The organism is Pseudomonas sp. W2Jun17, assembly GCF_023127795.1.
Classification (GTDB): Bacteria; Pseudomonadota; Gammaproteobacteria; order Pseudomonadales; family Pseudomonadaceae; genus Aquipseudomonas; species Aquipseudomonas synxantha_A.
Genome location: NZ_SPKO01000040.1, coordinates 233,777 through 340,459 on the forward strand (window position 1 = coordinate 233,777; position 106,683 = coordinate 340,459).

Below are 106,683 nucleotides of genomic sequence, written 5' to 3' on the forward strand. Positions count from 1 at the left end.
TATAGTGGCCGTTACCTAAATAACGGATATGTACTCGGCCCAACCACCCAACCACCCGGTCACATCGTCAACGTGGGGCTGTCGCGCAGCCCCCTCCCACATTGGACCTGTGGTGTGAATTACACCCTGAACTGATCCATCAACTTCATCTGCTGGCTGGCCAGGGCATTGAGCTGGCTGCTGATCGCCGCCGACTCGGTGGCCTGGCCGGTGAGGGTTTCGGTCACGGTGCGAATCGCCGAGACGTTGCGGTTGACCTCTTCGGCCACCGCGCTCTGCTCTTCGGCGGCGCTGGCGATTTGCAGGTTCATGTCGCTGATCACCGTGACCGCGTCACTGATCTTGCCCAGCGCCTGCACCGCCTGATGGATCTGCCCGGCATTGCTCTGGGCCTGGTGCTGACTGGAGTGCATGGTCGCCACTACCCCACGGGTACCGCTCTGGATACGCTCGATCACCAGGCGGATTTCCTCGACCGAATCCTGGGTGCGTTTGGCCAGGTTGCGTACTTCGTCGGCCACTACCGCAAACCCGCGCCCGCTTTCGCCGGCGCGTGCTGCTTCGATCGCGGCGTTCAATGCCAGCAGGTTGGTCTGTTCGGCAATGCTGCGGATCACTTCCAGGACTGAACCGATTTGCTCGCTGTTGACTGCCAGGGCTTCGACTTCGGTCACGGCCTTGCTGACTTCCTCGGCAAGGGTGGTGATGTCGCGGGTGCTCTGCTCGATGATCGACATGCCTTCGCGGGCCGACTGATCGGCGCCGCGTGCCGCGCTGGCGGCATTGGAGGCGCTGTTGGCGACGTCGTGGGCGGTGGCGCTCATTTCATTCGACGCGGTGGCGACCTGGTCGATTTCACGGAACTGCACCTGCATACCTTCGCTGGTCTGGCGTGCAATGGCCGAGGATTGATCCGCCGTACCTCGGGCTTCGGTGATGCTTTGTTTGATCTGGGCGATGGTCGGCTGCAGCTTGTCGAGGAAGCGGTTGAACCAGTTCACCAGCTCGCCCAGTTCGTCTTTCTTGGTGTAGGCCAGGCGTTGGGTGAGGTCGCCGTCGCCGCTGGCAATGTCCTTGAGCATGGCCGCCACGCTGTTGATCGGACGGGTCACGCCGGTGGCGGTCAGCCAGATCAGCAACAAGCCCAGCAAGCCGGCGGCGGCTGCCACCAGCAAGGCTTTGAGGGTGCCGGTAGCCTGGGCTTCGTCGAGCACGGCTTGTAGCTTTTCGTTATCAGCCAGCATCACGCTTTTAGGCAGTTTGATCACCACACCCCAGGATTTGGCATCGGCAATCGGCTTGACCGGGTACACGGCGCGAATCGTGTCGTTCTGTTCGCGGATCATGGGCCGATCATTGCCCAGCAGTTGCACGATCTCCTTGCCTTCGGCGCCGAGGGTGTCGACCAGGTTCTTGCCGACCCTGGCCGGTTCGCCGCTGTAGGCTGCAATCAGGCCGGTGCTGGACAGGATTTCCAGGTGAGCAGCACCGTTGAACACGTCCTTTTGTGCCGCATCGGTGGTGGCTTGCAGGGCAGTGAGGGCGATATCGACACCCACGACGCCGATGACTTTGCCGTCGACGATCAGAGGCAGGGAAATGGTGGTCATCAGCACAGGTTTGCCGGCCACCGTGTCTTCATACGGGTCCAGCAGGCAGGTGCTGCGGGTGTCCCGTGGGCAGGTATACCAAATGTTGTAAGGCGTGCCGCTGAGGTTGAGGGTGGTCTTGGTCAGGTCATCCTCGACCATGATGGTGTTCAGGCTTTCGCCGCCGGCACGGCTCCAGTAGCTGGAAAAGCGACCTTTTTCGTTGGAGACGCGAGCCTTGTCGTCAACGAATTCACTGTCCTTGCCATCCAGGCCGTTGGGCTCGAACGACAGCCAGATGCCCAGCACCTTGGTGTTGCGCTCGAACGCGGTTTTCACGCTCTGGTTGATTTCTTCGCGCAGGGCGCCGGCTTCAATGGAGCGCTTGGTCCCCAACTGACGCAGGTCCTTGATCTGGTCGGCGAGGGCGGTAACCGCCAGCAGGTTTTCACCGAAGGTCTTTTGTAACTGTACGGCCTGTTCAGCGGCCTTGGCTTGCAGCAGCTGTTCCACGCTGGCGGTGAGCATTCGTGAGCTTGAATCACTGACCAACCGATCGTTCTGGTTGGTGTTGTAGATATTGATGCCGACCACCAGTGCGATCACTCCCAGCAGGCAGAGGCCGGACAGCAGCACGATTTTCAAGCGGATAGAAAGGGTGTCGAACATAGGTTCACTCACGAATGGACTTGTGGGTATGCACGCAGCAGAGCCAAGTCCATTCGGCGCCGTTCCTGAAACATCGGCGTCACAAATCAATTCATGAGTAATAGGCGATGAGCGGTAGGAAAATGCCTACGCCGGGCGTTATACGGGCCGTGCGAGCTGCTCGGGGCGGGACCAGATCCACAGGTTGCCCAGGCTCATCCCGGCGATTGCCAGGTACACCGGCCAGCCATGATCAAGCATCACCAGCATCAGCAGGGCACACAGCAACATGCTTACGGTGGCGCTGACCTTGGCCCGGCGTGCAATGATCTTGCCGTTGCGCCAGTTGAACAGGATCGGCCCGAACAGGCGGTGGTTTTCCAGCCAGGCGCTCAGGCGCGGTGAGCTTTTGGTGGCGGCCCAGGCGGCCAGCAGGATGAATTCGGTGGTCGGCAAACCCGGTATGACAATCGCGACCAAACCGATCCCCAGGCTGACGTAGGCCAGCAGGCCATAGAGAAGTTGGGCGATCTTTGAGGAGGATTGGGTTTTGCCGGTCATGCTGCAATTTTCTGGTGGGAGGGTTTACACATGATCTGCCATGAAATGCACTCAAATGTGGGAGCTGGCTTGCCTGCTCCCACATTGAACCGATGTCTACCGGAACATTTACGCCATTTCTGGGGCGCTAGCGTACGCCTGTTCCAGCAACACGGTGAAGCGCACAAACGCATCGATCGCGCCTTTTTCTACCGCAGCTTCTTCTTCGGCGCTGAACTCCAGGCTGTCGAGGGTGCGGGTGAAGCTTTTCCAGCCTTCGGCGCGGCCACCGGCCGGTTCGCCCAGGTGGCGGGCCCCGAAGGTTTCGCTCAGGCCCAGGCCGACGGCGCGCTTGATCAGAAACGCGGCGCCCAGCTTGGAGCCTTCGGACACGAACAGCCAACCCAGGGCTTCGGCCTGGCTTGGGTTTTTCACCGCGCCGGCGACTGGAGCCGGAACGTCGGTGTCCAGGTCAGCCAGGTCGAGCTTGGCGGCTTCGGCGCGGCAGCGGGCGGCCAGGTCGGGAATGATCGTGTTCAGCGCGGCATCGTTGTACAGCGCCACCAGTTCCGACTGGAACAGGTACTGGGCCACCACGAAGCGGGCGAAGTTGGCTTGGGTTTCGAACGGCGCATGAGCCTTCACCAACGCATCCAGCTTGGTGTGCGGTTCATTGGTGATCTGGTTCAGGCGCTGGGAGCGCAGGCTTGGGCGTTCTGCGGTAGGAGAAGCGGTCATGTAAAAAGGTCCTTGAAAGAGGGAGCGCCTGGGTGCCCTTAAAGAGAGCTGTTATCAACTAGACGAACAAGAAGACGTGGCACAGTAAAAAATCCTCCCCCCGCCGCTGATGGATTCCGGCGAGGTGAGGCGGGTGGATCAGATGTCCCAGATCAGGTTGATCGCAAAGTTGCGACCGGGCTGGGTCAGGCGGTCAAGGTTGGCCGGGCCGGTTACGCCAGCTTCGCCGACGCTGTCGTAACTGCGCACGTCATCCCAGTTCCAGTACTTCTTGTCGGTGAGGTTGTAGAGGCCACCGTTGATGGTCACGTCGTTGGTGACCTTGTAGTAGGCGGTCAGGTCGAGGATGCCGAAGCCCGGGGTCTTGAACGGGCCGTCGGTGCTGCCGTCGGGAGCGTGGAAGGTGGTGCTGTCGACGCGGTTCTGTTTTTTCACCAGGGTCCAGCTCAGCAGGCCGCCGTAATTGTCCTGGTCGTAGCCCAGGCCAAACACGCCCTTGAGCGGGTTGACGCTGTTCAATGGTTCGCCATTGTCGTCGTTGCGACCGTGGGCGTAGGCAATCGAACCCTGGGTGTACAGTCCCTTCGGCGCGCCGAACGCATCCAGGTTCAGGCGGCCCTTGGCTTCCATGCCCTTGATGGTGGCGCGCTTGATATTGACGGCCTGGAACTGCTCCACGGTGCCGCCGACCACGGCGTTGTCTTCGTCGATAAAGTCGCGGTACTTGTTGTAGTACACCGCGATGTCGAAGGAGCCTTCGTCAAACTTGCCGCGTATCCCGGTCTCGATGCCTTTGCTGGTCTCCGGCTTGAGGTCGGGGTTGGGTTCGACGGTGTAGCCAATGTTGAGGTTTTCGAAGCGGCCATACAGGGCCTTCGCCGAGGGGGTGCGGAAGCCTTCGGCGTATTGGCCGAACCAGGTGTAGTTATCGGTCAGGGCGTAGGTCAGGCCGAACTTTGGCGTGACGCGGTGCCAGGTTTTGTCCTTGCCATCGACGGCATATTCGCCGGTCGGGTTGACGGTGTTGAGGAACTCCTGGGTCAGCTTGGGCTTGAGCCGGGTGTAGTCATACCGCACGGCGGGCAGGAAGGTCCATTTATCCCAGCTGATCTGGTCCTGGGCAAACAACGAGTAAGTGTTGATGGTCGGGTCGGGGAAGTCGCTCGCCTTCTTCACGCTGTCGCTTGCTTGCGGGCTGGGCGCGCCGATGGCGGTGCAGCCGCCACCAATGGCCAGGCACGAGGCGGAGCCTTCGCGCGAGCCGGTGACTTTCTGCTGCTTGAGGGTGGTGCCGTAGGTCACCTGGTGGTCGGTTTCGCCGACGCTGAACGCCTTGTCCAGTTGAGCGTCGAAGACCCACTGTTTTTCTTCGTAAAGGGTGTCGCGGGTACGCAGTACGCGGCGACCAGCCTGGTAGATCTCGGCGGTGGTCTGGTCGGTCTTGGCGATCTGGTAGTTGAGGCTGGTCTTGATGCGATCAGCAATCGGCGACTCCAGGGCAAAAGTGTTTTCCAGGCCGAAGCGCTCGCGGGTGATGGTGTCGTTGCCCGAGCGGGCACGGTAGAGGTTCATGCCTCGACCGCCGATGAACGGGCCGCCTACGGCATTCTTCAGGTTGACGTCGCGGTCATCCTTGAACTTCTCGTAGGTCAGGCCCAGGCGGTTTTCATCACCATAGTTCCAGCCCAGCTTGGCCAGCACGTTGGTGGTGCGCGCGTCTTCCGGGTTGGCGCCGGTGCGGGCCAGGCCGGTGGCGTTGTTGCCGTCGTAGGATTCGGTTTCATGACCATTGCGCTGGCTCAGGTGCAGCAAGCCATCGAAGTCCTGTACCCGTCCTGCGAAGGTGCCGGAGGTCAGCCAGCTCTCGTCGGCGGAGCTGTAGCCGGTCTTGAGGCGGGCGCCGACGTCCTTGCCGGGCTTGATGATATCGTCCGGGTCGAGGGTGAAATAGCTCACCGCGCCGCCGATGGCGTTGCTGCCGTACAGGGCCGAGGCCGGGCCGCGCAGGATCTCCACGCGCTTGACGATTTCCGGGTCGACGTAGTTGCGACGGGTCTTGGCGTAGGGGCCGTTGAAGAAGTTGTTGGGCACTTCGACGCCGTCCACCTGGGTGAGGATGCGGTCGCCGTCGATACCACGGATGTTATAGCCCGCGTTGCCTGAGCGGGTGCCGGCGCCGCCGACGGAGACACCGGGCTCGTAGCGCACCAGTTCGCGGATGTTGTTGGTGTTCTGGCGGTCCAGTTCCTCGCGGTCGTGCACGCTGACGGTGCTGGGTACGCTGTTCACATCCTGTTCGTTACGGGTGGCGCTGATGGTCACCTGTTGCAGGGCGAGGGCGCCGCCCGCGGCGCGTTTCTCCAGCACGATGTTGTTATTGCCCAGTTTGCGGTAGCTCAGGTTGGTCCCCACCAACAACCGCTCCAGGGCTTTTTCCGGCGACAGCGGGCCGCGCACGCCAGGGGACGACACTCCCTGGCCCAGCTCTGCCGGCAGGCCGACTTGCCAGCCGGTCACCGCGGTAAAGGCGTTGAGCGCCGACACCAGCGGTTGCTGCTCGATGCTGAAGTTGTAATTACCGTGGCTGCGAGGGGCGGGTTCGGCGGCGGTGGCGCTCATGACGGGCGCGCCAGCCAGCAGGATCGCAGCGGTCAGCAAAGACAAAACGGGCGAAGAACACCGGCGGTTGAAACGAGAGGACATCGAGAGCGCTCCGGGATACGAATCTTATAGTTGCGAACTGAACCAAATAGGAATCAGTTGCATTGGCTATAACGAGACGTATCGCCGGTTAACATCGAGTAAAAATAATTCTCATTTAGTTCAGGATCACCAGCGCCGGGTATTCCGACAGCTTGGCCGAGGTGATGTGGGCCAGGGAGCGCACCACGTCCAGGGGCTGGTCGAGACGATAGTTGCCGGTGACGGCGACGCTGGCCAGTTGCTCATTGTTGTTGACGATCCAGCCAGGGTAATAGCGGCGCAGTTCAGCCAGGACTTCGCTCAGCGGGCAATTTTCGAACACCAGACGACCCTGCACCCAGGCCAGATCCTTGCCGACATCGAGCTTGGCCGGTTGGCCGAAACCCTTGGGGCCGATGCGGATGCTTTGCCCGGCACTCAGGCGTACGCGGGCATCGTCGAAGCTGTTGCTCAGGTCGACATCGCCACGCTGCACCTGTACCTGGGCCTCGCCATCGAGGTAGCGCACGGCGAAGGCGGTGTCGCGCACGCTGGCACGCACGGGGCCGGCGTCGATTTCCAGGGCCAGGCCACGGCTGGGGGCTATGTCGAAGAACGCTTCGCCCTGGTACAGGCGCGCAATGCGCTGGTGGTCGGTGATGCGGCTGGAAAATGCCGAGTTGGTGTTGAGCAGCACCTTGGACCCATCGTCCAGTTGCAGGCGCTGGCGCTCGCCGACCACGGTGAGGTGATCGGCCTGCAAGCGCACCGGCAAGTTGCTGAAGCTGAACAGACCGATCAACAGCACGGCCGCGGTGGCCAAGGGCTTCCAGTGCGGTTTGATCCGGCGCCAGCCGCTTGGCTTGCGTGGCATCGCCAGGGCCACGGCGGCGCTGTGTACCGGTGCACCTGCCCAGGCCGCCTGGGCCTTGCTGAACGCGTGGACATGCGCCGGGTCCTCGGCCAGCCAGGCGTCGAACTCGGCCTGCTGCCCGGGTTGCGGGCACTGCAAGGCGATCAGCCAATCGAGGGCTTGGTCCATGGCCGTGTCTTGCAGCACCTCATGAGCCAACGCATGGGGGCGCAGTTTATTCGGGTCCGTCACGGTGTTCCTCGGGTCTTCGCCACGTTCTATTCATTTTTTCGTACAGCATGGATCGATAGCTCTGTCGGATGGAGCTTAAGGCTGATCCAGCCGTTCGGCCACACCTACACAGATGGCCATGATCAATTTCAGTTCCTTTTGTACGGTGCTCAAGGACACGTTCAACTGATCGGCAATCTCCTGGTAGCTGCAACCGTGCAGGCGGCTGAGGATGAAAATCCGCTGCTGACGAGCGCTCAGCTGGCCGAGGCTGACGCTCAGATGCTCCAGCAGTTGCTCGGCCTGAATGGCTTCTTCAGGCGTGCTGGCAGGGGCGGCGACGCTTTGCAGCACGTCCAGCGGGACGTCTTCCTGCAACGTGCGGGCCTGGATCCGGCGCGAGCGCAGGTGATCCAGCGCCAGGTTGCGCGCGGTCTGGTACACAAAGGGTTCAAGGTGGTCGATCGGCCGCTCGCTCAGGGCCCGAGTGACGCGCAGGTAGGTTTCCTGCAACAGGTCCTCGGCAGTGCTGTGGTTATTCACCATCCGCTGCAAGGTGCGTAACAGAATCACCCGTTGGGTGAGAAAGACTTGGTTGAAGCGAGATTGGCTCACAGTGATACCAGACCGATTTGCAGCGAATGATAATGCTTATCATCAACCGAAATGGCAAGTGGCTATTTCCCTGAACCTACTCTGGACAAAATGTAACTGTGGGAGGGGGCTTGCTCCCTCCCACAGGTGGGATTACTCGGCGTTGCACAGCGCCAGGCAGTTATCCAGCATACGGTTGGAGAAGCCCCACTCGTTGTCGTACCAGGCCAGCACCTTGAGCAGCTTGCCGCTGACCTTGGTGTGATTGGCATCGAAGATCGACGACAGCGGGTTATGGTTGAAGTCACTGGAAACCAGCGGCAGGGTGTTGTAACCGAGGATCTTCGAGTGCTGGCTGGCCTGTTTCAGCAGGGCGTTGACTTCATCGGCCGTGGCTTCTTTCTTCAACTGCACAGTCAGGTCCACCAGAGACACGTTGATCACCGGTACCCGCACCGCCATGCCGGTCAGCTTGCCCGCCAGTTCCGGCAGCACCAGGCCAACGGCTTCAGCCGCGCCGGTTTTGCTCGGGATCATGTTCTGGGTGGCCGAGCGCGCGCGGTACGGGTCGGTGTGGTAGACGTCGGTCAGGTTCTGGTCGTTGGTGTAGGCGTGAATGGTGGTCATCAGGCCGCTTTCGATACCCAGCTCACGGTGCAGCACCTGCGCGACCGGCGCCAGGCAGTTGGTGGTGCACGACGCGTTGGAGATGATCTGGTGGGACTGACGCAAAATGTCATGGTTTACGCCATAAACCACAGTGGCATCCGCGCCCTTGGCCGGAGCCGAGATGATCACCTTGCGCGCGCCGGCGGTAATATGGGCGGCAGCCTTGTCACGGTCGGTGAACAGGCCGGTGCATTCGAACACCACGTCGATCTTGTGCGCAGCCCACGGCAGGTCGGCGGGGTTGCGAATGGCACTGACGGCAATCCGGTCACCATTGACGGTCAGGCTTTCCTGATCGTGGGCGACCTCTGCATCGAAAGTGCCGTGTACGGTGTCGTACTTGAGCAGGTGGGCGTTGATCGAACTGTCGCCCAAATCATTGATGGCGACGATCTGCAAATCCTGGCGATAGCCTTGGGTATACAGTGCGCGCAGGACATTACGGCCGATACGGCCAAAACCATTGATTGCGATACGTAGAGTCATTGGAAAAGTGCCTGTCGTCGATTTGTTGTAAGAATTACAAGATTATTCGCATAAAAATAGAAAACAAGCCTTTTTAGTGGCAATATTTTGTTCAATCTACAACGAGTGACCTGAATCAACTGGTCCGATGATCCAAACGACCCCCTGCCATCCCATGAGCCGTGGGCGTTTGATCAGCATAGACACTCAGGTCGCCACATCCGTTAGCCTGGAGTTCTATACATGCATCCCCGCGTTCTTGAGGTCACCGAACGGCTTATCGCCCGCAGCCGCGCCACCCGCGAGGCTTACCTTGCGCTCATCCGCGGCGCAGCCAGCGACGGTCCGATGCGTGGCAAGCTGCAATGCGCCAACTTTGCCCACGGTGTGGCCGGTTGCGGCACCGAAGACAAAAACAGCCTGCGCATGATGAATGCTGCCAACGTGGCAATTGTTTCTTCTTATAACGACATGCTCTCGGCGCATCAGCCCTACGAACATTTTCCTGAACAAATAAAGAAAGCCCTGCGTGAAGTGGGCTCGGTCGGCCAGTTCGCCGGCGGCACCCCCGCCATGTGCGACGGTGTGACCCAGGGCGAGCCGGGCATGGAACTGAGCCTGCTCAGCCGTGAAGTCATCGCCATGTCCACGGCGGTAGCGCTGTCCCACAACATGTTCGACGCCGCGCTGATGCTGGGGATCTGCGACAAGATCGTCCCCGGCCTGATGATGGGCGCGCTGCGCTACGGCCATCTGCCGATGATCTTCGTGCCCGGCGGCCCGATGCCGTCGGGTATCTCCAACAAGCAGAAAGCCGATGTGCGCCAGCGCTACGCCGAAGGCAAGGCCAGTCGCGAAGAGCTGCTGGAATCGGAGATGAAGTCCTACCACAGCCCCGGCACCTGTACCTTCTACGGCACCGCCAACACCAACCAGTTGTTGATGGAAGTGATGGGCCTGCATTTGCCGGGCGCGTCATTCGTCAATCCGTACACGCCACTGCGTGACGCGTTGACCCGCGAAGCGGCGCACCAGGTCACGCGCTTGACCAAGGCCAATGGCAACTTCACGCCGATCGGCGAGATCGTCGACGAGAAATCCATCGTCAACTCCATCGTTGCGCTAAACGCTACCGGCGGTTCCACCAACCATACGCTGCACATGCCGGCCATCGCCATGTCGGCGGGCATCATCCTGACCTGGCAAGACATGGCCGACCTCTCCGAGGTGGTGCCGACCCTGTCCCACGTGTACCCAAACGGCAAGGCCGACATCAACCACTTCCAGGCGGCGGGTGGCATGTCGTTCCTGATCCGCGAACTGCTCGAAGCCGGCCTGCTCCACGAAGACGTCAACACCGTGGCCGGCAAGGGCTTGAGCCGCTATATCCAGGAGCCGTTCCTGGTGGACGGCGAGCTGGTCTGGCGCGATGGCCCGATCGAGAGCCTCGACGAAACCATCCTGCGCCCCGTGGCCCGTGCGTTCTCGCCGGAAGGCGGCTTGCGCGTGATGGAAGGCAACCTTGGCCGTGGCGTGATGAAAGTTTCGGCTGTCGCGCCCGAGCATCAGGTGGTTGAAGCGCCGGCGGTGGTGTTCCAGGACCAGCAAGACCTGGCCGACGCCTTCAAGGCGGGCCAGCTGGAAAAAGACTTCGTTGCGGTGATGCGCTTTCAGGGGCCACGTTCCAACGGTATGCCGGAATTGCACAAGATGACCCCGTTTCTCGGCGTGTTGCAGGACCGTGGTTTCAAAGTGGCGTTGGTAACAGATGGGCGAATGTCCGGCGCCTCGGGTAAGATCCCTGCCGCGATCCACGTCAACCCCGAAGCCCAGAGCGGCGGGCCGCTGGCGCGGGTCCAGGATGGCGATATCATCCGCGTCGATGGCGTCACCGGCACCCTGGAGCTTAAAGTGGACGCCGAAGTATTTGCAGCGCGCGCGCCTGCCACGGGCCTGTTGGGCAATAACGTGGGAGCAGGTCGCGAGCTGTTTGCATTCATGCGCTTGGCCGCAAGCTCCGCAGAGCAGGGCGCCAGCGCCTTTACCTCTGCCTTGGAGACGCTTAAGTGAAGCTTGCGCTGGTCGGTGATATCGGGGGTACCAACGCCCGTTTTGCGTTATGGCGAGATCAGGAGCTGCATTCGATCCGCGTGCATGCCACAGCGGATCACCAAAGCCCTGAAGAAGCGATCAAGGTCTATCTCGCAGAGGAAGGCCTGGAAATCGGGGACATCGGTGCGGTGTGCCTGTCGGTGGCCGGGCCGGTGAGTGGCGAGGAGTTCAAGTTCACCAACAATCACTGGCGCCTGAGCAAGACGGCGTTTTGCCAAGCCCTGCAAGTGGATGAACTGCTGCTGGTCAATGATTTCTCGGCCATGGCCCTGGGCATGACGCGTCTTAAGCCCGACGAGTTCCGCGTGGTCTGCGAAGGCACGCCGGAGCCTTTGCGCCCAGCGGTGGTGATCGGCCCGGGCACTGGCCTGGGCGTTGGCACCTTGCTGGACCTTGGCGCCGGGCGTTTCGCGGCATTGCCGGGGGAGGGCGGGCACGTCGACCTGCCCCTGAGCAGCCCGCGGGAAACCCAGCTGTGGCAGCATATTTACACGGAGATCGGCCATGTCAGCGCCGAGACCGTATTGAGCGGCGGCGGGTTGCCGCGTCTGTATCGCGCTATTTGTGCGGTGGACGGGCACGAGCCGGTGCTGGATACGCCCGAAGCCATCACCGCAGCGGGCCTGGCCGGTGACGCGGTCGCCATGGAAGTGCTGGACCAGTTCAGCATCTGGCTGGGGCGGGTCGCGGGCAATAACGTCTTGACCACCGGTGGGCGCGGTGGCGTGTACATCGTGGGTGGGGTGATACCCAGGTTTGCCGACTTCTTTATCGCCAGCGGTTTCGCCAAAAGTTTTGCGGATAAAGGCTGCATGAGCGACTACTTCAAAGGTATTCCGGTGTGGTTGGTGACAGCGCCGTATTCGGGGCTGACCGGGGCTGGCGTGGCGCTTGAGCAGGCTTTTGCATAGGCTGTGATGGCCTCTTCGCGAGCAAGCCCGCTTCCACATTTGACCGCGTTCCAACTCTGGAATGCAGGCAAATGTGGGAGGGGGCTTGCCCCCGATGAGGCCCTACAGAACACCCCATAACAACAAGGAGGCCCCCGTGAGCGTAATCAGTAAATCCATTCTCCTCGTCGACGACGACCAGGAGATCCGCGAATTGCTGCAAACCTACCTCAGTCGCGCCGGCTTCCAGGTCCGTGGCGTGGCCGATGGTGCGGGGTTCCGCCAGGCGATGAACGAGGCGCCGTGCGACCTGGTCATCCTCGATGTGATGTTGCCGGATGAAGACGGGTTCAGTCTGTGCCGCTGGATCCGCCAGCACCCGCGCCAGGCGCAGGTACCGATCATCATGCTCACCGCCAGTTCCGACGAAGCCGACCGCGTGATCGGCCTGGAACTGGGCGCTGACGACTATATCGGCAAGCCGTTCAGCCCTCGCGAGTTGCAGGCGCGGATCAAGGCGCTGCTGCGCCGTTGCCAATTCGGCCAGGAGCGCAGCACTGGCGGTGATGTGCTGGTCTTCGATGAATGGCGCCTGGACATGATCAGCCACCGCTTGTTTCACGTTGATGGCGAAGAGGTCATCCTTTCCGGCGCGGACTTTGCCTTGCTCAAGTTGTTTCTTGATCACCCGCAACAGATCCTCGACCGCGACACTATCGGCAACGCTACCCGTGGCCGTGACCTGATGCCGCTTGACCGTATCGTCGATATGGCCGTCAGCCGTCTGCGCCAACGCCTGCGCGATACCGAAAAACCCCCGAGGCTGATCCGCACCGTGCGCGGCAGCGGTTATCAACTGGCAGCCAGCGTGGTTGCCGGCAATGCCCACTGAACCTTTGACCGAGCGCCGCCGCCGCTTTCCGGTGCCACGCTCGCTGCTGGGGCGCATGTTGCTGCTGACCTTGCTCGCCGTGCTGTTCGCCCAGGCGCTGTCCAGCGTGATCTGGGTGTCGCAATTGCGCGCCACCCAGCTTGAGGGCCTGGTGACCAGCGCCCGCAGCCTGGCGCACTCGATGACCGCCAGCGTGAGTTATTTCCGTTCGCTGCCGGTGGCCTATCGACCTTTGGTCCTTGATCAGTTGCGCAGCATGGGCGGTACCCGCTTTGTAGTGACCCTCAATGATCGCCCGCTGGATATGGCGATCCTGCCGCAGACGCCACGCAAGCAAGCGGTGCTGGAGGCGGTCGATGAGGTGCTACGCCAAACCCTGGGCGCCGATGTACATATCTCGGTGGAGTTCGTCAGCGCCGAAGACCTGCGCATCTTCAATGCCGGCCTCAAGCTCGACGAACTGCCACGCTCCTGGGCCCATTACGCGTTAACCCTGGAGCCGGTTAACCCACCGGTATTGGTCACCCAGATTCAACTGGCTCCCGGCGAATGGCTGTACATCGCCTCGCTGTTGCCAGAGCCGTACACCAGCCTTGAAGAACAGGGCCTGCCGTCCCAGCAGGTGTGGTTTATCGTGCTGACCAGTGGTTTTTTGCTGCTGTTTATCGGTTTGCTGGTGCATTGGCAAAGCCGGCCGCTCAAGCGCCTGGCGCGGGCGGCGCGGGATATGTCGCTGGGCGCCGATGTAGAACCGGTGGCCGAAGGCGGCGGCAGTGAAGTGGTGGAGGTGGGCCGCGCATTCAACGCAATGCGCGAACGCATCAGCCGTTACCTGACCGAGCGCAGCCAGTTGTTCAGCGCAATTTCCCACGACTTGCGCACCCCGATTACCCGCCTGCGGTTGCGTGTGGAATTGCTCGAAGACGAGAACCTGCAAACCAAATTCGGCCGCGACCTGGATGAGCTGGAACTGCTGGTCAAAGGCGCGCTGCAATGCGTGAAAGACACCGACATCCACGAAAACATCCAGCCGGTTGACCTCAATCATGTACTCGAATGCCTGGTGGAACCGTACCTGGCGCCCAACGGCAACGGCCGGGTAACCCTTGAAGGCGCGGCCCTGGCGGCCTACCCGGGCAAGCCGCTGGCGCTCAAGCGTTGCATCGGTAACCTGATCGACAACGCCTTGAAGTACGGGCAGAACGCGCATCTGCATATCGAGGACGATGGTGTGCAGTTCGTCCTGCATGTGGATGACGAAGGCCCCGGTGTGCCGGAGCAGCGTCTGGAGCAGGTGTTCGAACCGCACTTTCGCCTGGCCGGCCAGCAGCAGGGGTATGGCCTGGGGCTGGGGATCGCGCGCAACATTGCCCATAGCCATGGCGGTGAAGTGAGTTTGCAGAACCTGCGCGAAGGCGGCTTGCGCGTCACCCTGCAACTACCAAGAACCTTGGACTAACAAACACCTGAGCTGCGTACATCAGATGCTTTGGCGCAACCGGGCCAGGTCGCGCAGCGGTGGCGCTCCAAACAACCGGCTGTATTCCCGGCTGAATTGCGACGGGCTTTCATACCCCACCCGATACCCCGCGGCCGAGGCTTCCAGTCCTTCGGCAATCATCAAGCGCCGGGCTTCCTGCAAGCGCAGCTGCTTCTGGTACTGCAGCGGGCTCATGGCCGTAATCGCCTTGAAGCGATGGTGCAAGGTCGAGACGCTCAGGTTCACTTCCTTGGCCAGGTCGTCGATGCGCAGCGGTTGTTCGTAGTTGCCGTTCAACCACTTGATCGCCTGGCTGACGCGATGGCTCTGGCTGTTGGCCACGGCAATTTCATACAGGCGATAACCCTGTGGGCCCCGCAGCAAGCGATAGAGGATTTCACGGTTGATCAACGGCGCGAGCATGGCGATGTCTTTGGGCGTATCCAGCAGGCGGGCCAGGCGCAGCACGGCGTCGAGCAACGGGGTGTCGATGCGGTCCACATACATGCCGCGAGAGGTGGGACGCGACGGCACCCCCATAGGCCCGGCTTCGGCAATCAGCGCGGTGAGCTGGGCCGGATCGATATTGATGCGGACCGACAGGTTGGGGTCTTGCGGGGTGGCATCGATGATTCTGCCGGCTACCGGCATGGCGACCGAGAACACCAGATAATTGAGCGGGTCGTAGGCAAAGATTTCGTCGGCCAGGCGCACTTCCTTGCTGCCGCTGGCGAGGATGCACAGCGCAGGTTCCACCAGCACCGGCATGAAATCCCGTGGCGTGTTGTGGCGGTTCAGATACAGCGAGGTGATCGCCGTGCCGTAGGAGCCATCTTCCCAGGTGTGGCGGTGCACGATACTGGCCAGCTCGGCGCGTTGTTTCTCCATCTCGGCATCGACGGGGATGGGCTTTGGTTCGGGCGACGACATGGGGCGTCCTCTACACGCTGCTTTGATGGGCTCAGCTTAGCGGCAGCTTTTCAAAAAGTGTTACGTCGATTCTGCAGGATCCTTGCCTGATCCTGCGATAGGTAGTGAATCAGGCAAGCAGGCCGCCTGTCATCTCCCTGAAACACTGGGCCGGTGCATGGAATAAATCCCGGGGGCCAAATGTCCTCTCTATGTTTCTCGCAGGATTGTGCAATAAGCCTGCAGGAATCGACTAACCGCATCCACAGCTGGGCCGCTATCTTTGATCCTGTGGCAACACACCCTCACCGTGCTTGCCGAGCATCACTTCTCAACGGGAGAGTCGAACATGTCCACCCCCATTCCCGCGAGCCACATGGCCTTTATCCGCGCCCGTAGCGGGTGCAGCACCGAACTCGGTGCACGCTTGAGCAGTTTGATCGAACCGGGTCGCCAAGCCTCAGGTTGCCTGCAATTTTCGTTGCAGCATTCCCAGGTCGATCCTGATGTATGGCTGGTATCAGGTTTTTGGAGCAGCGAGGAGGCAATGAGTGCCTACTTCAGCTCACCGACCTTGATGATTTTTACGGAGTTGCTCAACGACATGGTCGTGCGCAGCATGGACTTCCAGACCTTCACCGATGCATCTGCCGTCAACGCCTACGGCGAGTACCTGCAACTGGCCGGTTGAACCGGTTTACAATGGCCGACTTTTCCATTGGCCAGGACCTGCAACATGGCACGTAAACAATTTGCCCACCACGAAGCCGTTTCCGCCTTGATGCGTGAAGAAGAGGGTGGCTATAGCGCTGCCATCGCCGTCAAGGCACTGGATGGCATGGGCGCCCCCAAGTTCCACAAGATCCTTGACGGGCAGAAGTTCAAGACGGCTTCGGATGCCGATGATGCGGCCACTGTGCAGCTAGAGGACCTGGTCGACGTGGACGCGGAAGGTCAACTGACTTGGGCAACGGCTTCCAACTAACGAACGCTGCCGATCAAATGTGGGAGGGGGCTTGCTCCCGATAGCGGTGTATCAGCCAGCAAATTTTTAGCTGATACATAGCCATCGGGAGCAAGCCCCCTCCCACAATTTGACTGTATGTCAGTCAGGGTTTTGTGGCGCCTGGGCGGTACATCTTGAACAGCGCTTGCGGCCCCAACTGGAAGTAATCCGCCGGGCCGCCGCCGCGCAAAATCGGCTCGGCGGCAGCAGTGTCGTAGATCCCATCCTTTAGCAACCACTTGGCGATGTGCACCGCAACCACTTCGCCCAGTACCAGCCAACTCGGCACCAGCTCCTTGTCGGCGCGTTGCAGTTGGATGATCTGCGTCACTTTGCATTCAAACGACACCGGGCTCTCGCCGACGCGGGGTACAGCGACGACTTTCGAAGCCACCGGCGTCAGGCCGGACAACTCGAATTCATTCACATCCGGTGAGACCGCCGCGCAACTCTGGTTCATCTGCTCGGCCAACGGGCGAGTGGCCAGGTTCCACACAAACTCGCCGGTCTGCTCAATGTTATTCAAGCTGTCTTTGCGCCCCACACTGGAAAACCCAATGATCGGTGGGATGTAGTTGAATGCATTGAAGAAGCTGTAAGGCGCCAGGTTCAGGCGGCCTTCGCTGTCGTGCGAGGAGATCCAGCCAATCGGGCGTGGGCCGACGATGGCATTGAACGGGTCATGGGGCAGGCCGTGGCCGTTGGCGGGTTCGTAGAAGTGAATATCGTCGGACATGACCTGTTCTGCTCTCGATTCTGGGGCCCACATCATATCCAATGTGGGAGGGGGGTTGTCCCCTCCCACATTTTTTAGTCCGTGGTAATCCGCGAGTGCTTGCGGGTGTCTTTCATGGTCACGTAGACCATCAGCGACACTGCGATACACGCGGTCACGTACCAGTAGTAGCCAGTTTCCATACCGATGCTCTTGAACCACAGCGCGATGTATTCAGCGGTACCGCCGAAGATCGACACCGTCAGCGCATACGGCAGGCCCACGCCCAGGGCGCGGATTTCGGTGGGGAACAGTTCGGCTTTCACCACGGCGTTGATCGAGGTATAGCCGCTGACGATGATCAGCGCTGCCATGATCAGGAAGAACGCGCCCCACCAGCTCTGGATGGTGTGCAGGGTGGTGAGGATCGGCACGGTGAACAGGGTACCCAGGACACCGAAGGCAATCAGGATCGGGCGACGACCGACTTTATCCGAAAGCCCGCCGATGATCGGCTGCAGGCACATGAACAGAAACAGCGTGGCTGCCGAAATGGTGGTGGAGTCGGAGATGCTCATGCCGACCGTGTTCACCAGGTATTTCTGCATATAGGTGGTGTAGGTGTAGAACGCCAGGGTGCCGCCCATGGTCAGGCCGACCACGGTCATCAGTTCCTTGGGGTGGCGCATCAAGGTGCGCATTGCGCTTTCCTTGGCCTTTTCCTTCTTGGTGAACGACTCGGTTTCTTCCATGCCACGACGCAGATAGAGCGCGACCACTGCACACAAGGCGCCGATGGCGAACGGGATACGCCAGCCCCATGCGTACAACTGTTCGGTAGTCAGCAGTTGTTGCAGCACGATCAGCACCGCCAGCGCGATGAGTTGGCCGGAGATCAGGGTCACGTATTGGAAGCTGGAGTAGAAACCACGACGTTCCTTGGTCGCCATCTCGCTGAGGTAAGTGGCGGAAGTGCCGTATTCGCCACCGACCGACAGGCCCTGCAGCAAACGGGCAAACACCAGCAGGATCGGCGCACCGATACCGATGAGTTCATAGCCAGGGCTCAGGGCAATCAGCAGCGAGCCGAAGCACATCAGGTAGACCGAGGCCATCAGGGCTTTTTTACGCCCGACCTTGTCGGCATACAGGCCCATCAGCCAACCACCGATAGGGCGCATCAGGAAGCCCACGGCGAAGATCGCGGCGGTGTTGAGCAGTTGGGCGGTGGTGTCGCCTTTGGGGAAGAACGTCTTGGCGAAGTACAGCGAGAAGGCGGCGTAGACGTACCAGTCGTACCACTCGACCATGTTGCCGACCGATCCACTGAAGATCGACTTGATGCGGCTGGAAGTGGTGCGTTCTTTTGCCGGCGCAGACGCCGATCCCAGAGGCAGGGAGTTGGAGTTATCCATTGAAGGATCCTTCATCTAGTTGTTTTTATGGAGCGTGCTTGAGCACTGCCTGGCTTGAGCTATAGCAGAAGCTGTGCCAAGTGGATGAAGGCCCGGAATAGAAGGGTTGCGAGGTTTTTTTGAGCGGAAAGTTGCCGATTATTTTTGCGGGATGAGCGGAAATCCGCTTATGGTTTGCTCGCGAAGACGTCCTTGCAATCGCTACATAAGCAGGATCAGAGGAACATTTCCCGCACCAACCCATGCCGCTGCATCTTTTCATTGAGGGTCCGTCGCGGCAGTTGCAGCTCGGCCAGCACCGCTTTGATATCGCCTTTATGCCGGGTCAGCGCGGCTTTCAGGCAATGCGCCTCGAAAGCCTCCTGCTGCGCCGCCAGCGATTGCCCAGGTTCAATACCTTCAGGTTCAGGCTCTCCAAGCCCCAGCACCTGGCGCTCGGCGACGTTGGCCAGTTCACGTACGTTGCCCGGCCAGTCATGGATGAGCAGGCGACTCAGCTGCGGCCCACTCAATGGCTCAAGATGGCGGCCCAAACGTTCGGCAGCGCTTTGGGCGAAATGCTCATACAACAACGGAATGTCTTCGCGACGCTCGCGCAGGGGCGGCAGGCGCAGTTGTGCGACGTTCAGGCGATAAGCCAGGTCCTCGCGAAAACGCCCGGCGCGTGCTTCTTCGAGCAGGTCCGGCTTGGTAGCGGCGATGATGCGCAGGTCGACATTGATGCTCTGGTTGGAACCCAATCGCTCCAACTTCTGCTCTTGCAACACGCGCAGCAGTTTTACCTGTTGCGCCAGGGGCATGCTTTCGATTTCGTCGAGGAACACGGTGCCGCCATGGGCGTACTCCAGCTTGCCGATACGCTTGCCTTGGGCGCCGGTGAAGGCGCCGCTTTCGTGGCCGAACAGCTCGGCTTCAAATAATTGCTCGGGGATAGCCGCGCAATTGAGCGCCACAAACGGCTTTTTGGCTCGTGGGCCGAAATCATGCAGGCAGCGGGCAACCAGTTCTTTACCGCTGCCGGTCTCGCCACGGATCAACACATTGACCGGCAGTGTCGCCAGGTCCAGCACCTGGCGACGCAGGGTTTGCAGGCCCTTGGACACCCCCAACAAGCTGGATTCCAGTTGTGCACGGTGATCGGCCTGTTGGTGCAGGCGACGGTTTTCCAGGATCAGGCCGCGCTTGTCCAGCGCCCGACGCAGGCTGTTGAGCAGGGCATCCGGGCTGAAGGGTTTTTCCAGGAAGTCGTAGGCGCCGTCGCGCATGGCTTCGACGGCCATCGGCACGTCACCATGGCCGGTGAGCAAAATCACCGGCAAGTCAGCATCGCGCCGCTGTACCTCGGCCAGCAATTCAAGGCCACTGAGCCCGGGCATACGCACATCGCTCAAGATCACCCCGGGGAAGTCCTTCGGCAGGTGCGCCAGGCATTCCTCGGCACGGCTGTACAACTGAACGTCAAACCCCGACAGGCTCAGCCACTGCTCGACGGCCGTACGAATGCTGGCTTCGTCATCCACCACAATCACTGCGTTCAACATAGGTCAGGTGTCTCCAGCGCGACGGGCAGGGTCAGGGTAAAGACTGCGCCGTCGCCACGATTACCGGCGATCAGGCGCCCGCCCAATTCATGCACGATAGCGTAGGACACCGCCAGGCCCAAGCCGAGCCCGTCACCCACCGGTTTGGTGGTGAAGAACGGGTCGAATACGTTGTTCAAATGTTCTTCGGCAATCCCGCCACCGCTGTCGCTGACGCTCAACTGCCACAGCTGCTCATCGGCGTGCAGACGGATTTCCAGGCGTTTGCGCGGCTTGTCGGCCATGGCGTCCAGGGCGTTGCGCAGCAGGTTGATCAGCACCTGTTCCAAGCGAATCGCATCGCCGCGTACCCAGGCCGGGCGGGCCAGGTCCAGCACCACGCCGATGGCCTCATCGCGTAGGCGCGCGTCAAGCAGGTGCAGGGACTGGTCGACCACGGTGGCCAGATCCAGGCGTTCGCGCAGGCCGCTGGGGCTTTTGCGTGCGAAGGTCTTGAGGTGGCCGGTCAGCGCGGCCATGCGCGTCAGCATGTCATCCAACGGCGTGAGCGCCTTGTAGGCGTCGTCCACACGGCCATGGTCGAGCAACAGCCGCAGGGTGGCCAGCTGCATACGTTGTGCGGTCAGCGGTTGATTGATCTCATGGGCAAGGGCGGCGGACATCTGCCCCAGCGCCGCCAGTTTGGCTGATTGAACCAGGCCATCCTGGGCGGTGCGCAGGGCCTGGGTGCGTTCTTCTACCAAGTGTTCGAGTTCTTCGCGGCTGCGTTGGCGAAGGCGAGCCAGGCGCCAGCGTTGACTCAGGAACAGCACAAGAAACACCAGCGCCAGCCAGGACCCGGCGGCGGCGAGGCCGGCATTGCGTTGGTCTTCAAACGGGAACTGCGGTTTGCGCAGCAGGTGCAGGGTCCAGCCTTCGGCTTTCAGCGGCAGGGATTCCCAGATGTAGTTGGCGCTGCCGTCCGGGCCGTTGACGCGCATCAGGTGGCTGTTGTCGTCGAAGCGCTGCAGGGTCTGGGTCTCCAATGGTTGCAGCTGCTTCTTGTCGTATTGGCGAGTGGCCTTGAGTTCCGCCAGGTCACTCTCTGATAGCGGCCGCAGGTTGCGATAACGCCAGCCCGGCTGGTTGGCGATAAACACAATGCCGCGTGCATCGCTGACCAGCAGCAAGTCATTGCCCTGAGCCCATTCGCGTTCCAGTTCGGGAAACTCCAGCTTGACCACCATGGCGCCGAGGAACTGCTCGTGTTCATCGACCACCGCGCTGGACAGGAAATACCCCGGAATGCCGGTCGTCACCCCCACCGCGTAAAAGCGCCCGGTGCCTTGGCTCAAGGTCTGGCTGAAATACGGACGGAACGCGTAATTGTGGCCGACATAGCTGCTGGGCAAATTCCAGTTGCTGGCGGCCACCGCCAGGCCGGTGCGGTCCATCAGCTCCAGGGTGGAGGACTGGGCGGCGCCGTTGATGCGTTCGAGCTTGCGATTGAGTACGTCCTGGGTGGCGCTATCGAGTGGGCCCTTCAGCGCGCTGATCATTTCCGAATCCAGCGCCAGCACGGCGGGGAGGGCGCGGTAGCGTTCGATCAAGGTATGCAGCGAGTTGGCATACAACGCCAGCTGTTGATTGGCTCGAGCGGCTTCATCCACCAGGGCCTGGCGCTCGGCATGGCGGGTGGCCAAGGCGGCGGCCAGCACTGCGCCGGCGATGATCAGCAACGAGTAAAATGTCAGACGCAGAGGGCGAGGGATCACGATCATACGATGATGAGCAGGCACAGTGAGGGGCGAGCACCATAGCATGAGCTGTCTGGATCTTGTGGCGAACGAGCTTGTGTGGGAGCTGGCTTGCCTGCGATGCAGACACCTCGGTGCTTCAGTCACACCGAATTGATGTCATCGCAGGCAAGCCAGCTCCCACATTTGACAGAGTTCGCCATGGCAATCGCTTCAGGTATAAAAAAGGCGACTGGGCCATGGGCCGCAGTCGCCTTTATGCTTGTGGAGAAAGCGCTTACTGCACTTCCACCGCCAGGCTCTCACTGATCTTTTTCTGCCAGATGGCAGGACCGGTGATGTGTACCGATTCGCCGTTGCTATCGACTGCAACGGTGACCGGCATGTCTTTCACGTCGAACTCGTAGATGGCTTCCATGCCCAGCTCGGCGAACGCCACCACGCGGGACTTCTTGATCGCTTGGGCCACCAGGTAGGCGGCGCCGCCCACGGCCATCAGGTACACGGCCTTATGGTCCTTGATCGCTTCGATAGCAGTAGGGCCGCGCTCGGACTTGCCGATCATGCCCAACAGGCCGGTCTGCTCGAGGATCTGACGGGTGAACTTGTCCATCCGCGTCGCGGTGGTCGGGCCCGCTGGGCCAACCACTTCCTCGCGCACCGGATCAACCGGGCCGACGTAGTAGATAAAGCGGCCCTTGAGGTCCACCGGCAGGGTTTCGCCCTTGTTCAGCATCTCGACCATGCGCTTGTGCGCCGCGTCGCGACCGGTGAGCATCTTGCCGTTGAGCAATACGGTTTCGCCCGGCTTCCAGCTCTGCACTTCTTCCGGGGTCAGGGTATCGAGGTTGACGCGGCGGGCCGATGGGCCGGCTTCCCAGACGATTTCCGGGTAGGCGTCCAGCGATGGCGCGTCCAGCGACGCCGGGCCCGAACCGTCGAGCACGAAGTGCGCGTGACGGGTGGCGGCGCAGTTGGGGATCATGCACACCGGCAGGGACGCGGCGTGAGTCGGGTAGTCCATGATCTTCACGTCGAGCACGGTGGTCAGGCCACCCAGGCCCTGGGCGCCGATGCCCAGTTGGTTGACCTTCTCGAACAGCTCCAGGCGCATCTCTTCGATACGGTTCTGCGGGCCGCGCTTTTTCAGCTCGTGGATGTCGATGGATTCCATCAACACTTCCTTGGCCATTACCGCGGCTTTCTCGGCAGTGCCGCCGATGCCGATGCCGAGCATACCTGGTGGGCACCAGCCGGCACCCATGGTCGGAACGGTCTTGAGCACCCAGTCGACGATCGAGTCGGACGGGTTGAGCATAGCCATTTTCGACTTGTTCTCGGAACCGCCGCCCTTGGCCGCCACGTCCACTTCCACGGTGTTACCCGGGACGATGGAGTAGTGGATCACCGCAGGGGTGTTGTCCTTGGTGTTCTTGCGCGCGCCTGCCGGGTCGGCGAGGATCGAGGCACGCAGAACGTTTTCCGGCAGGTTGTAGGCGCGACGCACGCCTTCGTTGATCATGTCGTCCAGGCCCATGGTGGCGCCGTCCCAGCGCACATCCATGCCTACGCGCACGAACACGGTGACGATACCGGTGTCCTGGCAGATCGGGCGATGGCCGGTGGCACACATGCGCGAGTTGATCAGGATCTGGGCGATGGAGTCACGGGCCGCCGGCGATTCTTCGCGCAGGTAGGCTTCGTGCATGGCCTGGATGAAATCAACGGGGTGGTAGTAGGAAATGAATTGCAGGGCGTCGGCAACGCTCTGAATCAGGTCGTCTTGCTTGATCACGGTCATGAGTCGCGCTCCTCTATAAGGGAACATTCAATAAAGGTGGCTTCAGTGTTACGTCGGTCGGCTGAAACCATCTTTCCAAGGCACGCCAAAGTGGTGCAGGCGCGACGCTAAAAAGGCGCGGCAGTATAACCCGGCGCGGTGGCCGATACACCCGACTATGGTCAAACTGTCGCAGGCATGATTCCCTGTGCGCGCTCCTTATGCTTGAGACCCTGATATGCCTGAACTGTACGTCGGCGAACGCCACTGGTCGGTCACCACCGGCAGCAACCTGCTGGATGCCTTGAATCAGGCAGGTGTGGCCGTGCCCTACAGTTGCCGGGCCGGCAGTTGCCATGCGTGCCTGGTGCGTTGCCAGGGCGAAGTCGACGACCAGCAGCCTGACGCGCTGAGCTCGGCGCAACGCCAGGACGGGTGGCGCCTGGCGTGTCAGTGCCGGATCAGCGCTGATCTGAGGGTCGAGGCGTTTGATCCGTTGCGTGATGGCCTGCCTGCGCGGGTGGAGGGTGCCGATTGGCTGAGTCCGACGGTGCTGCGCCTGCGCCTTCAACCCGAGCGTGGCCTGCGGTACCGCGCCGGGCAGCATCTGGTGTTGTGGGCAGGGCAGGTGGCACGCCCCTATTCCCTGGCGAGCGTGCCCCAGCAGGACCCGTACCTGGAGTTTCATATCGATTGCCGTCAACCCGGGGAATTCAGCGATGCTGCTCGCCACTTCAAGGTCGGTGAGCCGTTACGCTTGGGCGAGTTGCGCGGCGGGGCGTTGCACTACGACCCTGACTGGCAAGCCCGGCCCTTGTGGCTGCTGGCCTCCGGCACTGGGCTGGGTCCGTTGTGGGGTGTGTTGCGCGAAGCGCTGCGCCAGGATCACCAGGGTGCCATCCGTGTCATTCACCTGGCCCATGATGCCCAGGCTCACTACCTGGCCGAACCCCTGGCGGCGCTGGCCGCGCAGCATCAGAACCTTGTGGTGGAGTTATGGACCGCAGATGAGTTGGCCCAGGCATTGGGGCAACTGCGGCTTGCTTCGCGACAAACCCTGGCCTTGGTCTGCGGGCATCCTGCCAGCGTCGAAGCCTTTTCCAAGCGCTTGTTTCTGGCGGGGCTGCCGCGTAATCAACTGTTGGCCGATGTGTTCCTGCCCCGTGGTTGAGTGCTGACTGTCGAGTACAGGCTTTGCGGGTGTACGCGATTAACTGTGGGAGGGGGCTTGCTCCCGATGAGGCCCGACGGTTCAACACCTCAGCCGGCATTTGAAATGCAAAAAGCCCCGCCATTCTCATGGCGGGGCTTTTGTTTTTTCAGCCTGTCACTCAGACCTGTGGGTCGCCCACATGCAGGATCTTCATGCCATTGGTGCCACCGGTGGTGTGGTAGCTGTCGCCCTTGGTCAGGATGACCCAGTCGCCTTTCTCCACGACGCCGCGCTTGACCAATTCGTCGATAGCCTTCTGGCTGACTTCGTTCGGTGCCAGCGATGCCGGGTCGAACGGGATGGTGTATACGCCACGGAACATGGCCGCGCGGGCCTGGGCTTCGCGGTGCGGGGTGAACGCGTAGATTGGCACCGAGGAGCGAATGCGCGACATGATCAACGGCGTGTAGCCACTTTCGGTCAAGGCGATGATCGCTTTAACGCCCGGGAAGTGGTTGGCGGTGTACATGGCTGCCAGGGCGATGCTCTGGTCGCAGCTTTCGAAGACCTTGCCAATGCGGTGGCTGGAGGTCTTGCTGGTCGGGTGCTTTTCCGCGCCGACGCAGATGCGTGCCATGGCCTGGACGGCTTCCAGCGGGTACGGGCCGGCGGCACTTTCAGCCGAGAGCATCACGGCGTCGGTGTAGTCGAGCACGGCGTTGGCCACGTCGGACACTTCGGCGCGGGTCGGCATCGGGTTCTGGATCATCGACTCCATCATCTGGGTCGCGACGATCACCGCCTTGTTGTGGCGGCGTGCGTGCAGGATGATCTTCTTCTGGATACCGATCAGCTCGGCGTCACCGATTTCCACACCCAGGTCGCCACGGGCAACCATCACGGCGTCGGATGCCTTGATCAGACCGTCGAGGGTTTCGTCGTCGGCCACGGCTTCGGCACGTTCGATCTTCGCTACCAGCCAGGCGGTACCGCCGGCTTCGTCGCGCAGTTTACGGGCGTATTCCATGTCGGCGGCGTCGCGAGGGAAGGACACCGCGAGGTAGTCGACTTCCATTTCGGCGGCGAGCTTGATGTCGGCCTTGTCTTTTTCAGTCAGGGCCGGCGCTGTCAGGCCGCCACCGCGGCGGTTGATGCCTTTATGGTCGGACAGCGGGCCACCGATGATCACGGTGCAGTGCAGCTCGGTCGGGGTCGCAGTGTCGACGCGCATGACCACGCGACCGTCGTCCAGCAGCAGTTCGTCACCGACGCCGCAATCCTTGACCAGGTCGGGGTAGTCGATACCGACAACGTCCTGGGTGCCTTCGGTCAGCGGGTGGCTGGTGGAGAAGGTGAACTTGTCACCGATCTTCAGCTCGATCCGCTTGTTGGCGAATTTGGCGATACGGATTTTCGGGCCTTGCAGGTCACCCAGCAATGCGACGAAGCGGCCATGCTTGGCGGCAAGGTCACGCACCAGCTTGGCGCGAGCCTTGTGCTCGTCCGGGGTGCCGTGGGAGAAGTTCAGACGGGCGACGTCCAAACCAGCCAGAATCAGCTGTTCGAGGACTTCCGGCGAGTTGCTGGCCGGGCCAAGGGTGGCGACGATTTTGGTACGACGGACGGACATGCACAGACTCCTGAGTTCAAGCGCTGGGGAAGGCTACTATGCTCTTTCGTTGTAGTCATTGTTCGTTTGCACTACTTATCGACGATTGCCTTTGTTTTTGCTGCAGTTGGATGGGCAAACAGCCTTGAAGATTTTCGCCCGGGGGTCGATACACTGCACAAGACAGGAGAACCCCCATGCGAATTTTGCTTGTTGCTGCCCTGGCCGTCAGTGTTGTCGGCTGTACCCGCTGGTCGATGGACCACCACTTGAACAACGCCTACCGTGCCTATGGGGTGGGCGACTGCGCACGTGTCACCCTGGAGTTGTCCCAGGTCGATCGTGAAAGCCGTACCCGTCGCTATGTGCAACCGGAGGTTTCGATGTTGCGCGGGCAGTGCCTGGAGCGGCAGAAACTGTTTGTCGATGCCGCACAAACCTATCAGTTCATCATCAGCCAATACCCGTCGAGCGAGTATGCCTACCGCGCTCGCGCCCGGCTCGATACCTTGCAGCAGCTGGGGCATTACCAGGGCGGTGGCGTCGCAAAACCACGGCCAGCGTCGTTGTAATGAAATTTGTCATTTCATGGCTGGCCCGTTGCCAGTCTTGGGCTATTCTTTGAAGGTCTGTTTGTATAAGTTTTCATTCGAATGGATGCAAGGCCCGGATTTGGCAGCTGTCTGGTGACGAGCGGTACCTGTTGTCAAACCGGGATCCAGGGAGAGCGAGCGGTTGCTCGCTCCGAATCACTGGCACAGTCAGACTCTTGGCTATTGGATGGCGACTTTCATCATGTTTACTGCGCGACGGATCGAACGGCATCAATTGCCTTACTTTTTGCAGGTGTTCAACCGTATCACCGACAAACCAATCGGTTTTTTGGGCAATGTGTCTGAAAACGGGCTGATGTTGATCAGCCAATTACCCATGATGATCAATGTGGATTTTGAGCTGTGCCTGAAAGTACCAACGGCACAAGGCGAATTTCAGACGATTGATCTCACAGCGACCTGTTTATGGAGTCATGAGGATGTCAATCCTCAGCACTATGACTCCGGGTTCCGGGTGCAGAATGCATCCGAAGAGTACAGGCAATTGATTGATGCCCTGTTGCAGTACTTCAGCTTTGATCCTCAACAGGCCTCCGTCTGAACACAGCAGTTAGAAAACCCCGGCTTTTTTCCATCCCAGGTAGCGCGTCACCAGCGTGGCGCCCATTTCTGAAGGCAACGTGTCCAATACTGAAAGCCCATGAGCGCTCAAGCGATCATGGAGTTGGTTTCGGCTGTTGAGGTAATCGACGGTGCCACTGTAGGCCAGTGCTTCGGGCAATGTTTGCACAGGGGCCTGGCGCAGTTGATCGAGGATTTCCTCTCGCAGGCTGGCTACCAGTACGCGGTGTTGCCTACCGATTCGTTTGACGGCGCTCATCAGCGCTTCATCATCCTCGTCCCGCAGGTTGGTAATGATGATCACCAGTGCCCGGCGTTTTTGGCGTGCCAGCAATTGATGGGCGGCAGCCTCATAGTCGGCGGTGTTTCGGGTGGCCTCCAGATCGTAGACAGCATTGAGCAAAGTGTTCAACTGGCCACTGCCCTTGACCGGCTTCAGGTAGCGCGGTTGGTCGCTGGCAAAGGTGCACAACCCCACGGCGTCGCCCTGTCTCAGGGCGACGTAGCTCAAGAGCAGGCAGGCGTTGAGGGCGTGGTCGAAATGAGATAGCTCGGCATCCTGGCTGCGCATGCGCTGGCCGCAATCGAGCATGAATACGATTTGCTGGTCGCGCTCGTCCTGGTATTCCCGGGCGATCGGTGTGCGTTGACGGGCGGTGGCTTTCCAGTCGATCTGGCGCAGGCTGTCGCCTTCACGAAACTCGCGCAGTTGATGAAATTCCAGGCCTAATCCCCGGCGTTGATGTTGGCGCACGCCCAACTGGCTCAGCCAGTTATCCACACCCAGCAACTGCGCGCCATACAAGCGGGCGAAATCCGGGTAGACCCGGGTGGCGTCGTGGGTTTCGATGCATCGCCGTGCCGACCACAGCCCCAATGGGCTGGGCAGCCAAAGTTCGCAGCGACTGAAGCTGAAATGCCCGCGTCGCAAGGGACGAACGCGATAGCCCAACTCGCCGCGCTCGCCAGGGCGCAATTCAATGGATTGAGGCAGGTTATCCACACTCAGGCCATCGGGCACGTGATCGAATACCTGCACGGTCAGTGGCTGAGGAAAGTCGTGCTCCAGGCTCAGGCGCACTTCTTCCCAGCGGCCCAGCGCCAGGCTGCCGGGCAGTTTCCTGTGGACGCGCACCGTGGGGCGACGGTGCAAGCGTGCGGCATCCAGCAGCGCCAGCAGCAAAGCCAGCAGCAGGCCCCAGGCCACTGAATGCAAGGTTTCAGGTACCTTGAGCTGCAACGCGACGGAAGCGCCCAACAAGGTGTTCAGGCCAAGCAGCACACCCAGCCAGATCAGGAGCAGACGGGTCGGTTTCATGGGCGTGTCATTGCCTTGGCGCCGCTACTTGATCCAGCAACTGCTTGAGCACCTGATCCACCTCCAGGCCGTCGATGTCCAGTTCCGGCGCGATGCGTACCCTATGCCGCAGCACTGCCAGGGCACAGCCCTTGATGTCATCGGGTGTCACGAATTCTGCACCACGCAACAGCGCCCGGGCACGGCCGCCGCGTACCAGGGCGATAGAGGCCCTGGGCCCGGCACCGATGGTCAGTCCTGGCCAACTGCGTGTGGCGCGCGCCAGGCGCACAGCGTAATCGAGCACCTGTTCATCCAGGGGCACGTCACTGGCGATCTGCTGCATCAGCACCACATCCTCGGCCTGCAGCACAGTGCGCAACGGCTGCACATCCAGCATGTCTGCCCTGGATGAGCGCGTCACTTCGCGGACCATGTCCAGTTCTTGTTGGGCGTCGGGGTAGTCCATGCGGACCTTGAGCATGAACCGGTCCAACTCGGCCTCGGGCAACGGGTAGGTGCCTTCCTGCTCGATGGGGTTCTGGGTCGCCAGCACCATGAAGGGCTCGCCGATGGGCAATGCCTCGCCCTCAAGGGTGACTTGGCGTTCCTGCATGGCTTCGAGCAACGCTGCCTGGGTCTTGGCCGGGGCGCGATTGATTTCGTCGGCCAGCAACAGGTGGGTAAACAATGGCCCCTTGCGCAGTTTGAACTGTTCGGTCTGCAGGTCGTACACGGCGTGGCCGGTGACATCGCTGGGCATCAGGTCCGGGGTGAACTGGATACGGGCGAAATCACCGCCAAAGCATCGGGCCAGGGCACGTACCAGCAAGGTCTTGCCGAGCCCGGGTACGCCTTCGAGCAGTACATGGCCGCCTGCGATCAAGGCGGTGAGCACATCGTCAATCAACTGATCCTGGCCAATCACTGCCTTGCGCAATTCCACACGCAGGGCCTGGGCTTGCTGGCTGGCACGTTGCAGGTTCTCGGTGGTCAGGGCGGTGGCCATTGGAGAGTCGCTCATAAGGCATTCCTGAGGGTTTGCAGGCACGCAACCTGTCGGCTGAAGTCGGCGCTGGAGAGCCGTTTCTGCGTCAGTGGTTCGAGCGCCTGGCTGATGATGTGAGGGGGTTGTCGCGTCAGGTGTTCCAGCACCTGCCACTGCTCTGCTGTATCGAGATGCTCAAAGCCTGGATGGCGTCGCCGGGCGGCGCGCAGGATGTCGTGCTGCAAGGCTTGCAGCAAGGTGCCCTGGCCGCTGCGGCGCAGCAGGAAATCGGCGCTGGCCTTCAAATGTTCCTGGAGCTGCCGACGTGCCTTGGGCGCTGGTGCCTGGATCGGGCCCTGGCGCATGGCGGCCTGCCATAGCGCCAGGGCAAGCAGTGCCGCAAGCGCGACGAGGGCCTGTGGGAAATATCGAATCAACAGGGTAAACAGATCGTCCGTTTCACTGTTGAACAGCAAGGTGACGTCAGTCTCCTGGGTCAGGTACCACAGTAACCAGGCGTTATCGTGTTGGCCGATGCTCGGGGTTTTCCACAGGTCGCTATCGGTAATCACAGTGACGCGGCCGTGCCCCAGGTTGAGTTGCATCAGGTGGCTTGAATGGGCGCTGTTGGCGGAAAACTGCGCCAGGTGTTTGGGGTCGATGAGGTTGAAGTCGGTGTCAAAACTGAAATACGCCGGGGCGGTTTCGTTGTCGACATAAAGCCTGGTCAGGTCTGCCGCAGGCTGTTTACGGGCAGGCGCCGGTTCGTCGAAGGTTTCGCTCAAAGCCTGGTGGATATCAAGGCGATCAAGCAGCAGGTCGCCGCTCTTGCTGGTCTCCTCGTCCCACAATGCCTCGGCGACCAGCAGCAAGTGCCCGCCGGCGTTTGTCCAACCCAGCAGTTGCTCGACCTGGCGCGGGGTCATGTTGCTGCGTTCCCCCAGCAGCAACAGGCTATGACCTTTGGCGGGTAGGTCCGCGAGCCGTTCAAGGCCGTTGGCGCGTTCCACCACCAGGCCTTGCTGGTGCAGGAAATGCTCGGCGGCCAGATAAGGATTGGCGAGTGCATCCGGCGATGGGCCGCGATCCACCACTTCGTCATAGGGGATTGCCTTGTGCCAGGCGTACAAGCCACCCATGCCCAGCAGGCACACCAGCAGCAGCGCCACCCACAATAATGGCCGGTTCATTGGCTGGCTCCGTCATTGAACAGAGCGCGCCAATCGCTGCACAGCTTTTGTTGGGTCGAGGAGGGCGGCAGGCGATGACCATAGGCGAGGTTTTGCCAGTGACGCGTCAGTTCATCACTGAACGCCAGCAACTGCGGTTGTTGCAAGTGTCGAACGCGCTCCAGCACCTGGCCTTCGGTGTCGGCGCTTTTGAGCGGCAGGTCGAATTCATGCAGCAGCCGGCTGAGCAGGCCGCGATACAGCAGGCCAAGGGCTTGCCTTGGCTGAGTGGGCCATAGTTGTTCGGCGGCGCTGGCGATGTCTTGCGGCAATGTATCGAGCCCCAGCTCAAGCCCGAACAACTGAGCGGGGGTAGGTGTGGCGGTCGCAGGGCGGGCGCGCCGGCTGCGGCTGACAAAGGTGCGTAGCCACTCACGGTAACGCCACACCACCAGGGCCAGCCCACCAATCACCAGGCTCCACAATAGTATTTCCAGGGTTTTGGCGAGGGGCTTGAAGGTATCGCTGTTGAGGTTGTCGAGTAAGGCCTGGAGCCAACCGGGTAATTTACCGTCGCCACGGGCTGTGCTTTTAACCGGTGTTTTTTCTTCACCAAACCGATAACGGGTGACGGTTTCGGGATTCTTGAAGGGCGGCTTGTCCAGCAGTGCCTTGATGGACTGACTGGCAGCCTGGGTATTGAGTGGCTTATGGCCCGTTGATTCATCGGCCATGGCGGGTGGGCTGAACGGTATGAGCGTCAGCCCGACGACCAGCAACAACAGCGACGCAGCACTGCTCAGGCGCTGACGCAAACGGCGCAATACCAACTCCAGGTCCCAGGCTTCCAGAGCCGTACGACGATTGAGGTACAGGCTGAAACCACAGGCAACGTAGATGGGTTCCCAGAACACCAGGATCAGCGCGTAAAAGGCATTGCCCAGGTGCTCCAGCCACAGCACGTTCGGGCTGGTTGCCAGTGCCAGGCGTTGCCAGTCCCAATCCATTTCCAGCTGCTGCGGGATGAATAAATAGAACAGCGCCATGGCGCCGAACCACAGGCCGATTTCCAGGTGTACGCCGATAATGGTCAGCCAGCGGGCGGCACCAGCGTTACGTTGCAGCAATATCCCCAGGCGCTGTTGCCGCGCCTGACCCTCCAGGCCTTCAAGTTGACCTACCGGCAACGTAAAGCTGCGGCTCATGCTCAGGCGTCGCCAGGTCAGGCTGGCGAACAGTTGGCCCTTGAGCAGTTGCGGCCACTGGCGAACGGTCTGTTTGAGACGGGGGGGCTCGCCAAACAGGGCTTTGGAAAGAATGTACAGCGGCAAGCGGTCAAAGGCCGGCTTGAGCCACCAGAACAGAAACATGGCCAGCGACGGGTAATTCCACAGCAGCACGGTCAGCGAGATAAACACCGGCAGGCTCACCATTGCCCAACTGCCCATCAGCAGCAAACGATGTTCCCTGGCCATCAGTACGCCCAGGTCCATGGCTTCCCAGGAAGTACGCGGGCGAATCACCACGCTGGCGTCAGTCAGGCGCATGGCGAGTCCGTCCGGCGAAGATCAGATAAACGGCCACCAGCAGCCAGAGCGCGGTGCCTACCAGGTATTTGAGCCAGGGCTCGATGTGGGTGGTGGAGGACCAATAGGCTTCGATGAACGCCGCGATCAGCAGAAACACCATGACGCCGCAGAGTATCCGCACACTTTTGTGGGCTGCCAGGCGCAAGGCCTCGCTACGTGCCAGCCGCCCGGGAGCGATCAGTGACCAACCCAATTGCAAACCCGCGGCACCGGCCAGCGCAATGGCGCTCAATTCGAATGCGCCATGACCGATGACGAATGACCAGAAGGTTTGACCATAGCCAATGTCGGTCAGGTGCCCTGAGACAGCGCCGATGACCAAGCCGTTGAAAATCAGGAAGAACACGCTGCCCAGGCCAAACAACAGGCCGGCGGCAAACGTCTGGAAGGCGATGCCGATGTTGTGCATCACGTAATAGCCAAACATCATCCAGTCCTCGCTGGCTGCACGCTCGGCAGCGCGCCCCAGACGACTGGCGGCGGGGTCGTACATGCCCTGCATCTCGGCCACCTGTTGGGCGCTGACGATGCTGTAGATCAGGTCGGGGAACAGGTAGACCAGCAGTGCAATGCCCACCAGGCTGCCGAAGAACAGCAGACCGGCGATCAGTACGAAGCGCCACTGTTCGCGTACCAGGCATGGGAAATCGGCGAGCAGGAACGCCAGCATCTTGGCCGCCAGTTGGCTGCGATGACGATACAACTGTTGATGGCCGCGCAGCGCCAGTTGCTGCAGCCGGTCTACCAGGTAGCTGCTGTAGCCACGCTGTTGGGCCAGGGCCAGGTGTTGGCACAGGCGTCGATACTGGTGAGGGAAGTCAGCCACTCCGCCAGCCTTGGCTTTGCCTTGCTCCAACTGCTCAAGTTGCTGCGCGAAGGTTTGCCATTGCTGCTGGTGGCGGCTTTCAAAAAGACTCTGCTTCATGTCGGCCCCAATAAGCCACGGGCCACACCGTTGAGTTGCTCCACGGCGCGTGCCGGAGGCACTTGCAGGGGCGTGGCGAGGATCGCCGCCAGTTCATGCACGCGTTCGGCAGACAGCTCGGCCTGGCGCTCGGCAAAACCGAGGATGGCCCGCTGTTCGCTCAACTCCAGTGCAAAGGGCAGGCGCAGCGCGGCGGCTTGAGGGATACGCGGGCGCACCAGCGGTAGTTCGCGGTAGACCACCAGTGTACCGGCGGCCAGATCGCCCAGACGCTTGAAGTGCGGGTGTTGCAGGCAGCTGATCGCACCGAGGAAATAACCAAAAGGCAGCATGTCGACAAAGCGCAGCAGGTTACGGATCAGCGACGCCGACCAGCCAATCGGGGTGCCGTCATCCTGCACCACCCGCAGGCCCATGACCTGCTTGCCCGGCGAGCAGCCCTGGTTGAGCACTTCAAACAGCACCATGTACCACCAGCTCACCAGGAACAGCAGCAGCGACCCCAGCCCGATGCCAATATTGCCCAGCAGCGCCAGGGGCACCAGCAGGATGCCCATGATGATGCCACGCACACCCAGGTCGAATGCAAAAGCCAATGCCCGGCATGGCAGGCCGGCAGGGCGCAAGGGCAGGTCGATCCCCTCCGGGGTCTCGATTTGGTAATGGGTATCCAAAGGAGCTGGCGGCATTGCGATCCCTGGCAGTGCAAAGTGGTTAGGAGACACGGATGCTAGCAGTGTCGACGCTGGAAGCAACCACTCAAGGTTTTGCTGGATATTTATACAGTAAAGGTATCGCTGGCCCCAGGCACCTTGCAGCGCCTAGACTTTGTCGGTCTTCAGCACAGGAATAGCCCGTGACCTCGATTTTCTGGTACGACTATGAAACCACCGGTATCAACCCGCGCAACGATCGCCCGCTCCAGGTAGCCGGTATTCGCACCGATCTCGAACTCCACGAGGTCGGTGCGCCGATCAATCTTTATTGTCAGCCCGGCGACGATATTCTGCCCCATCCGGCTGCGTGCGCGATCACCGGTATCACGCCAGGCGTCCTGGCACAGAAGGGCCTTGCCGAAGCCGACTTCATGACCCGGGTGCACGCCGAGTTGGCCGTGCCAGGCACCTGCGGCGCCGGTTACAACACGCTGCGGTTTGACGATGAAATGACGCGCTACAGCCTGTACCGCAATTTTTTCGACCCTTACGCGCGCGAGTGGCAGGGCGGTAACAGCCGTTGGGATTTGATCGACGTGATGCGCACTGCCTATGCGCTGCGGCCGGAGGGCATTATCTGGCCTGAGCAGGACGGGCGCGTGACGCTCAAGCTGGAGCGGCTGACCCACGCCAATGGTATCGACCATGGTCAGGCACACGATGCGTTATCTGATGTGCGTGCAACCATCGCCCTGGCGCGATTGGTTCGGCAAAAGCAGCCCAGGCTGTACGAGTGGTTATTTCAACTGCGCAGCAAGCAGCGAGTTATGGATGAGGTGCGGTTGTTGCAACCAATGGTGCATATCTCCGGGCGTTTTTCCGCCGAGCGCCATTACCTGGGCGTGGTCTTGCCCCTGGCCTGGCACCCGCGCAACCGCAATGCGTTGATCGTCTGCGACCTTGGGCTCGACCCACAGGGGTTGCTGGACCTGGATGCACAGACCTTGCGCGAGCGCCTCTATACGCGCCGTGATGAGTTGGCGGACGGTGAACTGCCGGTGCCCCTCAAGTTGTTGCATATCAACCGCTGCCCGGTGGTAGCACCGTTGAAGGTGTTGCGTGCGCAAGACCGCGAGCGTCTGCAACTGGATATGAACACCTATCAGGCGCGGGCGCTGCGGCTAACTGACGCACAGGAAGTTTGGCGCGACAAGTTGGCGGCCATTTACGCCGAGGAAGACTTTGCCTCGAATGCAGACCCGGAGCAGCAGCTCTACGATGGTTTTATTGGCGATCGGGATCGCCGGTTATGTGAACAAGTTCGCATGGCAGAGCCCGCCCAATTAGCACATCAATCGTGGCCGTTCGATGATCATCGTTTGCCGGAATTATTATTTCGCTATCGCGCACGTAACTTCCCTGAAACCTTGAATACAGAGGAACAACAACGCTGGAGACTTTTCTGTCGGCAACGTTTGTCAGATCCGCAGTGGGGAGCACCGAATACCCTGATGGCATTTAAGCAGGCGCGCGAGGAGTTGGCGCTTAGTGCCACCTCATTTCAGTGCCAGGTGCTGGATCAATGGCAGGAGTATGCCGATTCTTTAGCGGCCCGCCTGAGCCTGTAGGCCGGTAATTGCTGAGTATTCAGACAATAAAAAACGCCAGCAAGCTGGCGTTTTTAATGTGTAGCGTATCGGGTGAACGTCCGACCAGGCTTAGCCCAGCAGAGTCGCCCAACCTTCAACTACGTCACCGCCCCACTTGGCTTTCCACTCTTTCAGAGTTTTGTGGTTGCCACCTTTGGTTTCAATCACTTCGCCGTTGTGCGGGTTTTTGTATTGCTTGACTTTGCGAGCACGCTTGGTGCCGGTAGTTTTTACAGCGCCGCGCGGCGCTTTAACTTTCGACTCTGGATCCAGCAGCGCGATGATGTCACGCAGGGATTTGGAGTATTCACCCATCAGGGTGCGCAGTTTGCCTTCGAATTCCAGCTCGGTTTGCAGCTTGTCGTCTTGGGACAGGTTCTTCAAACGGGCTTGCAGCTCTTTGATTGCTTCTTCGGTGGCGCGGTATTCGTTGATCAGGGACATGTGGACTACCTTATGTAGAACGCTGATTGACAGGGTGAGTGGCCTAATAATAGTCAGGCAATTTCACCAAGTAAACATTTAAGAAAATATTTATGTGAAGCAGATTGAATGTTTGTGGCAAAGCGATGCAAAAGTGTTAATTGGCAGCCGTTACGCCGAAAGATAAATACCTTAATTTTTCGCTAACTGTCTGGGCGTGCCGTTGTACGGTCATATAGCGATGGTAAAGCCTTACGCTATTAAGGGCTGTTGCCACCAGGCGGCTGCAGAATAAGGCGCAAGGAATACTGCAGTTTTTCTGCGCAATCGCTAGAATAGCGGCCTTTGCGAAGTTCTGGAGTTTCCCCCTAATGCGCACTTTTCGGCTGGTGATTGCTTGCCCGGACCGGGTTGGCATCGTTGCCAAGGTCAGTAACTTTCTGGCTTCCCACAATGGTTGGATCACCGAGGCGAGCCATCACTCGGACGATCTCAGCGGTTGGTTTTTCATGCGTCACGAAATTCGTGCCGATACGCTGCCCTTTGGCCTGGAAGCTTTCCGCGAGGCGTTTGCGCCCATCGCTGAAGAGTTTTCGATGACCTGGCACATCACCGACACGGAACAGAAAAAACGCGTGGTGCTGATGGCCAGCCGCGAATCCCACTGCCTGGCAGATCTACTGCACCGTTGGCACAGCGACGAGCTGGACTGCGAGATCGCCTGCGTGATCTCCAACCATGACGACCTGCGCAGCATGGTCGAGTGGCATGGCATCCCGTACTACCACGTACCGGTCAACCCGCAGGACAAGGAGCCGGCATTCGCCGAGGTTTCGCGCCTGGTCAAGCAGCACGAAGCGGATGTGGTGGTGCTGGCGCGCTATATGCAGATCCTGCCACCTGAACTGTGCCGCGAATACGCCGGCAAGGTGATCAATATCCATCACAGTTTCTTGCCATCGTTTGTTGGGGCCAAGCCGTATCACCAGGCTTCCCTGCGCGGCGTGAAATTGATTGGCGCGACGTGCCACTACGTCACCGAAGAGCTGGACGCCGGCCCGATCATCGAACAGGACGTGGTGCGTGTCAGCCACAGTGACAGCATCGAAGACATGGTGCGGTTTGGCCGGGACGTCGAGAAGATGGTGCTGGCCCGTGGCCTGCGTTACCACCTGGAAGATCGGGTATTGGTACACGGCAACAAGACCGTGGTGTTCTGATCGTTCGGGTTTGGTTGAATAAGCAGGGGCCTGGGAGTAAAACTCCTCAGGCCCTTTTTTATTCCTGCTATCAAGGAGGCCTCTATGACCGATCCACTCGATAAAGCCACCTCCAGGGCGCCCGCTACGGTGGGCGAGGGTTGTCTGAGTCGCTACGACCCGCAGGCACTGGGCGCCGAGGATGGTACTGAGTTTCCCGATGCGGCCCGTTTGTGGGAACAGCTGCAGGCGCAGGACGAGCCGCCTCTCGACCCTGTAAAAGACGCTTGAACAGCGGTTTGCCGACCATCAGCACAAAGACCGGGGCGCCGGCCAGCAGATAGAAGTAATAGGTGACCGCCCGCCAGATCAGGATTGCCGCTGCCGCAGTGGACTTGCCGACCATGGGGGCCAGTAAGGCCGCTGATGTCAGCTCTGCCGCTCCCGCCCCGCCCGGCAACAGACTGAACTGCCCCGCCGTCAGGGACAGCATCTGGATCAGGAAGCTCAAGGCCCACTGCACATCCCCACCCAAACCGCGCAGCGCCAGGTACAACACGCTGTAGCGCAACAACCAATGCAGGCTGGTCAGCGCGAACACTCCGAGCAACAAGGGCCAGGGTAATTTCAGTGTGGCAGTGAACGCCGCGAGAAAACGCAGCAACCTGCGAGCCCAGCGCCGACGGGTGGGGGCCCTTACCCTAATGGCCTTGAGCATTGCGCCGGCCAGGCGAATCAGCCGACGATGAAAACGCACCACCGCCAGGCCACTGATGATCCCGCCGATCATCGATATGACACTGAGCCCCAGCAACCATTCCAGGCGCGGGTTGAGGCTATGGAACAGCGCATACAAAACGATTCCCGCCAAGGCGCACAGAAAAAACAGCAAATCGCTCAACTGGTCCATGGCGAATACCGCGCTCGCACGGGCAGGGCGTATGCCATTGCGCGCCAGCAACGCCATCAGGGTCAGCGGTCCGCCGCTGCCGCCGGGCGTGGCGCACATGGCGAACTCGGTCGATATCACTGCCCCCAGGCTTTTGAGCCGTCCCAGTTGGCTGCCTTGCTCGCCCAGCAAAAGGCGCAGACGCAGGCTGTTGATCAGCCAGCAGCCGATAATCATGGCAAACATCCCCACTAGTTGGGGTAAGGGAAACTGCCGCAGGCGCGCAACCGTTTCGCCGCCGCCCAGCCATACGGGTATCAACAGCGCGACCAAGAGGGCCAACAGCAGCCAGATCAGTCGGCTCATGACAGTGTCTTCAGCCAGGCGGCCTTGGTGTGGGGGCGACGACCCGCGTTGAGCAGGCGTTGCAGGGTTTGCAGCCAATAACGACGGGAAAACTCGTGGCGCATGTCCACCGGGTGCAATCCCAATCGGATCAGCGGGGCCTCGCGCCAGCGCTGTTCGCGCCGGTCGCTGAGCACTTTGGACAGCCCGCGGCGCCAGGCGCTGCGGGCACTCCAGACCAGACCCGGGCCATCGATAGGGGTGAAGTCAGGCAGGCGATAAAGATGCTGCGGGTCGCTGGTGTAGCAAAGCGGTAACTGGCGCAACGCCTGGCGGGTGCCTTCGCTCATCAACCAGGCCGGGGCGACAAAGCCGTGCAACGGCCAGTCATTGCGCTGGAATATTTCGATGCCGGCAGTAAGACGCCGTAACGCCTCGGCCTCGGACAACTGGTAAAACTCGCCTTCATGGGTGTAGATGCGCCGCATGAACCACTCTTTCGGCGAACGCGGCGCAGGTTGGTCGTCGCAGTGGTAATAGCCGTGCAAGGCGAGTTCGTCGCCCTTGGCGACGCGGCTGTCGAGCAGCTGGCGAAAATCGCGGTGGGCTGCCAGGGCATCATGGTGATGGAAGTCCGGCACCACCAGCCAGGTGATGGGCACGTTGCCCAAGGCATCGACGGCCTCGACAAAGGGCCGGTAGTCGGCCCAGGTGCTCGGTGCCACGTCGTGCAGCACCAGCATCAGCGCAGGTTCAGCCATGGGCGAGCATCGGCTTATGACTGCCCAGCACCGAGTGGTAATGCCCCAGCAGGCTGTCGACCACCGTGTCCCACGCGTAATGCTGCTCGACATGGCGCCGAGCCTGGGCGCCCAAACGCCGGCTGTCGGTGCTGAACAGTTCGCGCACCGAATCGGCCATCGCCTTGGGGTCGTTGGGGGCACACAGCAGGCCACAGCGCTCATCGACAATCTCGGTAAAGGCCCCGGCCGCGACGGCGACGACCGGGATGCCACTGGCCATGGCTTCCAGAATCACCAGGCCGAAGGTTTCCTGGTCGCCGCCATGCAACAAAGCGTCGGCGCTGGCCATCAGCCGGGCGACATGGTGAGCGGGGCGGAAACCATCTATCACAGTGACATTGTCCGGCACGCTGGCTGGCATACCGGAGCCCACCAGCAACAAGTGGTAGCCCTCGCCCAGGCGCTTCATGCAGTTGAGCAGTACCGGCAGGTTCTTCTCCTTGGAACCGCGTCCGGCGAAGATCAACAGCCGTGTATCTTGGCCAATTCCCAGTTCGGCACGCAGGCCGGGGGCGCGCGCATCCGGGGTGAAGGTGTGCAGGTCAACCCCCAGGGGTTGGACGAAGACGTTTTTTACCCCGAGTCCACTGAGTTTGTCGGCCATTACCTGGCTGGGGGCGAGCACCCGGTCAAAATTCCCATAGAGTTTGCTGACATAGGCTTCAACGTTGGGAGTAAACCAGGGACCCATGCGGTTGCTCACCAGCAGCGGCAGGTCGGAGTGGTAGAAGCCGATGACCGGCACATCCAACTGACGCCGGGCATCCAGCGCTGCCCAGGCAGTCAGGTATGGATCGCCGACTTCGATCAGATCGGGCTGTAAATCGTGCAGGACATTTCGCCAGGGCGCCAGGCGAAGGGGGAAGCGGTAACCCTTGCCAAAGGGCAGGGCAGGGGCCGGTACTTTGAAGACCCCGTCCTGTTCGCTCAAGTGCGCGCCGGGGATCAACAGGCTATGGCGAATCCCGGGCTTGAGCGCCAGACGTCGATGCTTGGCATCGAGGTAAGTGCGTACGCCACCGCTTGCCGGGGCGTAGAACATGGTTATGTCAGCGATATGCACGATGAACATCCCTCCGATCCATTGCTCTCCCTAGATGGACCTGAGGTAAGGATAGATGTTCGGTTTAGATTCGCAGGATGAAGGTGGCGGGAGCGGACAAATGCACTGTGTAGGAGCGAGCTTGCTCGCTCCTACAGGTGGATTAAGGTGGGGGACCTCAGATCCGGAAGCTACCCACCAATTGCTTCAGGCGCGAGGCCTGTTGTTCCAGGTCCGAGCAGGCGCGCAGCGTCGATTGCAGGTTTTCCACCCCTTCCTGATTGAGGGTGTTGATCTCGGTGATGTCCATGTTGATCGACTCCACTACCGAGGTCTGTTCTTCAGTGGCGGTGGCGACCGACTGGTTCATGCCGTCGATCTCGCCAATGCGCTGGGTCACGCTGTTCAAGCGCTCACCGGCCAGGTTGGCGATTTCAACGCTGTCCAGGCTGTGACGCTGGCTTTCACTCATGGTACTGACCGAATCGCGCGCGCCCACTTGTAGCTCCTCGATCATCGTTTGCACCTGTTGCGCCGATTCCTGAGTGCGATGGGCCAGGTTGCGCACTTCATCGGCCACCACCGCAAAGCCACGCCCGGCTTCCCCGGCGCGCGCCGCTTCGATGGCGGCGTTGAGCGCCAGCAGGTTGGTTTGCTGGGAAATGCTGGTGATCACTTCCAGGATCTGGCCGATATTCACTGTTTTGTTGTTAAGTGCTTCGATATTGCTGCTGGAGGCGCTGATCATGCTCGATAACTGCGTCATTGCCTTGATATTGCGCTCAACCACTTGCTGGCCGTCTTCAGCCAAATGCCGGGCGTCGCTGGCCTGATTGGAGGCTTGCGCAGCGTTGCGCGCGATCTCTTGGGCGGCGGCACCCAGTTGGTTGATGGCGGCGGCGACGCTGTTGGTGCGGTTGGCTTGTTCGTCGGAGTTGACCATCGACGAATTGGAGGCGCTGACCACGCGCAGCGCCACTTCATTGACCTGCTCGGTGGCTGACGACACTTCGCGAATCGAGGTGTGGATGCGCTCGACGAAGCGGTTGAAGGCCGTACCCAGGGTGCCGAACTCATCGTTGTTCTGGATGATCAGGCGCCGTGTCAGGTCACCCTCGCCGTCGGCGATGTCCTGCATGGCCCGGGTCATCAGGTGCAGCGGTTGCAGCAGCACGCGGATCAACATGCCCAGCAAGGCGATGATGATCACCACCGCGATGATCGTGGCGATCACGGCTGATGTACGGAACTCACTGAGCATGGCGAACGATTTGGCTTTATCCACCGACACACCCAGGTACCAGTTCACCGATGGCAGGCCCTTGATCGGGGTGAAGGTCACGATGTTGGTTTTGCCGTTGGCTTGTACTTCGCTGAAGTCGCTGCTGATCTTCGGCGTGTCCTTTGGATACACGTCAGCCAGGGTCTTCATCACCAGGGTTTTGTCCGGGTGCACCAGCACCTTGCCGTCGGCACTGACCAGGAAGGCATAACCCATGCCGCCGAAATCCAGCGCGCCAATGTTATCCACCAGGGTTTGCAGGCTCAGGTCGCCGCCTACCACACCGACACTTTGGCCGCCCTTGGCGCTGGGGGTGGCCACGGAGATGATCAGTTGCCCGGTGGCCGCGTCTATATAAGGTTCGGTCAGGGTTGAGCCATTGCTGGCCTGGGCGCCCTTGTACCAGGGGCGAACACGCGGGTCGAAGCCGTCGGGCATCTTGGTGTCAGGGCGAATGGTGAAGGTGCCCTGGCTGTCACCCACGTAGGTCGCCATGAACGAAGACGTCAGCGCTTTCTGTTCCAGCAGGCTGGCAACCACGGACGGTTCAGGATTGATGGCAATGTTTTGCGCAGCGTTTTCCACCAGGGCGATACGCCCGGTGAGCCAGGTCTGGATATTGCTGGCGGTAACGTCGCCCATTTCGTGCAGGTAGTTATTGAGGTCGTCACGAATCGCATTGCGCTGCAGGTAGTCGTTGTAAAGGGTAAACAACGCGAAGGCGGCGATGACGATAAGGGAGGCTGCAAGCAGGATCTTGTGGCTGAAGCGCAGATTTTTATTCATGGCTTGTAGGGTCCGCTAAGGTCTTAATATCCGAGGCGCGTCCTATAGGGGAGGCGCAAAATGGCAGCGTTAAAAAAGGTGTGGTATTTCTGGTGATAGCTCCGTTGGTCCATATCGGAATTATCTGACCATTTTTTAGTCTTTGTCGGGCTTACATCCGTCTATATCGACCTCGCGGCACTAAAGATTAACCATAGGTGACGAAATGCCTGACTCCACACAACTGCTTATCGGTGCCGGCCTTGACGGCCAGCCCATCGCCCAGTCCATGCGCCTGGCCAACCGTCACGGGTTGATCGCCGGCGCCACCGGCACCGGCAAGACCGTCACCTTGCAGCGCCTGGCCGAAGCCTTCAGTGATGCGGGCGTGGCGGTGTTCGCCGCTGACATCAAGGGCGACCTCTGTGGCCTGGGCGCCGCCGCCAACCCTCAGGGCAAAGTGGCCGAGCGCATTGCCGGTATGCCGTTCCTGGATTACACGGCCCAGGCGTATCCGGTCACCCTGTGGGATATCCACGGGCAGTCCGGCCATCCGCTGCGCACCACCATCAGCGAAATGGGCCCGTTGTTGCTCGGCAGCTTGTTGGAGCTGACTGACAGCCAGCAATCGGCGCTCTATGCGACCTTCAAGGTGGCCGACCGCGAAGGTCTGTTGCTGCTGGATCTCAAGGATCTCAAGGCACTGCTCAATCACCTGCGCTATCACCCGGAGCTGCTGGGTGACGACGCGGCGTTGATGACCACCGGTTCCAGCCAGGCGCTGTTGCGGCGCCTGGCGGTGCTGGAGCAGCAGGGCGCCGAAGCCTTGTTTGGCGAGCCGGCCCTGCAACTGGAAGATATTCTGCAACCGGCCAGCGATGGCCGCGGGCGCATTCATCTGCTCGATGCCAGCCGGCTGGTGCATGAAGCGCCGAAGGTCTACGCGACCTTCCTGTTGTGGCTGCTGGCAGAGTTGTTCGAGCAATTGCCGGAGCGTGGCGATGCCGACAAACCGCTGCTGGCGCTGTTTTTCGACGAGGCGCATTTGCTGTTCGCGGATACGCCAAAAGCCTTGCAGGAACGTCTGGAGCAAGTCGTACGCTTGATCCGCTCCAAAGGCGTCGGCGTGTACTTTGTCACCCAATCGCCGGGCGACTTGCCGGATACGGTGCTGGCGCAACTGGGTTTGCGCATTCAGCATGGTTTGCGTGCGTTCACCGCCAAAGAGCAGAAATCCCTGCGGGCGGTGGCCGACGGTTTCCGGCCCAACCCGACCTTCGATACCTTGTCGGTGCTCACAGAGTTGGGGACGGGTGAGGCGTTGGTGGGAACCTTGCAGGAAAAGGGCACCCCGGAAGTCGTCCAGCGCGTACTGGTTGCTCCCCCGCAATCGCGGATCGGGCCGCTCAGCGCAGCAGAGCGTGCGGCGTTGGTCGCCAGTTCGCCGCTGTTGGGCCGCTATGACAAGCCGGTTGACCGGGAGTCGGCCTATGAAGTGCTGATGGCTCGCAAGGAACTTGGGCCCACCGAGGAAACCGCACCGACCGCCGAAGAACCGAGCTTTACCGACAAGGCCGGTGCATTCCTGGGGACTACTGCCGGCAAGGCGCTGAAGTCAGCCATGCAGCAGGCGGCCAATCAAATGGGGCGCCAGTTGGTGCGTGGCCTGTTGGGCTCGTTGCTGGGCGGCAGCAAACGCAAGTAGTGTTCAGGCTTTGGGCCGGGCATGGGCGGCCAGCCGTTCCAGGGCTGCGCGCAAGCCTGGGTCGCTGATCCCTTCGGCCGTTGCCTGCAGGGTTTCGGCCGCATTTTCCGACAGGTCCATCGTATGCCCCACTGCGCCTTGCGGCACGGTGGGCGGCTGTACCTTGAACTGAATGCGCGTCAAACCGGCGAACTCGTCAAAGACCATCAACTGGCGCTGCAAGCGTTTTTGCTGATAGCGCAAGCGTGTGGCCCAATGGCCATCAGTGACAATTAATAGCAGATTGCCTTCTCGCCAGGACGCCACATGACAATGCTCACGTGCGGCCGGTTGCAACTGGCTTTCAAGCAGGCGCTGCAAACGGCCCAAGCGTTGCGCATGGCCAAAGATGGCTTTCAACGGCTTGGCTTCGCGAAGCAACACGCCGGGAGCGCGGGCTGTAAGAGGGCGAAATGCCATGTTTAGACACCTTAGGTAACAGAGCGGTTATCTTACCAGAAAGCGCCGGTACGCCCCGCGGCCATGCCTTGGCTGGGCTTTACCCATGAAATCAATAAGTAACTTCTGCGCTCTATGGGTTGAAGTTCGCGCAAAAGCCCTTATTTTAAACAAGCCCTCTCATAGCGCCGCGCCTGCATCGGGAAACAACGTTACTTTCCTCACCCACGATTCCGGGTAGAATGCGCGTTCGCAATGCGGCCGTGAGGGCTGCTCGGGCCACTCACGGTGCGCCCTCCATCCCTATGTGTGGAAGAACCTGCCGATATGTTTGCGCCTTTGTTAAAGAAACTTTTTGGAAGCAAGAATGAGCGCGAAGTCAAACGCATGCTCAAGACGGTGCAGCTGGTCAATGCCTTCGAGGAGCAGATGGTTGCTCTGTCGGACGAGCAATTGCGCGCCAAGACCCAAGAGTTCAAGGCCCGCATAGCCAAAGGTGAAACCCTCGACAAGCTGCTGCCCGAAGCCTTCGCGGTCGCCCGCGAAGCCGGTAAGCGCGTTATGGGCATGCGCCACTTCGACGTCCAGTTGATCGGCGGCATGACCTTGCATGAAGGCATGATTGCCGAAATGCGTACCGGTGAAGGCAAGACCCTGGTGGCAACCCTGGGCGTTTACCTCAACGCACTGTCCGGCAAGGGCGTGCACGTTGTGACGGTGAACGACTACCTGGCCCGCCGGGACGCCAACTGGATGCGCCCGCTGTATGAATTCCTCGGCCTGACCGTCGGCGTGGTAACGCCGTTCCAGCCGCCGGAAGAGAAGCGCGCTGCCTACGCCGCCGATATCACCTACGGCACCAACAACGAATTCGGTTTCGACTACCTGCGCGACAACATGGCGTTCAGCATGGAAGAAAAATTCCAGCGTGAACTCAACTTTGCCGTGATCGACGAAGTCGACTCCATCCTCATCGACGAAGCCCGTACGCCGCTGATCATCTCCGGTCAGGCCGAAGACAGCTCGCGCCTGTACACCGAGATCAACAAGTTGATCCCGCGCCTGGAGCAGCACATCGAGGAAGTCGAAGGCGTGGTGACCAAAGAAGGTCACTTCACCATCGACGAGAAGACCCGCCAGGTCGAACTCAACGAAGCCGGTCACCAGTTCGTCGAAGAGATGCTGACCCAGATCGGCGAACTGGCCGAGGGTGAAAGCCTGTACTCCGCGCACAACCTGGGCCTGTTGACCCACGTGTACGCCGGCCTGCGCGCCCACAAGCTGTTCCATCGCAACGTCGAATACATCGTGCAGGACGGCCAGGTCGTGCTGGTTGACGAACACACCGGTCGTACCATGCCCGGTCGCCGTCTGTCCGAAGGCCTGCACCAGGCCATCGAAGCGAAGGAACACCTCAACATCCAGGCCGAAAGCCAGACGTTGGCGTCCACCACCTTCCAGAACTACTTCCGTCTGTACAACAAACTGTCCGGCATGACCGGTACGGCCGACACCGAAGCGTTCGAATTCCACCAGATCTACAACCTGGCCGTGATGGTCATTCCGCCGAACAAACCGTTGGCGCGTAAAGACTACAACGACCTGGTGTTCCTGACTGCCGAAGAGAAATACGCGGCGATCATCAACGATATCAAGGACGGCATGGCCAAGGGCCGCCCGATCCTGGTGGGTACCGCCACTATCGAAACTTCCGAGCACGTGTCCAACCTGCTTAACAAGGAAGGCATCGAGCACAAGGTACTCAACGCCAAGTTCCACGAAAAGGAAGCCGAGATCATTGCCCAGGCCGGTCGCCCTGGCGCGCTGACCATCGCTACCAACATGGCCGGTCGTGGTACCGACATCCTGTTGGGCGGCAACTGGGAAGTGGAAGTGGCCTCGCTCGACAACCCGACCCCTGAGCAGATCGCCCAGATCAAGGCTGACTGGCAGAAGCGCCACCAGGCCGTGCTGGAATCCGGTGGCTTGCAGGTGATCGCCTCCGAGCGTCACGAATCGCGCCGTATCGACAATCAGCTGCGTGGCCGTGCCGGCCGTCAGGGGGACGCCGGTTCCAGCCGTTTCTACCTGTCGCTGGAAGACAGCCTGATGCGCATCTTCGCCTCTGATCGGGTGAAGAACTTCATGAAGGCCCTGGGCATGCAGTCCGGTGAAGCGATCGAGCACCGCATGGTGACCAACGCCATCGAGAAAGCCCAGCGCAAGGTCGAAGGCCGCAACTTCGACATTCGCAAGCAACTGCTCGAGTTCGATGACGTCAACAACGAACAGCGTAAAGTGATCTATCACATGCGTAACACGTTGCTGGCCGCCGACAATATTGGCGAGACCATCGCTGACTTCCGTCAGGACGTGCTCAACGCCACCGTCAGCGCCCATATCCCGCCACAGTCCCTGCCTGAACAGTGGGATGTTGCCGGCCTGGAAGCCGCGTTGAAGAGCGACTTCGGTGTCGACTTGCCGGTTCAGCAATGGCTGGACGAAGACGACCACCTGTACGAAGAAACCCTGCGCGAAAAACTGATGGCCGAACTGCTGGCCGCGTACAACGAGAAAGAAGAGCAGGCGAGTGCCGAAGCACTGCGCACCTTCGAGAAGCAAATCGTGCTGCGCGTGCTGGATGACCTGTGGAAAGACCACCTGTCGACCATGGACCACCTGCGTCACGGCATCCACCTGCGCGGTTACGCCCAGAAGAACCCGAAGCAGGAGTACAAGCGCGAGTCGTTCACGCTGTTCTCCGAGCTGCTGGATTCGATCAAGCGCGATTCGATTCGCGTGCTGTCCCACGTTCAGGTGCGTCGCGAAGACCCGATCGAGGAAGAGGCACGCCTGCGTCAGGAAGCCGAGGCGCTGGCTGCGCGCATGCAGTTCCAGCATGACGAGGCTCCGGGCCTGGAAGCGCCTGAAGCGTTGGGTGAAGAGGTCGACGTGGCCCTGGCTCAAAGCCCGGTTCGCAATGATCAGAAACTGGGCCGCAACGAGCTGTGCTTCTGCGGTTCGGGCAAGAAATACAAACACTGCCACGGCCAGATCGAATAAGATTTTCGCCTGACGCTGCAACACCCCCGCGCCGCGACCGGCACCAGCCGTCGCGGCGTTTTGCCATTAATTCCCACCGTCGATAGCGACGGCACAGACATCATCTATTTCAAGGAGCGCATACATGGCTGTTGGTCTTGGTCCTTTGCCCACATTGCACCCGGTCGCCGGTTTTGAACTCGGTATCGCTTCGGCCGGCATCAAGCGCCCGGGGCGCAAGGATGTGGTAGTGATGCGCTGTGCCGAAGGCTCGACCGTGGCAGGTGTATTCACCCTCAACGCTTTTTGCGCCGCGCCAGTGATCCTGGCCAAGCAGCGGGTGGCCGGGTCGATTCGCTACCTGCTGACCAATACCGGCAACGCCAACGCCGGCACCGGCGAGCCTGGCCTGGTGGCGGCTGCGCGCACCTGCGCCAAGCTGGCGCAACTGGCCGGCGTGGACGCCAGCCAAGTGCTGCCGTACTCCACCGGCGTGATCGGTGAGCCGCTGCCAGTGGAAAAAATCGAAGGCGCCCTTCAGGCTGCGCTGGATGACCTGTCTGTGGATAACTGGGCGGCTGCGGCCACCGGCATCATGACCACGGACACCTTGCCAAAAGGCGCGAGCCGCCAGTTCGTGCATGACGGCGTGACCGTCACCGTGACCGGTATCAGCAAGGGCGCAGGCATGATCCGTCCGAACATGGCCACCATGCTCGGTTATATCGCCACCGACGCCAAAGTCTCCCGCGATGTGCTGCAGCGCCTGATGCTCGATGGCGCCAACAAGTCGTTCAACCGCATCACCATCGACGGCGACACTTCCACCAACGACTGCTGCATGCTGATCGCCACTGGCCAGGCCAACTTGCCGGAAATCACGTCCACCGAAGGCCCGCTGTTTGCGGCGTTGAAACAGGCCGTGTTTGAAGTGTGCATGGAGGTGGCCCAGGCCATCGTGCGCGACGGCGAGGGCGCGACCAAGTTCGTCACGGTTGAAGTCAATGGCGGCGGCAACCATCAGGAATGCCTGGATGTGGGTTACACCGTTGCTCACTCGCCGCTGATCAAGACCGCACTGTTTGCATCGGACCCGAACTGGGGGCGTATCCTGGCCGCCGTTGGCCGTGCCGGCGTGCCGGACCTGGACGTGAGCAAGATCGACGTGTTCCTGGGCGATGTATGCATCGCCAGCCGCGGTGCCCGTGCCGAAACCTACACCGAAGCCCAGGGCTCGGCGGTGATGCAGCAGGAAGAAATCACCATCCGCATCGAACTGGGCCGCGGCGAGTGCAGCGAAACCATCTGGACTACCGACCTGTCCCACGAGTACGTGAAGATCAACGCGGAATACCGTACCTGATACCAAGAGGAAACTGGTGGTGAAACGAGTGCATGTAGCAGCAGCGGTGATCCGCGGTGTCGACGGCAGGATCCTGTTGGCGCGCCGTGCCGATACACAGCATCAAGGCGGCCTCTGGGAATTTCCCGGCGGCAAGGTGGAGGCCGATGAGTCGGTCGCCACGGCCTTGTCCCGTGAATTGCAGGAAGAACTGGGTATCCAGGTCACCACGGCGCGGCCGCTGATCAAGGTGCAGCACGACTACCCGGACAAGCAGGTATTGCTGGATGTCTGGGAAGTCTCGGCTTTTACCGGCGAGCCTCATGGGGCCGAAGGGCAGCCGTTGGAATGGGTGTCGCCGCGGGACTTGCTCAACTATGAGTTCCCGGCGGCGAATGCGCCGATTGTTGCTGCTGCGCGCCTGCCGGCCGAGTACCTGATCACCCCCGGTGAGCTGGAAACCCCGATGTTGTTGCGCGGTATCCAGCAGGCCATCGCTGGTGGCATCAAGCTGGTTCAACTGCGTGCGCCCAACGGCTATGACCCCAAATACCGCGATCTGGCGGTGGATGCGGTTGGCTTGTGTGCCGGCAAGGCACAACTGATGCTTAAAGGGCCGTTCGAATGGCTGGGGGATTTCCCTGCCGCCGGCTGGCACATGACCTCGGCGCAACTGCGTAAGTATGCGAGCAAAGGCCGACCGCTGCCGAAGGATCGCTGGTTGGCGGCTTCTTGCCACAACGCCGAAGAGCTGGCACTGGCAGAGATGATGGACGTGGACTTTGTCACCCTGTCGCCGGTACAGCCGACCCAGACGCATCCGGATGCGCAGCCTTTAGGTTGGGAGCAGGCGGCGCAGTTGATCGCCGGGTTCAGTAAGCCGGTGTTTCTGCTGGGCGGGGTTGGGCCTGCGCAGCGGGAGCAGGCCTGGGAAGCCGGGGCGCAAGGCGTGGCTGGGATTCGGGCCTTCTGGCCGCAGGTTTGATGTTGCGCTGACGGGCCCTATCGGGAGCAAGCCCCCTCCCACACTTGAATGTATTCACAATTCAAAATGTGGGAGGGGGCTTGCTCCCGATGAGGTCTTGCCAGTCACCCGATAAATCTCAGTGTGGCTTGGCAGCCGCCTGCCACAACACTTCAGCAACACCTTGGCGCCGGGCAATCACCCTGGCCGCCACAAACAGCAAGTCCGACAACCGATTGATATACGCCAATCCCACCCCCTCCAGCGGCTCCAGCGCATTCAGGTGCTGACACCGCCGCTCCGCACTGCGCGCCAGGCTACGACACACATGGGCTTGGGCGATCAACGCCGAGCCGCCAGGCAGGATGAAGTTCTCCAGCGGCCCAACCTCCTCATTCCAGCGATCAATCGCCGCTTCCAGCCGATCCACTTCCGCCGCATTCAATGCCTTGTACACCGGCATCGCCAGCTCGCCGCCCAGGTCGAAAAGGCGATGTTGGCAAGGTGTGAGCACCTCAATCACATCCATTAGCGCCGGATGCTTGCCGCTTTGCTCTTCAAGGTTGGCCAGCAGCAAGCCCAACTGGCTGTTCAGCGTATCCACCTCGCCAATCGCCTCCACGCGTGGGTGGTCCTTGGGCACGCGGCGGCCGTCGCCGAGGCCGGTCTCGCCCTTGTCGCCGGTACGGGTGTAGATCTTCGACAGGCGAAAGCCCATGGTCAGTGCTCCAGTTGGGTAAGTTCAGTGGGGGGGCAATAGGCTGCCGGCAAGCGGCAGGCGCAAGGTAAAGCACGTGCCCTGGCCCAGGGTGGAATGCACTTCCATCTGGCCCTTGTGGTTGTTGGTAATGATGAAATACGACACCGACAGCCCAAGCCCGGTGCCCTGGCCGATTTCCTTGGTGGTGAAGAACGGCTCGAACGTGCGTTTGCGCACGTTTTCGCTCATGCCGATGCCGTTGTCTTCCACCTGGATTTCTGCCCACGGCGGGTTGAGGCGGGTGCGCAGGATAATGCGCCCCGGTTCGCTGTCGTCTTCACGCAGGTGAATGGCCTGGGCGGCGTTCTTCAGCAAATTGAGCAGCACTTGTTCCAGCTCGTTGGCGGTGCCGGGCACGGGGCCCAGTTGCGGGTCGAACTGGCGGATGATCGCTTGGCCCTTGAAGTCGAAGCCGATGGTGAGGTCGAAATCGTTGCCGGCAATTTCCACGGCCTGGTCGATCAAGGCCGGCAAGTCGCAGGGGGCCATCTGGCGATTACTGCGCCGGCTGAAGCTGAGCATGTGGGTGACGATTTTCGCGGCGCGGGCGCCAGCTTGCTGGATGCCGTCGAGCAACTGCGGGACTTCGCGGCCTTGCAGGTAGCGATTGACCGTGTCCAGTTCAATCCCCACTTGTTCGGCGAGCTCCAGGTTCTTGGGCAGGTCGGGGGACAGGCGGCGGCGAATGTTCTGCACGTTATGCAGGATGGCGCCCAGAGGGTTGTTGATCTCATGGGCCATACCGGCCGCGAGGCCGCCGACCGAGAGCATCTTCTCAGATTGCACCATCATTTCTTCCAGGGACAGGCGCTGGGTGATGTCGTCGATCCGGATCACCACGCCGCGCCCGGCACCGCCCATCAATGGATAGAACGTCAGGGCGTAATGCTTGGGCTCGTCGTCCTTGATCCAGGTGACCCGTTCTATCCGCTCCACCGAGTGTTGCTCCACCGTTGCCTTGATTTGTGGCAGGTACGGCTTGAGGGGCTGGAAGGCCAGAAAGATCGGCTGGTTCAGGGCTTCGTCCAGGCGCGTGCCGGAGAGAGCAGTGGCTTCCTGGTTCCACTGAGTGACGTAGAGCTGTTCATCCAGGGCGATCAGCGCCGAGGGCATCGAGTCGATGATGCTGTTGAGGTAGTTCTGGAAACCGGTGAGTTTTTTCTCGATCTTGCTGCGCACCTGAACTTCCAGTTCGAGCTTGCGGTTGGTATGCCGGGTTTCTTCGGCCAAACCCTGGGCCTGGTCGTAGGCGGCCTGGGAGTCGTCGCGGGCGCGCTTGAGTTGCTGCTCGCGGGCTTCGATACGCGACAGCATGGTGTTGAAAGCTTCGGCCAGGCTGCCGATTTCATCATGGTTGCCAGGCCCTGCGCGCAGGGCGTAGTTCTCTTCGCGGGTGACCTGGCGCGAAAGCTCTTCCAGTTCATGGATGGGGCGGGTAATCAGGCGTTTGATCTGCCGGGCGATGACCAGCCACAGCAACACACTGAAGATCAGGATGCCCAGGCTCGCGGTCAGCGTGCCGGTATAGAAGGCCACCGGCAGCTCACTTGTGGCCACCAGCAACAAATGCCCGGAAGGCTGGTTGCCACGGGGCAGGGTGATGACCTGGTTGCTGCGAAACTCGGTAACACGCCACGCTTCAATATGCCGGTAGTGGTCCGGCAGGTGCAGGCGGTCGCCGTGTTGCATCTGCGCCAGGCGGTTGCCTTCGCCGTCATACAGGGCGGCGGCGCGCAACGGTGAATAGCTGGTCAGTTCGTTGAGCAGTGCCTCGGCCTTGGTCGGGGATTCAAGCGCCTGTGCGGCAAGCGACGGGTTGGACACCAGCCGACCGATGGCCTGCAAGGCCTGGGGGGCCATGCTTTCCTGGGAGATCCAGTAAGCAGCGCTGATAAACGTCAGGTTGGCCACCAGCAATACGGTGGTCAACAGTACTAGCAGGGCCGCCAGCAGTTTCTGCCCTACCGGTAGATTTTCAAGACGCTGGCGCAGTGGCATCAGGGGGTTCCCAGGTGATAGACAGGTAGGCAGGGTAGCGCGTGCCTCAGTCGCTGGCCAATCCGCGTGCGAGCAAATGCGTCACCAGGCGCGCGTGCACCTGTTGCAGATGCGGCACTGCCAACTGATGGCGGGCCGCGGCCTGGCAAGCGTAGCCCAGCAGGTAACTGATCTCGGTGCGTCGGGCGTTGGCGACGTCCTGGTACATGGAGGAATAGTTGGCGGCGGTGGCCTGGATCACTCGCTCGACTTCGCTGTGCAAGTCCTGTGCAGCCGCAGGCTGGCCGCAGCGCTCCAGCAGTTCGGCCAGCTCGGCGCAGAGCGTGGCGACCTCGCAGTGGTGGGCGCTTAAACCGCCGTTGCGGCAGTGGTACAGCACGGTCAGTGGGTTGATGGCGCAATTGAGCGCGAGCTTGCGCCACAGGCGCGTCAGGATATCGGTGGCCCATTCATGGGGAATGCCCGCCGCTTGCAGATCATCCAGCCACAGCGGTGGGGTGGGATGGCTCGCGTCACCCAGCCAAGTGTAGCCATGGCCGGCGAATACCACGCGCCAATCGCCATCGCGAAATGCACCTTCAGTGCTGGAGGCAAAGATGCAGCGCGCCGACGGCCATTGCGCAGCCACCGCGTCCTGGCTGCCGAGGCCGTTTTGCAGCAGGATCAATTCGGCGTCCGGCGCCAGACGATGCTGCAACTGGGCGATGGCGCTTTGAGCGTCGTAGGCTTTGCATGCTACTAGCAGGCGCCGAATCGGCTCCGGGTTGTCAGGCGTTTCGCCGATGACCGGATAAGTGTGTTCCACACCGCGTTCCACCAGGGTCAGCCCTTGGCCGGCGCGATAGCTGGCCAGGCGCGCCTGGTTACGAAGAATCAGCCTGACGGGCACGCCGGCGCGCGCCAGTCGCGTGGCCCAGAGGGTGCCCAGGCTGCCGGCGCCAAGAATATGCCAGGGGGTCGACATCAGTGTGTACTCCATAAGGTCGCCAGCGGTGAACGGCGCGAAAGAACCGCTATAATGCCCCGGCATTTTAGCTCGGGCGCGCTCCATCTCTACTGAGCCCGCCCCTTATATTGGAGAAATCACATGCCTTCGTTCGACGTGGTATCTGAACTGGACAAACACGAAGTCACCAACGCCGTCGAGAACGCCGTCAAGGAACTGGACCGTCGCTATGACCTGAAAGGCAAGGGCAGCTTCGAATTCAAGGAAAAGGAACTGACCGTCAACCTGACCGCTGAAGCCGATTTCCAGCTGGAAGCGATGATCGAGATCCTCAAGCTGGCCCTGGTCAAGCGCAAGATCGACGTGCAGTGCCTTGAAGTCAAGGACGCCTATGCTTCCGGCAAGCTGATGAAGCAGGAAGCCGTGCTCAAGGAAGGCATCGATAAGGAGCTGGCGAAGAAGATCGTCGCCCACATCAAGGACGCCAAGCTCAAGGTCCAGGCCGCCATTCAGGGCGAGCAGGTTCGCGTCACCGGCAAGAAGCGCGATGATCTACAAGAGGCTATTGCGGCCCTGCGTGCCAAGACTTTCGATATGCCGCTGCAGTTCAATAACTTCCGCGACTGATGGCACTTTGGGGAACCTGTGGGTGTTTTTGACGTCCCACGCCCCAGAATCAGTGCCTACAATTGAGCCCTTCGGGGCTCAATTGCGTTTTCAGGCAGTCAATAGAGCCCTATCGCCGCACCACAGGAGAAAGTAGATGGATTTGAACGCTGAAATGGATCACCTGATCAAGACCTCCCAGTCTTGGATCCCCATGATCATGGAATATGGCAGCCGGGTATTACTGGCAGTGATCACCCTGGCCATTGGCTGGTGGCTGATCAATGTCTTTACCCATCGTGTAGGCCGTTTGCTGGCCGTGCGCAACGCCGACCTGGCGCTGCAGCACTTCGTCACCAGCCTGGCGAACATTGCGCTGAAAGTCATGCTGATCGTCAGCGTGGCCTCGATGATCGGCGTGGCAACCACCTCGTTCGTCGCCGCCATCGGTGCGGCAACCCTGGCGATCGGCCTGGCATTGCAGGGCAGCCTGGCGAACTTCGCTGGTGGTGTGCTGATTCTGCTGTTTCGTCCGTTCCGCATCGGTGACTGGATCGAAGCGCAGGGCACCTCGGGTACCGTCGATAGCATCCAGATCTTCCACACCGTGATCCGTACCGGTGACAACAAGACAGTGATCGTGCCGAACGGCATCCTGTCCAACGGCATCATCACCAATACCAACCGCCAGCCGACCCGCAAGGTGGTTTTTGATGTGGGCGTGGACTACGAGGCCGACCTGCAAAAAGCCCGTGAAGTGTTGCTGGAGCTGGCCAAAGATCCACGCGTGCTGGCTGATCCTGCGCCTGTAGCGGTGGTCTCGACCCTGGGTGATAGCTCCATCACCGTTTCCCTGCGTTGCTGGACCAACACCCCGGATTATTGGGACGTGGTGTTTATGTTTAATGAACTGGCACGTGACCGTTTGAAAGCGGCAGGGATTGATATTCCGTTTCCACAACGGGTTATTCGCGTGATGCAGGAAAGTGCGCCGAAATAACTTGGCGTACTGCTATCGAAGTTGGCCGAAAGGTCAGCTTTGATAAACTAGTTACTTAGCTTGCTAGTTGTTTTGTTGTTTGAAACAAAACTGCAATAAAAAAGCCGCTCCCTGTTAAACGCAGGAGCGGCTTTTTGTTTAAGGCCGAAGCCTCAAGCCATCGTTGTAATTAAACCGGCAATTACAAGATGTTCAGCGGGTAGTGCGCGATCAGGCGCAGTTCGTCGATCGAAGGCGAACCGTAGTAAACGCCATCCCCGGAACGATAAGTCGCTTGACGCAGGCGCAGGCTCAGGTTTTTTGCCGGGCCGCTCTGGATCACGTACTTGGCTTCGATGTCGCGTTCCCATTCTTTGCCGTTGCTGGTAGTGCCGGTGTTGGCGCCGCTACCGGTAACGTAACGCGTCATGAAGCTCAGGCCAGGAATGCCGAAGGTTGCCATGTTGATGTCATAGCGCGCCTGGTAGGACTTCTCGCCTTCGGCGTTGAAGTCGGAACGGGCGATGGAGTTGGCCAGGAACACCGTGCCGCCGCCGTCTACGCCGTAGCCGTAGTCGCCGTCACCGGTAACCTTCTGGGCTGCCAGGGTGAAGGTGTGCGCGCCGATGGTGTAGGCACCCTGCAAGCTGAACGCGCGGTTGTCGAGCTTGGTCACACCATCCTTCTCTGCACGTTGCAGGCCGGCGCCATCGCTCTTGGTATCGTAGATGTTGAAGTCCAGCGCGAACGACTGGTCATCGCTCAGGGCGTGGGTCCAGTTCAGGTTGCTGTAGTACTTGCGGAAGTAATCTTCGGTTTTCGCGTAGTACAGGCTACCGGTGACTTCTGGAGTGAAGGCATAGACGCCGCCGACAAAGTCGGTTTTGGTCAGGCCCAGGCTGTCGTGGTAGGTCTGCGCCTGCGCGACGCTTGAGGTGAAGTGGCCGCCCTCAAGCTTCAGGCCCTTGATCTCGTTGCTGGTGATCGAGATACCTTGTGGCAGCTCCGGCAACAGACGGCTGTCATCAGAGGCGAACACCGGTGCGGTGGTGTATTGGTCACCCACTTTCAACACGGTATTGGAGATGCGGAACTTAACTGCGCCGCCGCCTTTGGAGTAGTCGTCCTGGGAGCGACCGTCGGAACCGGTAGGGAACAGACCTGTGCCGGCGCGACCCTTGCCGCTGTCGAGCTTGAGGCCCATCAGGCCGATCACGTCCACACCGACACCAATGGTGCCCTGGGTGAAGCCCGATTCGTACAGGGCATTGAAGCCCAGGCCGGTTTCTTCGGCGCGGCTTTTACGCTTGCCGTTGACGGTGCTGTAACCGCCCCCTGGCTCATTACGGAAGTCGCGGCTGAAGTACAGAGCGCGAGTATTGATGCTGAAAGTACTGTCTTCAACAAAGCCCTTGGAATCGTCCTGGGCGGACGCCATTGCGAACTGCGAGGTGCCTGCTGAAACAGCCAGGGCGATCATGCTCCACTTCATCACGCGCATCGTGATTTGCTCCTTTGGTTTTAGGAAGAGTACTGCCGTCCCACCTGTATTTTTATCTGGGCGGCTCTTTCTTTTTTTGCCGGCGCAAAGTTATCTCACGCAGGCTCTATTGACGATACTTACTCAATTATCCTTTCAGCTTCTTTACGAGGCTGTCGTAAATCGCTAGATCCATGTCGCAAATTCACAGCCAGAAATGTATCCAGGCTGACAACTTCAATGCTGTTTTCAGACTTCTTTCAAAGTTTGAACACTTCCTTGATACACACTGAAACGCCACTACTTTTATCGCGAAACACCTGCTTCCAGGCCGGTGCCGTTGCCGACGATACCGGGGTGAATGCAACAAGCGTGCTCAAACCGGTGAGCGAATGTCATTTTTTCGTGAAAAGCGTGATGGGAGTGTAAAAACCGCATAAGCACGGGCCTTTTACGCCGTTTGGTTTGGGCATGACTCCCAGGGTGTTACCGCTGTTCGGTGCTACGCAATACCTGCACCTGAGTAAAACGTTACCGGTTAACCCCATCAGTGGGTAATTGGCGGATCCCTTTGACGCACGAGTGGGTCATTTTGGTGCGTGCCGTTGAGGCCCGGTCTAGCGTAGATCAACTGTTTTTCTGCCTCCAAAAGGTGCATTTTTTCACCCGCCCGCCTCAACAGTGCCAGGATTGGCCGTGAAGCCTTGGGCGTTCAAAGGTATGCTGGGCGCCTGTCCCGACCTGCCGAACGGAGTGCCCACGTGTTCGCCTTAGATCAACGCCTGCAACAAGATACCTTGGCCATTGGGGACTTCCCGCTCTGTCGCCTGCTGCTGTCCAATGACGCCAATTACCCCTGGTTCATTCTGGTGCCACGCATCGACGGTATCAGCGAAGTGTTTCAACTGGATGTCGCAGATCAACAAACCTTGTGGCAAGAAACGACGGCCCTGGCGCAACTGCTTAACGAGGGGCTGGCCGCTGACAAGATGAATATCGGTGCGCTGGGTAACGTCGTCAGCCAATTGCATGTGCATGTGATCGTGCGCAAACGCGATGACGCGGCCTGGCCGGCGCCGGTGTGGGGCAAGCATCCGGCCCGGCCCTATACCCAAGAGCAAGTGGCGGCGATTCGCGCTCGATTGCGTGCGCTGTTGCCTGCCGACTTCATCTTTACCCAGGACTGAATCATGGACCTGCAAGAGCGCGTTACCGACCTGGAAAGCCGCCTGGCCTTCCAGGACGACACCATCGAGACCCTCAACGACATCCTGGTCACACAGCAGCGGGCGGTTGAACGCCTGCAATTGCAAATGACGGCCTTGCTCAAGCGCCAGGAAGAAATGGGCGGCCAGTTCGAGTCATCTGAAGAAGAAGCGCCGCCGCCGCACTATTGAAATGCACAGGCCATAAAAAACCGCGATCCAGCCAACGCCGGATCGCGGTTTTTTTTGCTGCGAAGGCTTGGGATCAGCGACGCGGCAGGGCAGCGATGACGTCTTCGGCTTGCAGGCCCTTGTCACGGTTCATCACCGAGAACTCCACGCGCTGGCCTTCGACCAGCACGCGATGGCCTTCGCCACGGATAGCCCGGAAGTGGACGAAGATATCGTCGCCCGAATCGCGGGAAATGAAGCCGAAGCCTTTGGAGGTGTTGAACCACTTGACGGTACCGGTATCCCGGTTGGTCATGTCGTAGTTTTGCGACGCGGCCGCCGGAGACGAACGGTAGAAGCTGATGGCCAGGTGAAGAACAATGGCAACCACAGCAATCACCAGGCTGAGCAGGATAGCCGGATGGCCACCCACTTCAGGCATAGGCGCCAAAAGGGTGAGGGTTTGAACAACAACAGTCAGCACCAGCAGCGCACTGACCAGGTTTTGCAGTTGATGACGCGTGCCTTTGTTCCAGTAAGGGATTACCGGTGCGAGCGTCAGGTTAAGAAGGCCGAACAAGGCCAGGTACAGAGCGTCATGTTGTTGCAGGTAGGGCAGGCTTTCAGGCTGCAGGCTCGGGATAAAGGACAGCAGCAAAGCTGCAACGCCCGTTAGCAGGTGGACGATTTTCAACATTTTGATTAACTCACGTTAAGACGGATCACAAGGAAGAGCTGACTGGCACGGTTCGCTTCTGAACAATGGGAGGCGTTGAGCACGTGCACGGGTATCAGCCTATGTGAAGTGCCGCAGGAATAAACGGCAGCCACACGGCGTCTATTTAACAGCAAAGGCTGTGCCTACTCAAATCAAGCATTTCGGGGTGTTGCGACGGCAACGGCATTTGTGCAGCAAACGCTTGTCCTAGACAGGTGCAGGATTTTTTGGCGGGCGTTGCGAGACCGTTCCTACGGCTAAAAAGGCTTGCCAATTCGCGAGTTGCAAGCGATGCGGGGCGATTTGCCGCAGGTCGCCTGGGTGTGACGGGCTGCATGCGGCTCGCTCTCTTGCTAGAGTGGTCCTGCACCTGATCAATGAATACTCGTCAATTGAAGGGGAAAAACATGGCAATCGATATTGGTATCAGTGAAGAAGACCGTAAGTCCATCGTCGACGGACTTTCACGACTGCTGTCCGATACCTATGTTCTGTATCTGAAGACCCACAACTTCCATTGGAACGTCACAGGCCCCATGTTTCGTACGCTGCACTTGATGTTCGAGGAGCAGTACAACGAATTGGCGCTGGCGGTGGACTCCATTGCCGAGCGCATCCGTGCCCTGGGCTTCCCGGCGCCGGGCGCCTATTCAATCTACGCCCGCCTGTCTTCGATCAAGGAAGAGGAGGGTGTGCCGAGCGCCGAAGAGATGATCAAGCAACTGGTGGCCGGTCAGGAAGCGGTTACGCGTACCGCCCGAGGCATCTTCCCGCTGCTGGACAAGGTCAGCGATGAGCCGACGGCCGACCTGTTGACCCAGCGTATGCAGGTACACGAGAAAACCGCGTGGATGCTGCGTTCGCTGCTCGAAAACCAGTAACTGTCGAACCCGGGCGGCGCTGTTTCAGCGCTGCCTGCTTGTTTCCCTGCGCTTCCTGGCGTTGTCCTACGACTAACGACTCCCCGTCTTCTGGCTGCTGCACGCTGGGTGCTGTTTTATAGGCCCATCGTTCAATGGGAGAAGCCCATTGGCTGCTGTTTGGCAATGGAGTGTCGGGTGTATGTCACGTGGAATGGGTAAAGGAGTGATGGAAACCTGTGGTTTTCACAAGATAAAGGTCGACCCTTTTGCAAAAGGGTTCGATATGGGGCTGGCCAAGCCCTTGTCGCGGTCGGTCAGGCTCAATGGGTTTTCGACCTGCCTGCGGCTTGAGCAGATCTACTGGAACATCCTGACGGAGATCGCCAGGATCAATGCCTGTTCGGTCAGTGCCTTGTTGTCCTATGTCGATCGGGAAGTGCATTTGCGTTACGGAGGCGTGAAGAACTTCAGTGGGCTGGTGAGGGTGGTGTGCGTGGTTCACGTGCTCAAGGGCCGGGTTGCTCCCGCCGCTGAGGGCACCTTCGCGTCGTAGCCCGGCGGCCCTGGGCCCGGCCTTCATCCTTGTGGGCCGGCCCCGGGGCAGAAAGCCGGCTGCGCTGTGTCGATTTACCAGATATAATCCCGCGCTTTGCTGCGCATGCCGGGGCTTTATGCACAGGGCAGGGCGTGGCGCTGTAACGATCTGATCGCCGAGACATCTCCATGCCCATGTACGACTATCAATGCGCTTCCTGTGGTCACCAGTTGGAAGCCATTCAGAAGATCAGCGCAGCGCCGCTGGTCGATTGCCCTGCCTGCCAGGCACCTGAGTTGAAGAAGATGTTGTCCATGCCGGGCTTCCGCCTGAGCGGCAGCGGCTGGTACGAGACTGATTTCAAGACCGGTGCCAAGAAGAACCTGGCCGGCGGCGACAAAGCAGACTGAGTTGAACTCTACGCGCAGGCTCCTGCATTATCCGTCCCCTGCTTTAATGTACGGTGACGAGGCGGGCCTGCCACCGAATTTCGAATTACGAGAAGTGAAACCACGACCATGATGCGCAGCCACTATTGCGGCCAACTGAACGAGACCCTGGAAGGTCAGGAAATCACCCTTTGCGGATGGGTTCACCGTCGCCGCGACCACGGCGGGGTGATCTTCCTCGATATCCGTGATCGCGATGGTCTGGCCCAGGTAGTGTTCGACCCGGACCGCGCCGAGAGCTTCGCCGCCGCCGACCGCGTGCGCAGCGAATACGTCGTCAAGATCACCGGCAAGGTACGCCTGCGTCCGGCCGGTGCCGTGAACAAGAACATGGCGTCCGGCGGCATTGAAGTGCTGGGCTATGAGCTGGAAGTGCTGAACGAGTCGGAAACCCCGCCGTTCCCACTCAACGAATACTCCGACGTTGGCGAAGAAACCCGCCTGCGCTACCGCTTCCTGGACCTGCGTCGTCCGGAAATGGCCGAGAAGCTGCGCCTGCGTTCGCGCATGACCACCAGCATCCGTCGCTTCCTGGACGAGAACGGCTTCCTTGATGTCGAGACGCCGATCCTCACCCGGGCTACCCCGGAAGGCGCACGTGACTACCTGGTGCCTAGCCGTACCCACGCCGGCAGCTTCTTCGCCTTGCCGCAATCGCCGCAGCTGTTCAAGCAACTGCTGATGGTGGCTGGCTTCGACCGTTACTACCAGATCGCCAAGTGCTTCCGTGACGAAGACCTGCGCGCTGACCGCCAGCCGGAATTCACCCAGATCGACATCGAGACCAGCTTCCTCGATGAAAAAGAGATCATGGGCCTGACCGAGCAGATGATCCGCAACCTGTTCAAGGAAGTGCTGGACCTGGAGTTCGGCGAATTCCCGCACATGACCTTCGAAGAAGCCATGCGCCGCTACGGTTCCGACAAGCCAGACCTGCGTAACCCGCTGGAACTGGTGGACGTGGCCGACCAGCTCAAGGATGTCGACTTCAAGGTGTTCAGCGGCCCGGCCAACGACCCTAAATGCCGCATTGCTGCCCTGCGCGTACCTGGCGGCGCGAGCATGCCGCGCAAGCAGATCGACGACTACACCAAGTTTGTCGGCATCTATGGTGCCAAGGGCCTGGCGTACATCAAGGTCAACGAGCGCGCCAACGGCGTTGACGGCCTGCAATCGCCGATCGTGAAAAACATCCCTGAAGCCAACCTGAACACGATCCTCGATCGTGTCGGTGCCGTTGACGGCGACATCGTGTTCTTCGGCGCCGACAAGGCCAAGATCGTCAGCGAAGCCCTGGGCGCGCTGCGTATCAAGCTCGGTCACGACCTGAACCTGCTGACCTGCGAATGGGCACCGATGTGGGTCGTCGACTTCCCGATGTTCGAAGAGAACGACGACGGCAGCTTCAGCGCGTTGCACCACCCGTTCACCGCGCCGAAGTGCTCCCCGCAGGAGTTGGAAGCCAACCCGGCAGGCGCACTGTCCCGTGCCTACGACATGGTGCTCAACGGTACTGAGCTGGGTGGCGGTTCGATCCGTATCCACCGCAAAGAGATGCAACAAGCGGTGTTCCGCCTGCTGGGCATCAACGAAGCGGAACAGGAAGAGAAGTTCGGCTTCCTGCTCGACGCCCTGAAATACGGCGCGCCACCGCACGGTGGTTTGGCGTTCGGCCTGGACCGTCTGGTGATGCTGATGACCGGCGCCCAGTCGATCCGTGAAGTGATCGCCTTCCCGAAAACCCAGAGCGCTGCGGACGTCATGACCCAGGCCCCAGGTGTGGTGGATGCCAAGGCGTTGCGCGAACTGCACATCCGTCTGCGCGAGACGCCGAAGGCTGAGTAAGGCTGCAGCGTGAAAGCGCGATAAGGTTGTACGCAGTCAAAAAGGCGCATCTTCGGATGCGCCTTTGCGTTTAAAAGAGGGAAATCCCGCCGGGGGCGGGATTGATAAGGTTTCTAGAGAATTTCGGAGTTGTGTTATGGCTGGCCATTCCAAGTGGGCGAACATCAAGCACCGCAAAGAGCGTCAGGATGCCAAGAAGGGCAAGATCTTCACCAAGTGGATTCGCGAACTGACCGTCGCAGCCCGTCAGGGCGGCGGTGACCCGGGCTCTAACCCGCGTCTGCGCCTGGCGCTGGACAAGGCGCTGGGTGCCAACATGAGCCGCGACATCATTGACCGCGCCGTGGCTCGTGGTGCCGGTGCGGCCGACACCGACGATATGGTCGAACTGACCTATGAAGGCTACGGCCCGGGCGGCGTGGCGGTGATGGTCGAGTGCATGACCGATAACCGCAACCGCACCGCCGCAGCCGTGCGCCACGCGTTCAGCAAATGCGGTGGCAACCTCGGCACGGATGGTTCGGTGGCCTACCTGTTCGAACGCAAAGGGCAGATCACCTTCGCTCCTGGCACCGATGAAGACGCGCTGATGGAAGCCGCGATGGAAGCGGACGCCGACGACGTGGTCACCAACGAAGACGGCTCTATCGATGTGTTTACCTCGTTCGCCAGCTTCTACGCCGTGCGTAATGCCCTGCAAGCTGCTGGTTTCAGCGGCACCGACGCGGAAATCGTGATGCTGCCGACCACCAGTGCCGAGCTGGACCTGGAGGGGGCGCAGAAGGTGTTGAAGATGCTGGATATGCTTGAAGACCTGGATGATGTGCAGAATGTGTATTCGAATGCCGACATCCCTGAGTCTGTGGCCGAACAGCTCACTTAAGAACGATGAATATCCCAATGTGGGAGGGGCTTGTGTGGGAGGGGGCTTGCTCCCGATGGCGGTGGGTCAGTCACAAATGTACTTACTGACACTCCCTCATCGGGAGCAAGCCCCCTCCCACATTAGAGTCTCTGTGTATCAAAAAATGTGTTTATCCAACCCGCAGGCGTTATGACTTTAATCCTAGGTATCGACCCCGGTTCGCGCATCACCGGTTTTGGCGTGGTGCAGCAGACCCCGCGCGGCTGCATCTATGTTGCCTCGGGCTGCATCCGCACCGGCGCAGGGGAATTGGCCGAGCGGCTGCAGATCGTCTATCGCGGCGTACGTGAAGTCATCCAGACCTACGGCCCGATCACCATGGGCATCGAAAAGGTCTTCATGGCCAAGAACGCCGATTCGGCTCTCAAGCTCGGCCAGGCCCGTGGCGCTGCCATCGTGGCGGGTGCCGAGGAGGGCATGGAGATCGCTGAATACACCGCGACCCAGGTCAAACAGGCCGTGGTCGGCACCGGTGCAGCCAACAAGGAACAGGTGCAGATGATGGTCATGCACATGCTCAAGCTCACTTCAAAACCGCAGATCGACGCCTCCGACGCCCTGGCCATCGCCATTTGCCATGCACATACCCGTTCCAGCCTGCTGCCTCACGGCTTGGGAACGGCACGTAGTCGTGGCGGGCGGCTGCGTCTCTGATAGCATCAGCGCATTGGTTATTTGCGGTCAGGCCCTGATCTGACCCCCAAGCTTTAAGGATCTGAACCGTGATTGGACGCTTGCGCGGCACCCTGGCCGAAAAACAGCCGCCGCACCTGATTCTGGATGTGAATGGGTTGGGTTATGAGCTGGAAGTGCCCATGACCACGTTGTACCGCTTGCCGTCGGTCGGCGAGCCGATAACCTTGCACACGCATTTGGTAGTGCGTGAAGACGCGCAACTGCTCTATGGTTTCATCGGCAAGCGCGACCGCGATTTCTTCCGCGAGCTGATTCGTCTCAATGGCGTGGGGCCCAAATTGGCCCTGGCCTTGATGTCGAGCCTGGAAGTGGATGAATTGGTGCGTGCTGTATCCGCCCAGGATACCTCGGCCCTGACCAAGGTGCCGGGAGTGGGCAAGAAAACCGCCGAGCGCCTGTTGGTGGAGCTCAAGGACCGCTTCAAGGCCTGGGAAGTGGTGCCGAGCATGTTCGCCCTGGTACCGAACCAGCCGGATATGCCGGCAGGCCAGATCGCCAGTGCCGAAAGCGATGCCGTCAGTGCGTTGATCTCCCTGGGCTACAAGCCTCAGGAAGCCAGCAAGGCGGTATCGGCCATCAAGGACAAGAACCTGAGCAGCGAAGACATGATCCGCCGAGCCCTGAAGGGAATGATTTAAGTGATTGAAGCTGATCGTCTGATCGCGGCCACCGGCCCGCGTGACCGTGAAGAAGTCCAGGACCGGGCCATCCGCCCCCTGAGCCTGGCCGAATACATCGGCCAGCCCACCGTGCGCGAGCAGATGGAGCTGTTTATCCAGGCCGCGCGCGGGCGCAGTGAGTCCCTGGACCACACCCTGATCTTCGGCCCGCCGGGTTTGGGCAAGACTACCCTGGCCAATATCATCGCCCAGGAAATGGGCGTGTCGATCAAGTCCACCTCCGGCCCGGTGCTGGAGCGTCCCGGTGACCTGGCAGCGCTGCTGACCAATCTTGAACCCCATGACGTACTGTTTATCGACGAGATCCATCGGTTATCACCGATTGTCGAAGAAGTGCTGTACCCGGCGATGGAAGACTTCCAGCTCGACATCATGATCGGCGAAGGCCCGGCAGCCCGTTCGATCAAGCTCGACCTGCCACCTTTCACTCTGGTGGGCGCGACCACGCGTGCGGGTATGCTGACCAACCCGCTGCGAGACCGTTTCGGCATTGTTCAACGTCTGGAGTTCTATAGCACCGCTGATCTGGCGACCATCGTCAGCCGTTCGGCGAGCATCCTTGGCTTGCCCCTGGACCCGGAAGGCGCCTTTGAAATCGCCCGGCGCGCGCGCGGCACGCCACGTATCGCCAACCGTTTGCTGCGCCGCGTGCGCGATTTTGCCGAAGTGCGTGCCAAAGGGCACATCACCAAGGCGGTCGCGGACCTGGCCTTGAACCTGCTGGACGTGGACGAGCACGGCTTCGATCACCAGGATCGACGTCTACTCTTGACCATGATCGAGAAGTTCGACGGTGGCCCGGTCGGCGTGGACAGCCTGGCGGCGGCTATCAGTGAAGAGCGCCATACCATTGAGGATGTGTTGGAGCCGTACCTGATCCAGCAAGGCTATATCATGCGTACACCGAGGGGCCGGGTGGTGACGCGCCATGCCTATTTGCACTTTGGGCTAAACATTCCGTCACGATTGGGCGAGATGCCTGCGGTAGACGAATTCCTTGATGCAGTGGACGATTAAAAAGCTAACGCCGGACGATTTATCTGAGCTTTGTGCTGTCCCAGTGTCTGGCGTCGTCATTTGAGTCACTGCAAAAGCGTTCAGGAATGAAAAAACAGTTGTCCAGCCGGATTGGCAACCTGAGGAGTAAGCACTAGAGTATGCGCGCGCAAAACGGGGATCAGTCGTTCGCACATCGCTGTCGCGTTTATTACGAGGACACCGATGCCGGCGGCATCGTGTATTACGTCAACTACCTGAAATTCATGGAGCGGGCTCGAACCGAGCGGCTACGGGAGCTGGGCTTTGCCCAATCCACGCTGGCAGGGGAGGACCTGTTATTCGTCGTGCATTCCAGCGAGGCGCGTTATCACGCACCGGCGCGACTGGACGATGAATTGCTGGTCAGCGCTGAGGTCATCGAATTGAACCGTGCCAGCCTGCGATTCAAACAGCAGGTCAGGCGGGCAACGGATGCAACGCTGCTCTGTGAGGGGCAGTTCCTGGTGGCATGTGTACGCACCAACAGTTTGAAACCTCGGGCCATTCCCGAAACTCTACGCGCGGCCTTTGCCGCCGTGAGCGGCGCGGGTAAACAATCAAAGCAGGAGATTTAGCGTGGAACCTACCGTCGTCGACCATTCCTCCATGTGGAGCCTGGTCAGCAATGCCAGTGTCGTGGTTCAACTGGTCATGCTGACCCTGGTAGCCGCATCGGTTACCTCTTGGGTCATGATTTTTCAGCGCAGCAACATGCTGCGCGCCGGTCGACGTGCCCTGGAGAGCTTCGAAGAGCGCTTCTGGTCGGGTATCGACCTGTCCAAACTGTACCGCCAGGCCGGCAGCAACCCGGACCCGGATTCGGGCGTCGAGCAGATCTTCCGTGCCGGTTTCAAGGAATTCTCGCGCCTGCGCCAGCAGCCGGGTGTCGACCCTGAAGCGGTGATGGAAGGCGTGGCCCGTGCCATGCGCGTGGCCATCTCCCGCGAAGAAGAGAAACTCGAGCAGGGCCTGCCGTTCCTCGCCACCGTCGGTTCCGTCAGCCCGTACATCGGCCTGTTCGGTACCGTATGGGGGATCATGAACTCCTTCCGCGGCCTGGCCCAGGCCCAGCAAGCCACGCTGGCCACCGTGGCCCCGGGTATTGCCGAAGCCCTGATCGCCACCGCGATCGGCCTGTTTGCCGCTATCCCCGCAGTAATCGCCTACAACCGTTTTGCCGCAACCAGCGAAACCTTGATCGGCCGTTACTACACCTTCGCCGATGAATTCCAGGCGATCCTGCACCGTAAAGTGCACACCAGCGAAGAATAAGCAGGTAATTCCCAATGGCTTTAATCGCTCGAGCTCGCAAAAAGCGCAAGCCGGTCGCCGAGATGAACGTAGTGCCCTACATCGACGTGATGCTGGTGCTGCTGGTGATCTTCATGGTGACCGCGCCGATGCTCAACCAGGGCGTGAAGGTTGATCTGCCCAAGGTTTCCAGTGAAGCCTTGCCGCAGGACAACAACACGCAGGTCCTGACCATTTCGATCAAGGCTGACAAGACCTATTACTGGAACCTTGGCAGCGAAGTCGACACCCAGAAGCAGCAGGACAAGGCCCTGACTTTGCCGGCGATGACCGATGCGGTGACCAAGATCATTCGCTCCGGCAACGAAGGCGGCAAGCACACTCAGGTATTTATCCGCGGCGACAAATCGGTCGACTACGGCTCCGTCATGGGTGCCATGGGCGGGCTGCAGAAAGCCGGCGTCGGTAACGTTGGCTTGATTACCGAGGCGCCCTGATGCAGCAACAGCGAGAGCCGTCCGCCTCGGAAAGCTACTTCTGGCCTGGCGTGTGGGCGATAGCCCTGCACGTCCTGGTGTTCGGCATGCTGTTTGTCAGCTTTGCCATGACCCCGGACCTGCCGCCAGCCAAGCCGATCGTGCAGGCGACCCTGTATCAGCTGAAATCGAAAAGCCAGGCCACCACCCAGACCAATCAGAAGATTGCAGGTGAGGCCCAGAAGTCGGCTGCGCGCCAGACTGAAGTCGAGCAGATGGAACAGAAGAAGGTCGAGCAGGAAGCGGTGAAGGCTGCTGCGGAACAAAAGAAAGAAGAGGCGGCTCAAAAGGCCGAGGAATCGAAAAAGGCCGACGAAGCCAAGAAAGCCGACGAGGCGAAAAAGGCTGATGAAGCCAAGAAAGCCGAGAAAGCTGCCGAAGCCAAAAAGGCTGAAGAGAAACAATTGGCTGATATAGCCAAGAAGAAATCTGAAGAAGAAGCCAAGAAGGCTGCCGAGGAAGAGGCCAAGAAAAAGGCCGCTGAAGAAGCCAAGAAAAAGATAGTCGAAGACGCGAAGAAGAAAGCCGCCGAAGACGCCAAGAAAAAAGCTGAAGCAGACGAGGCGAAGAAGAAAGTCGCCGACGAAGCGAAGAAGAAAGCTGCCGCCGACGCCTCCAAGAAAAAGGCCCAGGAAGCAGCACGCAAATCCGCCGAAGAGAAAAAGGCCCAGGCCCTGGCAGATTTGCTTTCCGACACGCCGCAGCGTCAGCAATCCCTGGCCGATGAACGTGGTGATGAAGTCGCGGGCAGTTTCGACGATCTGATTCGAGCGCGGGCAGCGGAAGGCTGGACACGTCCACCTTCGGCACGCAAAGGCATGACAGTAGTGCTGCAGATCGGCATGTTGCCGGACGGTACGGTGACTTCGGTCAGCGTGGCCAAGTCCAGTGGTGACGGTACGTTCGACAGTTCAGCGGTTGCCGCAGTCAAGAATATTGGCCGGTTGACCGAGATGCAGGGAATGAAACCAAGTGACTTCGCTCCCTATCGTTCATTCAAGATGACATTCACACCTGAGGATCTAGCCTTGTGAGAAACCTTCTTCGAGGAATGCTTGTCGTTATTTGCTGTATGGCAGGGATAGCGGCGGCGGATGAAAAGAACATCCTGGTAACCAGCGGCAGCGATCGGGCTACTCCGATTGCAGTCGTACCCTTCGGTTGGCAGGGCGGCAGCGTGCTGCCGGACGACATGGCCCAGATCGTCAGCGACGACCTGCGTAACTCCGGTTACTACGCGCCGATCCCCAAAGGCAACATGATCAGCCAGCCCAACCAGGCCAGCGAAGTCGTGTTCCGTGACTGGAAAGCCGTGGGCGCGCAGTACGTGATGGTGGGCAACATCACGCCGGCCGGTGGTCGCCTGCAGATCCAGTACACGTTGTTCAACGTGGCCACCGAGCAGCAGGTCCTGACCGGCAGCGTATCGGGTACCGCCGAGCAACTGCGCGACATGGCCCACTACATCTCGGACCAGTCGTTTGAAAAGCTCACCGGTATCAAAGGGGCGTTCTCGACGCGCCTGCTGTATGTCACGGCTGAGCGTTTCTCGGTAGACAACACCCGCTACACCCTGCAACGTTCGGACTACGACGGCGCACGTGCAGTGACCTTGCTGCAGTCCCGCGAGCCAATCCTGTCGCCGCGCTTCGCGCCGGACGGCAAGCGTATTGCCTACGTATCGTTCGAACAGCGTCGCCCGCGCATCTTCGTGCAGCACATTGATACGGGTCGTCGCGAGCAGATCACCAACTTTGAAGGCCTCAACGGTGCGCCAGCCTGGTCGCCGGATGGTTCGCGCCTGGCTTTCGTGCTCTCCAAGGACGGCAATCCGGATATCTACGTGATGAACATGGCCTCGCGCCAACTGAGTCGCGTGACCAGCGGCCCGGGCATCAACACCGAACCGTTCTGGGGTAAGGATGGTTCGACCATCTACTTCACCTCCGACCGTGGCGGCAAGCCTCAGGTCTACAAGGCAAACGTGAACGGTGGCGGTGCTGAGCGTGTGACCTTTATCGGTAACTACAACGCCAACCCCAAGCTTTCGGCCGATGAAAAGACGTTGGTGATGATTCACCGTCAGGATGGTTTCACTAATTTCCGGGTTGCGGCCCAGGATTTGCAGCGCGGAACCGTTAAAATCCTTACAGATACCAACCTTGATGAGTCAGCCACTGTTGCGCCCAACGGCACCATGGTAATCTACGCCACCCGCCAGCAGGGCCGGGGAGTCTTGATGCTCGTGTCCATCAATGGACGCGTAAGGCTCCCACTTCCTACCGCACAAGGCGAAGTCAGAGAACCATCCTGGTCCCCTTACCTGAACTGACGCGGCGCTACAAAAAGAAGTACTTAACACACTGGGGTTCATTAGGAGTTTCACGATGGAAATGCTGAAGTTTGGTAAGTTTGCTGCTCTGGCTCTGGCTCTGTCCGTAGCCGTTGGTTGCTCCTCTAAAGGCGGCGACAATGCCGGTGAAGGCGCAGCTGTTGATCCAAACGCTGGTTACGGCGCTAACACTGGTGCGGTCGACGGCTCCCTGAGCGAAGAAGCTGCTCTGCGCGCTATCACCACTTTCTACTTCGAATACGACAGTTCGGACCTGAAGCCAGAAGCCATGCGCGCTCTGGACGTTCACGCCAAGGACCTGAAAGCTAACGGCGCTCGCGTTGTTCTGGAAGGTAACACTGACGCCCGTGGTACTCGTGAGTACAACATGGCACTGGGCGAGCGTCGTGCGAAAGCCGTTCAGCGCTACCTGGTACTGCAAGGTGTTGCTCCAGGCCAACTGGAACTGGTTTCCTACGGTAAAGAGCGTCCAGTTGCAACTGGCAACGACGAACAGTCGTGGGCTCAGAACCGTCGCGTCGAACTGCGTAAGTAATTCGTCATGCGAACGTGCCGTCGTGCTCTGACTGTATTGGCTCTCAGCCTCGCCCCGCTTGCGGTGTGGGCTGCGGTTCCTGTAACGGATAGCAACTCAGGCTATAACAATAGCGGGAGCAGTTATCCGCCAGCAGGTTATGGCACGAACGGCGCCTATGCTGGGGGAGCGGCTACGTCCGCTCCCTCGGCACAGGGCGAGCTGTTCAACCAGCTGCAACGCATGCAGGATCAATTGGCGCAGCAACAAGGCGCAATTGAAGTGCTGCAGAACCAGGTGAACCAGCTCAAGCAAGAAGGCCTGGAGCGATACCAGGATCTTGATCGTCGTATTGGAGCCGGCGTTGCACCTGCCGCTACTCCTGATAATTCTGCTGCCGGTGGCGCGCCAAGCGCTGCTGCCGGTGGCGCTGCAGCTGGGGCCGCCGCGGCTGCCCCTGCCGCCAGCAGTGAACCGGGTGATCCGGCGAAGGAAAAGCTGTATTACGATGCAGCCTTCGACCTGATCAAGGCCAAGGATTTCGATAAGGCCAGCCAGGCCTTTACCGCATTCCTGCGCAAGTACCCCAACAGCCAGTACGCGGGCAATGCCCAGTACTGGTTGGGCGAGGTCAACCTGGCAAAGGGTGATTTGCAGGGGGCAGGCCAGGCTTTTGCCAAGGTCAGCCAGCTGTACCCCAAGCACGCCAAGGTGCCGGACTCGCTGTACAAGCTCGCTGACGTAGAGCGCCGCCTGGGTCATACCGACAAGGTCAAAGGCATTCTGCAACAGGTGGTTGCCCAGTATCCGGGTACCTCCGCCGCGCAGTTGGCCCAGCGCGATCTGCAACGCTTGTAAGCAATACCGCCCGTTTAGAAGAAACCCGCGCCTGGCGCGGGTTTTTTCGTTAGAATCCACGCCCTTTTATGAAACACGCTTCCTGGGGTTGGCGCGTTGGCGCAATCCCTTGAAGTGCCTGACGGAGGCGGACAGCCTGTTTAGCTGTTACGCCCGTGGCGACTATGCAAGACACATTACGTATTACCGAAGTCTTTTACTCGTTGCAGGGTGAAACGCGCACTGCTGGCCTGCCCACCGTATTTGTACGGCTCACCGGCTGCCCATTGCGTTGCCAATACTGCGACAGCGCCTACGCCTTCAGCGGCGGCACCGTGCGCACCCTCGACGACATCCTGGAACAGGTTGCCGGCTACCGGCCGCGCTACGTCTGCGTGACGGGCGGTGAGCCATTGGCGCAACCCAATGCCATTCCCTTGCTCAAGCAGCTGTGTGACGCCGGTTACGAGGTCTCACTGGAAACCAGTGGCGCCCTGGACATTTCCGCTGTCGATCCGCGTGTAAGCCGGGTGGTCGACCTCAAGACCCCCGACTCCAAGGAAGCCCACCGCAACCGCTACGAGAACATCGACTTGTTGACGGCCAACGACCAGGTCAAGTTCGTCATCTGTTCCCGCGACGATTATGATTGGGCGACTTCCAAGCTGATCCAGTATGGCCTGGAACGCCGCGCGGGCGAGGTGCTGTTCTCGCCCAGCCACCATGACCTCAACGCTCGCGACCTGGCCGACTGGGTAGTGGCAGACAACCTGCCGGTGCGCCTGCAATTGCAGCTGCATAAGTACCTGTGGAACGACGAGCCGGGGCGCTGATCCGGCTGCTGCGAGAGACGTTCTGCCCACCGAATTACCGTTCAAATGCGTTTTTTCTGATTTATTTCAAATAAGGTGTTGAATAATCCTTAGAAATCAGTATTATACGCGCCACCACACAGCGGGTCGTTAGCTCAGTTGGTAGAGCAGTTGGCTTTTAACCAATTGGTCGTAGGTTCGAATCCCACACGACCCACCATTTTTGGCGGTTTAGAAAATCCGGAAGGCCCACGCAAGTGAGGATTTCCGGGTTTTTTTTTGCCTGCCATTTGGCCTGTCCGAGTCGACGTTGGGTCAACGTCTGCTCAGATTTCCGTTGTCGTCCAGACATTCCTTAAATCAATCAAATACTCATACGCGGACCGGTGTTGGCCGAATAGTCCGGTCGTTCGTGTGCGTGTTCAATGTGTATCAAATTTGATACCGCTGGTCGGAAAACAACCAGAAACTTCAAGCGAGATCTGTTCCTATTTGATTTTTTTCGTTAGCCATCAGTTGGTTGCGTGTTTTTTAGGGCTTTTCCTAAAGTTTGGTCAGATTATTGGCGAGAAAGGTGGTCGATGTTAATTTGCCACCCTTCGTAAATTCGATGGATCGAACATGTCTGCCTCACTGCCACGGACTCGGTATTCACTGAGCATTGCCCTGCTTGCCTGCCTCGCTTCCCACTGCGTGATGGCGGCAACCCTGCCGGGTGATCAGGACCTGATCCGCGAGCGGCAAAACCGCCTGTTGGAAGATCAGCAGCGCCGTCTTGAGCAGCTCAAGGAACTGCCCGGCAAAGCGGCCAGGCCCGAAGCGCCGGCAGCCCCGGTGGACAGTCGTTGCTTCCCGATCCAAACCATTGAACTCCAGGGTGCCGACCACCTGCCTGCCGCTGAACGCGAGCGTCTACTCAAACCGTACGCCGGTCAGTGCCTGGGCGTTGCACAACTCAACGCCCTGCTCAAAGACATCACCAACTACTACATCGACAAAGGCCTGGTGACCAGCCGCGCCTACTTGCCGCAGCAGGATATGTCCAAAGGGCATCTGCAAGTCCTGGTGGTGGAAGGCAAGCTTGAAGGCCTGAAGGGCGCCGACAGCAGCAAGCTGTCGGACCGCGAACTGGCCATGGCCTTTCCCGGCAAAAGCGGCGAGATATTAAATCTGCGAGAAATCGAGCAGGCTGTCGATCAACTCAACCGTTTACCGTCCAATCAGGCACAGATGGAGCTGACCCCGGGCGAGGCCGTGGGCGGCAGCTCGGTATTGGTCAAAAACAACCCGCAAAAGCCATGGCGTGCCAGCCTGTCGCGTAACAACGATGGCCAGAAAAGCACCGGCGAACAACAGTGGGGTACCGGCTTTGAATGGGACAGCCCGCTGGGCCTGGCCGATCAACTGATTCTGCGCGGCGGCCACGACGCCGTCAGCGATCACCAGAAAACCTCCAAGAACGCGATGCTGTACTACAACGTGCCCTGGGGCTGGTGGAACTTCAGCTACAGCTACAACCAGAGCGACTACCGTTCGGTCGTCCAGGGCGATGGTTTCGACTTCAAGCAAACCGGGGACAGTGAAAACCATCAGTTGCGCGCTGAGCGGGTGATCCACCGTGATGCCGTGAGCAAAACCTCGCTCAACGTCGGCCTGTCCCACCTGCGTACCAACAATTACATCGAAGACAGCCGCTTGGCCGTCAGCAGCAATCGGCTCAGCGAGTTGCAGTGGGGCATCAACCACGGTCGGCGAGTTGGCAGTGCTTTTGTCAACATTGACCTCGGTATGCAGGACGGCATTGGTTTGCTTGATGCCCAGAGCCAACATGAGCGCGATCAGAACGGCAATCGACTGGCCAACTCCCGCTACCGCAAATACACCGCCACCGTCAGCTACCTGCAGCCCTTCACGCTGTGGGGCGAGTCGTTCAGTTTCACCAGCCTGGCCACCGGCCAGCGCAGTGAAGACGTGCTGTTCAGCCCCCAGCGCATGAGCCTCGGCGGCTCGGCGTCGATACGTGGCTACAAGGACCAGCAACTGACCGGCGACAGTGGCGGCTACTGGCGCAATGACCTGCGCTGGAGCCGCCCGGTGACCCTCGGTTGGCTGCGCCCGGTGTTCGGTGAATACGGTGCCAGCGTGGGCTACGACCAGGGCGTGATCCGCAACGGTCGCTACAACGGCGAAGTGCACGGCCGCGTCTCAAGCAACTCGCTTGAGCTGTTCGCCCGCGGCCAACACGTCAGTACCAGCGTGACCTTTGCCCACTCGCTGGAACGACCGGCCGCGCTATTTGAGCGTGAAGCACCGATCTACTTCCGCATGGATTTCTTCCTGTAATTCAACGCCCAGTTGCAACGAGAATTTGAAATGGATGTTCGCCAATTTGCCTTCCTGGTTCGCCAGCCTTCTGCTGCCCTGAAAAGCCGTGACGCGTTCCTCGGCCTGCCCAAACGTGGCCTGGCGCTGATCCTGGCCAATGCGCTGTTCTGGCAACCGCTGCTGGCCCAGGCCGAAGGCATCGTGGTCAGCGCCCCCGGCACCACAGTGGGCGCGGCGGGCAATGGCGTGCCGGTAGTGAACATCGCCACCCCCAATGGCAGTGGCTTGTCCCACAACCAGTTCAAGGACTACAACGTCGGCACCAACGGCGTGATCCTCAACAACGCCACCGAACGCACTCAATCGACGCAACTGGGCGGCATCATCCTGGGCAACCCGAACCTGCAGGGCCGCGCTGCCAATATCATCCTCAACGAAGTCAACGGTGGCAGCCCGAGCCAATTGCGCGGCTACACCGAAGTGGCGGGCCAGTCGGCCAAGGTCATCGTCGCCAACCCCTACGGCATCACCTGCAGTGGCTGCGGCTTCATCAACACCCCCAACGTTACCCTGACCACCGGCAAACCCATCCTCGATAACGGCCGCCTGGACCGTTACCAGGTCGATGGCGGTGCCGTGACTATCGACGGCCAGGGCTTGAACGCCAGCAACGTCGACCGCTTCGAAATCATCACCCGCTCGGCCAAGATCAATGCGCAGATCAATGCGCGCAACTTGAGCGTGGTTGCTGGGCGCAATGATGTAAATGCGCAGACCTTGAACGCCACCGCCCGCGCCGATGACGGCAGTGCCAAGCCGGAGCTGGCGATTGACTCGACGGCGTTGGGTGGGATGTATGCCGGGGCGATCAAGCTGGTGGGGACTGAAGCCGGTGTGGGCGTTAAGCTCGACGGTGCGTTGATGGCCAGTGGGGGGGATATTCAGCTCGATGCCAATGGACGCTTGAGCATGGCTAATGCCAAAGCCAGCGAAGCGGTGGTGGTCAAGGCCGGTCAATTAGACGCTGCTGGGGCTGTGTATGCCGGCACGCGAATCGATCTGCAAACCACAGCGGGCCTGAACAACCAGAAAAGCCTGGCGGCCCGCGACAGTATCACCGTTACCAGCGGTGGCACGGTGGTCAACAGCGGCATCATCGAAGCCGGTGTCAACGCTGATGAAAGCCGCAATGCCAATGGCGATGTCAGCCTGCACGCGGCGAACCTGAGCAATAGCGGCAGCGTGGTTGCCAGCCGAACCCTCATCGCGACAGCCAACCAAACCTTGAACAATCAAGGTGGCACATTGAGCGGTATAGGCGCCGTGGTTAACGCCGGCCAACTCGACAACCGTGGCGGTCGTGTATTGGGGAAGGACTCGCTCAAGGTCACGGCCACCGGCCTGGATAACCGCACCAACGGTCTGCTGCACAGTGAAAACAGCACCGACGTTACGGTAACCGCTGCACTGGATAACCAGAGCGGTCGCGTAATCGGCCTCAAGAACCTGACGCTCAACGCCGGCCAACTGACTAACGATAACGGCCTGGTCGCCAGCCAGGCGCAGGCCCGTGTAACCGCCGGGCAATTGAGCAACCAGGCGGGTGAAATCTCTGCCGATCAGACTACCGTGATCGCCACGACCCTGGACAACCGTTCAGGCAAATTGCTGGGCAGCAACCTCAACGTGACCGCCAGCGGTGCCATCGATAACCGCCTGGGGATTTTCTCCGCCACCAGCCTGACGGCACAGGCGGCCAGCCTGGATAACCGCGACAAAGGTTCCATCGCCAGCCAGGGCGTGATGAACCTGACCGTCGCCGGGCTGCTGGACAATCGCAATGAAGGCAACCTCGTCAGCCAGGGGGCTCATCAAATAACCGCAGGGCAGTTGAACAACAGCCAGGGCGGCCTGGTGTCCAGCAAAACCACCCTGGCGTTGCACGGCGACAGCCTGATCAACCAGGGTGGTCTGGTCATTGCCGACGGCGCGCTGACCCTCACCGGCGGCGATCTGGATAACAGCCAAGCGGGCGTGATCAGCACCAAGGCCGTAGCGCACGTGCAGCTGAATCAGTTGAACAACAGCAACGGTGGCAAGTTGGGCAGCGATGGTGCGCTGACCCTCAACGCCGACCGGCTCGAAAACAGCGCCGGTCGCATCAGCGCCAAGGGCGACTTGCAGGCAACGGTCGGTGTGCTCAATCAACAAGCGGGCGAACTCGTCAGCGACGGTGCGCTGAACCTGACCGGCACATTCCTGGATAACCGCAACGGCGGCCTTATCGCTGCCACCCACGGCGTGGACCTGCGCAGCCAGACCATCCTTAACCAGCAAGGCGAGATATCCAGCCAGGCAAAGGTGCTGGTGGTCGCCGATCAACTGAACAACACCACCGGCAAGGTGATCGGCGACAGCGGCCTGACGCTCACGGTCCAACGTCTGCTCAACCAGAGCAAAGGCCTGCTGGCGGGGCGTGAGAGCCTTGTGTTGAACGGCGCCCAACTGGATAACAGCCAGGGTGGCCGTGTCACCAGCCAAAAAGACCTGAACATCACCCTGACCGGCGACCTGCTTAACCAAGGGCAGGGCACGCTGCTCAGCGAGGGCGCGTTAACCGTCAAGGCCGGTACGCTGGACAACAGCCAGGGCGGCATTTTGTCCGCAGCCAATGCGCTGTCGATCACCACTCAGGGCCAGTTGAACAACCAGGCAGGCAAACTACTCGCCGATGGCACCGCCACGCTGGTCAGCGCTGCGCTGAACAACAGCCAGGGCGGTGTGATCAGCGCCAAGCAGCAGGTTGATGTGCGCAGTGCCGGCCTGAATAACAGCCAGCGCGGCAGTATCAGCAGTGACGCTGGTATTACCCTCAACGCAGGGCAACTGGACAACAGCCAACAAGGGTCGATCTTCGCCAAGTCAACGGTCAAGGCAACCCTGAGTGGGCTGGACCAGCATGACCGTGGTGAGCTGGTCAGCAACACCAACATCGAACTGGACTTGAACCATGGGCAACTGATCAACCGCGACCACGGCCTGATCGCGACACCGGGCCAACTGCTGCTGAACAACCTGGGCAACGTCGACAACAGTCAGGGCGGTGAAATCTCCAGCACCCAGTCATTCCTGTTGATGGCCGATGCGCTGAATAACCGCGGCGGCAAAGTCATCAGTGGCGACAGCCTGCAGGTACGTATCGCCAAGGCGCTGGATAACAGCGTGGAAGGTGTACTGTCCGCCAAGAGCGTTCTGCAAGTGGCAGCCGACAGCCTGGACAACCAGGCCCGTGGCGCGCTCGCCAGCCGTGGTGCGCTGGACCTGAAGGTCACCGGTGTGCTGGATAACCATAACCAGGGGCAGATATCCGCCGCTACGGTTTTGACTACCACCTCAGGCTCCTTGAACAACAGCGACAAAGGTAGCCTCTCGGCCGGCACGCTACAGACGCTCAACACCGGCGCGCTGGACAATCACCAGGGCGGACGAATCGTCAGCGACGGTAGCCAGACCGTCACTGCCGCCAATGTGGATAACCGTGCGGGTGTGATCGGCAGTCAACAGGCGCTGAACCTGACCACTGCCAACCTCGATAACACTGCCGGGTTGATCAACAGCCAGGCGGACCTGACCCTGACCGGGCAAACAGTCGACTCAAGCCTGGATGGCGAAATCTCAGCCAAGGGCGACTTGAAGCTCATCGTCCAACAGCTGATCCAGCGTCAGGGCCGCTTGATCGGCGAACGCGCCGTAACCCTCGACCTGCAAGGCGGCAATCTCGATAACAGCGCAGGCTTGATCAGCGCCAAAGGCCCGCTGACCTTCGCGCGCCTGGCCAACCTGACCAACCGCGAACAAGGCGAAATCTCCAGTCAGACGGCGTTCACCGTAGCTGCCAAACGCATCGATAACGGTGATCGTGGGGTCATCCTCAGCGCTGATCAATTGCGTCTTGAAGCGGATACAGTGGTCAACGCCAACAAGGGCTTGATCTCCGGCTGGAACGGTCTGACGGTGGTCGGCAATAGCCTCGACAACAGCTCCGAGGGCACGTTGTCGAGCAAGAGTGGCACGTTGCACACCGACCTCACCGGTGTATTGGATAACCACGCGGCGGGTGCCCTGGTCAGCCTGGGCAAACAAACGCTCACCGCGGGCAGCCTGAACAATGATCAGGGGATCATCTCCGGCCAGGCCGATGTTGACCTCACCGTTGCCGGTCGCCTGGACAACGGCAACAGCGGCTTGATTTCTGCCGGTCAACAGCTGGACTTCAACAACGCCCAGAGTGAAATCCTCAACCGTGGCGGCCAGATCAGCGCGGCCAATATCTCCCTGACCGGTCAAAGCCTGGACAACAGCGGCGGGCAACTGATCAGCCAGGGCACCCTGGAAGGCACCCTCAGTGGTGCGCTGATCAACGCCAACAACGCCCGTCTGGCCAGTGGAGCAGCCTTGTTGCTGAACGCCGCCAGCCTGGATAACCGTGGCGGCCAACTGGTCAGCCAGGATCGACTCGACCTGACCCTTGCCAACGGCGACCTGGATAACAGCGCCAAAGGCACGCTCGCCAGCCAGAAAGACCTGGTCATCAAGCTGTTGGCCGGTGACATCCACAACCAGCAAGACGGCTTGATTTACAGCCAAAAAGGCAAGCTGGATCTTGCCGCTCAAGCGCTCAACAACCAAAAGGGCACGCTGCAAAGCCAGACCGAAAACCGCTTGCGCCTCAGTGGCGCCCTGAACAACCAGGGCGGTCGGGTCGACAGCCTCAGTGGCAACCTGGACCTGGAAGCGGCCAGCGTAACCAACACCGCAGGCGGCATCCTCAACAGCAGCAAGGGCTGGATCAAGCTGGTCACCGGCCTGTTCGATAACGGCAGCGGCATCACCCAGGCGCAATCGCTGGATATCACAGCCAGGGACGGGTTGCTCAACCAGATGGGGCATCTGTCGGCGCTGGGCGGTGAAAACCGCATCGTCACCAGCACCTTGAATAACCAGGGCGGCGGTGTGTATGCCGACACCTTGCTCAAAGTCACGGCCGCGAACTTCGATAACCAGGGCACTGAGGTCGGTAATGGTGGCAAGGTCGGCGCCCGCGCAATTGATTTCGGCCTGACGGGCACCCTGAGCAACAGCTATGGCCTGATTGAAAGCGACGACACCCTGCGCCTTGCCGCGCAAACCATCAACAACGTCAGCGGCAACCTGCGCGCCATGGGCCGGGTCGGCACCACCGATATTCGTACCACGGGCCTGTTCGATAACCGCTTCGGCGCGCTGGAAAGCGCCAACGAAACCCTCAACCTGCAAGCTGGCAGCCTGGACAACAACGGTGGGCGCATCGTGCATACCGGCACTGGCACGTTTGACCTGACCTCCGACCAGGTCACCCGTGCCGGTGGCAGCTTCGTCACCAACGGCCAACTGGATATCAAGGCAGCAAGCTGGACCAACAGCAGTGTGATCCAGGCCGGACGACTGAACTTGGACATTGGCCAATTCACCCAGACCGCCAGCGGCCAATTGCTCGGCGCACAAAGCCTGACCGGCACCGGCGACACCTGGACCAACGACGGCCTGCTGGCCAGTGACGGCACCCTCAAGTTGACCCTCACCGGCGGCTATAGCGGTAACGGCCGGGTCAGTAGCCTGGGCGACATGACCCTCGCCGCCGCCAACATGGACCTGGGTGAGAATGCTCGTATTGGTGGTGGTGCAATCACCCAGGTCACGAGCACCAACGTCCTGACCAATCGTGGTCGCGTGACCTCGGTAGGCGACCTGACGGTCAACGCTGGCGCCCTGAAAAACTACGGCACCCTGGGCGGCTCCGAGAATGTTCGCCTCAACGCCACGCATCTGCTCAATGAAAAAGGCCTGTTGTTCAGCGGCAAGGACATGACCTTGCGCGTCAACGACTTCAGCAACCGCTTTGGTGATGTCTACAGCCTGGGTGGCCTCGACATCGCACGCGATGATGCCAACGGGCGCAGTGCACTGATTGAAAACGTCTCCGGTACCTTGGAAAGCGACGGCAACATGCGCTTGCTGACGGATACCCTGAGCAACCGCCGCGACCAGTTCACCACGGAGAAAAGCCTGGTCTCCGGGAGCATCGGTGTCTACGGCAACGATTACTGCAAAGGTAAAGGCTGCGAGCTGAGTTTCAGCGGCGTCGAAACCTATGAGGACGTCATCAAAGGCAGCTCCGCCTCCGCGTTCATCAATGCCGGTGGTGATCTCACGGTAGGCAGCCAGACGTTCGATAACCTCTACAGCTCGGTATCGGCCGCTAAAAACATCCTGATCAACACCGACGTGCTGAACAACACCGGCGCTGCCGGCGGTGAGCAGCGTAATTTCGGTTACGCCTACTACACGCGTAACCGGTCGGCTTACTCATTGCTGATGAGCGAAGTCGAACAGTTCAACCGTAGCAACGATCCCAGCTCAAGTGACTATAAGCCGGGTCAGTACACGTTCGACCAGTTCATTGAGAAGACGAGGTTCTCGGATACCTACTTCACATCACCTATCGACTACACCGTGCCCACCTCTGGCAGCGTGATCGCCCAAGCGGTGATCCAGGCAGCCGGATCGGTCACCGTTAACGCAACCAAAGAAATCAACAACAGCGTCATCCGCCCGAACGCTACCAACATCGACACCCCGGCGGCCAACCGCAACACCAACTCGGATGTATTTGCCTCCACGGTAAAACCGGCAATCACCGCGCAACTTCCTCCGGACCTGGCCCAGCGCCAGGTCAACCCGGTGACCTTGCCCGGCTTCAGTTTGCCGACCAGCCAGAACGGTCTGTTCCGCCTCAGCGGCCAGGCAGCGAAAGGCGGCGCAGCGAGTAAAGCGGACACCGCCACCGGGGACTTCAGCGTCAACGGGCGAGTCATCACCGCCGCCGACCGCGAGAAAACCCTCGACTACACCGCCGTGCAAGAACGCGGTTTCAACCTCGACGGCCAGCCAATCAGCGGTGCAGTCAACGGCCAGGGCCCACTGGCTTTGGACAGCCGCGCGCCCTCGATCACCCGCGTGCAAGGCCTGCCGGAAATCGCCCCGGTGGATAACAGCCACAAATACCTGATCGAAACCAACCCGGCGCTCACCGACCTCAAGCAGTTCATGAGCTCCGACTACCTGCTCGGCAAACTCGGCTACAACCCCGACGCCAGCTGGAAGCGCCTGGGCGACGGCCTGTACGAGCAACGCCTGATCCGCGAAGCCGTGGTGGCCCGCACCGGCCAGCGCTACATCAACGGCATCGCCAGCGATGACCAACTGTTCCGCTACCTGATGGACAACGCCATCTCCTACAAGGACTCACTCAACCTGCAACTGGGCGTATCCCTCACCGCCGAGCAAGTCGCGGCGCTGACCCACGACATCGTGTGGATGGAAGAAGCCGAGGTCAACGGCCAGAAAGTCCTGACCCCCGTGCTCTACCTGGCCCAGGCCAATAACCGCCTGGCCCCCAACGGCGCGCTGATCCAGGGCCAGGACGTGAGCCTGATCACCGGCGGCGACCTGCACAACAGCGGCACCCTGCGCGCTACCAACAACCTGAACATGGTCGCAGGCAACATCGACAACAGCGGCCTGATGCAAGCCGGCAACCGCCTGGAAATGCTCGCCACCGACTCGATCCGCAACAGCCGTGGCGGCATCATCAATGGCCGCGACATCAGCGCCACCGCCGTGACCGGCGACATCATCAACGAGCGCACCGTCACCACCTTCAAACAGGACGGCCAGGGCTACCAACTGCGCAACGACGTGGCCAGCGAAGCCTCACGCTTCGAAGCCACCGACACGCTCAAGCTGAACGCGGGCCGCGATGTGTTCAACGTTGGTAGCAACCTCAAGGCCGGTGGCAACGCCAGCGTGAGCGCAGGGCGGGACGTGCTGATCGCCAGCCAGACCGAACAGGACGACTACGCCTATCAGCGGCGGCGCATCAGCGGCACCGAGCAAACCATCCTGCAACACGCCTCCGCTGTGGACGTGGGCGGCAACCTCGCCATCGACGCCCGCCGCGACATCGCGGTAGTCGCCAGCACCGTCAGCGCTGCCAAAGACCTCAGCGTCAAAGCCGGTGAAAACTTGACCCTGGCCGCCGCCGCCAACGAACAACACGACTACTCCAAAGGTAAAAAAGGCGGCACCAAAACCACTACTCAACTGGACGACGTCACGCAACAAAGCGCCGAACTCAAAGCCGGCGGCGACTTGATCGCCATCGCTGGCACTGACCTGACTTTGGTTGCCAGCAAAATCAGCGCGGGCAACGAAGCCTATGTGCACGCTGATAACGAACTGCAACTGCTGGCAGCGCAAGACAGCCATTACTCGCTGTACGACATGAGCAAGAAGGGCAGTTGGGGCAGCAAGAAGACTCAGCGTGATGAAGTGACTGATGTGAAGAATATCGGGAGTGAGGTCAAGACTGGGGGTGATTTGACGCTGGAGAGTGGGGGGGATCAGAAGTATCAGGCGGCGAAGCTTGAGAGTGGTGGGGATATTGCGATTGTCAGTGGTGGGGCGGTGACGTTTGAGGCAGTGAAGGATCTGCATGACGAGAGCCACACCAAGAGCAAGAGTGACATGGTGTGGACGAGCTCCAAAGGCAAAGGCAAGACCGACGAGACGTTGCGCCAAACGCAGATGATTGCGCAAGGTAGCGTCGTGATCAAAGCGGTCGATGGTTTGAAGATTGATGTCAAGCAGATCGACCAGCGCACCGTAAGCCAGACCATTGATGTGATGGTTAAGGCCGACCCGCAACTGGCTTGGTTGAAAGAAGCCGAGCAGCGCGGGGACGTGGATTGGCGCAAGGTCCAAGAGGTTCACGATAGCTTCAAGTACAACAACTCAAGCCTGGGTGGTGGTGCGGCGTTGGTCATCGCCATCATTGTCACTTACTTCACCTGGGGCGCTGGAGCGGGTCTTGTCGGAGCGGCGTCTACTACAACAACCGGTCTCGTTGCGAACTCGGTGGTTACTGCGGTCGCAGTCAAAGGCGCGACAAGTACCATCAACAACAAAGGGAACTTAGGCGATATTGCCAAGGATGTGACGTCGGGCGATAGCCTGAAAGGCTATGCAATCGCAGGGCTCAGTGGGGCGATAGCGAAGTTTGCCGGCGTCACCGGTGAATTCACTGCCGCAGACCTTGGGAGGCAATTGGCGGTCAACTCGGCGCTGAGAACTGTCACCAATGGCGGCAGTTTTACTAAGAATATTGGTCAAGCAGCTATTGATCTGACTGCCAGCGTCCTGTCTGGAATGATTTACGAGCGTGTGGGGACCGAACTCGTTGGTTCCAACCTTTCCACTAAGGTGGCAGTGCATGCGATTGTCGGAGGATTAATCGCCGAAGCGGCAGGAGGGGATTTCGCTTCTGGTGCTATTGCTGCTGGCGCGAATAAGGCCCTGATACAAACGTTTGGTGAGAAGTTATTCCCTGGCGAGGCCCATGATCGCGTGTTGGCCATGACCTCTCAGTTAATCGGAATGACGGTTGCGGCAGGTGTGGGTGGAAGTGCAAAAGACCAGGAAGTGGCGGGGTGGGTGGCTCAGCAGGGAACAATTTACAACGAGTTGCAGCACAAGGAGGTTGAAGCACTCATTGGCGAAGCCAAGACCTGTACCGCCACAGACAGCTGCAGAGATGTCATCAATAAATATGCTGATTTGAATGAGGCTAACGAAAAACGCCTGAATGCTATTTGTGAAAGCGATCCTGCTAAGTGCAAGGAAGCTTATGGCGACTGGGTGGCGAGCTATGACAAAACCCATGAGATGATTTCCCAAGTACGGGCCCATGGCGACCTACCTGGTGAGGTGGATCGCATGCTAGGGGCAGTTGACTTGCTGAACGTCAACTCCCGGTTGAAGGTGGTCGGTGTAGGAATTGTCGACGGTGGATTACAGGCAGCAAGTAATGCGGCAGGAGAGGTAGGCGTTGACATAGCCCCTGAGACGGTGGGTATGCTTTCCAAGTGGACAGCTATGCTGTTTGGAGTTAAAAAAGCGGGCGGTGCAAATGCAAAGCCACTGGTAACTAAAGGAAGCGATGTAACTCCAGAAATTATCCAGAAAGCACTGAGGGATGACAAAACTATTAGTGCGCAAGATGGTGTTTCTCTGCCAATGATTCAACGGTACGTTGATAGGCTCCTTAAAGGGGATGTTGCTCCACCAATTAAAATGGATGGCAATGTTATTGTGGATGGGAATCATAGATATATTGCAGCTAAAATACTTGGTAAGGAGCCTGAGATAGATCCTGGTGTGTTGACTAGCTACAAAGCTAGTAAGAAAAGGCCAACCGTTAATCTTGAGATTTCACCTTTAGATTGGGATAACAGATGATTACTGTAAGGTTTGAGACGGGTGACAATTTACAGCTTCCTATTGAAAGCTTTGTCGGAGCGGATCTTAAGGGGATAGATTTTCATCGTGCTATATTTGAGTATCTGGATTTTAGTCGGGCTGATTTTACAGGTGGTGATCTGAGGAATTCCGTTTTTTATTTTTCTGTGTTAGATCATGTGTGCATGGAAAATGTTTCAATGGTTAATGCAATATTGACAGGGTCTAGAATGAGGGGGAGTAATTTGTCTGGGGCGTTACTAATGTATTCTGATTTTTCTAATGTGGATTTAGGCTTGGCAAATTTAAAGGGCGCTAATGTAGATGGTTGCGACTTTCGAGGCGCTGATTTTTCCGGGGCAGATGTCAGTGTTGTTGGGTTGGAAGCGTGTAAGCTTCAGGGGGGGGTATATAATAATTTAACTAAGTGGCCAGAAGGCTTCAGTCCAGGAGTTTATGGGTTGTTAAGAAAGTAAAAGGAAATGTTTTTTTGTTTGAGGTTCTGGAAGTGAGAGCTAAAGAAGACTTGGAAAAAAAGGGGACAGATTTGAATGGCACTTACTTAACCTTCTTCGGATGCCCATTCTCGCGTACCTCGGCCCTTGCCAGCCTTCGTGCCTGCATCAGCATGGGGTAAGGCTTGGGTCTTCGTTTTACAGCGCGGGGCTCGATTCTACCGGGTCGATTTCCAACACGTTTTCGGGCAATCAATTTGAGCAGGCTCAACACGTCCTCGTCGTCTTCTCCCGCTCCGTAATGCCTCAGTGCAAGGCATAGCTGAAGGCTATGTTTGAAGCTCAGCTCTCGCGGTAAACAATCCGCCAATAGCGCCGATTGGGCCATGATCATCCGAATCAGATTATGCGCCAGCAGATACACCCATAACTCTTTGACGGCCATGGCAGGCGTCTTGCAGCTCAGCGTTTCAAGCCTCAGCGTTGTCTTGAGATTGCGCAGATCCAACTCAGCATGCCAACGGTCCTTGTACAGAGATTTCAGCCCAGCCTTGGGCGCTTGCTGTGGGCAGTTCAAGGTGGTCACCAGGATTTTTCCACCGGTTTTCAGTTCACGTACTGTCAGTGTTTGCGGTGCATCGTCGTAGTATGTCTGGCTCATCCAGGAGGGTCGTTGTGGGGGCTTTTTCAGCTCAACCAAATGATCTTCCGGACCCAACGATTGCCCAAGTTGAAAGTCGGTACTGCGCCGCCTGGCGCCGTATTGTTCGAACACACCATCGATCCCGCGACGTTGCAGTTCGCACAGCAAAAAGTACGTCGCGTAGTCGCGTAGTAGGCATCACCCAGCACAATGTCGCCTCGGTTCAGCGTGTCGAGCATCGTTCTGAGAAGTGTTTGTTCATCACCACCTTTGCCTCGAAAGCGTCCCAGCGAGGCGTCTAAAACGGAACCGCTGGCCAGGCAAATAATCCCAACCAAACGGCAGATGGGGAAACCCAGCCCGGGCTTCTGACCACGAGATTGCGGATAAGCCTCTTGGTTGGCGGCGGTGTCCGGCAGGGTCACCGTGGTGCCATCCACGAGGCGCACCGGGCGACCCATCCAGCGCCATGCCGCTGGCGCGTTGTGACTCATCGCAGATCCCGTGGAGCGCAACAATGTTGACACCATCTCTACCGGCAACCGCGCCCGAGCTTTGCAATAAGCGCCGGTGTGTACGCTGCTGGGCTTTAACCCATTGCAAGAGCGTTTGATTGAAAAGTCGTTCACGGCATTCTGGCAAGAGCGGTCTGCATTCATGGCCTGGGCTAGAAACATCGACAGTGTTTCGGTGGGCGGGAACAGCCGTTGACGATGCTTGGGCATCATTGACTCGACACGCTGAAGCAGCTCTGGATCGGCGAGCAGCTTGAAGAATGCATGGGCATTGCTGTTTTTTGCGTGCTGATGAGCGCGCTGCTGTTGATGCCTGACGATTTGACGTCTACGATTCACGCGGGCTGTCCTTGTTCGGGTGGTGTGTGTTCGCAACTATCACCGTAGACTAAGGACGGCCTTTTTTTCATTTTTTTGCAGCTGAATCAGCTAGTTAGCTGTTAAGTAAGTGCCATTCGGGACAGATTTTTTTTTCCATGTCTAGTCCTGAAATAGGTTCACCCTGCCAGACAAACTCCGCGCACTCATCAAAAATATGCGCCAATGCATTTGCATATTTGCGTATATGCATACTAACGCCTAGGGTTACCCCGAGTCAGATCGCAACGCCCCCATCAAATATGGGCCATCTTGAACGTCGATAGCTCAGCAACACCGCTACACGTTTACCAGCAGGACGCTGGTTTTCACTCATGGAGGATTGAAAAATGTTATCCACTGAAACAACCCGACTCACCGGCGACACACCGCCCAATTGCCTGGTCGGCCATCTGCTCGATCCGCAACTGGTCGAAGTCAAAGCGGCTGCACAGCCCCAAGCAATGGCTGCCGCCAGTCTCAATTTCAGCATGCAGAGACAAACCCAGAGCAATTGGTGCTGGGCGGCGCTCTCTGCCTCGGTCGGCAACTACTACGGCACCGGGTCCTGGACCCAGTGCGGTGTAGCCAGCAGCGAGCTTGACCGCAACTGCTGCAATCAACCTGGACCGTGCAACGTCTACGGCTATCTGGATTCCGCCTTACGAACCACGCGCAGCTACAACGGCATGAATCAAGGCTCGTTGCAAATGTCGGCCATCCAGAGCCAGATCAACAGGGGCCGCCCCATCGGTTTGCGTTGTGCCTGGTACGGTGGCGGTGCGCACTTTTTGGTGATCTATGGGACCAACGGCAACTACCTGTTGATCGCAGATTCGATCTACGGTTACTCGACCCGTGCGTTGAACGCGTTCCCTGGTTCGTACAACGGCGGCGGCAATTGGACCAACACTTACTTCACCGTAAAAAACTGAGGAGGGCTGCATCATGCAACTGATTTATCCAAAGGCGCCCTCAAACGGCGTACAGACACTGCGTCCGGCGTTGCAAGCCGCGCTGCAAACCCAGGGCCTGGGGCGCAATCACTCATTCGCGGCCGCCGCACCGGGCAACATCAGGCTGAGCGAAGCCTATCGTGGCTACTCGCTCACCCTCGAGGATTTGACTCAGGGTAAAGGTCTGAAAGACGCTGAGGTCGGCGATTGGCATTACTTGGTGTTTGCCGATGGCGTGACGATTGCGGATGCGCAATTGGCCGACGTAGGCGGGCATGTCGAGTTCGCTTCGCTCAACCACGGGCCCCTGGCTGCGGCGACGGTGGATGCGCTGAAACTGGCGGAACAGTCCGCGCAATTGCAAGGTAAAACCGTTGAGCTGCGAGTGCTGTTCATCTCGGCATTGCACGTTGTGGCAATCTGGCTGCACGCAGACAGCGAAGATGTGCTGATCCCGATTGAGCCGACCCCCAAGGAACTGGCGGTCACTCAGTTGTACAGTGAGGCGGCGCTGCTCATGCTGCTCAAACCGACGGCTGATCAGGCCCGCAAGCGCTTCGACGCGGACACCAGTGGACTGTTGGGCAGTTGATCAACCCTTAGGTAATCACCGGACACTGTCCGGGTTTGCCTTGTAAATAAAGGCGCCGCCTGTAAAAAGGCGGCGTTGAATGGAGTTTTTCCATGATTCGTGCACCTTGGGGAAATAAGCAGTATTGGGATGATCATGAGGCAAAAGATCTGCAATGGATTGAGCGTGTCAGTAAGATTCTGTCGGAGCCTTCGGCTAATCCCGTATATAGAGCGCAATTTACATTCGACTTTGCCAAAGATAATTTGCGTGCGGCTATACGGGGCTACTCGAGTGGTGGAAATATTACGACGATTGCAACATTCTTCCCCGGCGTTCTGGATGCATGGGAAATTTCCAACCGAGAGTCCGACAAAATATGCGCTGAAAATGATCTTAAGACTTGCCGAGACTGGACCTTCGAACTAACCGATTTAAACCATTACATCTATTGTTTCTGGTTGGTGGGGCTAGCGCTTACTCTGGAGATTCCCGATGAGCAGTGGCTTCGATTGGTTGCGTTAATAGGTGATGGGGGGCAGGACATTCTGCTGGATCGGATCATTGCATACCGCCAACCAGAGCGGGAAATTGGGGAGAAGCTGCTACATGCCAAGCCATATGTGAGACTGCTCAAGGCAATTGATGCGCAACAGGCGCAGCAAGCAACTCTACTGCTGGCGTTCGTGGAGCATTGGTATCCAGAGCTGAACAGGCGCGGTAAACAGCAACCGTGGTGGTACATTTATGGTGATCCGGTAATGCACCCACTTGAGATGGGAAGCTACTTCGGCCGCTGGTGTTTTGAGGCGGTCGCCGCCGTGAAAGTATTTGGGCTTGAGGACAGCGATTGCATTGGGCACGAGCACTATCCGGGTGATTTGCTACATCCCAATGAGAAAGTGATACCAACACCTAATTCAAGTGCCGAGTCTGGGTGGTGGGGGTGGTTGCTGGGGCTGAAAAGCCGTAAAGACAGCAAAAGGCACTAGTATTGGTGTGGCAGTGGGAGAAGGGGATATGGTCTCCAATCCGAAATAGGCTTACACCTGTTTCGGGACTAAATATCCTTTTATCCGTCATCTTGCTATATGGCGTGAAGCTAGCGCTGTTTATTCTTTTTTATTAAAAGTCTCGGTATGTATAATAAAGAGAAGTATGAGATCAAGGTAATAAAGTAAATAATAAATAGCACGCCCGAAGAGAATATTGCATATGTGAATAGGTGTGTGCCAAACAATCGCCATTTCAAGTTGTGAGCCGCCAGATCATGCGGGTAAAAATAGCTCACGGATACGATCATATAGATAAAGCTCGATAAAACTATCAAGCCGAACAGATATTTGCTGATGGTCATGTTTGCATATTGATCGGCATCGATGATCATCCCCTTGCGGACCTTCAAGAAAAAGATCACCGCAAATATCGGTCCGAGCAAGCCAATGTAGTTTGTTATGACTGTGGAGCTGAAAGGGAAGTTAGACGACCAAAACCCTACCACGCCGAGCAGGTAGGTGTTTATGAAGCTTTCAATATTTGTATAGGGCGCGGATGTGGCCTTTGCAGGAAATAAAAAAGCTATGAAAAATATAGGTGCCATGGTCATTGCAATGAATAAATAGGGCAGAGGTATGCACTGTTTGATTGACTTGTTCATTGCTCGGAAATCCTGTTGTACGATTTTTAATCCTAACACGCTGGGCCCGGACAAGACTCGGCTCGCCCGGACCCTTTGTTTTAGTTAAGAATCAGGTTGTTGATCTCATCGACTTTGGCTGCATCAAAATAGGCAGCGGTGGCTGCCATCATCAAGGCCACGACGACGACTCCAGCGGCAGCCGACGCAAAAACAGGAAAGAAGAACGCCATGCTGGTGGCGAGCAAAATTCCAGCACCTGTGCCGACTGCCATCGCTTCAAGTTCAAGCATCAGAGGCTTCCAGTCGCCGGTTTGAAAACCGGAAACGGTTTTCTCGCGGATGGCTTCTGCTTGTACGACTTTACCGACCACACCGAATGCTTTGCCCAAACGGGTGATGTTATCCGCAAAGGTCGCCTTATCCAGTGCATTCAGCGCATCGACCACTGCTTGGGTGTCCAACGCATTCAGTTTCATAGCGGGGTTAGCGCTGATTTTCTCAAAGGTCGCCATTGCTTCTGCATAACTTCTGACTTTCTTGCCAGCGATCTCAGCCTGCATGTCTTGGGCAACTTTGCTCAAGTTGGCACCATATTTTTGAAGCATTTGTTCATTGGCAGTCGATACGAAGCTGACAGCGTCTGTATAGGCAGCCTTTTCATCGGGTGTGAGCTCTTTGGTAACGGTAACTGCGGTTTCGCCTTTGATCACGACCTCAAAGGGCATAGCGCCATGAGCGTCAAATACGCTTTGAAGCGTATTTGCAGCCGCTTCGCCGATGGCCGCTTTAAAACCGGCAGGCATCGAATCGTAGGTGTGGTTGGCGGCGGATACGGCGCCGTTAAATTGATAACTACCGTCCTGACCCTTATTGAGGGTGCCTTGCAAGGTCAGGGAAAGATTGTCTATCCATGTTGCAAGCTGCCAGGACGTGGCGTCTGGCGTAAAAGGAATGTTGCCAATGGAAATCGGCGACGTTCCAATTGGCGCTGAGGCTAGAACATCATTGAACACAGCGCTTGAGATGCTCGATGAGTTCAGCCCGAATAGGTTGATTGAGGTTTCGGTTGGAGTACCTTTGCCGTAAAGGAAGTGCCCAACGGCTGCGACCGGAGTCAGGTCTCCGCCCGAGAGGCCTGGAGAGGAGGTTACGCCACCTGATTGGAAATATTGCTGGGCGTAATTCAAACCATGGCCAGAAGTCAGGCCCGGATTAAAGTAAAGGTAGCTATCTGCAAACGGCACCGATTGCAAATCATGGACGATCCCTGGCGCTGGCCCCCCTGTCATTCCCCAGGTGACCTGTTCGTTGGCGATTTTGATTAGCATCTCGCGCCACAACCCCTGGCGATAATAAGCAAAGCGTTCCAGCATCTGCCCTTGGAACACAACTGCCGGGTTCGGCGCGGGAAACGGCAGGCCTCCAGGATTTGCCGGGTAACCGGGCTCGGTGGCAGTGACGACGATGGGTGGAAGAACGATAGTCATGAGTCGATATCCTTATCGATATATATTTCGGTCAATTGCTGGGAATTACCCCTCTGGCTCAGCCTCTCCGCGCTGCTCGTCGGTAGCGATGAATCGGCATAAGATGAGGCCTGCTGATACTGTGTATCCATACAGTGATATTTTCAAGGCGGAAATATGCATTTGTGCATTTTTTCTGATGTACGGGTTATTTCCGCACTCAAGACGCGCCGAACGCTCCTGGCGGTCTGCCCTAGAAAGGAGAAAACGATATGATGCCCACAGCCTCTTCCTGCAACTGCCGACATAGCGCGCTTCTCTCAAAACGAGCAAACGCCGCGATGGCCTACTGAAATGAACGCGCCTACCGCATTAGCTGCGCTCGCCGCTAACTATGGACACGGCCACATCGTGGCGCCCCATCGACATGACGAGGGCCAGCTCGTTTATGCCATCAACGGTGTGATGCTGGTGTCGGTGGAGGCGACCGCCTGGGTGGTGCCTTCCGGGCATGCACTGTGGGTGCCCTCTGGGCTGGAGCATCAGATCCGCATGACCGGTGAAGTGCGTATGCGCACCTTGTTGATCTCGCCGGGGGCGCATCGTGGCTTGACGACGGAGTGCGAGGTCATCAGGGTTTCGCCGCTGTTGCGTGAGCTGATTATCGCTGCCGGGGATAAGCTCGACAGTGAGGCGGCATTGGTGCGCCACGCACAGATTGTCGAGTTGATTTTCTCGGAGCTCGACAGGGCACAAAGGGTGCTGGCGCATGTGCCGATTCCGGATGAGCCGAGGCTCAAGTTGTTGTGTGCGGGCTTTATCGACAACCCTTCCCAGGAATCGACACTGGAGAGTTGGGCGCTACAGCTCAATATGAGTTCGCGCACCTTGGCGCGGCTGTTCCGGAAGGAGTTGGGCATGAGTTACGGCGAATGGCGCAAGCGCACGCGGCTGTTGCTCAGCATGCAGCGGCTGGCCTGTGGTGTGTCGATCCTGGAAGTGGCGTTGGAGCATGGTTATCAGAGCCCGAGTGCGTTTACTGCGATGTTCAAGCGCACCATGGGTTATACCCCGAGTAACTGTCGATTGGTGTGATTTGATTTGGCGATAGGCTTCCCTGTCAGCCTCGGTTCAAATGTGGGAGGGGGCTTGCCCCCGATGGCGGTGGGTCAGTTACAGATTTGCTAACTGACACTCCCTCATCGGGAGCAAGCCCCCTCCCACATTTGCCCCGAGTACTGCCAAGCCACCCCGCACCTTGTCCCAATCAAAACGATGGTTGTCCGGAACTCGGGAGATTCGTACCTCGTTGCGCTCTTACCCTGGGTCTCTACTTGGCCTTCTGGATTTCTTCGATGGGTTCGCCTTCTTTCCCCCCACGGCATGGCCGTCTTGCGCTGCTTGGCATTGCGCTGGTGTTGTCGGCGGGGTGTTCGTCCTGGGTTGCCCATGCGCCCGCACAGCCACATCCGCAGCGCATCAATGCCCTGAGCCACTTGCCACAAGGCGTATCGGCCCAGGCGTTACCCGAGCGCTGGTGGCAGTTGTACAACGATCCACAGCTCGATGGGCTGGTGCAGCAGGCATTGCTGCACAACCGTGACCTGGCGGCGGCCCAGTCCCATGTGCAGGCGATGCTGGCCGGGATCATGCAGGCTGATGCCGAGCGCTGGCCGTCCACCCAAGCGTCATTGGGTGCCGCTTACGGCAAGACCGCCGATGACCAGACCCTGGCCAAGGCCACCGATAGCCATGCGCCGTCAGAATGGGCGTTCAACCCGGGCTTCGAGCTGGCGTACCAAGTGGATATCTGGGGCCAGGTCCAGCGCACGATTGAACGAGCCCAGGTGCAAGCCGCGGCGGCGCAGGACGCCGAGGACCTGTTGCGCATCACGGTCGTGGCGCAAACCACCCGCGCCTATGTGAATGCTTGTGCCCTCGGTGCTCGTGCCAAGGTCCAGCGTCATTCATTGGACGTGGTCGGGCGCAGCCTGGTGTTGATCGATCGCCAGCGCCAGGCCGGTGTGGTGACGGACCTTGAATACACGCGTATGCAAGCCTTGCAGGGCGAAACCCAGGCCTTGCTGCCGATGCTGGAGGCGCGTCGACAGGCTGCGCTGTATGAACTGGCAATGCTGACCGGCGTGGCTGATTTGGAACAAGGCGCTGGCGCTGCGAGCTGTGAGGTGGTTCCACACCTCAATGCCGAACTGCCGGTGGGCGATGGCTGGCAATTATTGGCGCGCCGCCCCGATATCCGTCAGGCCGAGAGAGCGTTGCAGGCGGCCACGCTGCAAGTGGATATCGTCCAGGCCGACCTGTATCCCAAGGTCACCTTCGGTGCTTCAGTGTCTTCCTCAGCCAACAAATTCCATGAGCTGGGCGACAGCAGCGCGGTGATGTTCGGCATTGGCCCGCTGATCACCTGGCAGTTCCCCAATTGGCGCGCCAACCGCGCACGGGTCAACCAGGCGCGGGCGCTTGAGCAGGTGGAGGTGGCGCAGTTCGAGGCCAGCGTGCTCAAGGCCCTCAAGGAGGTGCGCCAGGCCCTGGCGTTATACGACGGCGAACGCCAGCGCCACGCGGCCTTGAGCCAGGCACTGGACAGCAGCCGCCACGCCTACAGGTTGGCCCAATTCAACTATGACGCCGGGTCTATCGACTTTCTGGATGTGTTGGACAGCGAACGTGAACTGATCCGTTTGCAGGCCACGCGCGCCGATGCCGATGGCCAGTTGCTGCAACGGCAGATCAGCTTGTTTCAGGCGCTTGGCGGTGGTTGGCAGCCTTCAGCGCCCACCCACGCTCACACCACTTTTTCCGGTACCCAACCATGAATATCGCCGTTGATGAAAAAACTGCTGTCCAGGATGAACAGGCGAATACGCGCAACCCACGTCGCAAAAGGCATCTGCTCCTGCTGGGCGGCGCCGCGCTGTTGATCGCTGCAGTGGTGTTCGGCGTGTACTGGATGACGGTCGGCCGGTATCTGGAACAGACCGATGATGCCTATGTGCGGGCCGACTGGATTCCTATCAGCCCGAAGGTCTCAGGCTATGTGGCCGAGGTGGTGGTGGAGGACGATCAGCCCGTCAAGGCCGGGGACGTGCTGGTGCGAATCGAGGACCGTGACTACCAGGCGCGCTTGGCACAAGCTCGTGCAGAACTGGCCGAGACCCAAGCCTCGGTGGCAGCGCAAGAGGCCAACCTGCACGTCACCGATAGCCTGATCGCCCAGCAAAAGGCCGGGGTTGCCCAGGCTGAGGCTCACGCCCGCAGTGTGGCCGCAGAATTGCGCCGCGCAAGCCTCGACCAGCGCCGCTACGAAGAGTTGGTGCGCGACCACGCCGCCAGCGCCCAGCGTCTGGAAACGGCCGCCGCCAGCTACACCCAGGCCAATGCCGCGGTAGAAATTGCCAAGGCCATGCAACGCCAACAGGAAACCCGCTTGACCGTGGCCGTCACCCGACGCCAATTGGCCGAAGCTTCGCTCCAGCAGCAGATTGCCCGGCGCAGTCAGGCCCAGGCGCAGTTGAACCTGGCGACCCATGCCCTGGAAGACACTTTGATTCGCTCGCCCATCGACGGCGTGGTGGGGCAGCGCAAAGTGCGCACCCGCCAGTACGTCGCGCCAGGCTTGCCGCTGCTGGCGGTGGTGCCTTTGCAGCAGGCTTACGTCGTGGCCAATTACAAAGAAACCCAATTGCGCGACATGCGTGCCGGCCAACCCGTGGACATCAGCATCGACAGCTATTCAGGACGCAAGCTCAAGGGCCATGTGATGAGTTTCTCGCCAGGTTCCGGGGCAGTGTTCGCGCTGTTGCCGTCGGACAACGCCACCGGCAATTTCACCAAGATCGTGCAACGCTTTCCAGTGAAGATCGTCATTGATGAGCATGACGAAGGCGGACCTATTCTGCCGGGTATGTCGGTGATCACCACGGTGGACGCTCGCCCAGATAAGCAGGGCGCTGCACATGACTGAAGCGGCTGAAAAGAGCGTCTCCTTTCGCGCCTGGGTGGCGGTAATCGGGGGGCTGTTCGGCTGTTTCATGGCCGGCATGAACGTGCACGTGACCAGCGCCGCGCTGCCGGAGATCGAGGGTTCCCTGGGGGCGACGTTCGAGGAAGGCTCGTGGATCTCCACCGCCTACCTGGTCGCGGAGATTGTGATGATCCCGCTTACCGCGTGGCTGGTGCAGGTGTTCTCTCTGCGGCGTGTGATGCTCGTGGGCTCGTTTGTGTTTTTGATGGCGTCGATTGCCTGCTCCTGGGCGCCCAACCTTGCGGTGATGATCATCATTCGAGTGATCCAGGGCGCAGCCGGCGCGGTGCTGATCCCGTTGTCATTCCAGTTGATTATCACCGAGTTGCCGCCCAGCAAGATCGCGATGGGCATGGCCCTGTTCGCCCTGTCCAACAGCGTCGCCCAAGCTGCCGGGCCGTCCATCGGCGGCTGGCTGACCGATGCCTATTCCTGGCGTTGGATCTTCTACTTGCAACTGGCTCCCGGCATTCTTTTGCTGCTGGCGGTGGCATGGTCCATCGATGCCAGACCCATGCAGTTGAGCCTGCTCAAGCGCGGCGACTGGGGCGGCATCATCGCCATGATCGTCGGCCTGGGGGGCTTGCAGATTGTGCTGGAAGAAGGCGGGCGTAAGGACTGGTTCGGCTCCGATTTCATTGTGTGGATGTCGCTGGTCGCAGGCGTTGCCCTGGTGTACTTCGTACTGTCGCAGCTGTATGGCAGCCGCTCCTTTATCAACCTGCGTCTGCTCAAGAGCTACAACTTCGGAGTAGCCAGCGCGGCGATGTTCATCTTCGGCGGGGCCACGTTCGGCCTGGTGTTCCTGGTGCCCAATTACCTCTCCCAGTTGCAGGGTTACAACGCTCGGGAGATTGGCATCAGTCTGATCGCCTACGGCATGGTGCAACTGGTACTGGCGCCGTTCATGCCGCGCTTGATGAAGTGGCTCAACCCGAAACTGATGGTCGCCAGTGGCTTTTTCATCATGGCCCTGGGGTGCTACCTCGGTGCGCACCTGGACGTGGACAGCGCTGCCAACGTGATCATTCCTTCCACGGTGGTACGCGGTATCGGACAGCCGCTGATCATGGTGGCGCTTTCGGTACTGGCGGTGTCCGGGCTGGCCAAAGACGAAGCCGGCTCTGCCTCGGCGTTGTTCTCCATGCTGCGTAACCTGGGTGGCGCCGTGGGTACGGCGGGTCTGACGCAGATCGTCGCCCTGCGCGAACGCTTTCACTCCGAGCGGGTAGGGGAGTCGATCACACTGTTTTCCCCGTCCTTGCAGGAACGCCTGCGCGCCAGCATGGCTGACAGCGAGGGTTTTATCTTCAACCAACTGTTGCCCGCTCAACAGCAGGTTATCGAGGGCTTGATCCACACCGTGCGTCGCGAGGCGTACCTGATGGCCTATAGCGATGCGTTCTATGTGTCCTGTATCGCGTTGATCTTGTGTGGTGTCGCGGCCTTGGCATTACGACAGTCAGCCAAGAACACATAACCACGCCAAGGAGGTGTTGAACTTGTACAGCCCACTGCGTTTGGTTGGAGCCCACTATCCGCCCCCCGGAAAAGAGGAGCTCTCTCATGCAACAACCCGATACCCTGGTCCGTAACCCGCTCGGCAATCCTGTAGTCGCCCGCGTCACCGTGAATGGCGATGCGCTCAGCGTGTGGAGTATCGTCGGAGATTTTGCGGGTTTCGCGAAATTCATTCCTGCGTTGTCCCATATCGAAATGACGGGCGAGGGCGTGCGTTCGGTCCGCAAGAAACTGTTCAAGGACGGCAACGTGGTGATTGAGCAACTCAACACCCGTGACGACCAAGCCATGACGATGACCTGGTCACTGATTTACACCTCACTGAATATCGGCAACCTGTGGGCGCTGATGGAAGTGGCGCCGCAAGGCCCGAACCAGAGCCTGGTGACCTGGACCATCATTGGCCAGCCCTGCACTGGCGGCAAGGAGGATATGCCGGCGTTCGAAGCGTTCCTGCAAGGCTTTGCCGATGATGCGATGAAGAACCTGCAGGCGCTGTTCAACTGACATAGAACGAGCAGGCAGTGGCTGATTCCGTGGCGAGGGAGCTTGCTCCCGTTGGGGCGCGAAGCGGCCCTGAGAATAGGACTGCTGCGCAGTCCAGCGGGAGCAAGCTCCCTCGCCACAGAAGCATTCTGCTGTTTTAAGCGTTAGTTGACGGCCTGATCAATCCCCGCCTGCAAGGCCTGGCTCTCTCGATGGCCACCGGCGCGCAGAAGGCCCAGGTTCAAGGCTTGATCCTTGCGCGTGGCGTCGTCCTGTTTCTGGGTCAGTTCGTCCTTGGCCCCGAGTGCGAGGTTGACCGGTGATTTGGAGACATTCAGCCCGACATCGGCGCGGTAGTCGCTGCCTGCCAGTGTGGTTGCGGTGACCCTGGAACCGCCCAGCTCGACCTTGCCATGCTCGGCACTGATCCGCGCACCCGTGAGGCGCGTATCACCACCGACCTGCAGACTGACGCCCTGGCTGCCGCGAATGCCTGACGCCTGAGCGACGCTGTCCTTGATCACATGGCTGACGTCCAGGTTCAGGGTCGGGGTGTAGTTGGTGTTGCCACTCTTGTCACCGAACAACACGCTTTCAGCCGTATCGGCCACCTTGCTGCCGGTGGTGTTCTTGCCGCTGACAACGTAGCTGTCGCTGGTTTTTGGCCAGACCTTGTCCTTGAAGCCCGACAGGCGCGTGCCCAGCGCATCCTTCTTGTCTGCCAGGTAAGCCTTGGCCTTGTCCACGCGGGTGCCGAAGGCGCCGCGGGGCTCGGGGTTCACGTCGTAACTGGCGCTGCGGGTGAGTTTTTCTTCCAGGCGTTCCTTGGCGTTGACCACGCTGTCGAGCACTTTGTCCTTGGCCGCAGCCAGGTGCCCGGTGCCCTTGTCGACCACGTTCTCCAATTTGTCGCGATGCTTGTCGAACGCGCCTTCGGCCTTGGCTTTTACGGTGTCCTTGAGCGGGCCGCTGGCCTTGGCGAGTTTATCGACCACGCCAGGCTGGTTTTTCTCGACATCCAGTTTGGCATCGACATGAACCTGGGTGCTGTTGACCTGGTCCTTGCGGCTTTCGACAACGAGGTCGCCGCCCACCTTGCCGCTCACCTGCTCGGCGTCGATGCGTGCGCCCGCCAGACGGGTATCGCCGGCACTGTTGATGACCACGGTATCGGCCTTGATCAGGCTGTCGTGCTGGGTGGTGCCTTGCACGTGATCCACATCGACCTTGGCCCGCGCATTGATGCCGCGTTGGGTCTTGGGTGTCTCGTGTTCACCGGCGTCGGCCAAGGTGGTCTTGCCCACGCTGGCGCCCGCGCCCAGGGTCACGCCCCAGCTGTCATGAGCCAGGGTGGATTGTGCCGACTCCTGCAGGACGCCGCCGTTTTGTGCGTCGAGGTTGACGCTGGCCGCGCTGACCTGAGTACCCTGCAAGTGAATGGCATCGGCTGCATCGGCACCGCTGGCGAGGCTGACCTTGCCGTTGCTGTGCAGTTGCCCGACGACTACGCCCTGGTCATCTTCGGCCACCTTGCCGATGTTGAAATTGGCGCTGAGGTTGCCGGTCTTGCTGCTGCTTTCGGCGCTGCTGGTTTTGCCGGCGCCAAGGGTCAGGCCGCCGCCCAGGTTACTGCCGTTGCTGACGTGGCGGTGGGTGGCGGCTTGCAGGTCCAGCTTGCCGCCGGCATTGAGGCTGATATCGCCGGTCTTGGCGGTGCCGGAGCCGATCTGCGTACCTTGCAGGGTCATGTCGCCGCCGCTGCCGAGTTGGATCGGCCCGTTGCCCTGGAGCGTCGCGACGCGTGCCTGGCTGTCCTGGGTGTCGAGGCGCTGGTTATCCAATTGCACACCGGCACCGAGGTTGATGTTGGTGCCATTGGCGCCGGGCGCTGTGCCCACGGTCAATGACGCGTTACCGCGCAACGTGCTGCTGGTGTTGCTCTGGGTGTCGTTAGCCTGGTTGAGCGCCAACTCACCGCCGGTCTTGAGGTTGACGCCTGCCTGGCCGCCGTTGAACTGGCTGCCTTCATAACTTGCATCGCCCTTGGTCTGGAGGCTCACGCCCTGGGTGCCCGCGTAGCTGCCGACCACTGCCGTGCTGCTGGCTTGGCGTACATCACGGCTGCCGCCACTGCCGCTGCCGCGTACATTCACGTCCTCGCCGGTGGTGGTGTAGACCCGCACGCCGACCTTGGCGTCCACGCCTTGCTCGCTGCTGCTGTGGGTATTGGCTGCCGCCTTGGCGATATGCTCGCCGGCATTGATGGTCAGCCCGCCCTTGGTGGCGCGGTATTGCGTGCCCTCATCCTGCAACTTGCCGATGCTATCGACCTGCACCGTGGCGCCACTGAATTGGCTGACCACGGCGGTGCTGTCCTGTTGTGTGCGGGTGCTGTGGGTATGCCCGACTTCCACGTCCAGCCCGACATTGGGTTGTTCGAATGCATCCAGCAAACCCGGCTGATGGAACTTGGCCTGGGCCACGCCTTCAACAGCTTTTTCGATCGGGCGGGTAATGCCTTTGTATTCCACATTGGCGCCGACATCGGCGGTCCAGCCGTTTTGCTTGTGGGTACTGGTCTCGGTGGAATGGGCGGCCAGGTTGTCGATCTGGCCCGCGTTGACCCGCAGCTCGGTGCCGGCCTTGGCCTGGGCACCCTCGCTGGTGAAGGTGTTGCCAGCATTGATGGTCAGCTTGCCGGTCGCGGCCACGGTGCTGGTTTGCGCGGTGGTTTTTTCAGCGGTGTCGTGGCTGCTCTGGTGGCTGAACTGAGCACCATTGCCTGCCCGATCAATGCCGCCGGTGTAGTAGAAACTGCCGCCGGTGGTGGTCTTGTCGACGGCTTCGGTGCGTTGGTCATGGGCGGCCAACAGCTCGACGTTTTTGCCGCTCAGGCTTGCATCGCCTTCGGTTGCCTGGAGGTTGGAGCCGCTGATGCTGACGTCACCACCGGCGTTAACCGCCACACTGGCGCCGTTGATGCTTGAAGCCTGCTGCCCGGTGGTGTCGGTCTGGCGGGTTTGCTGCTGGTCTTCATAGCTCAGGCCCGCACGGTACTGGCGGCTGACACCTTCAGTTTCCTTGGCGTAGCCATCGAAGCCGCGGGTATGGGTACTGGTGGTGTCGTGGGCGGTGTTCTGCGCCGCAACGACCTTGATATCGCCCTTGGCATTCGCTTGCAGCTCACCCGCGGCAGACACCTGGGAGCCACTGACCGTGATGTCCTTGGCGCTTTGCAGCTTGAGGTTGCTATCCGAGCGCAGGTTACTGGCAACCACGGTGCTGTCCTTGAGGTTCTTGCGGCTTTCATCCTTGGAGATGCCGAAGAACTTACTGTCATTGCTGTAGCGGTTGTCGTGGGAGGTGTCTTGTACGCCGTCGATCACCAGCGAGCCTTTGTCGCTGATCACACTGGCCTGCTTGCCGCCTCGGGCCTGGCTGCCGCTGATGCGCACGTCGTCTGCCTGGACGATCAGCTTGCCGTCGGCATTCACCTTGCTGGCGGTGTTCAAGGTCTTGCCCTGGTTGCCGTCGCCGTTCTTGCCGAAGAAGCTGCCGCCGGTGAGGTCGCCTGCGTAGGTGTTGTCACTGCTGCTTTGGGTGCGGCTGGCGCTGGTGATGTCCACTTGGCGGCCTGCCAATTGGATGTCCCCTGGGGTTTTCAGCTCGGCGCCCTGCAATTGCAGTTTCTGTTTACTGGTCAGCTCCAGCGTGTGGCCCGCCTTGAGGCTGCTGGTGATGCTGCGCTGTTCGCTGCTGGATTTGTCCCAGTTGGCTTTCCACAGGTGCTTGCGGTGGTTGCCCTGGTCGCGGGTCTCATGGGTTTCAGTAGCGGCAGTCACCTGCAGGTCGGCGCCGCTGTTGACGCGCAAAGCGTGGCCCGCTTCGACGTGGCTGGCTTTGATGTCGGCCTTGGCGCCGGAAGACAATGCCGCGTCCTGTTGGGCGACGAGCGTGTTGCCGTGCTGGCGGGAATCCTTGTCGGTGGTGGTGCGGTCGTAGGTTTCGTAGGTGAACAGCAAGTTGCTGTTGTTCCACTGCTCACGTTTTTCCTGAAGCTTGCGGCTTTCCAGGCTGCTGAGGGTCAGGTTGCGCCCGGCATCCAGCTTGACGTTGCGCCCGCCTACGTCAGTGGCGGCCAGGTTCAAGTCCTTGGCGCTGTGCAAGTCGACGTCGCCCTGGCGGCTCTGCACCCCGGCGCGGGTGGCGTCGAGGCTGTTGGCGTGAACTTGGCCGCTGACATCGAGGTCACCGGCCGAGCTGATCTTTACACCGTCAGTGCCTTGCACCTGCACACCACCCACACGTACCCCGGCCCCTTCGGCGGTGCTGATGATATTGATGCGCCCGGCCTGCATCGCGCCGAACAGGCGTGCGTCGATGCGTTGCTCCTGGGCCTTGCCGGCCGGGTCGACCTGGCGTACCTCGCCGCTGGCGAAATCCACCTGGTTGCGACCGACCGTGAGGTTCAATTGATCACGGGCACTGAGGCGACCCTCGCTGTCGATGCGTGGCGCGATCAGCTTGATGGAGCCCTCGCGGTTGTGCAGGCCCTGGCCCTGGATCGTCAGTTGGCCGTTGGCATCGCGGGTGTTCAAGGCTTGCAGCTTGCCGTCGTTGAGTTCCGGGCGGCCCACCACCAGGTTGGCGTTCGGGGTGTTGATGAAGCTGCCGCCATTGACCGAAATGCCGTTGGGGTTGGCCAGCACATAATCGGCGGCCTGGCCGAAAATTTCCTGGGCGCCGTTGAGGGCCGAGGCATTGCGGCTGATCACTTCGTTGAGGATCACGCTCGCCGCCTGGCCCTGGAACTGCGGGTTGGCCGCCAGTTGCCCGGCCAGTTGGGATTGGCCGGCCTGCAAGGCGTTGTTCAACACCAGGCCCTGGCGGTCGACGTTGTAGTCCAGAAACTGGTTGTGGGACAGGCCGCCGGCATTCGGCGCGACGATGTTGACGATGGGCACACCGCCCTGGTCTTGCAGTTGCGGCGTGCCGCCGGGGCCTGTGACGACGGTCACGCCGCCAGCCAGTACCAACTGTGGCAGCAGAAACAGGCTGGCAATGGCCCAGCGCAGTTTGCCCTGGGGAGAAAGGTGAAAGCTGTGTGAAGTAGTCGGCATAAATAATTTCGCTCTGTGTTGGCTGATCCGCGACGTGCGTTGTTCGTTGCAACGCTGCTGTGGTGGTCAGGTACGGCGGTTGTCTCAGGCTAAAAACAGCGGTGGTTCATATTTGCAGGCTCAGGCGTGTCAGCCAGACCTCCGGCTCCTGGCGAAAGCCTGTGGGGGTGTTGAGGTTGCGTTGGTAATCGATGTCCAGTTGCACGTTCTTCCAGCTCAGGTTGAGCCCAGCACTGGCACCGCTCAGGCGTTGGCTCTGGGCGCCGTGTTCGTGCTTGACCCACGCATTGTCCAGGCCCCGGCGCGGGGTGAGCTTCACCGGCAAGCCCGTGTTGAGCGGCAGGCGCAAGGTGTTGCGCCATACCGCACCCATGGCGCCGGAGCTGCTGTTTTCGCGGTAGCCACGCACGGCCGAGTCATCGGTGATCAGCAGTTGTTCGATGGCAGGCAATGCATCCTCGCTGTACTGCACCGACAGCTGGCTTTGCCACTGCCATGGCTGCGCCGACCATTGGCCGTTGCGCCATTGGGTGAGGTTGGCGCGGTACTTGTGGAACTGTGCCTTGGGGTGTTTTTTTTGCACCTGGTCGGCATCCCGATCGGCGCCGAACCACGTCAGGCCCTGGGCGTAATTGACGTCCAGGTTCCATACCGCACTATTGAGCCAGAACAGGTTGAGGCCCGCTTCGGCCACCGTCAGCGTCGGGCTCTGAATGTCCAGACGGACCTTTTGCAGGTAACTGTCGACGTCCTTGTAGGCCAGTTGCAGGTTGGCGCTCAGTTGGTGGCTCTGGTCGCGCCACAGCACGCGGTCGCTGCGCAGGCTGAGCTGATCGGTGCGGCCACTGTTGTAAAGCGTCGTGCGGCTGAGCTTGAACGGTGAGCGGTATTCGGCATGGCTGGCGAACAGGCTGTAGGTCCAGTAACCGTAAGGGATGGAATAGAACAGGCTGTGGCTGCGGCTGTAGCGTGGCCCATGGTTGAGCGTGTCACTGAAGCTCAGGTTGAGCGAGTCGTTGATTTGCAACGGGCTGTCCAGGCTCACGCTGATGGCGTTGCGATCACGCCCGGTGCCGGCGCTGCCGAGGTTATCGACCCCAAGCCCGAGCGCCCAGCGCGAGGCACTGCTGCGCGAGCGCAGGATGATGCGTGAGGCGCCGGGTGTGCTGCCGGGGGCGATGTCGGCGGTCAGGTCCACCGAGCGCAGGCGGTTGAGCTGGTCCAGGCCCTGCTCCAGGTCGCGCAGGTTCAGTGGTTTGCCGAGCATCCCGGGGAATGCCCCGCCCAGCGCCACCGGCAGGCTCTGATCGGCCAACTCGATGGCCTCCAGGTAGCCTTCTTCGACATGAATATCCAACGGCTGCCCGGCGGCCGGCGCACTGATCAGGTACGGGCGGCTGGCGATGTAACCGGCCTCGACGTACAGCTGGGTAATCTGCGCCAGCAGGCGGTTGATCTGCGTGACACCCATGCACGGGGCCACGTAGGGTTCGATGTGTTTGTCCAGCTCGCTGCGGGTGAACAGCGTAACTCCGGCCAGACGCGTACCGCTCAGGGGCCAGCAACCTTCATCCTTGGCAGTCTCTTTTGGCATGGCCGGCGTGGCCGGTTGCGTGCCGAAACTGCCGCGCTGCATTTGGCGCTGGCGTTGCTCCAATTGTAATTGCTGCAAATCGCGCTGCTGTTGCTGCTGCAAGCGCAGGGCTTCCTGGCCGGGCTGTGGGCCATCGGCGGCAGCCACCGGCAGCGCCCACAGGCAGAGCAGGGCGATGCCCAGTTTCCGGGTACAACACAGGTGTGCGGTTGAGAGCTGATGTGGCACTCGACTTCCTTAAACGTAGAAATACACGCGATGCATCCGCCCGAGCCAAATAGTGAACTCAGCGGGACTTGCCACACTTGAGTGAGTGGTAGACGGTTTGTTACATCGCTGTAGGATTTATCACACAATACGTAAGAAAGGTCGCGTAATTAAGTGCTTTTATGCACATTTTTGGTGCGGCATGAGGTGTGCAGGCCCGTCATTCCTGCGTTTAAAGGCGTGTAAGTGGCAGAGGGATAGTTTGGATTGTTGTCAAGACTTCGCCTAATCGGCTGGGCCCGATCAAGGAACGGCAGCTTGCCTCGTTGCCAGATTAGGCTTTTGAATCCATTGGATATTCTGTAGCCTTGCGCAGCTTCCGCTTTACCCGTGCTTGATGAACAAAAACACTTCGTCCGGCGGCGCCCGAAGGGCTCCCGAGCCGGTGGTACACTCGACTTTCGCGCTACTGCGCCTGCAGGTCTTGCGAACATGACGCACATTTCCGAACGCCTACTGGTTCAAGCCCACCTCGACGCCAAACAGCCCAAGGTTCTCAGCGTTGCTGAAGAGGCAAGCTTGCGTACTGCCATCGCCGCCGAGCTCAAGGCTCAGGACGCGGTGCTGGTCGCCCACTTTTATTGCGACCCGGTGATTCAGGCCCTGGCCGAAGAAACCGGCGGCTGTGTTTCCGACTCCCTGGAAATGGCCCGCTTCGGCGCTGCCCACCCAGCCAAGACCGTGCTGGTGGCCGGTGTGCGATTCATGGGGGAGACCGCCAAGATCCTCACCCCGGAAAAACGCATCCTGATGCCTACCCTGGAAGCGACGTGCTCCCTGGACCTGGGGTGCCCGGTGGATGAGTTTTCCGCATTTTGTGATCAGCATCCCGAGCGCACCGTGGTGGTGTACGCCAACACCTCGGCCGCGGTCAAAGCCCGTGCCGATTGGGTGGTGACCTCCAGCTGCGCACTGGAAATCGTCGAGAGCCTGATGGACAACGGCGAGACCATTATCTGGGGCCCTGACAAACACCTGGGCACCTACATCCAGCGCCAGACCGGCGCCGACATGCTGCTGTGGGACGGTGCCTGCATCGTGCACGAAGAGTTCAAGTCCAAGCAGCTGGAAGACATGAAGGCGTTGTACCCGGATGCGGCGATCCTGGTGCATCCGGAGTCACCGACTTCGGTGATCGAATTGGCGGACGCGGTGGGTTCCACCAGCCAACTGATCGCTGCGGCGCAACGCTTGCCGAACAAGACCTTTATCGTGGCGACTGATCGCGGCATCTTCTACAAGATGCAGCAGCTGTGTCCGGACAAGGTCTTCATCGAAGCACCCACCGCCGGCAACGGCGCCGCGTGCCGCAGCTGCGCGCACTGCCCGTGGATGGCGATGAATACGCTGGAGCGTACATTGCAGTGTTTGCGTGAGGGCAGTAACGAGATTTTCGTCGAGCCGTCGGTGATTCCGCAGGCGGTGCGGCCGCTCAAGCGGATGTTGGACTTCACCCAGGCTGCGCGGTTGAAGCTGGCCGGCAACGCCTGAACACAAATCAAAATGTGGGAGCTGGCTTGCCTGCGATAGCGGAGTAACAGTCACAGGTGTTTGGCTGCAAGACCGCTATCGCAGGCAAGCCAGCTCCCACAGTTGATCGGCGATGTGCTTGAGTTACTTCTTTTGCTTCGGGATCCGCACCAGCTGCGTATCCGAATAGATGTCATGCCAGCTGCGTTTGTGTTTATCGAACAACGACCAGATAAACCCCAGCCCCACGCACAACCACGACGCAATCGACACCACAAAACGCAGCAACGCCTGCCACAGGCTGATCCGCGAGCCGTCGGCGTTTTGCACGCGTACGCCCCACACCTGCATGCCCAGGGTTTGCCCCGAATGGGTCCAGAACTTGGCGAAGAAACCAAACAGCACAAACAACAGGATCGTCGACAACAACGGGTCACCGTCCAGCGCGCCGGACTCGGTGAGTGTGCGCATCTTCGCTTCGCCGATGAAGGCGATCCACACCAGCTTGTAGATGAACGCCGTGACGATCAGCAGGGCGGTGCATAACAGGAAGTCATAGAACATCGCTGCCAGGCGACGGCCCAGGCCAACGGCGGGGAATTCGCCCTGGGGGCTCAACAGGGGTTTGGACATGGCAGGGCTCTCTGGAGAAAGCACGCAGTTTACGCAATGGCGTGTCTAGTCCTGAAATAGATTTACACCTGTTTCAGTCTCAAAACGCCCGATG

83 protein-coding genes, 1 tRNA gene and 1 pseudogene are annotated in these 106,683 nt (G+C 59.7%); 48 read left to right on the forward strand and 37 right to left on the reverse strand.

Features of this window, described 5'->3' with window-relative positions:
* Nucleotides 1–119 precede the first annotated feature (119 nt).
* The 7 genes from E4O98_RS27195 to gap all read right to left on the reverse strand — a co-directional run bounded on the left by E4O98_RS27195 (nt 120) and on the right by gap (nt 9,030).
* A complete protein-coding gene (locus E4O98_RS27195; protein ID WP_248136754.1) occupies nt 120–2,258 on the reverse strand; it encodes a methyl-accepting chemotaxis protein in 2,139 nt (712 codons plus the stop codon).
* Between the two features lie 138 nt (nt 2,259–2,396).
* Nucleotides 2,397–2,798 carry a YbaN family protein gene (locus tag E4O98_RS27200; RefSeq protein ID WP_032879662.1) on the reverse strand — a complete coding sequence of 134 codons (402 nt, stop codon included), beginning with the start codon at nt 2,796–2,798 and terminating at the stop codon, nt 2,397–2,399.
* Nucleotides 2,799–2,906: 108 nt separating this feature from the next.
* The gene (locus tag E4O98_RS27205) at nt 2,907–3,515 is read right to left on the reverse strand and encodes a biliverdin-producing heme oxygenase (protein WP_078822215.1); all 609 of its coding nucleotides are present in this window, start codon (nt 3,513–3,515) and stop codon (nt 2,907–2,909) included.
* A gap of 138 nt (nt 3,516–3,653) precedes the next feature.
* Nucleotides 3,654–6,218, reverse strand: coding sequence for a TonB-dependent receptor (locus E4O98_RS27210; RefSeq protein WP_032879664.1), 2,565 nt, complete (start codon nt 6,216–6,218; stop codon nt 3,654–3,656).
* A gap of 115 nt (nt 6,219–6,333) precedes the next feature.
* On the reverse strand, nt 6,334–7,302 hold the full coding sequence (locus tag E4O98_RS27215) for a FecR domain-containing protein (RefSeq protein WP_248136756.1): 969 nt from the start codon (nt 7,300–7,302) through the stop codon (nt 6,334–6,336).
* A 75-nt stretch (nt 7,303–7,377) separates the two neighbouring features.
* On the reverse strand, nt 7,378–7,896 hold the full coding sequence (locus E4O98_RS27220) for a sigma-70 family RNA polymerase sigma factor (RefSeq protein WP_005791005.1): 519 nt from the start codon (nt 7,894–7,896) through the stop codon (nt 7,378–7,380).
* Between the two features lie 132 nt (nt 7,897–8,028).
* Complete coding sequence (gene gap / locus E4O98_RS27225) at nt 8,029–9,030, reverse strand: type I glyceraldehyde-3-phosphate dehydrogenase (RefSeq protein WP_005791003.1); 1,002 nt, start codon at nt 9,028–9,030, stop codon at nt 8,029–8,031.
* A 222-nt stretch (nt 9,031–9,252) separates the two neighbouring features.
* On the opposite strand from gap, the gene edd reads away from it, so the two are divergent.
* The 4 genes from edd (at nt 9,253) to E4O98_RS27245 (ending at nt 14,362) form a co-directional block, all read left to right on the forward strand.
* Entirely contained in the window at nt 9,253–11,079 is a 1,827-nt protein-coding gene (gene edd / locus E4O98_RS27230) for a phosphogluconate dehydratase (protein ID WP_032879666.1), read from the forward strand.
* Nucleotides 11,076–12,032: a glucokinase gene (locus tag E4O98_RS27235; protein WP_078822212.1), complete on the forward strand. Its 957-nt coding sequence runs from the start codon at nt 11,076–11,078 to the stop codon at nt 12,030–12,032. Before edd ends, E4O98_RS27235 begins: the two co-directional genes overlap by 4 nt.
* A 136-nt stretch (nt 12,033–12,168) precedes the next feature.
* Entirely contained in the window at nt 12,169–12,903 is a 735-nt protein-coding gene (locus E4O98_RS27240) for a response regulator transcription factor (RefSeq protein WP_005790997.1), read from the forward strand.
* Nucleotides 12,893–14,362: an ATP-binding protein gene (locus tag E4O98_RS27245; protein WP_032879668.1), complete on the forward strand. Its 1,470-nt coding sequence runs from the start codon at nt 12,893–12,895 to the stop codon at nt 14,360–14,362. Before E4O98_RS27240 ends, E4O98_RS27245 begins: the two co-directional genes overlap by 11 nt.
* A gap of 21 nt (nt 14,363–14,383) precedes the next feature.
* Here the strand turns inward: E4O98_RS27245 and E4O98_RS27250 are convergent, their stop codons facing one another.
* Nucleotides 14,384–15,313 (reverse strand): AraC family transcriptional regulator, encoded by a 930-nt coding sequence (locus tag E4O98_RS27250; protein WP_032879669.1) that lies wholly within the window; start codon nt 15,311–15,313, stop codon nt 14,384–14,386.
* Nucleotides 15,314–15,641: 328 nt separating this feature from the next.
* Between E4O98_RS27250 and E4O98_RS27255 the strand changes: the two genes are divergently transcribed.
* Complete coding sequence (locus E4O98_RS27255) at nt 15,642–15,983, forward strand: antibiotic biosynthesis monooxygenase family protein (protein WP_248136758.1); 342 nt, start codon at nt 15,642–15,644, stop codon at nt 15,981–15,983.
* Between the two features lie 45 nt (nt 15,984–16,028).
* Nucleotides 16,029–16,277 carry a hypothetical protein gene (locus tag E4O98_RS27260; protein ID WP_078822210.1) on the forward strand — a complete coding sequence of 83 codons (249 nt, stop codon included), beginning with the start codon at nt 16,029–16,031 and terminating at the stop codon, nt 16,275–16,277.
* A 124-nt stretch (nt 16,278–16,401) separates the two neighbouring features.
* Here the strand turns inward: E4O98_RS27260 and E4O98_RS27265 are convergent, their stop codons facing one another.
* The 5 genes from E4O98_RS27265 to E4O98_RS27285 form a co-directional block, all read right to left on the reverse strand.
* Nucleotides 16,402–17,034, reverse strand: coding sequence for a flavin reductase family protein (locus E4O98_RS27265; RefSeq protein ID WP_032879672.1), 633 nt, complete (start codon nt 17,032–17,034; stop codon nt 16,402–16,404).
* 74 nt (nt 17,035–17,108) lie between these two features.
* Complete coding sequence (locus tag E4O98_RS27270; RefSeq protein ID WP_005790985.1) at nt 17,109–18,428, reverse strand: MFS transporter; 1,320 nt, start codon at nt 18,426–18,428, stop codon at nt 17,109–17,111.
* Between the two features lie 215 nt (nt 18,429–18,643).
* The gene (locus tag E4O98_RS27275; protein WP_248136760.1) at nt 18,644–19,969 is read right to left on the reverse strand and encodes a sigma-54 dependent transcriptional regulator; all 1,326 of its coding nucleotides are present in this window, start codon (nt 19,967–19,969) and stop codon (nt 18,644–18,646) included.
* The gene (locus tag E4O98_RS27280; RefSeq protein ID WP_248136762.1) at nt 19,963–21,729 is read right to left on the reverse strand and encodes an ATP-binding protein; all 1,767 of its coding nucleotides are present in this window, start codon (nt 21,727–21,729) and stop codon (nt 19,963–19,965) included. The genes E4O98_RS27275 and E4O98_RS27280 overlap by 7 nt, the downstream gene beginning before the upstream one ends.
* A gap of 253 nt (nt 21,730–21,982) precedes the next feature.
* Nucleotides 21,983–23,506, reverse strand: a complete 1,524-nt coding sequence (locus tag E4O98_RS27285) for a fumarate hydratase (protein ID WP_248136764.1) — start codon at nt 23,504–23,506, stop codon at nt 21,983–21,985.
* Between the two features lie 217 nt (nt 23,507–23,723).
* On the opposite strand from E4O98_RS27285, the gene E4O98_RS27290 reads away from it, so the two are divergent.
* Entirely contained in the window at nt 23,724–24,656 is a 933-nt protein-coding gene (locus tag E4O98_RS27290) for an iron-sulfur-binding ferredoxin reductase (protein ID WP_032879676.1), read from the forward strand.
* Between the two features lie 160 nt (nt 24,657–24,816).
* Here the strand turns inward: E4O98_RS27290 and pyk are convergent, their stop codons facing one another.
* Nucleotides 24,817–26,268, reverse strand: a complete 1,452-nt coding sequence (gene pyk, locus E4O98_RS27295; protein ID WP_005790976.1) for a pyruvate kinase — start codon at nt 26,266–26,268, stop codon at nt 24,817–24,819.
* 176 nt (nt 26,269–26,444) lie between these two features.
* Between pyk and E4O98_RS27300 the strand changes: the two genes are divergently transcribed.
* Nucleotides 26,445–26,819, forward strand: a complete 375-nt coding sequence (locus tag E4O98_RS27300; RefSeq protein ID WP_103734699.1) for a hypothetical protein — start codon at nt 26,445–26,447, stop codon at nt 26,817–26,819.
* 223 nt (nt 26,820–27,042) lie between these two features.
* A complete protein-coding gene (locus E4O98_RS27305; RefSeq protein WP_032881230.1) occupies nt 27,043–27,402 on the forward strand; it encodes a PilZ domain-containing protein in 360 nt (119 codons plus the stop codon).
* A 9-nt stretch (nt 27,403–27,411) separates the two neighbouring features.
* Here E4O98_RS27305 and E4O98_RS27310 read toward each other — a convergent pair whose 3' ends face one another.
* The 6 genes from E4O98_RS27310 to E4O98_RS27335 are packed head-to-tail and all read right to left on the reverse strand — an operon-like array spanning nt 27,412 to nt 34,079.
* Nucleotides 27,412–28,740: a DUF58 domain-containing protein gene (locus tag E4O98_RS27310; protein WP_248136765.1), complete on the reverse strand. Its 1,329-nt coding sequence runs from the start codon at nt 28,738–28,740 to the stop codon at nt 27,412–27,414.
* Nucleotides 28,741–28,747: 7 nt separating this feature from the next.
* A complete protein-coding gene (locus E4O98_RS27315; RefSeq protein WP_248136767.1) occupies nt 28,748–29,743 on the reverse strand; it encodes a MoxR family ATPase in 996 nt (331 codons plus the stop codon).
* Complete coding sequence (locus tag E4O98_RS27320) at nt 29,740–30,897, reverse strand: DUF4350 domain-containing protein (RefSeq protein ID WP_248136769.1); 1,158 nt, start codon at nt 30,895–30,897, stop codon at nt 29,740–29,742. The genes E4O98_RS27315 and E4O98_RS27320 overlap by 4 nt, the downstream gene beginning before the upstream one ends.
* Nucleotides 30,894–32,423, reverse strand: a complete 1,530-nt coding sequence (locus E4O98_RS27325; RefSeq protein WP_248092584.1) for a DUF4129 domain-containing protein — start codon at nt 32,421–32,423, stop codon at nt 30,894–30,896. Before E4O98_RS27325 ends, E4O98_RS27320 begins: the two co-directional genes overlap by 4 nt.
* Nucleotides 32,410–33,390 (reverse strand): stage II sporulation protein M, encoded by a 981-nt coding sequence (locus E4O98_RS27330; protein WP_148852635.1) that lies wholly within the window; start codon nt 33,388–33,390, stop codon nt 32,410–32,412. The genes E4O98_RS27325 and E4O98_RS27330 overlap by 14 nt, the downstream gene beginning before the upstream one ends.
* Nucleotides 33,387–34,079 (reverse strand): RDD family protein, encoded by a 693-nt coding sequence (locus E4O98_RS27335; protein WP_248092586.1) that lies wholly within the window; start codon nt 34,077–34,079, stop codon nt 33,387–33,389. The genes E4O98_RS27330 and E4O98_RS27335 overlap by 4 nt, the downstream gene beginning before the upstream one ends.
* Nucleotides 34,080–34,246: 167 nt before the next feature.
* Between E4O98_RS27335 and sbcB the strand changes: the two genes are divergently transcribed.
* Entirely contained in the window at nt 34,247–35,674 is a 1,428-nt protein-coding gene (gene sbcB, locus E4O98_RS27340) for an exodeoxyribonuclease I (protein WP_248136771.1), read from the forward strand.
* A 90-nt stretch (nt 35,675–35,764) separates the two neighbouring features.
* On the opposite strand, the gene mvaT is transcribed toward sbcB, so the two are convergent.
* The gene (gene mvaT / locus E4O98_RS27345; protein ID WP_005790963.1) at nt 35,765–36,139 is read right to left on the reverse strand and encodes a histone-like nucleoid-structuring protein MvaT; all 375 of its coding nucleotides are present in this window, start codon (nt 36,137–36,139) and stop codon (nt 35,765–35,767) included.
* A gap of 350 nt (nt 36,140–36,489) precedes the next feature.
* On the opposite strand from mvaT, the gene purU reads away from it, so the two are divergent.
* Entirely contained in the window at nt 36,490–37,338 is an 849-nt protein-coding gene (gene purU / locus E4O98_RS27350) for a formyltetrahydrofolate deformylase (protein ID WP_005790961.1), read from the forward strand.
* A gap of 124 nt (nt 37,339–37,462) precedes the next feature.
* On the opposite strand, the gene E4O98_RS27355 is transcribed toward purU, so the two are convergent.
* The 4 genes from E4O98_RS27355 to E4O98_RS27370 form a co-directional block, all read right to left on the reverse strand.
* Nucleotides 37,463–38,572 carry a lysylphosphatidylglycerol synthase transmembrane domain-containing protein gene (locus tag E4O98_RS27355; protein ID WP_248136773.1) on the reverse strand — a complete coding sequence of 370 codons (1,110 nt, stop codon included), beginning with the start codon at nt 38,570–38,572 and terminating at the stop codon, nt 37,463–37,465.
* On the reverse strand, nt 38,569–39,312 hold the full coding sequence (locus E4O98_RS27360) for a polysaccharide deacetylase family protein (RefSeq protein WP_248136776.1): 744 nt from the start codon (nt 39,310–39,312) through the stop codon (nt 38,569–38,571). Before E4O98_RS27360 ends, E4O98_RS27355 begins: the two co-directional genes overlap by 4 nt.
* Nucleotides 39,305–40,426, reverse strand: coding sequence for a glycosyltransferase family 1 protein (locus tag E4O98_RS27365; RefSeq protein ID WP_248136778.1), 1,122 nt, complete (start codon nt 40,424–40,426; stop codon nt 39,305–39,307). The genes E4O98_RS27360 and E4O98_RS27365 overlap by 8 nt, the downstream gene beginning before the upstream one ends.
* 148 nt (nt 40,427–40,574) lie before the next feature.
* A complete protein-coding gene (locus tag E4O98_RS27370) occupies nt 40,575–42,464 on the reverse strand; it encodes a methyl-accepting chemotaxis protein (protein ID WP_148852630.1) in 1,890 nt (629 codons plus the stop codon).
* Nucleotides 42,465–42,669: 205 nt separating this feature from the next.
* Between E4O98_RS27370 and E4O98_RS27375 the strand changes: the two genes are divergently transcribed.
* Nucleotides 42,670–44,148 carry a helicase HerA-like domain-containing protein gene (locus tag E4O98_RS27375; RefSeq protein ID WP_005790951.1) on the forward strand — a complete coding sequence of 493 codons (1,479 nt, stop codon included), beginning with the start codon at nt 42,670–42,672 and terminating at the stop codon, nt 44,146–44,148.
* A 3-nt stretch (nt 44,149–44,151) separates the two neighbouring features.
* Here the strand turns inward: E4O98_RS27375 and E4O98_RS27380 are convergent, their stop codons facing one another.
* A complete protein-coding gene (locus tag E4O98_RS27380) occupies nt 44,152–44,607 on the reverse strand; it encodes a DciA family protein (protein WP_005790949.1) in 456 nt (151 codons plus the stop codon).
* Between the two features lie 306 nt (nt 44,608–44,913).
* On the opposite strand from E4O98_RS27380, the gene secA reads away from it, so the two are divergent.
* From secA to E4O98_RS27395, 3 genes are all read left to right on the forward strand, one after another.
* Nucleotides 44,914–47,649: a preprotein translocase subunit SecA gene (gene secA, locus E4O98_RS27385; protein ID WP_005790947.1), complete on the forward strand. Its 2,736-nt coding sequence runs from the start codon at nt 44,914–44,916 to the stop codon at nt 47,647–47,649.
* A gap of 124 nt (nt 47,650–47,773) precedes the next feature.
* Complete coding sequence (argJ, locus tag E4O98_RS27390) at nt 47,774–48,991, forward strand: bifunctional glutamate N-acetyltransferase/amino-acid acetyltransferase ArgJ (RefSeq protein WP_005790945.1); 1,218 nt, start codon at nt 47,774–47,776, stop codon at nt 48,989–48,991.
* A gap of 19 nt (nt 48,992–49,010) precedes the next feature.
* Nucleotides 49,011–49,955 carry a Nudix family hydrolase gene (locus tag E4O98_RS27395; RefSeq protein ID WP_148852628.1) on the forward strand — a complete coding sequence of 315 codons (945 nt, stop codon included), beginning with the start codon at nt 49,011–49,013 and terminating at the stop codon, nt 49,953–49,955.
* Between the two features lie 118 nt (nt 49,956–50,073).
* Here the strand turns inward: E4O98_RS27395 and E4O98_RS27400 are convergent, their stop codons facing one another.
* Genes E4O98_RS27400 through E4O98_RS27410 form a run of 3 tightly spaced genes read right to left on the reverse strand, consistent with a single transcriptional unit; the run spans nt 50,074 to nt 53,656 of the window.
* Nucleotides 50,074–50,652 (reverse strand): cob(I)yrinic acid a,c-diamide adenosyltransferase, encoded by a 579-nt coding sequence (locus tag E4O98_RS27400; protein ID WP_005790941.1) that lies wholly within the window; start codon nt 50,650–50,652, stop codon nt 50,074–50,076.
* A gap of 24 nt (nt 50,653–50,676) precedes the next feature.
* Nucleotides 50,677–52,692, reverse strand: coding sequence for an ATP-binding protein (locus E4O98_RS27405; RefSeq protein ID WP_248136780.1), 2,016 nt, complete (start codon nt 52,690–52,692; stop codon nt 50,677–50,679).
* 46 nt (nt 52,693–52,738) lie between these two features.
* Nucleotides 52,739–53,656 carry a putative 2-dehydropantoate 2-reductase gene (locus E4O98_RS27410; protein ID WP_103734711.1) on the reverse strand — a complete coding sequence of 306 codons (918 nt, stop codon included), beginning with the start codon at nt 53,654–53,656 and terminating at the stop codon, nt 52,739–52,741.
* Between the two features lie 123 nt (nt 53,657–53,779).
* Here E4O98_RS27410 and E4O98_RS27415 point away from each other — a divergent pair, with 123 nt between their 5' ends.
* Nucleotides 53,780–54,265: a YajQ family cyclic di-GMP-binding protein gene (locus tag E4O98_RS27415; RefSeq protein ID WP_003193880.1), complete on the forward strand. Its 486-nt coding sequence runs from the start codon at nt 53,780–53,782 to the stop codon at nt 54,263–54,265.
* A 136-nt stretch (nt 54,266–54,401) separates the two neighbouring features.
* Entirely contained in the window at nt 54,402–55,244 is an 843-nt protein-coding gene (locus E4O98_RS27420) for a mechanosensitive ion channel family protein (protein ID WP_005790935.1), read from the forward strand.
* Between the two features lie 181 nt (nt 55,245–55,425).
* Here the strand turns inward: E4O98_RS27420 and E4O98_RS27425 are convergent, their stop codons facing one another.
* On the reverse strand, nt 55,426–56,724 hold the full coding sequence (locus E4O98_RS27425) for an OprD family porin (RefSeq protein WP_248136783.1): 1,299 nt from the start codon (nt 56,722–56,724) through the stop codon (nt 55,426–55,428).
* A gap of 740 nt (nt 56,725–57,464) precedes the next feature.
* Between E4O98_RS27425 and E4O98_RS27430 the strand changes: the two genes are divergently transcribed.
* Both E4O98_RS27430 and E4O98_RS27435 read left to right on the forward strand, forming a co-directional pair.
* Nucleotides 57,465–57,890, forward strand: coding sequence for an HIT domain-containing protein (locus E4O98_RS27430; protein ID WP_032879698.1), 426 nt, complete (start codon nt 57,465–57,467; stop codon nt 57,888–57,890).
* A 3-nt stretch (nt 57,891–57,893) separates the two neighbouring features.
* Nucleotides 57,894–58,100: a SlyX family protein gene (locus E4O98_RS27435; protein ID WP_005790924.1), complete on the forward strand. Its 207-nt coding sequence runs from the start codon at nt 57,894–57,896 to the stop codon at nt 58,098–58,100.
* 73 nt (nt 58,101–58,173) lie between these two features.
* On the opposite strand, the gene E4O98_RS27695 is transcribed toward E4O98_RS27435, so the two are convergent.
* Nucleotides 58,174–58,776 (reverse strand): cold-shock protein, encoded by a 603-nt coding sequence (locus E4O98_RS27695; RefSeq protein WP_005790922.1) that lies wholly within the window; start codon nt 58,774–58,776, stop codon nt 58,174–58,176.
* A gap of 428 nt (nt 58,777–59,204) precedes the next feature.
* On the opposite strand from E4O98_RS27695, the gene E4O98_RS27445 reads away from it, so the two are divergent.
* From E4O98_RS27445 to E4O98_RS27540, 20 genes are all read left to right on the forward strand, one after another.
* Nucleotides 59,205–59,678 carry a Dps family protein gene (locus tag E4O98_RS27445; protein ID WP_003193874.1) on the forward strand — a complete coding sequence of 158 codons (474 nt, stop codon included), beginning with the start codon at nt 59,205–59,207 and terminating at the stop codon, nt 59,676–59,678.
* 181 nt (nt 59,679–59,859) lie between these two features.
* Nucleotides 59,860–60,213 carry a ribbon-helix-helix domain-containing protein gene (locus E4O98_RS27450; protein ID WP_032803701.1) on the forward strand — a complete coding sequence of 118 codons (354 nt, stop codon included), beginning with the start codon at nt 59,860–59,862 and terminating at the stop codon, nt 60,211–60,213.
* 170 nt (nt 60,214–60,383) lie between these two features.
* Nucleotides 60,384–60,605 carry a zinc ribbon domain-containing protein gene (locus tag E4O98_RS27455; RefSeq protein ID WP_003193872.1) on the forward strand — a complete coding sequence of 74 codons (222 nt, stop codon included), beginning with the start codon at nt 60,384–60,386 and terminating at the stop codon, nt 60,603–60,605.
* A 108-nt stretch (nt 60,606–60,713) separates the two neighbouring features.
* A complete protein-coding gene (aspS, locus tag E4O98_RS27460; protein WP_005790914.1) occupies nt 60,714–62,489 on the forward strand; it encodes an aspartate--tRNA ligase in 1,776 nt (591 codons plus the stop codon).
* Nucleotides 62,490–62,625: 136 nt separating this feature from the next.
* On the forward strand, nt 62,626–63,372 hold the full coding sequence (locus E4O98_RS27465) for a YebC/PmpR family DNA-binding transcriptional regulator (protein ID WP_032879699.1): 747 nt from the start codon (nt 62,626–62,628) through the stop codon (nt 63,370–63,372).
* 171 nt (nt 63,373–63,543) lie between these two features.
* Nucleotides 63,544–64,068 carry a crossover junction endodeoxyribonuclease RuvC gene (gene ruvC, locus E4O98_RS27470; protein ID WP_076949748.1) on the forward strand — a complete coding sequence of 175 codons (525 nt, stop codon included), beginning with the start codon at nt 63,544–63,546 and terminating at the stop codon, nt 64,066–64,068.
* A 68-nt stretch (nt 64,069–64,136) separates the two neighbouring features.
* Nucleotides 64,137–64,748, forward strand: coding sequence for a Holliday junction branch migration protein RuvA (gene ruvA, locus E4O98_RS27475; protein WP_005790908.1), 612 nt, complete (start codon nt 64,137–64,139; stop codon nt 64,746–64,748).
* A complete protein-coding gene (ruvB, locus tag E4O98_RS27480) occupies nt 64,749–65,807 on the forward strand; it encodes a Holliday junction branch migration DNA helicase RuvB (protein WP_005790907.1) in 1,059 nt (352 codons plus the stop codon). It begins immediately after the preceding gene.
* A 140-nt stretch (nt 65,808–65,947) separates the two neighbouring features.
* Nucleotides 65,948–66,403 (forward strand): tol-pal system-associated acyl-CoA thioesterase, encoded by a 456-nt coding sequence (gene ybgC / locus E4O98_RS27485; RefSeq protein ID WP_003175800.1) that lies wholly within the window; start codon nt 65,948–65,950, stop codon nt 66,401–66,403.
* A 1-nt stretch (nt 66,404) separates the two neighbouring features.
* The gene (tolQ, locus tag E4O98_RS27490; RefSeq protein ID WP_003193865.1) at nt 66,405–67,100 is read left to right on the forward strand and encodes a protein TolQ; all 696 of its coding nucleotides are present in this window, start codon (nt 66,405–66,407) and stop codon (nt 67,098–67,100) included.
* A gap of 23 nt (nt 67,101–67,123) precedes the next feature.
* Complete coding sequence (gene tolR / locus E4O98_RS27495) at nt 67,124–67,576, forward strand: protein TolR (RefSeq protein ID WP_161793227.1); 453 nt, start codon at nt 67,124–67,126, stop codon at nt 67,574–67,576.
* A complete protein-coding gene (gene tolA / locus E4O98_RS27500) occupies nt 67,576–68,649 on the forward strand; it encodes a cell envelope integrity protein TolA (RefSeq protein ID WP_248136786.1) in 1,074 nt (357 codons plus the stop codon). The genes tolR and tolA overlap by 1 nt, the downstream gene beginning before the upstream one ends.
* 17 nt (nt 68,650–68,666) lie before the next feature.
* A complete protein-coding gene (gene tolB, locus E4O98_RS27505; protein ID WP_032803700.1) occupies nt 68,667–69,947 on the forward strand; it encodes a Tol-Pal system beta propeller repeat protein TolB in 1,281 nt (426 codons plus the stop codon).
* A gap of 55 nt (nt 69,948–70,002) precedes the next feature.
* Complete coding sequence (gene pal / locus E4O98_RS27510) at nt 70,003–70,503, forward strand: peptidoglycan-associated lipoprotein Pal (protein WP_003193861.1); 501 nt, start codon at nt 70,003–70,005, stop codon at nt 70,501–70,503.
* Between the two features lie 6 nt (nt 70,504–70,509).
* On the forward strand, nt 70,510–71,340 hold the full coding sequence (gene ybgF, locus E4O98_RS27515) for a tol-pal system protein YbgF (RefSeq protein ID WP_032879701.1): 831 nt from the start codon (nt 70,510–70,512) through the stop codon (nt 71,338–71,340).
* Between the two features lie 164 nt (nt 71,341–71,504).
* Nucleotides 71,505–72,152: a 7-carboxy-7-deazaguanine synthase QueE gene (queE, locus tag E4O98_RS27520; protein WP_032879702.1), complete on the forward strand. Its 648-nt coding sequence runs from the start codon at nt 71,505–71,507 to the stop codon at nt 72,150–72,152.
* Between the two features lie 123 nt (nt 72,153–72,275).
* A tRNA-Lys gene (locus E4O98_RS27525) sits at nt 72,276–72,351 on the forward strand.
* 401 nt (nt 72,352–72,752) lie between these two features.
* Nucleotides 72,753–74,474, forward strand: coding sequence for a ShlB/FhaC/HecB family hemolysin secretion/activation protein (locus E4O98_RS27530; protein WP_282445178.1), 1,722 nt, complete (start codon nt 72,753–72,755; stop codon nt 74,472–74,474).
* A 30-nt stretch (nt 74,475–74,504) separates the two neighbouring features.
* Nucleotides 74,505–84,851, forward strand: a complete 10,347-nt coding sequence (locus E4O98_RS27535; RefSeq protein ID WP_248136788.1) for a filamentous hemagglutinin N-terminal domain-containing protein — start codon at nt 74,505–74,507, stop codon at nt 84,849–84,851.
* Nucleotides 84,848–85,327 (forward strand): pentapeptide repeat-containing protein, encoded by a 480-nt coding sequence (locus E4O98_RS27540; protein ID WP_081883329.1) that lies wholly within the window; start codon nt 84,848–84,850, stop codon nt 85,325–85,327. Before E4O98_RS27535 ends, E4O98_RS27540 begins: the two co-directional genes overlap by 4 nt.
* An 82-nt stretch (nt 85,328–85,409) precedes the next feature.
* Here E4O98_RS27540 and E4O98_RS27545 read toward each other — a convergent pair.
* A pseudogene (locus E4O98_RS27545) lies at nt 85,410–86,803 on the reverse strand (IS4 family transposase).
* Nucleotides 86,804–87,171: 368 nt separating this feature from the next.
* Here E4O98_RS27545 and E4O98_RS27550 point away from each other — a divergent pair.
* From E4O98_RS27550 to E4O98_RS27560, 3 genes are all read left to right on the forward strand, one after another.
* Nucleotides 87,172–87,756 carry a papain-like cysteine protease family protein gene (locus E4O98_RS27550; RefSeq protein ID WP_248136790.1) on the forward strand — a complete coding sequence of 195 codons (585 nt, stop codon included), beginning with the start codon at nt 87,172–87,174 and terminating at the stop codon, nt 87,754–87,756.
* Nucleotides 87,757–87,769: 13 nt separating this feature from the next.
* Nucleotides 87,770–88,369, forward strand: coding sequence for a hypothetical protein (locus E4O98_RS27555; RefSeq protein ID WP_228308901.1), 600 nt, complete (start codon nt 87,770–87,772; stop codon nt 88,367–88,369).
* 92 nt (nt 88,370–88,461) lie between these two features.
* Nucleotides 88,462–89,340 (forward strand): PoNe immunity protein domain-containing protein, encoded by an 879-nt coding sequence (locus E4O98_RS27560; RefSeq protein ID WP_228308900.1) that lies wholly within the window; start codon nt 88,462–88,464, stop codon nt 89,338–89,340.
* A 110-nt stretch (nt 89,341–89,450) separates the two neighbouring features.
* On the opposite strand, the gene E4O98_RS27565 is transcribed toward E4O98_RS27560, so the two are convergent.
* On the reverse strand, nt 89,451–90,005 hold the full coding sequence (locus E4O98_RS27565; protein WP_103734719.1) for a hypothetical protein: 555 nt from the start codon (nt 90,003–90,005) through the stop codon (nt 89,451–89,453).
* An 80-nt stretch (nt 90,006–90,085) separates the two neighbouring features.
* The gene (locus E4O98_RS27570; protein ID WP_228308899.1) at nt 90,086–91,474 is read right to left on the reverse strand and encodes a lipid II-degrading bacteriocin; all 1,389 of its coding nucleotides are present in this window, start codon (nt 91,472–91,474) and stop codon (nt 90,086–90,088) included.
* A gap of 333 nt (nt 91,475–91,807) precedes the next feature.
* Between E4O98_RS27570 and E4O98_RS27575 the strand changes: the two genes are divergently transcribed.
* From E4O98_RS27575 to E4O98_RS27595, 5 genes are all read left to right on the forward strand, one after another.
* Nucleotides 91,808–92,548, forward strand: a complete 741-nt coding sequence (locus E4O98_RS27575) for a helix-turn-helix transcriptional regulator (RefSeq protein ID WP_248136792.1) — start codon at nt 91,808–91,810, stop codon at nt 92,546–92,548.
* Between the two features lie 260 nt (nt 92,549–92,808).
* Nucleotides 92,809–94,290, forward strand: coding sequence for a TolC family protein (locus E4O98_RS27580; RefSeq protein WP_148852617.1), 1,482 nt, complete (start codon nt 92,809–92,811; stop codon nt 94,288–94,290).
* Nucleotides 94,287–95,438 (forward strand): HlyD family secretion protein, encoded by a 1,152-nt coding sequence (locus tag E4O98_RS27585; protein WP_248136794.1) that lies wholly within the window; start codon nt 94,287–94,289, stop codon nt 95,436–95,438. The genes E4O98_RS27580 and E4O98_RS27585 overlap by 4 nt, the downstream gene beginning before the upstream one ends.
* Nucleotides 95,431–96,978: an MDR family MFS transporter gene (locus tag E4O98_RS27590; RefSeq protein WP_248136796.1), complete on the forward strand. Its 1,548-nt coding sequence runs from the start codon at nt 95,431–95,433 to the stop codon at nt 96,976–96,978. The genes E4O98_RS27585 and E4O98_RS27590 overlap by 8 nt, the downstream gene beginning before the upstream one ends.
* An 86-nt stretch (nt 96,979–97,064) precedes the next feature.
* Nucleotides 97,065–97,526 (forward strand): SRPBCC family protein, encoded by a 462-nt coding sequence (locus E4O98_RS27595; RefSeq protein WP_248136798.1) that lies wholly within the window; start codon nt 97,065–97,067, stop codon nt 97,524–97,526.
* 143 nt (nt 97,527–97,669) lie between these two features.
* Here E4O98_RS27595 and E4O98_RS27600 read toward each other — a convergent pair whose 3' ends face one another.
* Both E4O98_RS27600 and E4O98_RS27605 read right to left on the reverse strand, forming a co-directional pair.
* Nucleotides 97,670–102,625, reverse strand: a complete 4,956-nt coding sequence (locus E4O98_RS27600) for a hemagglutinin repeat-containing protein (RefSeq protein ID WP_248136800.1) — start codon at nt 102,623–102,625, stop codon at nt 97,670–97,672.
* A 106-nt stretch (nt 102,626–102,731) separates the two neighbouring features.
* Nucleotides 102,732–104,447: a ShlB/FhaC/HecB family hemolysin secretion/activation protein gene (locus E4O98_RS27605; RefSeq protein WP_248136802.1), complete on the reverse strand. Its 1,716-nt coding sequence runs from the start codon at nt 104,445–104,447 to the stop codon at nt 102,732–102,734.
* A 471-nt stretch (nt 104,448–104,918) separates the two neighbouring features.
* Here E4O98_RS27605 and nadA point away from each other — a divergent pair, with 471 nt between their 5' ends.
* Nucleotides 104,919–105,977, forward strand: coding sequence for a quinolinate synthase NadA (gene nadA / locus E4O98_RS27610; RefSeq protein WP_032879720.1), 1,059 nt, complete (start codon nt 104,919–104,921; stop codon nt 105,975–105,977).
* A 123-nt stretch (nt 105,978–106,100) separates the two neighbouring features.
* On the opposite strand, the gene E4O98_RS27615 is transcribed toward nadA, so the two are convergent.
* A complete protein-coding gene (locus E4O98_RS27615) occupies nt 106,101–106,589 on the reverse strand; it encodes an RDD family protein (protein WP_005790850.1) in 489 nt (162 codons plus the stop codon).
* Nucleotides 106,590–106,683 lie beyond the last annotated feature (94 nt).

Coding starts and splice junctions, on each gene's coding strand:
- E4O98_RS27435 (WP_005790924.1), top strand. CDS start 57,894: ATGGACCTGCAAGAGCGCGTTACCGACCTGGAAAGCCGCCTGGCCTTC.
- edd (WP_032879666.1), top strand. CDS start 9,253: ATGCATCCCCGCGTTCTTGAGGTCACCGAACGGCTTATCGCCCGCAGC.
- pyk (WP_005790976.1), bottom strand. CDS start 26,268: ATGTCCGTCCGTCGTACCAAAATCGTCGCCACCCTTGGCCCGGCCAGC.
- E4O98_RS27335 (WP_248092586.1), bottom strand. CDS start 34,079: ATGCCGCCAGCTCCTTTGGATACCCATTACCAAATCGAGACCCCGGAG.
- E4O98_RS27205 (WP_078822215.1), bottom strand. CDS start 3,515: ATGACCGCTTCTCCTACCGCAGAACGCCCAAGCCTGCGCTCCCAGCGC.
- purU (WP_005790961.1), top strand. CDS start 36,490: ATGCGCACTTTTCGGCTGGTGATTGCTTGCCCGGACCGGGTTGGCATC.
- E4O98_RS27370 (WP_148852630.1), bottom strand. CDS start 42,464: ATGAATAAAAATCTGCGCTTCAGCCACAAGATCCTGCTTGCAGCCTCC.
- nadA (WP_032879720.1), top strand. CDS start 104,919: ATGACGCACATTTCCGAACGCCTACTGGTTCAAGCCCACCTCGACGCC.
- E4O98_RS27570 (WP_228308899.1), bottom strand. CDS start 91,474: ATGACTATCGTTCTTCCACCCATCGTCGTCACTGCCACCGAGCCCGGT.
- E4O98_RS27375 (WP_005790951.1), top strand. CDS start 42,670: ATGCCTGACTCCACACAACTGCTTATCGGTGCCGGCCTTGACGGCCAG.
- E4O98_RS27535 (WP_248136788.1), top strand. CDS start 74,505: ATGGATGTTCGCCAATTTGCCTTCCTGGTTCGCCAGCCTTCTGCTGCC.
- E4O98_RS27195 (WP_248136754.1), bottom strand. CDS start 2,258: ATGTTCGACACCCTTTCTATCCGCTTGAAAATCGTGCTGCTGTCCGGC.
- mvaT (WP_005790963.1), bottom strand. CDS start 36,139: ATGTCCCTGATCAACGAATACCGCGCCACCGAAGAAGCAATCAAAGAG.
- E4O98_RS27365 (WP_248136778.1), bottom strand. CDS start 40,426: ATGTTCATCGTGCATATCGCTGACATAACCATGTTCTACGCCCCGGCA.
- E4O98_RS27420 (WP_005790935.1), top strand. CDS start 54,402: ATGGATTTGAACGCTGAAATGGATCACCTGATCAAGACCTCCCAGTCT.
- ybgC (WP_003175800.1), top strand. CDS start 65,948: ATGCGCGCGCAAAACGGGGATCAGTCGTTCGCACATCGCTGTCGCGTT.
- argJ (WP_005790945.1), top strand. CDS start 47,774: ATGGCTGTTGGTCTTGGTCCTTTGCCCACATTGCACCCGGTCGCCGGT.
- E4O98_RS27310 (WP_248136765.1), bottom strand. CDS start 28,740: ATGAAACCGACCCGTCTGCTCCTGATCTGGCTGGGTGTGCTGCTTGGC.
- E4O98_RS27290 (WP_032879676.1), top strand. CDS start 23,724: ATGCCTGAACTGTACGTCGGCGAACGCCACTGGTCGGTCACCACCGGC.
- ruvC (WP_076949748.1), top strand. CDS start 63,544: ATGACTTTAATCCTAGGTATCGACCCCGGTTCGCGCATCACCGGTTTT.
- E4O98_RS27280 (WP_248136762.1), bottom strand. CDS start 21,729: ATGATCGTGATCCCTCGCCCTCTGCGTCTGACATTTTACTCGTTGCTG.
- E4O98_RS27250 (WP_032879669.1), bottom strand. CDS start 15,313: ATGTCGTCGCCCGAACCAAAGCCCATCCCCGTCGATGCCGAGATGGAG.
- secA (WP_005790947.1), top strand. CDS start 44,914: ATGTTTGCGCCTTTGTTAAAGAAACTTTTTGGAAGCAAGAATGAGCGC.
- E4O98_RS27405 (WP_248136780.1), bottom strand. CDS start 52,692: ATGCCACTGCGCCAGCGTCTTGAAAATCTACCGGTAGGGCAGAAACTG.
- E4O98_RS27355 (WP_248136773.1), bottom strand. CDS start 38,572: ATGAGCCGACTGATCTGGCTGCTGTTGGCCCTCTTGGTCGCGCTGTTG.
- E4O98_RS27330 (WP_148852635.1), bottom strand. CDS start 33,390: ATGAAGCAGAGTCTTTTTGAAAGCCGCCACCAGCAGCAATGGCAAACC.
- gap (WP_005791003.1), bottom strand. CDS start 9,030: ATGACTCTACGTATCGCAATCAATGGTTTTGGCCGTATCGGCCGTAAT.
- E4O98_RS27540 (WP_081883329.1), top strand. CDS start 84,848: ATGATTACTGTAAGGTTTGAGACGGGTGACAATTTACAGCTTCCTATT.
- aspS (WP_005790914.1), top strand. CDS start 60,714: ATGATGCGCAGCCACTATTGCGGCCAACTGAACGAGACCCTGGAAGGT.
- E4O98_RS27245 (WP_032879668.1), top strand. CDS start 12,893: ATGCCCACTGAACCTTTGACCGAGCGCCGCCGCCGCTTTCCGGTGCCA.
- E4O98_RS27260 (WP_078822210.1), top strand. CDS start 16,029: ATGGCACGTAAACAATTTGCCCACCACGAAGCCGTTTCCGCCTTGATG.
- E4O98_RS27575 (WP_248136792.1), top strand. CDS start 91,808: ATGAACGCGCCTACCGCATTAGCTGCGCTCGCCGCTAACTATGGACAC.
- E4O98_RS27465 (WP_032879699.1), top strand. CDS start 62,626: ATGGCTGGCCATTCCAAGTGGGCGAACATCAAGCACCGCAAAGAGCGT.
- queE (WP_032879702.1), top strand. CDS start 71,505: ATGCAAGACACATTACGTATTACCGAAGTCTTTTACTCGTTGCAGGGT.
- E4O98_RS27555 (WP_228308901.1), top strand. CDS start 87,770: ATGCAACTGATTTATCCAAAGGCGCCCTCAAACGGCGTACAGACACTG.
- E4O98_RS27580 (WP_148852617.1), top strand. CDS start 92,809: ATGGGTTCGCCTTCTTTCCCCCCACGGCATGGCCGTCTTGCGCTGCTT.
- E4O98_RS27590 (WP_248136796.1), top strand. CDS start 95,431: ATGACTGAAGCGGCTGAAAAGAGCGTCTCCTTTCGCGCCTGGGTGGCG.
- E4O98_RS27565 (WP_103734719.1), bottom strand. CDS start 90,005: ATGAACAAGTCAATCAAACAGTGCATACCTCTGCCCTATTTATTCATT.
- E4O98_RS27305 (WP_032881230.1), top strand. CDS start 27,043: ATGTTTACTGCGCGACGGATCGAACGGCATCAATTGCCTTACTTTTTG.
- E4O98_RS27400 (WP_005790941.1), bottom strand. CDS start 50,652: ATGGGCTTTCGCCTGTCGAAGATCTACACCCGTACCGGCGACAAGGGC.
- E4O98_RS27615 (WP_005790850.1), bottom strand. CDS start 106,589: ATGTCCAAACCCCTGTTGAGCCCCCAGGGCGAATTCCCCGCCGTTGGC.
- E4O98_RS27200 (WP_032879662.1), bottom strand. CDS start 2,798: ATGACCGGCAAAACCCAATCCTCCTCAAAGATCGCCCAACTTCTCTAT.
- E4O98_RS27315 (WP_248136767.1), bottom strand. CDS start 29,743: ATGAGCGACTCTCCAATGGCCACCGCCCTGACCACCGAGAACCTGCAA.
- E4O98_RS27445 (WP_003193874.1), top strand. CDS start 59,205: ATGGCAATCGATATTGGTATCAGTGAAGAAGACCGTAAGTCCATCGTC.
- E4O98_RS27210 (WP_032879664.1), bottom strand. CDS start 6,218: ATGTCCTCTCGTTTCAACCGCCGGTGTTCTTCGCCCGTTTTGTCTTTG.
- E4O98_RS27285 (WP_248136764.1), bottom strand. CDS start 23,506: ATGACCGTGATCAAGCAAGACGACCTGATTCAGAGCGTTGCCGACGCC.
- E4O98_RS27360 (WP_248136776.1), bottom strand. CDS start 39,312: ATGGCTGAACCTGCGCTGATGCTGGTGCTGCACGACGTGGCACCGAGC.
- E4O98_RS27695 (WP_005790922.1), bottom strand. CDS start 58,776: ATGTTGAAAATCGTCCACCTGCTAACGGGCGTTGCAGCTTTGCTGCTG.
- E4O98_RS27415 (WP_003193880.1), top strand. CDS start 53,780: ATGCCTTCGTTCGACGTGGTATCTGAACTGGACAAACACGAAGTCACC.
- E4O98_RS27585 (WP_248136794.1), top strand. CDS start 94,287: ATGAATATCGCCGTTGATGAAAAAACTGCTGTCCAGGATGAACAGGCG.
- E4O98_RS27380 (WP_005790949.1), bottom strand. CDS start 44,607: ATGGCATTTCGCCCTCTTACAGCCCGCGCTCCCGGCGTGTTGCTTCGC.
- E4O98_RS27425 (WP_248136783.1), bottom strand. CDS start 56,724: ATGCGCGTGATGAAGTGGAGCATGATCGCCCTGGCTGTTTCAGCAGGC.
- E4O98_RS27530 (WP_282445178.1), top strand. CDS start 72,753: ATGTCTGCCTCACTGCCACGGACTCGGTATTCACTGAGCATTGCCCTG.
- E4O98_RS27455 (WP_003193872.1), top strand. CDS start 60,384: ATGCCCATGTACGACTATCAATGCGCTTCCTGTGGTCACCAGTTGGAA.
- E4O98_RS27265 (WP_032879672.1), bottom strand. CDS start 17,034: ATGTCCGACGATATTCACTTCTACGAACCCGCCAACGGCCACGGCCTG.
- tolA (WP_248136786.1), top strand. CDS start 67,576: ATGCAGCAACAGCGAGAGCCGTCCGCCTCGGAAAGCTACTTCTGGCCT.
- E4O98_RS27275 (WP_248136760.1), bottom strand. CDS start 19,969: ATGTTGAACGCAGTGATTGTGGTGGATGACGAAGCCAGCATTCGTACG.
- E4O98_RS27300 (WP_103734699.1), top strand. CDS start 26,445: ATGCGAATTTTGCTTGTTGCTGCCCTGGCCGTCAGTGTTGTCGGCTGT.
- E4O98_RS27410 (WP_103734711.1), bottom strand. CDS start 53,656: ATGTCGACCCCCTGGCATATTCTTGGCGCCGGCAGCCTGGGCACCCTC.
- E4O98_RS27560 (WP_228308900.1), top strand. CDS start 88,462: ATGATTCGTGCACCTTGGGGAAATAAGCAGTATTGGGATGATCATGAG.
- E4O98_RS27600 (WP_248136800.1), bottom strand. CDS start 102,625: ATGCCGACTACTTCACACAGCTTTCACCTTTCTCCCCAGGGCAAACTG.
- ybgF (WP_032879701.1), top strand. CDS start 70,510: ATGCGAACGTGCCGTCGTGCTCTGACTGTATTGGCTCTCAGCCTCGCC.
- E4O98_RS27270 (WP_005790985.1), bottom strand. CDS start 18,428: ATGGATAACTCCAACTCCCTGCCTCTGGGATCGGCGTCTGCGCCGGCA.
- E4O98_RS27450 (WP_032803701.1), top strand. CDS start 59,860: ATGTCACGTGGAATGGGTAAAGGAGTGATGGAAACCTGTGGTTTTCAC.
- E4O98_RS27550 (WP_248136790.1), top strand. CDS start 87,172: ATGTTATCCACTGAAACAACCCGACTCACCGGCGACACACCGCCCAAT.
- E4O98_RS27320 (WP_248136769.1), bottom strand. CDS start 30,897: ATGAACCGGCCATTATTGTGGGTGGCGCTGCTGCTGGTGTGCCTGCTG.
- E4O98_RS27325 (WP_248092584.1), bottom strand. CDS start 32,423: ATGCGCCTGACTGACGCCAGCGTGGTGATTCGCCCGCGTACTTCCTGG.
- pal (WP_003193861.1), top strand. CDS start 70,003: ATGGAAATGCTGAAGTTTGGTAAGTTTGCTGCTCTGGCTCTGGCTCTG.
- tolB (WP_032803700.1), top strand. CDS start 68,667: ATGCTTGTCGTTATTTGCTGTATGGCAGGGATAGCGGCGGCGGATGAA.
- E4O98_RS27595 (WP_248136798.1), top strand. CDS start 97,065: ATGCAACAACCCGATACCCTGGTCCGTAACCCGCTCGGCAATCCTGTA.
- E4O98_RS27255 (WP_248136758.1), top strand. CDS start 15,642: ATGTCCACCCCCATTCCCGCGAGCCACATGGCCTTTATCCGCGCCCGT.